The organism is Maribacter sp. IgM3_T14_3 (assembly GCF_049603095.1).
Taxonomy (GTDB): Bacteria; Bacteroidota; Bacteroidia; order Flavobacteriales; family Flavobacteriaceae; genus Maribacter.
On the sequence record NZ_CP187138.1, the window covers coordinates 1,180,001 to 1,295,343 of the forward strand.

General features: G+C 35.3%; 110 protein-coding genes, 3 tRNA genes and 2 rRNA genes (2 of these 115 running past the window's edge). 50 read left to right on the forward strand and 65 right to left on the reverse strand.

The features are described from left to right. The 7 genes from ACPF9A_RS05375 to ACPF9A_RS05405 form a co-directional block, all read right to left on the reverse strand. Nucleotides 1–1,257: ribosomal RNA gene (locus ACPF9A_RS05375) — 23S ribosomal RNA — on the reverse strand (it extends 1,575 nt beyond the left edge of the window). Nucleotides 1,258–1,470: 213 nt separating this feature from the next. Beyond that, nucleotides 1,471–1,544, reverse strand: a tRNA-Ala gene (locus tag ACPF9A_RS05380). Between the two features lie 145 nt (nt 1,545–1,689). Next, nucleotides 1,690–1,763: transfer RNA gene (locus tag ACPF9A_RS05385), tRNA-Ile, on the reverse strand. Nucleotides 1,764–1,943: 180 nt separating this feature from the next. Next, nucleotides 1,944–3,468: ribosomal RNA gene (locus ACPF9A_RS05390) — 16S ribosomal RNA — on the reverse strand. Together the 16S and 23S rRNA genes with 2 tRNA genes alongside form the textbook arrangement of a ribosomal RNA operon. A 589-nt stretch (nt 3,469–4,057) precedes the next feature. Beyond that, on the reverse strand, nt 4,058–6,049 hold the full coding sequence (locus ACPF9A_RS05395; RefSeq protein WP_424002351.1) for a putative porin: 1,992 nt from the start codon (nt 6,047–6,049) through the stop codon (nt 4,058–4,060). 114 nt (nt 6,050–6,163) lie between these two features. Beyond that, a complete protein-coding gene (locus tag ACPF9A_RS05400) occupies nt 6,164–7,582 on the reverse strand; it encodes a hypothetical protein (RefSeq protein WP_424002353.1) in 1,419 nt (472 codons plus the stop codon). Between the two features lie 15 nt (nt 7,583–7,597). Then, nucleotides 7,598–10,411 carry a TonB-dependent receptor domain-containing protein gene (locus ACPF9A_RS05405; protein WP_424002355.1) on the reverse strand — a complete coding sequence of 938 codons (2,814 nt, stop codon included), beginning with the start codon at nt 10,409–10,411 and terminating at the stop codon, nt 7,598–7,600. A gap of 208 nt (nt 10,412–10,619) precedes the next feature. On the opposite strand from ACPF9A_RS05405, the gene ACPF9A_RS05410 reads away from it, so the two are divergent. The 3 genes from ACPF9A_RS05410 (at nt 10,620) to ACPF9A_RS05420 (ending at nt 14,513) form a co-directional block, all read left to right on the forward strand. Next, nucleotides 10,620–11,201, forward strand: a complete 582-nt coding sequence (locus ACPF9A_RS05410; RefSeq protein WP_424002357.1) for a ribonuclease HII — start codon at nt 10,620–10,622, stop codon at nt 11,199–11,201. Nucleotides 11,202–11,243: 42 nt separating this feature from the next. Then, a complete protein-coding gene (locus ACPF9A_RS05415) occupies nt 11,244–13,703 on the forward strand; it encodes a ribonuclease HII (RefSeq protein WP_424002359.1) in 2,460 nt (819 codons plus the stop codon). A gap of 117 nt (nt 13,704–13,820) precedes the next feature. Further along, nucleotides 13,821–14,513, forward strand: coding sequence for a hypothetical protein (locus ACPF9A_RS05420; RefSeq protein WP_424002361.1), 693 nt, complete (start codon nt 13,821–13,823; stop codon nt 14,511–14,513). 33 nt (nt 14,514–14,546) lie between these two features. On the opposite strand, the gene lipB is transcribed toward ACPF9A_RS05420, so the two are convergent. Genes lipB through ACPF9A_RS05435 form a run of 3 tightly spaced genes read right to left on the reverse strand, consistent with a single transcriptional unit; the run spans nt 14,547 to nt 16,191 of the window. Continuing rightward, the gene (lipB, locus tag ACPF9A_RS05425; protein WP_424002363.1) at nt 14,547–15,260 is read right to left on the reverse strand and encodes a lipoyl(octanoyl) transferase LipB; all 714 of its coding nucleotides are present in this window, start codon (nt 15,258–15,260) and stop codon (nt 14,547–14,549) included. Nucleotides 15,261–15,286: 26 nt separating this feature from the next. Then, nucleotides 15,287–16,024: a hypothetical protein gene (locus ACPF9A_RS05430; protein WP_424002365.1), complete on the reverse strand. Its 738-nt coding sequence runs from the start codon at nt 16,022–16,024 to the stop codon at nt 15,287–15,289. A gap of 11 nt (nt 16,025–16,035) precedes the next feature. Then, a complete protein-coding gene (locus tag ACPF9A_RS05435) occupies nt 16,036–16,191 on the reverse strand; it encodes a YqaE/Pmp3 family membrane protein (protein WP_073240341.1) in 156 nt (51 codons plus the stop codon). Between the two features lie 96 nt (nt 16,192–16,287). Between ACPF9A_RS05435 and ACPF9A_RS05440 the strand changes: the two genes are divergently transcribed. The 10 genes from ACPF9A_RS05440 (at nt 16,288) to ACPF9A_RS05485 (ending at nt 30,477) form a co-directional block, all read left to right on the forward strand. Further along, nucleotides 16,288–17,340, forward strand: coding sequence for a helix-turn-helix domain-containing protein (locus tag ACPF9A_RS05440; protein WP_424002367.1), 1,053 nt, complete (start codon nt 16,288–16,290; stop codon nt 17,338–17,340). Between the two features lie 106 nt (nt 17,341–17,446). Next, nucleotides 17,447–18,010 carry a TlpA family protein disulfide reductase gene (locus tag ACPF9A_RS05445; protein WP_424002369.1) on the forward strand — a complete coding sequence of 188 codons (564 nt, stop codon included), beginning with the start codon at nt 17,447–17,449 and terminating at the stop codon, nt 18,008–18,010. A 103-nt stretch (nt 18,011–18,113) separates the two neighbouring features. Then, nucleotides 18,114–18,824, forward strand: a complete 711-nt coding sequence (locus ACPF9A_RS05450) for an SGNH/GDSL hydrolase family protein (protein WP_424002371.1) — start codon at nt 18,114–18,116, stop codon at nt 18,822–18,824. 39 nt (nt 18,825–18,863) lie between these two features. Beyond that, nucleotides 18,864–20,555, forward strand: coding sequence for a lysine--tRNA ligase (gene lysS / locus ACPF9A_RS05455; protein ID WP_424002373.1), 1,692 nt, complete (start codon nt 18,864–18,866; stop codon nt 20,553–20,555). Between the two features lie 55 nt (nt 20,556–20,610). After that, complete coding sequence (locus ACPF9A_RS05460; RefSeq protein ID WP_424002375.1) at nt 20,611–22,041, forward strand: SLC13 family permease; 1,431 nt, start codon at nt 20,611–20,613, stop codon at nt 22,039–22,041. Nucleotides 22,042–22,233: 192 nt separating this feature from the next. Further along, nucleotides 22,234–24,723 carry a zinc-dependent metalloprotease gene (locus tag ACPF9A_RS05465; RefSeq protein WP_424002377.1) on the forward strand — a complete coding sequence of 830 codons (2,490 nt, stop codon included), beginning with the start codon at nt 22,234–22,236 and terminating at the stop codon, nt 24,721–24,723. 180 nt (nt 24,724–24,903) lie between these two features. Then, nucleotides 24,904–25,083 carry a hypothetical protein gene (locus ACPF9A_RS05470; protein WP_133688013.1) on the forward strand — a complete coding sequence of 60 codons (180 nt, stop codon included), beginning with the start codon at nt 24,904–24,906 and terminating at the stop codon, nt 25,081–25,083. Nucleotides 25,084–25,245: 162 nt separating this feature from the next. Continuing rightward, entirely contained in the window at nt 25,246–25,698 is a 453-nt protein-coding gene (locus ACPF9A_RS05475; protein WP_424002379.1) for a hypothetical protein, read from the forward strand. A gap of 255 nt (nt 25,699–25,953) precedes the next feature. After that, on the forward strand, nt 25,954–29,883 hold the full coding sequence (locus ACPF9A_RS05480; RefSeq protein WP_424002381.1) for a DUF2194 domain-containing protein: 3,930 nt from the start codon (nt 25,954–25,956) through the stop codon (nt 29,881–29,883). Nucleotides 29,884–30,102: 219 nt separating this feature from the next. Then, nucleotides 30,103–30,477, forward strand: a complete 375-nt coding sequence (locus ACPF9A_RS05485; protein ID WP_424002383.1) for a hypothetical protein — start codon at nt 30,103–30,105, stop codon at nt 30,475–30,477. Here ACPF9A_RS05485 and hemL read toward each other — a convergent pair. The 4 genes from hemL to ACPF9A_RS05505 are packed head-to-tail and all read right to left on the reverse strand — an operon-like array spanning nt 30,474 to nt 33,843. Then, on the reverse strand, nt 30,474–31,754 hold the full coding sequence (gene hemL, locus ACPF9A_RS05490) for a glutamate-1-semialdehyde 2,1-aminomutase (protein ID WP_424002385.1): 1,281 nt from the start codon (nt 31,752–31,754) through the stop codon (nt 30,474–30,476). The two genes, ACPF9A_RS05485 and hemL, sit on opposite strands and share 4 nt — an antisense overlap. An 18-nt stretch (nt 31,755–31,772) precedes the next feature. Continuing rightward, nucleotides 31,773–32,600, reverse strand: a complete 828-nt coding sequence (locus tag ACPF9A_RS05495) for a glucosaminidase domain-containing protein (protein WP_424002387.1) — start codon at nt 32,598–32,600, stop codon at nt 31,773–31,775. Continuing rightward, entirely contained in the window at nt 32,597–33,502 is a 906-nt protein-coding gene (locus ACPF9A_RS05500; RefSeq protein WP_424002389.1) for a 1-aminocyclopropane-1-carboxylate deaminase/D-cysteine desulfhydrase, read from the reverse strand. The genes ACPF9A_RS05495 and ACPF9A_RS05500 overlap by 4 nt, the downstream gene beginning before the upstream one ends. A gap of 11 nt (nt 33,503–33,513) precedes the next feature. Then, the gene (locus ACPF9A_RS05505; RefSeq protein ID WP_424002391.1) at nt 33,514–33,843 is read right to left on the reverse strand and encodes a hypothetical protein; all 330 of its coding nucleotides are present in this window, start codon (nt 33,841–33,843) and stop codon (nt 33,514–33,516) included. A gap of 196 nt (nt 33,844–34,039) precedes the next feature. Here ACPF9A_RS05505 and ACPF9A_RS05510 point away from each other — a divergent pair, with 196 nt between their 5' ends. Together ACPF9A_RS05510 and ACPF9A_RS05515 are read left to right on the forward strand one after the other, a co-directional pair. Further along, a complete protein-coding gene (locus ACPF9A_RS05510) occupies nt 34,040–34,195 on the forward strand; it encodes a DUF5522 domain-containing protein (RefSeq protein ID WP_424002393.1) in 156 nt (51 codons plus the stop codon). A gap of 76 nt (nt 34,196–34,271) precedes the next feature. Next, nucleotides 34,272–34,859, forward strand: a complete 588-nt coding sequence (locus ACPF9A_RS05515) for a DUF4136 domain-containing protein (protein WP_424002395.1) — start codon at nt 34,272–34,274, stop codon at nt 34,857–34,859. A 59-nt stretch (nt 34,860–34,918) separates the two neighbouring features. Here ACPF9A_RS05515 and ACPF9A_RS05520 read toward each other — a convergent pair whose 3' ends face one another. After that, on the reverse strand, nt 34,919–35,386 hold the full coding sequence (locus ACPF9A_RS05520; RefSeq protein WP_424002397.1) for an Lrp/AsnC family transcriptional regulator: 468 nt from the start codon (nt 35,384–35,386) through the stop codon (nt 34,919–34,921). Between the two features lie 169 nt (nt 35,387–35,555). On the opposite strand from ACPF9A_RS05520, the gene ACPF9A_RS05525 reads away from it, so the two are divergent. Next, nucleotides 35,556–37,313: an aromatic amino acid hydroxylase gene (locus ACPF9A_RS05525; protein WP_424002399.1), complete on the forward strand. Its 1,758-nt coding sequence runs from the start codon at nt 35,556–35,558 to the stop codon at nt 37,311–37,313. Here the strand turns inward: ACPF9A_RS05525 and ACPF9A_RS05530 are convergent. From ACPF9A_RS05530 to alaS, 4 genes are all read right to left on the reverse strand, one after another. Beyond that, complete coding sequence (locus ACPF9A_RS05530; protein WP_424002401.1) at nt 37,303–37,917, reverse strand: DUF4230 domain-containing protein; 615 nt, start codon at nt 37,915–37,917, stop codon at nt 37,303–37,305. The genes ACPF9A_RS05525 and ACPF9A_RS05530 overlap by 11 nt on opposite strands. Then, entirely contained in the window at nt 37,914–38,882 is a 969-nt protein-coding gene (locus tag ACPF9A_RS05535) for a GSCFA domain-containing protein (protein WP_424002403.1), read from the reverse strand. Before ACPF9A_RS05535 ends, ACPF9A_RS05530 begins: the two co-directional genes overlap by 4 nt. Next, the gene (locus tag ACPF9A_RS05540; protein ID WP_424002404.1) at nt 38,879–39,730 is read right to left on the reverse strand and encodes a tetratricopeptide repeat protein; all 852 of its coding nucleotides are present in this window, start codon (nt 39,728–39,730) and stop codon (nt 38,879–38,881) included. Before ACPF9A_RS05540 ends, ACPF9A_RS05535 begins: the two co-directional genes overlap by 4 nt. A 76-nt stretch (nt 39,731–39,806) precedes the next feature. Continuing rightward, nucleotides 39,807–42,422: an alanine--tRNA ligase gene (gene alaS, locus ACPF9A_RS05545; protein ID WP_424002406.1), complete on the reverse strand. Its 2,616-nt coding sequence runs from the start codon at nt 42,420–42,422 to the stop codon at nt 39,807–39,809. Between the two features lie 104 nt (nt 42,423–42,526). Here alaS and ACPF9A_RS05550 point away from each other — a divergent pair, with 104 nt between their 5' ends. The 5 genes from ACPF9A_RS05550 to ACPF9A_RS05570 are packed head-to-tail and all read left to right on the forward strand — an operon-like array spanning nt 42,527 to nt 45,662. After that, nucleotides 42,527–43,504 (forward strand): M23 family metallopeptidase, encoded by a 978-nt coding sequence (locus tag ACPF9A_RS05550; protein WP_133688026.1) that lies wholly within the window; start codon nt 42,527–42,529, stop codon nt 43,502–43,504. Continuing rightward, complete coding sequence (locus tag ACPF9A_RS05555) at nt 43,504–43,833, forward strand: MerR family transcriptional regulator (protein WP_424002408.1); 330 nt, start codon at nt 43,504–43,506, stop codon at nt 43,831–43,833. The genes ACPF9A_RS05550 and ACPF9A_RS05555 overlap by 1 nt, the downstream gene beginning before the upstream one ends. Before the next feature lie 10 nt (nt 43,834–43,843). Further along, nucleotides 43,844–44,443: a LemA family protein gene (locus tag ACPF9A_RS05560; protein WP_424002410.1), complete on the forward strand. Its 600-nt coding sequence runs from the start codon at nt 43,844–43,846 to the stop codon at nt 44,441–44,443. 6 nt (nt 44,444–44,449) lie between these two features. Then, entirely contained in the window at nt 44,450–44,887 is a 438-nt protein-coding gene (locus ACPF9A_RS05565) for a TPM domain-containing protein (protein ID WP_424002412.1), read from the forward strand. Next, nucleotides 44,868–45,662: a TPM domain-containing protein gene (locus tag ACPF9A_RS05570; RefSeq protein ID WP_424002414.1), complete on the forward strand. Its 795-nt coding sequence runs from the start codon at nt 44,868–44,870 to the stop codon at nt 45,660–45,662. The genes ACPF9A_RS05565 and ACPF9A_RS05570 overlap by 20 nt, the downstream gene beginning before the upstream one ends. Nucleotides 45,663–45,701: 39 nt before the next feature. On the opposite strand, the gene ACPF9A_RS05575 is transcribed toward ACPF9A_RS05570, so the two are convergent. The 4 genes from ACPF9A_RS05575 to ACPF9A_RS05590 all read right to left on the reverse strand — a co-directional run bounded on the left by ACPF9A_RS05575 (nt 45,702) and on the right by ACPF9A_RS05590 (nt 51,710). Beyond that, nucleotides 45,702–48,047 carry a hypothetical protein gene (locus tag ACPF9A_RS05575; RefSeq protein ID WP_424002416.1) on the reverse strand — a complete coding sequence of 782 codons (2,346 nt, stop codon included), beginning with the start codon at nt 48,045–48,047 and terminating at the stop codon, nt 45,702–45,704. Nucleotides 48,048–48,086: 39 nt separating this feature from the next. Continuing rightward, nucleotides 48,087–49,391, reverse strand: coding sequence for a ribosome biogenesis GTPase Der (gene der / locus ACPF9A_RS05580; protein WP_424002418.1), 1,305 nt, complete (start codon nt 49,389–49,391; stop codon nt 48,087–48,089). Between the two features lie 83 nt (nt 49,392–49,474). Further along, nucleotides 49,475–50,359: a GTPase Era gene (gene era / locus ACPF9A_RS05585; protein ID WP_424002420.1), complete on the reverse strand. Its 885-nt coding sequence runs from the start codon at nt 50,357–50,359 to the stop codon at nt 49,475–49,477. Next, nucleotides 50,346–51,710 carry an alanine/glycine:cation symporter family protein gene (locus ACPF9A_RS05590; protein ID WP_424002422.1) on the reverse strand — a complete coding sequence of 455 codons (1,365 nt, stop codon included), beginning with the start codon at nt 51,708–51,710 and terminating at the stop codon, nt 50,346–50,348. Before ACPF9A_RS05590 ends, era begins: the two co-directional genes overlap by 14 nt. Nucleotides 51,711–51,904: 194 nt before the next feature. Here ACPF9A_RS05590 and ACPF9A_RS05595 point away from each other — a divergent pair. From ACPF9A_RS05595 to ACPF9A_RS05630, 8 genes are all read left to right on the forward strand, one after another. Continuing rightward, nucleotides 51,905–51,977: transfer RNA gene (locus ACPF9A_RS05595), tRNA-Met, on the forward strand. Between the two features lie 370 nt (nt 51,978–52,347). Continuing rightward, the gene (locus tag ACPF9A_RS05600; protein WP_424002424.1) at nt 52,348–53,184 is read left to right on the forward strand and encodes a DUF932 domain-containing protein; all 837 of its coding nucleotides are present in this window, start codon (nt 52,348–52,350) and stop codon (nt 53,182–53,184) included. A 754-nt stretch (nt 53,185–53,938) separates the two neighbouring features. Continuing rightward, entirely contained in the window at nt 53,939–54,283 is a 345-nt protein-coding gene (locus ACPF9A_RS05605; RefSeq protein WP_424002426.1) for a single-stranded DNA-binding protein, read from the forward strand. Nucleotides 54,284–54,360: 77 nt separating this feature from the next. After that, the gene (locus ACPF9A_RS05610) at nt 54,361–54,741 is read left to right on the forward strand and encodes a DUF6876 family protein (protein ID WP_424002428.1); all 381 of its coding nucleotides are present in this window, start codon (nt 54,361–54,363) and stop codon (nt 54,739–54,741) included. A 12-nt stretch (nt 54,742–54,753) separates the two neighbouring features. Continuing rightward, nucleotides 54,754–54,951 (forward strand): hypothetical protein, encoded by a 198-nt coding sequence (locus ACPF9A_RS05615; RefSeq protein ID WP_424002430.1) that lies wholly within the window; start codon nt 54,754–54,756, stop codon nt 54,949–54,951. A 432-nt stretch (nt 54,952–55,383) separates the two neighbouring features. Then, a complete protein-coding gene (locus ACPF9A_RS05620) occupies nt 55,384–55,764 on the forward strand; it encodes a BfmA/BtgA family mobilization protein (RefSeq protein WP_424002432.1) in 381 nt (126 codons plus the stop codon). An 11-nt stretch (nt 55,765–55,775) separates the two neighbouring features. Then, complete coding sequence (mobB, locus tag ACPF9A_RS05625; protein WP_424002434.1) at nt 55,776–56,807, forward strand: MobB family relaxase; 1,032 nt, start codon at nt 55,776–55,778, stop codon at nt 56,805–56,807. Between the two features lie 5 nt (nt 56,808–56,812). Further along, on the forward strand, nt 56,813–58,396 hold the full coding sequence (locus tag ACPF9A_RS05630; protein ID WP_424002436.1) for a type IV secretory system conjugative DNA transfer family protein: 1,584 nt from the start codon (nt 56,813–56,815) through the stop codon (nt 58,394–58,396). Nucleotides 58,397–59,190: 794 nt separating this feature from the next. Here the strand turns inward: ACPF9A_RS05630 and ACPF9A_RS05635 are convergent. The 26 genes from ACPF9A_RS05635 to ACPF9A_RS05760 all read right to left on the reverse strand — a co-directional run bounded on the left by ACPF9A_RS05635 (nt 59,191) and on the right by ACPF9A_RS05760 (nt 76,103). Beyond that, nucleotides 59,191–60,318 carry a Gfo/Idh/MocA family protein gene (locus ACPF9A_RS05635; protein WP_424002438.1) on the reverse strand — a complete coding sequence of 376 codons (1,128 nt, stop codon included), beginning with the start codon at nt 60,316–60,318 and terminating at the stop codon, nt 59,191–59,193. 291 nt (nt 60,319–60,609) lie between these two features. Further along, a complete protein-coding gene (locus tag ACPF9A_RS05640) occupies nt 60,610–60,861 on the reverse strand; it encodes a hypothetical protein (protein WP_424002440.1) in 252 nt (83 codons plus the stop codon). A 276-nt stretch (nt 60,862–61,137) separates the two neighbouring features. Further along, nucleotides 61,138–61,614, reverse strand: a complete 477-nt coding sequence (locus ACPF9A_RS05645; RefSeq protein WP_424002442.1) for a hypothetical protein — start codon at nt 61,612–61,614, stop codon at nt 61,138–61,140. Nucleotides 61,615–61,733: 119 nt separating this feature from the next. Beyond that, nucleotides 61,734–62,153, reverse strand: a complete 420-nt coding sequence (locus tag ACPF9A_RS05650) for a hypothetical protein (protein WP_424002444.1) — start codon at nt 62,151–62,153, stop codon at nt 61,734–61,736. A gap of 89 nt (nt 62,154–62,242) precedes the next feature. Then, nucleotides 62,243–62,776: a hypothetical protein gene (locus tag ACPF9A_RS05655; protein WP_424002446.1), complete on the reverse strand. Its 534-nt coding sequence runs from the start codon at nt 62,774–62,776 to the stop codon at nt 62,243–62,245. A 158-nt stretch (nt 62,777–62,934) separates the two neighbouring features. Next, complete coding sequence (locus ACPF9A_RS05660) at nt 62,935–63,129, reverse strand: hypothetical protein (RefSeq protein ID WP_424002448.1); 195 nt, start codon at nt 63,127–63,129, stop codon at nt 62,935–62,937. Beyond that, nucleotides 63,096–63,290 (reverse strand): NUDIX domain-containing protein, encoded by a 195-nt coding sequence (locus ACPF9A_RS05665; protein ID WP_424004431.1) that lies wholly within the window; start codon nt 63,288–63,290, stop codon nt 63,096–63,098. The genes ACPF9A_RS05660 and ACPF9A_RS05665 overlap by 34 nt, the downstream gene beginning before the upstream one ends. Before the next feature lie 96 nt (nt 63,291–63,386). Continuing rightward, the gene (locus tag ACPF9A_RS05670; RefSeq protein ID WP_424002450.1) at nt 63,387–63,611 is read right to left on the reverse strand and encodes a hypothetical protein; all 225 of its coding nucleotides are present in this window, start codon (nt 63,609–63,611) and stop codon (nt 63,387–63,389) included. A gap of 163 nt (nt 63,612–63,774) precedes the next feature. After that, the gene (locus ACPF9A_RS05675) at nt 63,775–64,005 is read right to left on the reverse strand and encodes a hypothetical protein (protein WP_291788622.1); all 231 of its coding nucleotides are present in this window, start codon (nt 64,003–64,005) and stop codon (nt 63,775–63,777) included. Nucleotides 64,006–64,019: 14 nt separating this feature from the next. Beyond that, nucleotides 64,020–64,259, reverse strand: a complete 240-nt coding sequence (locus ACPF9A_RS05680) for a hypothetical protein (protein ID WP_291788620.1) — start codon at nt 64,257–64,259, stop codon at nt 64,020–64,022. 196 nt (nt 64,260–64,455) lie between these two features. Further along, the gene (locus tag ACPF9A_RS05685) at nt 64,456–64,695 is read right to left on the reverse strand and encodes a hypothetical protein (protein ID WP_424002453.1); all 240 of its coding nucleotides are present in this window, start codon (nt 64,693–64,695) and stop codon (nt 64,456–64,458) included. A 21-nt stretch (nt 64,696–64,716) separates the two neighbouring features. Then, nucleotides 64,717–65,331 (reverse strand): plasmid pRiA4b ORF-3 family protein, encoded by a 615-nt coding sequence (locus tag ACPF9A_RS05690; RefSeq protein ID WP_424002455.1) that lies wholly within the window; start codon nt 65,329–65,331, stop codon nt 64,717–64,719. A gap of 315 nt (nt 65,332–65,646) precedes the next feature. Then, nucleotides 65,647–66,048, reverse strand: a complete 402-nt coding sequence (locus ACPF9A_RS05695; protein WP_424002457.1) for a nuclear transport factor 2 family protein — start codon at nt 66,046–66,048, stop codon at nt 65,647–65,649. Between the two features lie 405 nt (nt 66,049–66,453). Further along, nucleotides 66,454–66,846, reverse strand: a complete 393-nt coding sequence (locus ACPF9A_RS05700; RefSeq protein WP_424002459.1) for a VOC family protein — start codon at nt 66,844–66,846, stop codon at nt 66,454–66,456. A gap of 42 nt (nt 66,847–66,888) precedes the next feature. Further along, on the reverse strand, nt 66,889–67,641 hold the full coding sequence (locus tag ACPF9A_RS05705) for a class I SAM-dependent methyltransferase (protein WP_424002461.1): 753 nt from the start codon (nt 67,639–67,641) through the stop codon (nt 66,889–66,891). Between the two features lie 24 nt (nt 67,642–67,665). Then, nucleotides 67,666–68,511, reverse strand: coding sequence for a GNAT family N-acetyltransferase (locus ACPF9A_RS05710; RefSeq protein ID WP_424002463.1), 846 nt, complete (start codon nt 68,509–68,511; stop codon nt 67,666–67,668). A 193-nt stretch (nt 68,512–68,704) separates the two neighbouring features. Next, nucleotides 68,705–69,565 (reverse strand): polysaccharide deacetylase family protein, encoded by an 861-nt coding sequence (locus tag ACPF9A_RS05715; protein WP_424002465.1) that lies wholly within the window; start codon nt 69,563–69,565, stop codon nt 68,705–68,707. Between the two features lie 112 nt (nt 69,566–69,677). Next, a complete protein-coding gene (locus ACPF9A_RS05720; protein WP_424002467.1) occupies nt 69,678–70,166 on the reverse strand; it encodes a hypothetical protein in 489 nt (162 codons plus the stop codon). Nucleotides 70,167–70,230: 64 nt separating this feature from the next. Continuing rightward, entirely contained in the window at nt 70,231–71,904 is a 1,674-nt protein-coding gene (locus tag ACPF9A_RS05725; protein ID WP_424002469.1) for a serine hydrolase domain-containing protein, read from the reverse strand. A gap of 167 nt (nt 71,905–72,071) precedes the next feature. Then, nucleotides 72,072–72,545: a helix-hairpin-helix domain-containing protein gene (locus tag ACPF9A_RS05730; protein ID WP_424002471.1), complete on the reverse strand. Its 474-nt coding sequence runs from the start codon at nt 72,543–72,545 to the stop codon at nt 72,072–72,074. A gap of 3 nt (nt 72,546–72,548) precedes the next feature. Continuing rightward, a complete protein-coding gene (locus tag ACPF9A_RS05735) occupies nt 72,549–73,025 on the reverse strand; it encodes an RES family NAD+ phosphorylase (protein ID WP_424002473.1) in 477 nt (158 codons plus the stop codon). Then, nucleotides 73,026–73,565, reverse strand: coding sequence for a type II RES/Xre toxin-antitoxin system antitoxin (parS, locus tag ACPF9A_RS05740; protein ID WP_424002475.1), 540 nt, complete (start codon nt 73,563–73,565; stop codon nt 73,026–73,028). Between the two features lie 383 nt (nt 73,566–73,948). After that, on the reverse strand, nt 73,949–74,764 hold the full coding sequence (locus ACPF9A_RS05745; protein ID WP_424002477.1) for a tetratricopeptide repeat protein: 816 nt from the start codon (nt 74,762–74,764) through the stop codon (nt 73,949–73,951). Then, nucleotides 74,761–75,273 (reverse strand): hypothetical protein, encoded by a 513-nt coding sequence (locus ACPF9A_RS05750; protein WP_424002479.1) that lies wholly within the window; start codon nt 75,271–75,273, stop codon nt 74,761–74,763. Before ACPF9A_RS05750 ends, ACPF9A_RS05745 begins: the two co-directional genes overlap by 4 nt. A gap of 90 nt (nt 75,274–75,363) precedes the next feature. Further along, nucleotides 75,364–75,537, reverse strand: coding sequence for a hypothetical protein (locus tag ACPF9A_RS05755; protein WP_424002481.1), 174 nt, complete (start codon nt 75,535–75,537; stop codon nt 75,364–75,366). 167 nt (nt 75,538–75,704) lie between these two features. Continuing rightward, a complete protein-coding gene (locus ACPF9A_RS05760) occupies nt 75,705–76,103 on the reverse strand; it encodes an NUDIX hydrolase (protein WP_424002483.1) in 399 nt (132 codons plus the stop codon). Between the two features lie 143 nt (nt 76,104–76,246). On the opposite strand from ACPF9A_RS05760, the gene ACPF9A_RS05765 reads away from it, so the two are divergent. After that, nucleotides 76,247–77,815 (forward strand): IS1182 family transposase, encoded by a 1,569-nt coding sequence (locus ACPF9A_RS05765; RefSeq protein WP_423999369.1) that lies wholly within the window; start codon nt 76,247–76,249, stop codon nt 77,813–77,815. Nucleotides 77,816–77,898: 83 nt separating this feature from the next. Here ACPF9A_RS05765 and ACPF9A_RS05770 read toward each other — a convergent pair whose 3' ends face one another. The 3 genes from ACPF9A_RS05770 to ACPF9A_RS05780 form a co-directional block, all read right to left on the reverse strand. Further along, a complete protein-coding gene (locus tag ACPF9A_RS05770) occupies nt 77,899–78,327 on the reverse strand; it encodes a DUF1330 domain-containing protein (protein ID WP_424002485.1) in 429 nt (142 codons plus the stop codon). A gap of 200 nt (nt 78,328–78,527) precedes the next feature. Then, a complete protein-coding gene (locus tag ACPF9A_RS05775; RefSeq protein ID WP_424002487.1) occupies nt 78,528–79,640 on the reverse strand; it encodes a serine hydrolase domain-containing protein in 1,113 nt (370 codons plus the stop codon). A 29-nt stretch (nt 79,641–79,669) separates the two neighbouring features. After that, nucleotides 79,670–80,560 (reverse strand): SEFIR domain-containing protein, encoded by an 891-nt coding sequence (locus tag ACPF9A_RS05780; RefSeq protein WP_424002489.1) that lies wholly within the window; start codon nt 80,558–80,560, stop codon nt 79,670–79,672. Nucleotides 80,561–80,726: 166 nt separating this feature from the next. Between ACPF9A_RS05780 and ACPF9A_RS05785 the strand changes: the two genes are divergently transcribed. From ACPF9A_RS05785 to ACPF9A_RS05800, 4 genes are all read left to right on the forward strand, one after another. Then, a complete protein-coding gene (locus ACPF9A_RS05785; protein ID WP_424002491.1) occupies nt 80,727–81,956 on the forward strand; it encodes a transglutaminase domain-containing protein in 1,230 nt (409 codons plus the stop codon). Nucleotides 81,957–82,262: 306 nt separating this feature from the next. Next, on the forward strand, nt 82,263–83,444 hold the full coding sequence (locus ACPF9A_RS05790) for an integrase core domain-containing protein (RefSeq protein WP_423999521.1): 1,182 nt from the start codon (nt 82,263–82,265) through the stop codon (nt 83,442–83,444). Between the two features lie 130 nt (nt 83,445–83,574). Beyond that, entirely contained in the window at nt 83,575–85,092 is a 1,518-nt protein-coding gene (locus tag ACPF9A_RS05795) for an IS1182 family transposase (protein ID WP_423997090.1), read from the forward strand. Between the two features lie 163 nt (nt 85,093–85,255). Then, nucleotides 85,256–85,525 (forward strand): hypothetical protein, encoded by a 270-nt coding sequence (locus ACPF9A_RS05800; protein WP_424002493.1) that lies wholly within the window; start codon nt 85,256–85,258, stop codon nt 85,523–85,525. Nucleotides 85,526–85,977: 452 nt separating this feature from the next. Here ACPF9A_RS05800 and ACPF9A_RS05805 read toward each other — a convergent pair whose 3' ends face one another. Next, on the reverse strand, nt 85,978–87,033 hold the full coding sequence (locus tag ACPF9A_RS05805; RefSeq protein WP_423998486.1) for an IS110 family transposase: 1,056 nt from the start codon (nt 87,031–87,033) through the stop codon (nt 85,978–85,980). A 222-nt stretch (nt 87,034–87,255) separates the two neighbouring features. Then, nucleotides 87,256–87,789: a hypothetical protein gene (locus tag ACPF9A_RS05810; RefSeq protein ID WP_424002495.1), complete on the reverse strand. Its 534-nt coding sequence runs from the start codon at nt 87,787–87,789 to the stop codon at nt 87,256–87,258. A 65-nt stretch (nt 87,790–87,854) separates the two neighbouring features. Here ACPF9A_RS05810 and ACPF9A_RS05815 point away from each other — a divergent pair, with 65 nt between their 5' ends. The 3 genes from ACPF9A_RS05815 (at nt 87,855) to ACPF9A_RS05825 (ending at nt 90,127) form a co-directional block, all read left to right on the forward strand. Then, entirely contained in the window at nt 87,855–88,181 is a 327-nt protein-coding gene (locus ACPF9A_RS05815) for a hypothetical protein (RefSeq protein ID WP_424002497.1), read from the forward strand. Nucleotides 88,182–88,282: 101 nt separating this feature from the next. Beyond that, nucleotides 88,283–88,696, forward strand: a complete 414-nt coding sequence (locus tag ACPF9A_RS05820; RefSeq protein ID WP_424002499.1) for a hypothetical protein — start codon at nt 88,283–88,285, stop codon at nt 88,694–88,696. Nucleotides 88,697–89,023: 327 nt separating this feature from the next. Next, complete coding sequence (locus ACPF9A_RS05825) at nt 89,024–90,127, forward strand: hypothetical protein (RefSeq protein WP_424002501.1); 1,104 nt, start codon at nt 89,024–89,026, stop codon at nt 90,125–90,127. Nucleotides 90,128–90,363: 236 nt separating this feature from the next. Here ACPF9A_RS05825 and ACPF9A_RS05830 read toward each other — a convergent pair whose 3' ends face one another. The 7 genes from ACPF9A_RS05830 to ACPF9A_RS05860 form a co-directional block, all read right to left on the reverse strand. Next, nucleotides 90,364–90,825: a thermonuclease family protein gene (locus ACPF9A_RS05830; protein WP_424002503.1), complete on the reverse strand. Its 462-nt coding sequence runs from the start codon at nt 90,823–90,825 to the stop codon at nt 90,364–90,366. Further along, entirely contained in the window at nt 90,822–91,028 is a 207-nt protein-coding gene (locus ACPF9A_RS05835; RefSeq protein ID WP_424002505.1) for a helix-turn-helix domain-containing protein, read from the reverse strand. Before ACPF9A_RS05835 ends, ACPF9A_RS05830 begins: the two co-directional genes overlap by 4 nt. 594 nt (nt 91,029–91,622) lie before the next feature. Further along, nucleotides 91,623–91,883 (reverse strand): hypothetical protein, encoded by a 261-nt coding sequence (locus ACPF9A_RS05840; protein WP_424002507.1) that lies wholly within the window; start codon nt 91,881–91,883, stop codon nt 91,623–91,625. A gap of 269 nt (nt 91,884–92,152) precedes the next feature. Next, nucleotides 92,153–92,812, reverse strand: a complete 660-nt coding sequence (locus ACPF9A_RS05845; protein ID WP_424002509.1) for a hypothetical protein — start codon at nt 92,810–92,812, stop codon at nt 92,153–92,155. After that, nucleotides 92,809–93,522 (reverse strand): hypothetical protein, encoded by a 714-nt coding sequence (locus ACPF9A_RS05850; protein ID WP_424002511.1) that lies wholly within the window; start codon nt 93,520–93,522, stop codon nt 92,809–92,811. Before ACPF9A_RS05850 ends, ACPF9A_RS05845 begins: the two co-directional genes overlap by 4 nt. Nucleotides 93,523–93,531: 9 nt before the next feature. After that, nucleotides 93,532–94,767: a hypothetical protein gene (locus ACPF9A_RS05855; RefSeq protein WP_424002513.1), complete on the reverse strand. Its 1,236-nt coding sequence runs from the start codon at nt 94,765–94,767 to the stop codon at nt 93,532–93,534. Between the two features lie 258 nt (nt 94,768–95,025). Then, nucleotides 95,026–95,964 (reverse strand): toll/interleukin-1 receptor domain-containing protein, encoded by a 939-nt coding sequence (locus ACPF9A_RS05860; protein ID WP_424002515.1) that lies wholly within the window; start codon nt 95,962–95,964, stop codon nt 95,026–95,028. Nucleotides 95,965–96,034: 70 nt separating this feature from the next. Here ACPF9A_RS05860 and ACPF9A_RS05865 point away from each other — a divergent pair, with 70 nt between their 5' ends. The 3 genes from ACPF9A_RS05865 (at nt 96,035) to ACPF9A_RS05875 (ending at nt 98,632) form a co-directional block, all read left to right on the forward strand. Then, the gene (locus ACPF9A_RS05865) at nt 96,035–96,424 is read left to right on the forward strand and encodes a hypothetical protein (RefSeq protein ID WP_424002517.1); all 390 of its coding nucleotides are present in this window, start codon (nt 96,035–96,037) and stop codon (nt 96,422–96,424) included. A gap of 161 nt (nt 96,425–96,585) precedes the next feature. Next, entirely contained in the window at nt 96,586–97,656 is a 1,071-nt protein-coding gene (locus ACPF9A_RS05870) for a tyrosine-type recombinase/integrase (protein WP_424002519.1), read from the forward strand. A 685-nt stretch (nt 97,657–98,341) separates the two neighbouring features. Further along, on the forward strand, nt 98,342–98,632 hold the full coding sequence (locus ACPF9A_RS05875; protein ID WP_424002520.1) for a phage integrase SAM-like domain-containing protein: 291 nt from the start codon (nt 98,342–98,344) through the stop codon (nt 98,630–98,632). Between the two features lie 606 nt (nt 98,633–99,238). Here ACPF9A_RS05875 and ACPF9A_RS05880 read toward each other — a convergent pair. From ACPF9A_RS05880 to ACPF9A_RS05890, 3 genes are all read right to left on the reverse strand, one after another. Then, the gene (locus ACPF9A_RS05880) at nt 99,239–99,898 is read right to left on the reverse strand and encodes an SDR family NAD(P)-dependent oxidoreductase (RefSeq protein WP_424002522.1); all 660 of its coding nucleotides are present in this window, start codon (nt 99,896–99,898) and stop codon (nt 99,239–99,241) included. Nucleotides 99,899–99,987: 89 nt separating this feature from the next. Further along, nucleotides 99,988–100,521: a redoxin domain-containing protein gene (locus ACPF9A_RS05885; protein WP_424002524.1), complete on the reverse strand. Its 534-nt coding sequence runs from the start codon at nt 100,519–100,521 to the stop codon at nt 99,988–99,990. 50 nt (nt 100,522–100,571) lie between these two features. Continuing rightward, nucleotides 100,572–101,141 carry a Crp/Fnr family transcriptional regulator gene (locus ACPF9A_RS05890; RefSeq protein WP_424002526.1) on the reverse strand — a complete coding sequence of 190 codons (570 nt, stop codon included), beginning with the start codon at nt 101,139–101,141 and terminating at the stop codon, nt 100,572–100,574. Between the two features lie 361 nt (nt 101,142–101,502). Between ACPF9A_RS05890 and ACPF9A_RS05895 the strand changes: the two genes are divergently transcribed. The 10 genes from ACPF9A_RS05895 (at nt 101,503) to ACPF9A_RS05940 (ending at nt 115,059) form a co-directional block, all read left to right on the forward strand. Continuing rightward, entirely contained in the window at nt 101,503–102,219 is a 717-nt protein-coding gene (locus tag ACPF9A_RS05895; protein ID WP_424002528.1) for an MIP/aquaporin family protein, read from the forward strand. Nucleotides 102,220–102,281: 62 nt separating this feature from the next. Continuing rightward, nucleotides 102,282–103,130, forward strand: coding sequence for a hypothetical protein (locus ACPF9A_RS05900; protein WP_424002530.1), 849 nt, complete (start codon nt 102,282–102,284; stop codon nt 103,128–103,130). Between the two features lie 103 nt (nt 103,131–103,233). Next, on the forward strand, nt 103,234–104,304 hold the full coding sequence (gene dhaK, locus ACPF9A_RS05905) for a dihydroxyacetone kinase subunit DhaK (protein WP_424002532.1): 1,071 nt from the start codon (nt 103,234–103,236) through the stop codon (nt 104,302–104,304). A 32-nt stretch (nt 104,305–104,336) separates the two neighbouring features. Continuing rightward, nucleotides 104,337–104,981: a dihydroxyacetone kinase subunit DhaL gene (gene dhaL, locus ACPF9A_RS05910; RefSeq protein WP_424002534.1), complete on the forward strand. Its 645-nt coding sequence runs from the start codon at nt 104,337–104,339 to the stop codon at nt 104,979–104,981. A 4-nt stretch (nt 104,982–104,985) separates the two neighbouring features. After that, the gene (gene ptsP, locus ACPF9A_RS05915; protein WP_424002536.1) at nt 104,986–107,478 is read left to right on the forward strand and encodes a phosphoenolpyruvate--protein phosphotransferase; all 2,493 of its coding nucleotides are present in this window, start codon (nt 104,986–104,988) and stop codon (nt 107,476–107,478) included. Nucleotides 107,479–107,822: 344 nt separating this feature from the next. After that, complete coding sequence (locus ACPF9A_RS05920) at nt 107,823–108,704, forward strand: helix-turn-helix domain-containing protein (RefSeq protein WP_424002538.1); 882 nt, start codon at nt 107,823–107,825, stop codon at nt 108,702–108,704. Nucleotides 108,705–108,878: 174 nt separating this feature from the next. Further along, nucleotides 108,879–110,528: a dihydroxyacetone kinase subunit DhaK gene (locus ACPF9A_RS05925; protein WP_424002540.1), complete on the forward strand. Its 1,650-nt coding sequence runs from the start codon at nt 108,879–108,881 to the stop codon at nt 110,526–110,528. A 138-nt stretch (nt 110,529–110,666) separates the two neighbouring features. Then, the gene (fbp, locus tag ACPF9A_RS05930) at nt 110,667–111,680 is read left to right on the forward strand and encodes a class 1 fructose-bisphosphatase (protein ID WP_424002542.1); all 1,014 of its coding nucleotides are present in this window, start codon (nt 110,667–110,669) and stop codon (nt 111,678–111,680) included. Nucleotides 111,681–111,885: 205 nt separating this feature from the next. Continuing rightward, the gene (locus ACPF9A_RS05935; RefSeq protein WP_424004433.1) at nt 111,886–113,646 is read left to right on the forward strand and encodes an ATP-dependent helicase; all 1,761 of its coding nucleotides are present in this window, start codon (nt 111,886–111,888) and stop codon (nt 113,644–113,646) included. Between the two features lie 9 nt (nt 113,647–113,655). Further along, nucleotides 113,656–115,059 (forward strand): exonuclease domain-containing protein, encoded by a 1,404-nt coding sequence (locus tag ACPF9A_RS05940; RefSeq protein WP_424002544.1) that lies wholly within the window; start codon nt 113,656–113,658, stop codon nt 115,057–115,059. Nucleotides 115,060–115,062: 3 nt separating this feature from the next. Here the strand turns inward: ACPF9A_RS05940 and ACPF9A_RS05945 are convergent, their stop codons facing one another. After that, nucleotides 115,063–115,343: the 3' end of a sensor histidine kinase gene (locus ACPF9A_RS05945; RefSeq protein WP_424002546.1), read on the reverse strand. Its footprint extends 901 nt past the window's final position; only the last 281 of its 1,182 coding nucleotides appear in the window; the start codon falls outside the window, past its right edge; its stop codon occupies nt 115,063–115,065.

Genomic DNA, 115,343 nt, shown 5'->3' on the forward strand with positions numbered 1-115,343 from the left:
CAGCATCCCTCGCAGGTACACCTTCGACGCAGTTACAATGCTCCCCTACCCCTCATATTAATATGAAGTCACAGCTTCGGTGATATACTTATGCCCGATTATTATCCATGCGGAACCGCTCGACCAGTGAGCTGTTACGCACTCTTTAAATGAATGGCTGCTTCCAAGCCAACATCCTGGCTGTCAATGCAGTTCCACCGCGTTATATCAACTTAGTATATACTTTGGGACCTTAGCCGGTGATCTGGGTTCTTTCCCTCTCGGACATGGACCTTAGCACCCATGCCCTCACTGCGCAGAAACATTTTATAGCATTCGGAGTTTGTCAGGAATTGGTAGGCGGTGAAGCCCCCGCATCCAATCAGTAGCTCTACCTCTATAAAACTATCTACACGCTGCACCTAAATGCATTTCGGGGAGTACGAGCTATTTCCGAGCTTGATTGGCCTTTCACCCCTACCCACAGGTCATCCCAAGACTTTTCAACGTCAACGGGTTCGGTCCTCCACTATGTGTTACCACAGCTTCAACCTGCCCATGGGTAGATCGCACGGTTTCGCGTCTACTACTACTAACTATGGCGCCCTATTCAGACTCGCTTTCGCTACGGCTCCGGACCTGAAGTCCTTAACCTTGCTAGTAAAAGTAACTCGTAGGCTCATTATGCAAAAGGCACGCCGTCACCCATATGGGCTCCGACCGCTTGTAAGCGTATGGTTTCAGGATCTATTTCACTCCGTTATTCACGGTTCTTTTCACCTTTCCCTCACGGTACTGGTTCACTATCGGTCTCTCAGGAGTATTTAGTCTTGGCGGATGGTCCCGCCGGATTCATACAGGGTTTCACGTGCCCCGCACTACTCAGGATACCACTATCTAAATGCTCTTTGCCTATACGGGACTATCACCCTCTATGGTCGCTATTTCCAAAGCGTTCTAGTTCATTACATGTCGAATATCGTGGTCCTACAACCCCGCACATGCCGGAACATGTACGGTTTGGACTAATCCGATTTCGCTCGCCGCTACTATCGGAATCACTTTTGTTTTCTCCTCCTCCGGGTACTTAGATGTTTCAGTTCCCCGGGTTTGCTTGGCTTTCGCCATGACATATCTTCAATATGCCGGGTTGCCCCATTCGGATATCTACGGATCATATCGTGTGTGCCGATCCCCGTAGCTTTTCGCAGCTTATCACGTCCTTCTTCGCCTCTGAGAGCCTAGGCATTCCCCATACGCCCTTTTCCAGCTTGTCGCCAGATCTTTAATCTATTCTATCTTATTCGTACTCTTTACTTAATAAAGATTCGTGTTTCTTTCTTTTTTAGTCGGTAAAACATTAAAATGTCTTACCTCCTGTTCCAATATGTCAATGAACTTTGTCGTGAGCCACGACAGGCAATTAAATACCTATCTATCTCATCTACGATACTTCGAGAATAAATTTAATTATCCCTGGGCATCGCCTAGTGGAGAATATCGGAGTCGAACCGATGACCTCCTGCGTGCAAGGCAGGCGCTCTAGCCAGCTGAGCTAATCCCCCATTTATTTTAGTTATGAGTTATTAGTTAAGAGTTATGAGTAACAACCCCTTTAACTCCTCAACTTCTAAAATTTCCTTCAATATTTCAATCTTTATGAACGTTCGTACTACGTACCTCTTTTACCTTGTACCTCGTACTTTTCAGTAGTCCCAGGCAGACTCGAACTGCCGACCTCTACATTATCAGTGTAGCGCTCTAACCAGCTGAGCTATGGGACTGTCCCTACTCCTTCCTCTCGGCAATAAATACCTCGCGAAAAAAGCAATTACTTATATATCATAATTATGGAGATCATTATATTGGAACATTGTTAAAGAAACTATTATTAAATCAAAAGACCGGGACCGTAGTTCCATTCTTTACTTCGTCAGGGACTGTCCTTAAAGGACAATCTCTAGAAAGGAGGTGTTCCAGCCGCACCTTCCGGTACGGCTACCTTGTTACGACTTAGCCCTAGTTACCGATCTTGCCCTAGGCCGCTCCTTACGGTGACGGACTTCAGGCACTCCCGGCTTCCATGGCTTGACGGGCGGTGTGTACAAGGCCCGGGAACGTATTCACCGGATCATGGCTGATATCCGATTACTAGCGATTCCAGCTTCACGGGGTCGAGTTGCAGACCCCGATCCGAACTGTGACAGGTTTTATAGATTCGCTCTGCCTTGCGACATGGCTGCTCTCTGTACCTGCCATTGTAGCACGTGTGTGGCCCAGGACGTAAGGGCCGTGATGATTTGACGTCATCCCCACCTTCCTCACGGTTTGCACCGGCAGTCCCGTTAGAGTCCCCATCATGACATGCTGGCAACTAACGGTAGGGGTTGCGCTCGTTATAGGACTTAACCTGACACCTCACGGCACGAGCTGACGACAACCATGCAGCACCTTGCAAATTGCCCGAAGGAAAATCTATCTCTAGACCTGTCAATATGCATTTAAGCCCTGGTAAGGTTCCTCGCGTATCATCGAATTAAACCACATGCTCCACCGCTTGTGCGGGCCCCCGTCAATTCCTTTGAGTTTCATTCTTGCGAACGTACTCCCCAGGTGGGATACTTATCACTTTCGCTTGGCCGCCCAGAACTCAAGGTCCCGGACAGCTAGTATCCATCGTTTACGGCGTGGACTACCAGGGTATCTAATCCTGTTCGCTCCCCACGCTTTCGTCCATCAGCGTCAGTATATAGTTAGTCACCTGCCTTCGCAATCGGTGTTCTATGTAATATCTATGCATTTCACCGCTACACTACATATTCCGGCAACTTCACTATAACTCAAGACCAACAGTATCAAAGGCAATTTTACAGTTGAGCTGCAAACTTTCACCCCTGACTTATCGGCCCGCCTACGGACCCTTTAAACCCAATAATTCCGGATAACGCTCGGACCCTCCGTATTACCGCGGCTGCTGGCACGGAGTTAGCCGGTCCTTATTCTTACAGTACCGTCAGTAAGCTACACGTAGCTCTTTTTCTTCCTGTATAAAAGCAGTTTACTACCCATAGGGCATTCTTCCTGCACGCGGCATGGCTGGATCAGAGTCTCCTCCATTGTCCAATATTCCTCACTGCTGCCTCCCGTAGGAGTCTGGTCCGTGTCTCAGTACCAGTGTGGGGGATCCCCCTCTCAGGGCCCCTACCCATCGTAGCCTTGGTAAGCCGTTACCTTACCAACAAGCTAATGGGACGCATGGCCATCTTGTACCGCCCGAAGGCTTTAACCACATCCCGATGCCGGGGCGTGGTGCCACGGGGCATTAATCTTCGTTTCCAAAGGCTATTCCCCTGTACAAGGTAGGTTCCATACGCGGTGCGCACCCGTGCGCCGGTCGTCGGCGGAGCAAGCTCCCCGTTACCCCTCGACTTGCATGTGTTAGGCCTGCCGCTAGCGTTCATCCTGAGCCAGGATCAAACTCTTCATCGTTGTTTTGTAAATATTCGTCCCAACGAAGTCCAAATCTCTCCCGGCCCCGACTCTCGATTCAATTCCTTATATATACCTTGCGATATACTAAATTGTATGTTTCCTTAATTCTTGTTCCTCTCATCCAGGTCCTCACCTGAACTCGATTCTTATCTCCACAATATTTCAATGAACTTCTATCCACTCAGCTCCAAATCTCTCGATTTCCTCGCCTCGTTTCCCTTAGGTGTTTCCCTAAGCGGCTGCAAATATACAACTGTTTTTTAACCTGGCAACTTTTATCGAAAAAAAATTATTTTCTTTTTTTCCCAGACATAATCAACATTTATATGAACCTTTTTCCAACGCCCGGTTCAGATATTATCTTCACCGTTTGCGGGGTGCAAATGTACACACTATTCTTAATATCACAATGCTTTTTTAAAATAAAAAAACAAAGTTTTTTAAACATCCACTAACTGCATGATTTACCGTAAGTTAGAAATAACGACAATACGAATAAAATTAACTCGCTGTTTTACAGTTACTTAAACAATACGCTATCCGTAGATTATTAACTATCAACATATTAAACGAATCATTCTTTACATCAAGAAAAGAAATTCCACACTAAACCAAATCGTATTACAAAATCACGATACGGATAATTAGGTGCGGCATAATAATCATACCCAGAAAAAGAGGCATTAAAGTGCTCTGCTTTCAGGTAAATTCTTGTTTGTTTAATTCTGGCATTAATAAAGAAATCTAGTAAAGGATACCCGCCCAACTCTTCTTTATTCTGCAGGTAGAACTCACCAAGGACAGGATTATAACCATTCATATTATAACTGGAGAAATATTTAAACGTAATACCTGTTTGCAAGTACATCGCTTTCTTAAATACATCTGATGAAAAATACAATGTATTACGGGTTACCAATTGAGGCACATTCAATACTTGAGTGTCTTGTGTAACATTTTGATACATTACCGTATTGTTCAAAGCAAACATGCCTACCTTAAACTCTTTTTCGTATTTAACCTTTAAATGAGAAACAGTATTACCTTCTTGTAAGGGTTTGATAAAGGCATTATCTAGTCCATCAGTAATTTGTTCATCTGATACAGGAGAAAAGTACGTATAGTTGTCAAGATTACTATACTTCACCATTACATTACCCCAGGTCTTAGATAATAGCTCCCCTTTTAGACTGCTTGTTCGTTCTTTCTCGAACACATTACTATTATTCCAATTATAATTAAGGTATTCACTTTGGTATAATAGGTAGTTGAAATTGGGCATCCTTGCAGATGTATGTAAGGAGAGTTTCAATTTATTATTCTCATTAATACTATATGAAGCCGATGCATTAAAAAGATTACCTGCTAGTTCACCCGAAAGGTTATATTTCAAATCAGCGCTGAAATCAAATTCTCCTATCCGCTTTTCATACTTACCCCCGATTCCGATTTCAGTTCCATTTAACCTGTTAGGTATTGCGGTACCATCTGCCTCTATAAATTGACTATTGAAATAGTAATCATAATTATAGATATTTATACCTCCTGTTAATCTACCCAGGGTTCTATTATAAAATTCAGCATTAACTTCATTATAGAACGTTTTCAAAACTGCCTTATCATTTATAGTACTCAAAATAGCATCACCAAATAAGGTATCGCTGGCTGTCTGTAAAAATTGAAAATATTTTGTCTCATAATCAAAACTATGACCAATTGATAATGAAGTTTTTTCAAATCGGGTAGAATCTAATTGTTTTCTAACCAATTTGTAGGTATGATCTAAATAATACCTTTTACCTAAAATTTTATTGTCTGCATCATCCAAATACACATCTACTCTTGGCCTATTAATAAAATCTTCATCACCTGATTCAAATTGCGCCTCTTTATCTACTAAACCTCCATTTTCTTCAGACGAAATATTTTGGGCTGCTATATGGGCCCTTAGGGCGTATCTTCCATTCTTTGATAAGTAATTAGTCGTAGTTACAAAATTACCAGACTCTATTTGGCTATCATTATATTTACCAAATGAGCGAAAACCAATATAACCAATAGAAAAATTTAATCTTCTAGATGTATTAAATGCCAGGTTAGCATCTAGTAACTGCCCTTCTTCTAAAGTTGTTTTAAAGAACAGCTCGGTCATTGGTGTAGCAACATTATAGTAGTTGATCTGCTCTTTTTCTAAATACTTACGGTCTTTAGCAATAGCACCTAAATTTGGATAACTAGTTACCCTTTCAAAATTTACACCCAATTCATTATATGCCTGACCGATATTGGAAAATGACATTAATTCAAAATCATCTTCTCGTAGATAATTGTACCTATACTCTTTTTGAATAGTCAGTGTAGTATCTAAATAGGTGGTGTCTCTTGCAAAAGAAATAATCTTATAATCCTCTATTGTCAAAGTAATAGAATCATTTTGCAGTTTGCTTTTCGGGTTTATTGGCTTGGTCTTTTTATCCAGAGGAATTGAATCTCTCTTTTTTTCAGACTTTTCAATTACATCTTGACCTAAAACTATCGAAGATGTTAAACACAATAAAACTAGAATTATATATTTCATGAAGCATCGTTACCCTTGCAAAGTTAATTTTTTTGTTGCTAAGTAAATGTGAAAGTTTAGCACAAAAAAAAGCTCCTATAATTAAATAGGAGCTTTTAATAAAATTAAAACATATTATTCAAAAGGAATAACTTGATCAGAACTTTTGTTTGCAACTAAAACGTCATTTAAATTTATAGCAGTAGTCACTACACCGCCAGCAGCATCGTAAGTAATTGCATCTAAATCAGCAACAACTGCTGAGATGAAAGAAGGTATTACCGGTGTAGTACCAAAATCACCTTCATTAATATTACTGTTAAGTAATATTTCATTTTCATCAATAACCAACTTTACACCCATATCAACCATACGCAGACCTTCAGCAATAAAAACTTCTTGTCTTGTTTTGTATAGTAAAGATAAACCAGCATCATTATCCATCATTGCATCGATTGCTTCTGAAGTTAATGAAGTACCTGAAACAGAAGGAATACTAACATTACCAGATTGGCGGTCTAATACTAAACCTGCCACCCCATTAACTAAAATATCAGCCTTATCTGGTCTAGAACCCTCGTCAACTTGAGAACGTTGCTCAATTGAATCATCTATATCTCTCACTTCACGTGTAGCAATAACATCTAACAACGAATTTAAACTAGCCTTTGCAGTTGCAGCATCATTGTCAGCTAAAGCAGCTTCAGCTATAATTAAATGAGCCTCTTCAGCCTTTAAATAATGCACAGGTGCATCTTGATCAGGACTTAAAAACGAATACTTCGGATCTAAGAAATCTAAGCTAGGTAGCGGTTGTAAATCATCAAAAGTACCTCTTTCGTACAATGCATCTTCAAATGTACTTGATGGACCATTAGCCTCATCGAACAATGCGAAACGATCAAAATCAGAACTTAATCCTAAAGCGGAATTTGCTGCGCTAACAGCTTCCGTTTTATTACCCAAATAATAATTTGCTCTTGCTACAGCCAAGTAATACTCAGGCTTTGCATTGATATTAATTGCAGTACTAAAAGATGCAATCGCGTTTAAATAATGCTGCTCAGCTACTACAGGAACCCCAATAGGTTCTGCTGGTAATGCTGAAAAATACATAGCCGAATATAAATAGGCTAATCCTTCAAAGAAATTGAATTCAGCCTCAATTTCAGATGTGTAATTAGGATCACCAGGACCAACTTGATCAATACCAAATTTAGCAAGCTCACGTAATCGCTGAATAGCTCTTTGTGTATCTCTCATATCTGGGTCAGTAATTTGAATCTCTAATCCATCCATAAATTGGTTGAAAAATGTCTGAGTATTCACGTAATTATCTGAACCTAATTCAGAAAGAACCAATGTTTCATTAAAAACAAAAGCTAATTGTCTTTCCAATCCAGTAAGCCAGATTCCAGCGGAGTTCGGCTGACCTACAACCGATGCCTCAGATAAATTTGGATTTTCAACTGTTTTATAGTCAGTTACGTCTCCAAAATCTCCTGTACAACCAAAAGTAACTATGGCTAAAGAAAATATTATTAATTTTTTCATGTTTACAATTTTTTATTAAAATTCAAATCTTAAAGACGCAATGTAAGTTCTTGGTGCAGATTCAGTTCCGTATGCGAAACCACCACTTGCAAAACCATTTTGCACAGCAATACCAGAGCCAGTTGTTTCTGGATCAAAATTACCTGCTGTCCAGTTAAAAGGATTAGTCACCGTAACACCTAAACGAATATTGCTAAATAAAGGCTTTGCTATATCTCCAAAATTATATGATGCACCAATATTTCTAACCTTTAAGAAATCATTATCAAAAACGAAGAAGTTCACATAGTTAAAAGGAGAAGTAGTACCAATTAATTCCTCAGGAATTCCAGTATCATCAGTACCTCTTAAATGTCTTAATAAGAAACTTAAATCTGTAATTTTACCGCCAAATTGATAATCTGCCGTTGCAAAGAAGTTAAAATCTCTGTAAGTATAATTTAACCCCATTGAACCAAAGTTAGGAGCAAAAGTATCACCTAATGCCGTGTTAGCTTCAAACTCGTATGTACCATCATCCTGTAATACAGCAGCTGTACCTCTTAAGTAACCTAAACTCTGTCCTTCTTCCACAACTGAACCTAAAACATTAAACCCACCAACTACGAAAGCTGGAGCTCCACCAGAACTTGTTACAATGTTATTTACATTGTTATAGGAAAGATTTACACTTAAATTATGCTTTTCCGTTTGAAGAATAGTAGCATTTAAAGCAAATTCATATCCTTTATTCTCTACCTCACCAATATTTTGGATTTGGTTATTCTGACCAGTTGACGGTGCATCTTGTGGAGTAAACAAAGCATCTGTAGTAATACCTACATATCTTGTTCCACTTAGGTATAAACGATTAGTGAAGAATCCCAATTCTAAACCAAATTCCGTAGTAGCAACACGCTCAGATACTAAATCTTCGTTCCCTTGATTATCAAATGTAAAAGATGGGTTACCTAAAAATGGATTCTGATTAAATGTTCTATCTTGATCGAAAGGTTGTGCAAAATTCGTTGCCTCACCATAATTCGCTCTTAACTTAATCGTTGAAACCACATCACTAATACCTGAATTGATATAAAAATCATGATCACTTAAGTTATACGTAAGACCGATCTTAGGAAGTAATAAAGGAGATGTGTTAGCTCCAGATATCGTGTTTTTATCTAATCTTCCACCAAATTCTAAGAAGGCTACGTCATAAATACCAACATTCTCTAAGAAATAAAGACCGTAGTTAGCGTTTTCTAATACAAAATCTGAAAATGTTTGTTCAGAAAAGTTGTTCAACGATCTTGTACCGTCAACACCACCAGAACCATTTAATCTATTTTGTCTATCTGTAGACCTAAAGAACTGACCCCCTAAGATACTTACGAAAGAAAAATTATCAGTATATGCCTTATGAGTTAGGTTGACATCTGTAGTAACAGTAAACGCCGACCTTAAAACTCTAGTAAGACTACCTTGATCTGTAGTACCAGGAGCGACTGACCCTAATTCAACCAAAAGTGCATTACTTTGTAATTCTTCTTGTACAGTATTTCTATTATCAATACCTAATGTGGCATTAACTTGGAAATTTTCGTTAATGTCATAAATGAATTTATTAGATGCTGTAAAACGATTAGTTGTACTAGTTATATCAACTAACTTACCAATTCTCTGGTACCTTGCTGTTTCTTCAGCAAATTCCGCATCTGTAAATTCATCTGTTGCACCACGTGCCGATCCTTCTAAATTAGAGAATCTAGAAAAGCTAGTGTTCGCATTATAATCTAAATTAGATTCAAAATTCACAAAAGAAAGTGAACCTTGGTATCTTAGTTTATCTGTTACTTTAGCCGTGAGACCAAAAGTAAATGTTCTTCTTATTTGCTCATTGATATCATTATAACTGTCATCTTTATAAAGACTTCCTCCGAAATTATAAGTAAATTTCTCTGAACCGCCACTTAGACCAACTCTATATTGTTGCGACCAACCTGGTTGAAAAATAACATCACCAGTTCTATCATATCTTAAAAAATCTTTCGTAGCCTTAATAGCACCTACGTTACTTTCAAAAAAGGCTGAACTTTTACCATCTTTACCCTTTTTAGTAATAATCTGAATGATACCATTTGCAGCATCTGCACCATATAAGGTTGTTGCCGCACCACCTTTAATGTATTCTATTCTTTCAATAGATTCAACAGGTATATCTGCTAATGCAGAAACATTCGCACCACCCGTTGCAATACCTAATTGCGGATTACTGTTCAAGTTATCTACACGAACACCATCGATAATTACAACCGGAGTTGCTGAAGATGCCGCAGAGATAGGACCACGTGTTCTAATAATAGCTGCTGTACCTGGCTGACCAGAACTTAATCTAATCTGCGCACTTGGCGTAGTGGACTGTAATAATTGGTCAATTTGATTTGAAGGTAATTTTTCGATATCTTCTGCATCCAAAACATCAACAGTTGTTGATAGTTTTCTACGAGCAATACCTGAACCTTGTCCAGTTACAATAACCTCTTCCAACGCTTCAGCGTCTTCTTTTAATTGTACATCTAAGGTATTAGCCTCACCAACAGTCATATTAACTGTTTTTTGCCCAATGTAAGAAAATCTTAAATTTTTTCCTTGGGCTACATTAATGGAATAATTACCATCAAAATCTGTTTGAGTACCACTAGTTGTTCCAACAACTACAACGGACACTCCCGGTAACGGTAAACCGCTTTGATCGGTTACAACACCGGTCACTGTTTTTTCCTGTGCATAGGAAAATGTCATGAAGAGCACCAATAACGGTGTCAACATCCACGTCAACTTCTGTTTCATAAAATTTGTTTTTTGAATTAGCTTGCGCCAAAAGTCTAAAAATTTGCTTAGTATTCCAAAAGCTATCTTAACTCAAAAAGGATATATGTTAAAAAAACACTTATTATTATTTTTTTCTTTTCAAAAAGTCAAATTTGTTGAAAAAAAAACAATTATTTAACATTAAACCAATATTCAAAACTCAAAACTTTAAGTTAAAAAAATCATAATGCTTCTTAAATATTACCAAAATATTAATGAAACAGGCACCGATGAGGCTGGAAGAGGTTGCTTAGCAGGTCCTGTTACCGCTGCAGCGATTATTTTACCTGAATCTTTCGAAAACTCCATTTTAACAGATTCAAAGCTTTTATCTGAGCGTAAAAGAGAACTTCTAGAACCACTTTTAAAAGATGAGAGCGTATGCTTTGGCATTGCCCACATTCAACCTAATGTAATAGATGAAATCAACATTTTAAATGCTTCAATTCTGGCAATGCATAACGCCATAGATTCGCTATCTCAAATACCCGAATTTATAATTGTGGACGGTAACAGATTTAAACCGTTAAAAGACATACCTTATTCATGTATAGTTAAAGGTGACTCGAAATATCTAAGTATTGCCGCAGCTTCTGTATTAGCGAAAACAGCACGTGATGCTTATATGCTTCAACTACATGAAGAATACCCAATGTATAATTGGAAGAAAAACAAGGGTTACCCTACCAAAGAACATAGAGCTGCCATAAGAAAATATGGCCCCACCAAATATCATAGAATGAGTTTTAAGCTTTTACCAGACAACTGACTCTAATTATACAAATAGTATAACTTTGTACAAACTTTACGCATGAGGAACATTTTACTATTTGCAGCACTTTTACTTCTATGTTTCAGATGCTCAACTAAAACAAAATCTGAGAGTTCAATTTTAGAGCTAGTCCCTACCAATTCAAGTTTAGTTTTTAAAATCAATGATTTTGAAACTTTGATAGATGAATTGTCATCTAACGAAATTTTCGATGCTCTAGAAGGTCAAGAGCCATTCATACAAATTAAGAAAAGTATAACCTCATTAAAATATATTGCTGATAAAAAAAAAGGGCTACTTGCCTTTTCTTCAGATAGTACGTTAATTGAATATACCTACATTACAAGTGATAGCCTTAAAATACGAGACGGAGATAGCCTGCAAAACAAAAGTATTGAGACGCTTAATTATGATAACCTAAAAATTATAAAATACGAGATTGAGAATTCCATATTCTATAGTACAAATCTTGACAACTATTGGATAATAAGTTCGTCACAAACTTTACTGCAAAATATTATAACAGCTACTGAAACTTCAGTTATTGATGAATCGCTTCAACAATTCTACAACGTTGCCAATAAAGATAAGGTCATGAATATTTGGCTAAATATTCATGATGAAAATAATAAACCACTACTTGACCATCTTTTAGGAGCAGACCAAAATATTTCTAATTTCGCTAGTACGATATCTTTAGACCTAACTTTAAACAATACCGAAATTTCACTCAACGGAATTGCTGAAGCTAACAGCACTAAAAACCAATTTTTAAATCTTTTTAATAACACTAAACCTATACAGAACAAGACATCTCTTTTAGCCCCAAGTGATGCTGAATATTTGACCTCTTATGGCTTAGATGATTTTAAATTGTTTACCGCTAATAAAATTGCCATCAACCAACCGGCAACTACTTTAGATTCTTTGCTAAATACGGTTGAAGAGATTGGACTCGCACCGTATGATAACGAACATGTTTTATTTTTAAGAACATACGGTACCGAAACACTACTTGATTATATTAACGAAGAGAAAATATCTACTGAAGAATATAGCAGTAATGAAATTTGGGGATTAAAACCTAATCTCAAAATATTTGAACCCTTAACCCCATTAATTGGAGAGCATCCTTTTGAATATGCGAGCATCATTGAAAATACCTTTCTCTTTTCTACGTCTAAAAGCTCTTTAGAATCTGTTATTTCTAAAATAAAAACTGGAGATACTTTTGATAAAACGAACTTATTTAAAAATGCCGAAAGTAAGCTTACCTCATCATCAAATGTGCTTTCAATTTCCAATTCAAAAGGCTTCTCATCCTTATTAGCTAAATCAGTTTCTAAAACTTTAGCCGAGACATTTCGTAAAAGCAATTTGAACGACTATGTTTTCGGGACTCAAATAATCGCAGATGCAGGATTCTTTCACACGAATTTCATAATAAAGAAAATAACTGCCGAAGAAGATTCAAATTCTGTCTCCGCGGTTTTTGAAGTAAAGTTCGATACTGATCTGACTACCCTACCTCAGTTTGTTACTAACCACAGTAATGGAAGGAAGGAGATTATAGTTCAAGATCAAGAAAATATACTTTATTTGATTTCTAATAGTGGAAAAATTCTTTGGAAAAAACAACTTAATGGAACTATACAAGGTAAAGTTCAGCAGGTTGATTTGTTCAAAAACGGGAAATTACAGTTGGCATTTACTACGAACAACGAGTTCTTAATTTTAGACAGAACCGGGAAAGAGGTTGAACCGTTTACAAAGAAGTTTTCTGGCGGAAACTTAAATCCGTTAGCAGTATTTGATTATGAAGGACGTAAAAATTATCGCTTTATTGTCACTCAAGATAAGAACATACTAATGTATGATGGTAAAGGAGATATTGTTAAAGGTTTTACTTATGATACTTCCGAAGCACCTATAGTAGCAGCTCCTCAACATTTTAGAATCGGAAAAAAAGATTATATCGTTTTTAAATTAGAAAACGGTCAATTAAAAATTACCAACAGGGTAGGCAAAACCAGGGTAAACGTAAAAGATAAATTCTCTTTTTCTGATAATGACATTAAGCTATATCAAAACAAATTTACATTTACCTCCGTCGAAGGTATATTATATCAAATAGATACGCAGGGTAAAATTTCATCTAGCAATCTCAACCTTGCCAAAGACCACGGCCTAGATGCCACTTCTAAAACTTTGGCAATTATGAATGATAACGTACTTACTATACGAGATAAAAAAATTCAATTAGAATTAGGTGTTTACTCTAAACCAACGGTTTTTTACCTGAACGATAAAATTTATGTTTCGGTAACAGATATACAAAATCAGAAAATATACCTCTTTGATAGTCAAGCTGAATCAATTCCAAATTTTCCGATTTTTGGTAGCTCAATAATTGACATGGCTGATATAAACGCCAATAAACAACCAGAATTCGTATTTAAAGATCAAGAAAACAGTATTAGGGTTTTTAAAATACGATAATACAGTTGATAGTTGAATTCACAAGCATTTAATTACCGATTATACATATCGTTCAAAATACTGTAATGTTTTTCATACATTCAAATAGTTATTAATCAGAACCTTAACTATATAAAGATGAACTCTAATCTATTTTCAGTATTATTATTTTTAATCGGAACCATATCCATTACCGCTCAAGACAACTGTAGCAAGTTCTACCCTATGAACGAAGGTGTTTCAATGGAGTATACTAATTACAACAAAAAAGGTAAAGTCGAAGGCGTAAGTGCATTTAAGGTGGTTGAAGCAAATAATACAGGCGATGCCACACATGCCACCATGGCTATTAACATGAAAGATGCAAAAGGTAAAGATGCCTATAGCACCAGTTATAAATTAACCTGTAGCGGTAATATGGTTACTCTTGATTACGAATCGCTATTACCGACCGAAATGATGGAGCAATATGGCGATATGGATATTGAAATCTCTGGCAATGACATTGAAATACCCAATGAACTCACCGTAGGTCAAAATTTGAACGATGCTAATGTAGCTATGAAAATTAGCATGAGCGGCATTAATATGAATATGACCGTTGATATGACCAACAGAAAGGTAGAGAAAAAAGAAAGCGTTACTACTACCGCTGGCACATACGATTGCTTTGTTTTATATAGCGAAAATCGTTCTAAAATGATGATGGCTAACCAAGTGTACCCGTCTAGAGTATGGCTCGCAGAAGGGGTTGGCATGGTAAAGCAAGAAACTTATAAGAAAAACGGAGACGTAATGAGTAGCACACTGCTTACGGCACACAGCAAATAATAACTTAACCAAGCACCAACTTAAAACCGAGGCTTACACCTCGGTTTTTCCATTTATTTCAGCTTCAAACAGTATTAAAAAATGTTTTAGCAATTTCTGCTTCACTTCATCCATATCCACTTCCTTCTTGCCTAATTCCACATTCAAAGAAGTCACTGCTTTGCCTTTAATACCGCACGGAATCATCATATCAAAATATCCTAAATTGGCATTTACATTTAATGCAAATCCATGCATGGTTACCCATCTACTCGCTCTTACGCCCATTGCGCATATTTTACGTGCAAACGGGGTACCGACATCTAACCACACACCAGTTTCACCTGGTGATCGCTCAGATTTTATTCCGTATTCAGCTAAGGTCAAGATGACCATTTCCTCTAAAAAACGAAGGTATTTATGAATATCTGTAAAAAAATTATCTAAGTCTAATATAGGGTAACCCACTATTTGACCGGGACCATGATAGGTGATATCTCCTCCCCTATTTATTTTATAAAAAGTAGCTCCTTTAGCTGCCAAGACTTTTTCATCTACTAACAGATTAGAGATGTCTCCACTTTTACCAAGTGTATATACATGTGGGTGTTCAACAAACAGAAAATGATTGGGAGTCTCTAAATTCAACTCCTCTCTTCTATTTCGTATTTTAAGATCTAGGGTATCTTTAAATAACTGCTCTTGGTAGTCCCAAGTTTCTTTATAATCTTTTAGACCTAAATCTTGTACGTGCACCTTCTTATTCATCTTACAAAGATATGAAAAGGAATATCCTATTTTTCTAACTCTACTTCGATGACCATAGATTCTGGATCTTTCATCATCTCTAAGAAATTAACTTCATGTACCATGGTTTTTCCATCCATAGAAAAAGTTGCTTCTTCAATATTGGTAGACTTTACACGTCTTGGAAAATGATACTTAAAAGTGTAGGTAGAACTAGACAAAAACATTTCTGCACTAGCCAAACTATCTAAACTTTTTTCAAATAATTCTTGATCTAAAATTACCGTCTCTCGTTTAAATATGTTCTTTTCAAAACTGTAATTAACCGTAGTAGTCTCTTCTGTTGCACCACCTGGCATTGATTTACCGCCAGCAATAGGACCTACAGCACTAGCATTTTGAAAAGTATTAAATGCATCATTTACCTCAGATACTTTTTTAAAATCGGTATACATGTCAAAATTCATGACCCCACCTTCTGGATCTACCTTCATATGAAGACTGAAATTCTCTAATTTTTTCAATTTAGCTTGCTCCTCTGGTGACAATTGGGCTATACTATCCTTTTTTTCGCGCAATAAATCTTTAAAAACCAAAGTAGAATCTATCGCCTTGTCTAATTGGGTAGAGTCTGATTCTGGTATCATTTGCATCATCTCACTACCATCGAAGATTATACTCATTTTACCTGATCCGTCTTCATTGAAGTAAATTTCTTCGGTAAAATTACAGGCAGCGAAAAGTACTGTTACAAGAACAGTAGTAAGAATTTTGAAAAGTCTCATGTATTTTGGTTCTAGTTCGGATTATTCAATATAACTAAGGCAGCGATTACCCCTGGTACCCAGCCGCAAAAAGTCAAAAGTAGAACAATTACAAAAGAACCGCAACCTTTACCTAAAACTGCTAAAGGAGGAAAAAATATGGCTAGTAATACTCGAATTAAACTCATTTGATTATTATTTTGATTGATTGATGTACCTTATAAGTCGCAATTAAAAATACTTTGTTACAAAATCTACTAATTTTATTCCCTAGAACCCGACCAATGCTTAGAACAGTATTTTTTATTTTTATTATTTTGTCCTGTTTTAAAGGTTTATCTCAATATAGTTTTGAAGGTCAAATTGCAGATGAGCAAAGCGGAAAGACCATTTACCTATCTATCATCGAAGATTATAGGAAGTTTGGCAGAATTTCGATGGAACAGATTCTTAAAAAAACTACCACCGATTCAATAGGATATTTTAGTTTTAGAGGAAACAACCTTAACGATGACAATAGAATTTACAGAATTCATTTAGATGATTGTTCTGACGCTTCTTCAAACTCTGAACACTTTTTTGGTAGTTGCGAGTTCAGCAAAAGCATTTTATTTATAGCCAATAATAACGACACCATTACTTTCCCTACTTCTTTTGCAAACGAAGCACTCTGTGAAATTACCTCAACAAATAGTAAATCATCTACCTTTTTAGATATAGATGTTTTAAAAGAAGAAATGGCTTTCGATTTTAATGACTTTAGAAGTGATGCGAATAGAAAGCTGAATTCTAAAAAGTGGTTCTCGACCTTGCAAGATTTCGGAGAAGATTTAGATGAACCACTAGCCGAACTCTATATTTTTAACTTTTTGTCAGATAAAAGAAATGATACCTATAGCTATTACCTAAAAGATATTAGCAAGACAAACTATTATAATGAACTTGGCGAGCGATTAATAGCGAAATATCCAGACGCAGCATTTACCGACTTGTATTTAAATGAAATAGCCATAGACCAACATTTAACAAATGGCAATACAACCAACTCTAATTTCTGGAAATGGCTACTTCTAGCTCTACTTCTACTTTCTATATCGCTGAACGTATACTTTGTATTCAAACAAAGAAGCACTTCAAGAAACTTGCAAAACGATTCTCTTGCTAAGCTTACCGAGCAAGAACATAACATTGTTCAACAAATTCTTGAAAACAAAACCAATAAAGAAATTGCAGCTGCCATGTTTATTAGTGTAAGCACCGTAAAGACCCATATTAACAATGTTTACAAGAAATTAGCAGTATCAACAAGAGACGAAATAAAGCAGCGCTTTCTATAACCTTTTAAATTTCCACCTAGGGTCTAGTACTTATTTCCACCCCACGAAATCAATTTTCAACTAGTAATTTCTAGAATTTTCAGATCTAATATAAAAACTGAAAATCATGAAATTATCATTTGTATTGACCACACTTCTTTTAAGCTTCTCCTTCAATACATTCTCTCAGAACACCAACCAAGAGGTTATTATTGAAAATCAACAACCCTTTTTATTGGGACAAATAACTGTTGGCGGACTCTCAGCCAACTCCTACAAAACATGGTTCGAACCAAATTTTAAAAACTATGAGACTGACCAAAAACAAATTGATTTATTTAAAGACCAGCTAGCTTCTTATAAAATCTTAATTTTTATGGGTACTTGGTGTGGTGACAGCAAACGCGAAGTGCCTAGGTTCATCAAAATCCTAGAATCCGCAGATTTTCCTAGGGAAAACTTAAAAATAGTTGCTCTTGACTATCGAAAAGAATCGTACAAGAAAAGTCCGCAGGGTGAAGAATGGGGATTAAACATTCGCAGAGTTCCTACATTTATTTTTTACAAGAACGGACGAGAAGTGAATAGAATTATCGAAACGCCCATTACGTCTTTAGAAGACGATATTCTAAAAATTATTTCGCAACAAGAATATATACCCAATTACTCATCGTCATTTCATTTCGACTAAGAAAATTCATCAATCAAAAGTATGTGTTTGATGGCGTATTTTATAGTAACTTATAAAACCTTTCTAATCACAATTACGTTACATTCTTATGAAATACGCTCACATGCTATATAAAATTCCCTTCTTTATTTTTCTATTTGCCATATTACCTTCATGTAGCCAAACAGAAGACATACGATCTGAACAATTTGAAAATGACACGATAAACCAAGAAGTTATCACCTACATAGCTCTTGGCGATAGTTATACTGTAGGCGAAAGTGTTGACTTTGAAGATAGTTTCCCTGCCCAACTCAGTACCAAAATTGAAGAAAACAAAAATCTTCAAGTCAATACAACAGTAATTGCACAAACCGGATGGAGAACAGACCAGCTTATTTCAGCTGTTGGTAGTCGCGAATCTGCAGATTATAATTTAGTTACGCTATTAATTGGTGTAAACAACCAGTTTCAGTCTAGACCTTTTTCTCAATACGAAATTGAATTTGTCGAACTTTTAAACAAAGCTATTAGCCTAGCCGGCGATGATGCTAACAAAGTAATCGTGCTGTCAATACCAGATTACTATTACACACCATATGGTCAAAGTAATGGTGCTGAAATGATCTCTTTACAACTAGATGAGTATAATAATTTTGCCCAGTCTACAGCCAAAGAAAAGGGAGTTACTTTTCTCGATATTACCGATATTACTAGAAAGGGATTAGACGAAACGGATTTGGTGGCTACGGACGGATTGCATCCTTCTGGGCTCGCTTATGAAAAATTTGTCGAAAGACTCTATCCTTTAGTGTCTACAAGATTGAAAGATTAATACATATCGATTATATTTGCCAGCTAAATAAACGACGGCATGCAATTATCGGAGCAAGAGCTTATCAGAAGAGAAAAATTGGACAAATTAAGAGCACTAGGTATTAATCCTTATCCTGCTGCTTTATATCCTGTAGATGCTACATCTGCAAGTATCAAATCTGATTATGTAGAGGGTAAACAGGTTATTGTTGCCGGCAGATTGATGTCTCGTCGTATTCAAGGTAAAGCATCTTTTGCCGAACTTCAAGATAGTACCGGTCGTATTCAGGTATATTTCAACAGAGATGAAATATGTACTGGCGAAGACAAAATCCTGTACAACGATGTTTACAAGAAATTGCTTGACATTGGTGACATCATTGGTATTGAAGGCGACCTCTTTACTACTCAGGTAGGTGAAAAAACAATTATGGTAAAGAAATTTACCATGCTGAGTAAATCGCTTCGACCGTTACCATTACCAAAAAAGGATGCAGAAGGTAACATTTATGATGAATTCAATGATCCTGAGCTACGTTACCGTCAACGTTATGTTGATTTGGTAGTGAACCCAAAGGTGAAAGAAACCTTTATTAAAAGAACTAAAATAACAACTAGTATTCGTGAGTTTTATAATGCTGCCGGATATTTAGAGGTGGAGACTCCGATTTTACAACCTATACCTGGTGGTGCAACTGCGCGTCCGTTTTTAACCCATCACAATGCATTAAATATTCCTTTATACTTAAGAATCGCAAACGAACTTTACCTTAAGAGGTTAATTGTTGGTGGTTTTGATGGTGTCTATGAATTCTCTAAGGATTTTAGAAACGAAGGAATGGACCGTACCCATAACCCTGAATTTACTGTAATGGAATTGTATGTTGCATACAAAGATTACAACTGGATGATGGATACCACAGAGAAACTATTGGAGAAAATTGCGATGGATTCTAACGGAGCCACTAAAATAACCGTTGGTAAACATGAAATTGAATTTAAAGCTCCGTATGCACGTGTGCCAATTCTAGAAGCTATAAAAATACATACAGGTTACGATGTTGCCGGTATGCCTGAAGATGAACTTCGTGAAACTGCCAAGAAATTAGGTCTTGAAGTTGACGAAACCATGGGTATCGGTAAATTAATCGATGAGATATTCGGTGAAAAATGTGAGCATTTTTACGTGCAACCAACATTTATTACCGACTACCCAAAAGAAATGAGTCCGCTAACGAAAGAACATAGAGATAACCCTGCATTGACAGAGCGTTTTGAGCTTATGGTAAACGGTAAAGAGTTGGCTAACGCTTACTCTGAACTTAATGACCCTATTGATCAAAGAGATCGTTTTGAAGAGCAATTGAAGCTTTCTGAAAAAGGAGATGATGAGGCAATGTTCATTGACCAAGATTTTCTTAGAGCTCTTGAATACGGTATGCCCCCAACTTCTGGTATTGGTATTGGTATTGACCGTTTGGTGATGTTAATGACCAACAATGCTTCTATTCAAGAGGTATTGTTCTTCCCACAAATGAGACCAGAGAAAAAACCATTGCAACTGTCTGAAACTGAAAAAGTGATTTTCGATATTCTTAAGGCAGAGAAGAAAATGGAGCTTGACGCCCTTAAAACAAAATCTGACCTAAGCAACAAAGCTTGGGACAAAGGCATCAAAGGGATTACAAAGCAACAATTGGCTAAAATCTATAAAGAAGACGATGTTCTTTTAGTAGAAATTATAAAATAGTCATTTAAAGGGACGTTAAAAAACAGTAGCTTAGAAGCTGGCAAAACCAACCAGCATGAATTTAAGTAGCAAAATAGGCCTGTTCGCAGGTCCTATAATATTTTTCGTAATCCTTTTTTTACCCAATGTACTTATCTCTGAAAATGCAGATGCTGTAATTGCTGTTGCCCTGTGGATGGTTATTTGGTGGGTTACCGAAGCTGTTTCTATTTCAGTGACTGCACTACTACCCTTACTTCTATTTCCTATTTTAAAAGTGATGCCCATTGGTGATGTTGGCGCAAATTATGGAAGCCCGATAGTTTTTCTATTCTTTGGTGGTTTCGTAATGGCATTGGCGTTAGAAAAAGTTAATCTACATAAACGTATTGCCCTAAACATTATTAGACTTACGGGAACAACAGCTAATAAAGTGGTGCTGGGTTTTATGATTGCCACCGCCGTATTAAGCATGTGGATCAGTAACACCGCGAGTACCGTAGTAATGCTACCCATTGCCATGTCGGTAATTAATTTATTGATTGAAGATGAAGACGGCTTTACAAAGCGAGACCAAAACTTTGCTTTAAGTGTAATGCTAGGTATTGCCTTTGCCGCCAATGCCGGTGGTATTGCAACTGTTATCGGTACTCCGCCAAATTCGGTTCTAATTGGCTTATTAGAAAATGAATACAATATTGAAATATCATTTCTTAAATGGATGATCATAGGGCTTCCCTTTTCCTTGATCATGATTAGTATTTGCTACTTTGTATTGGTGAAGGTATTTTTCCCTACTCACGGCTTAAAATTTAAAGCTTCTAAAACAATCATTCACGAAGAGCTTGAAAAATTAGGACCTACCTCTGGAAAAGAAAAAATGGTGCTCGTCATATTCGGAGTTACTATTTTCTTGTGGGTATTTAGAACTCTGATCAATTCGATATTTCCAAGTCTAGGGTTATCAGATACACTAATCAGTATGTTTGCCGCCATTACACTATTCGCACTTCCATATAATCTCAAAAAAGGTGATTTTATTTTGCAATGGAAAGATACCCAAAAGCTCGCATGGGGAATTCTTATTCTATTCGGTGGCGGACTCTCATTAGCCAACGGTATGTCGGTTTCTGGTATTGTAGATTTGGTAGCTGAAGTTATCGGGCAAAGTGATTTGAGTATTTTACTCACCGCATCTTTATTGATTATACTAATGTTATTTATGACAGAGCTAATGAGTAATGTAGCGCTTGTTGCCGTACTTGCCCCAGTAGTTGCTGGTATTGCAATTGGTCTTGGTATACCTATCACCTATTTATTGATACCTATTACCATTGCCAGTAGCTGTGCTTTTATGTTACCCATGGCGACACCACCAAATGCCATCGTATTTGCCAGTGGCTATATTAAGGTTCATGAAATGGCACGCGCAGGTGTCATCTTAAACTTAATTGCAGTACTATTATTAATAGGTCTATTTCAATTTGTTCTTCCGCTCATATTTTAAAGTCCCCTAAAAAATAAAGCCCTTGCAGATGCAAAGGCTTTATAATCGACTAATTCAGAAATGAAAAAATGTTTATTCCTTACTTAATAGACGCCTTTCTGTGGTCATTGTTACAATTAGCCTTAAGAAATTATTAACTATTTGTTCCAGATATTATTTCAATCTTTGAAAGATTACCAAACTAACTCACAAATGAAAAGAAAATTACTCGTAAAATTATTGCTGTTTGTATGTGTTTTCGGCTATCAAAATGCCGAAGCTCAAATTTTCAAAAAGAAGAAAAAAGATACTGAACAAGAAGCCAACAAAACATCAAAAGACAAAATTCAACCTTACAACAAGGTTATTACAAAAGATGCTGTTAGCGATACGGGACTTTTTACAACCCACGTAGTTGACGAGAATCATTATTTTGAAATTCCCGATTCGTTATTCAACAAAGAAATGTTGATGGTAAGCCGTATTTCTAAAACTGCCTCAGGCATCGGTTTTGGTGGCGGAAAAATCAATACCCAAGTTCTACGATGGGAAAAGAAAGATAAAAAAGTACTACTTCGTGTAGTTTCTCATGATGTGGTTGCTGCAGATTCCCTTCCTGTTCATGAAGCTGTTGTAAACTCGAATTTTGAACCTGTACTATTTTCCTTTGATATTAAGGCGGTACAAAAAGATTCTTTAAACCCGACTACAGTTATTGAGGTCAATGATATTTTTATCAAAGACACAAAAGCTTTTGGCATGCCAGAGCAGTATCGCAAGCGCTATAAGGTGTCTCGTTTAGATGAAGGCAGAGGGTATATTGAATCAATCAAGAGTTACCCATTAAATGTGGAAGTACGTCACATTAAAACATATTTGGCAAGTGCTGCACCCAGTAACGAAAGTCTTGGTTCTATTTCTGTAGAAATCAATAACTCTATGGTATTGTTACCTGAAGAACAAATGAAACGCCGTTATTTTGACGAACGTGTCGGCTGGTTTGCTCGTGGTCAAGTAGATTATGGTTTAGAGGCGCAAGAAAGTAAGACTATTAAATTTCTAGATAGATGGCGTTTAGAAGTGAAAGATGAAGATGCCGAAAAATTCAAGAATGGCGAACTGGTAGAGCCTAAAAAACAGATTATCTATTATGTAGATAGGGCTACACCTAAAAAATGGGTTCCATTTATTAAACAAGGTATAGAAGATTGGCAAATTGCTTTTGAAGCTGCTGGTTTTAAAAATGCTATTATCGCCAAAGAAGCTCCGACCAAAGAAGAAGATCCAGAATGGTCTCCTGAAGATGTACGTTATTCTGTAGTGCGCTATTTAGCTTCACCAATACCAAATGCAAACGGACCACATGTTAGTGATCCTCGTAGTGGCGAAATTTTAGAGTCAGATATCAATTGGTATCATAATGTAATGACTCTTCTAAGAAATTGGTACTTCGTGCAAACAGCAGCTATTAATCCGGCTGCTAGGGGCGTTTCTTTTGATGATGATGTAATGGGTCGCTTAATCCGTTTTGTTTCGTCTCATGAAGTTGGGCACACTTTAGGTTTACCGCACAACATGGGCAGTAGTGTTGCATACCCTGTAGATTCGCTTCGTTCTAAATCATTTACAGAAAAATATGGCACCGCTCCATCGATTATGGATTATGCCCGTTTCAACTATATAGCACAACCTGGCGATGAAGGCGTGGCTTTAATGCCAGATATCGGTGTTTACGATAAATATGCTATTCAATGGGGATACAAGCCCATACCTAACACCACTGCAGAAGAAGAAAAATCCATTTTAGATAAATGGATTATGGCACATGCCGGTGACCCGCTATATCGCTTTGGACACCAACAGGTTGGTGACATTGTAGACCCAAGCTCACAAACTGAAGATTTAGGTGATGATGCGATGAAAGCTAGCGAGTACGGTATTGCAAACCTTAAAAGGATTGTACCGAAACTTATTGAATGGACAGCCGAAGACGGTAAAAACTATGAAGATCTAGATAAGTTATACGGACAAGTATTTTCTCAATTCAATAGATACATGGGTCATGTCTCTAATAATATTGGTGGTGTTTATGAAAACCATAAGACCTATGACCAAGAAGGTGCTGTTTATACTGCCGTACCTAAAGAGAAACAACAAAGAGCAATGGCCTTTCTACATGAACAACTTTTTGAAACGCCTATGTGGATGTTAGATCAAGATATTTTAAAGCGAACCGAGTACTCCGGATTTTTAGAGCAAATGCGCTCGATGCAAGTTCGTACCTTGAATAATGTATTGAGCTTAGGTAAAATGGCGCGATTAATAGAATATGAAACTATTGATTCGGCGGATGCATACTCGCTTACCTTAATGATGAATGAATTAAGAAAAGGTATTTGGTCTGAAACTAAAAACGGTAAAGCCGTTGATACTTACAGAAGAAACTTACAAAAAGCGCATATAGATCGTTTAGCATATCTATTATCCGCAGAAAATCAAGTGAAAGCTTCTGATTTCGGTGGCTACAGAAAATCAACAGTTGTCAACACCAGCCAATCTGATATTCGTACCATCGCAAGAGCTGAACTGAATATTTTAAAGCGAGATATTAGAAATGCAAGAAACAGAACCTCTGATATGATGACAAAATATCATTACGACGATGTTATTGAGCGTATTAACGTCATTCTTGACCCTAAATAAAAAGTCAAAAAAAGATCGATTAAACGCATCTATCGATGAACCACCGATAACATCGATGAATGAAATGTATTAACCACATTTTAAATATTCTAGACATCAAAAAAAGCCCATTACACAACAATGGGCTTTTTCGTGCGTTATTCTTTTTTAGATTAGCAATGAATTTAAAACCCCCAAATCATGACCAGTAAATTAAAAAGTCTTATTTATCTAGCTTGTTTCATTTTTGCTTCTGTTGTATATCATCAAAGCACAACTGAAACTAATCAGGAAGAAATTGTAACTAACACTTACGAACAAGAAGCTGATATCGTAATCAACCCTTACAAAACAATGGAGGGTAGAACACCAGCGAATTAATATATTAACAAAATTTACCTACTTAAAAGCGCGGCTACCTACAGCCGCGCTTTTTTATTTTAAGCACTTTACCTATCCGTTAATCTTTTACTAAAAAGTGGTTCGACCTTAAACCTTTTTCAAATATTCATGTCAAAGAACCGAATAATAAAAATAATACACATGAAAAAAATACTAATGGCCATTTTAGTAGTGGCGACAATTTCAGCAACTGCACAAGATCAAAACAAAGGTAAAAGAGGTGATATGAAAGATTTATCTCCTGATCAAGTGGCTTCTCTACAAACCAAAAAAATGACCTTGGCGCTAGATTTAAATGAATCTCAACAGGCTAAAGTAAAAACTATTCTTACCAAAGATGCTACAGCAAGAAAAGCAAAAATGGAAGAAAGAAAAGCCAGTAAAGACGAAGGCAAAAAAATAATGACTTCCGAAGAAAAATACACAAAGCAGAATGAAAGATTAGACTATCAAATCGCTCGTAAAGAAGAAATGAAATCGATACTTACCGCTGATCAATTTGAGAAATGGGAGAAAATGAACCATAGAAAAAAAATGCGTGGTCATGGTAAAGATAAAGGTGACAAAAAAAGCAAACGCGCGTCTAAACAGTAAAATCAAATCTAACATAAATAAAAAAGACCTGCTTTTAGCAGGTCTTTTTTTGCTTTTAATCGATTCGCTATTTCTTCTATAACCTACCTAAAATACAGTAATAAGCAGATAAATGATTCATTCATGGATGAATTTGAATACTTAACCAATAAATTTCATGATACTGCTATTATTGAAGTACTTAGTTAGTTCGAATTAAAGACCAAATTAATTTTTAACCTGTGGTCTGTAATTAGAATTTTAAGATACAAAGCCATGATATCAAAAAAATTAGGTTATTTATTACTTCTTATAGCCTTTAGTTTAGTGACCAGTTGTCAACAAGAACTATACAAGTCTAACAACAAATTTAATATTCCAGAAAAAAGTACCGAAGAACCTCTTGTTCAGTTTCTGATAGAGCCTACAAATTATAGTGCAATTCTTGAAACCGAGAATTTAGCAAAGGCTTTTGACTATTCTAAAATTGCCCACAAAACTTTATGGGTTAACCAATTTAACGAGAAACTGAATATTGCACCAACGACAAGAGTAGTAACAGTTCATGAAACTGCAGGGCTAAGTACTATTGCCATAGACAGTCTATTAAAATTTGTTTCTAAAGGTGGTACATTATTCGTTACCAAAGCTACTAAAGATGAGCGTCTATCTTACTTTTTTGGAATGACACCAGATGCCGATTGGAGCACGAACAGAGAAGCTTCGGGACTGTTCTTTAACAAAGCTCTTTTTCCTGGTATGCAAGGGCGTGGCTTTGATAACAAAACGGTTCATTTAGGTTTCGAAGGTTCAAACTTTTCTAGTAGTATAAACGTTCTAGTATCTGCACACAATAATAAAGATTATCCGGTTTTAATAGAGAATAGAATTGGTAACGGTAAAGTAGTGCTCTACAACTCATCGCAAATTCTTAAAAAAGAAATGAGGGGCCTCCTATTTTCAGCCAGTCTATTGGGGTTAGAAGGTATTCCATATCCTATAGCTAACATCGGCACATTATTTCTTGATGATTTTCCTTCTCCTGTATATGATGACCAAGGAAAAGCTATCAACGTACAAAACGGCATTAGTAAATCTGAAGTTTTAAAATCTGATTGGTGGCCCAAAATGAAAGAATTGGCAAAAGAAGAAGATCTTAAATTTACGGCCTATGTTACTTTTAATTCTAATAACAGTAATTCGAGCGATGCTAATTTTAAAAGTTGGGACCAAACTGGACTACTAGACGGTAAAAATGAAAATGGTACTAATAAATGGATTACCAATGAATTTACAAATGCCGGTCACGAGTTAGGTTTTCGTGGTTATAATGACCTTCCGCTTTCTAAAAAATTATGGAAAGACACTGATCTTATCTTAGACAATACCAAAGCTTCTGCATTAAAATGGGAAGATAGTGTCTCAAAAACATTACCTGTTTCTTATGTAGCACCAAACAATCAAATAGACAGCTTAGGTCTTATTACACTTAAGAAAGGGTTTCCTAGTTTAAATTTCGTGCATACTTCATTTTTAGGCGATAAATATGAAGGTGGTGATAGAGAGTTCGACCCAGACCCATTAAATAATAGATTTTTTGACTATCCGAGATTAAGTAGTGGTTATACCATTTCACAGAAAGAGCAATGGGCAATAGAGTCTACCTATCTATATACGGGTATATGGTCGCATGCATTAAACACAAAAGATGTATTAAAAATAGGAAGCACATCAAACGCTATCGGTGAATTAAAAAAGCATCTTGTAGATTATAAAAAAAGACACCCGTATATTCAATTTTTAACTGCTAAAAAATCAACTGAAGCTGCGATGGATTGGCGTTACCAAAGTATTCGTCATTTAAGTTACGAAGGGCAATATGAGGTTTCTAGTTCATTAAACTCTGATGAAAAAAAAGAATCGTATTGGTTGATGTATGTTGAAGAACACAATAATGTTAAAATTCACGAAAACTTAATTTTTAACGAAGTAGAATTTACTTCTGTACCGCTTTTGAATGGCTTTCTTTATAATATAAAAACGAAATCGCCGAATGTCAGTGTCCCAGATATTCGACCAGAAATAAGAACTTTAATCGGTACGACCTCAACCTTAATTACAAACACCAATAGTGATTATAAATCGTACAACAAGAGCAAACAAACCATGGTTTCTTTAAAGCAAAAAATCGACAGATTGGTTGTTGAGGAAAAAACGGAAGAGGCTACAAATTTGATGGAGAAATTATTTAAGGATAATAAATTCATTAATACCCAACAGATAGTGTCTTATGCCGAAGGCATGGAGAAACAAGGCAAGACAGCTGAACTTTGGTCGCAACTAAACGGTTTATACGTAAAAAATCCGTCTAGCTCTTATGCAGATTTTTCTCGAGATATTAGTATTGTAAGTAATTACCCTTCACCCGCAGTTAAAAAAATGTGGATGGAAAGACAAATGGAATGGGGTCAAAACGACGTTACCATATTAAAGGATTATTACCAGAACTTTAATACCGAAGACAATTCTAAAATTATAGAACAAGTTTTAGAAGTGATGTACACTTTAGAACCTACCGAGAATAACAAATTGACCTACTACGAATTTCTAGTAAAAGCAAATCACGAGGATCTTTTGAAGAAACTTGATACTATTGAACCTTGTAGTATTTCTAACAAAGATTTAGCTACATCAATTAGCCAAGTGTATGCCGAAAAATTGAATTTTGAAACGGCTGAACTTTGGCAAAAATGTGGGAATATTTCTGCTGAAGTAGTTAAAGAATGGAAAGAAAAAACGAAGACTATAGAAAGTAAGAAATTTACAGATTTCGAATATTACATAAGATACTTGTTGGTCAACAATCCAGACAAAGCAGTTGAAGAAATGCAAGATATTGAAACATGTAGACCTGATCTAATACGGTTATCTAAAAATATTGCCTTATTATTCGCCGAATATGCACAATACCAAAAGGCATTAGACTGGAGCACTTGTACCAACACTATACCTGTGGCAAAATTGCTAGACTGGAATTTAGAATTTGCTAATGGCAGGTATTTAAAACAAGTTTACAAAGACCATATAGAAAAAAATCCAAAAGACTATAATACCATGAACCATATGGTGAAGTTGTTATTGTTAAAAGGAGATGTAAATGCAGCTGGGGAAATTGCCGTAGATATACCACCATCGAAAATTGATCCAGATTTTAAAATTGCTTTCAATAATGAGGTAAAAGCAGAATCTGAAGATAGGCAAGCTCTTTACATTAGTAAGTTTAAGGTTTTAATGGATGATGCCATTGTTAAAAAAACAGAGGTTGAAGCAAGAAAAAAGAAAGGGCATTCGATCGGACTTACCTCTTCGGCAATTGCAGATGAATTCAACCCTACGCTATTCAACAACGAATTATACTTCGGTTTTTATAACAAAAAATTGAATTTTCATAAATTCTCAATTGTTCAAGGTACCGCTTATTCAGTTTTAAAAGACACCATAGTACCTAATGATATTGGCAGAGATTTATTAGGTGTTGAATATATGTACAAAACCGAATCTAATAAAGTAAGACCCTTTTATGTCGGTGCAAAAGTAGAGCTAGATAACTTTAATAAAGTATTCTTCCATTTTAAAACTGGTATTGATTTTATTGGTGACATAAGCAAATCTTCTTTAGCATTAAAAGCAAACCCTGTTACAACTGGGCCAGGTTATAATTTAAACATTTACGACATACAAGTAAAAGCTACACAAGAGTTTGAATACTCATCGAATTTAAACCATGAGTTTTATGTTAAAGCCGATTACTATACCGATAGCCAATATTATGCCATTGGCGGTACACGTGTCGAATACAACCTTTTAAACATAAACAACTTTAAACTTGGACCATTAGTGGAAGGTGCTTATGGTGTTGGTTCTGAAGATAGAAGAAACGGATTCCCTTATTGGTTGACCGAATATAGGCTTTTTGCCGGTGGCGGATTGCAATTTCAAATTGGTAATGATGATTCTGATTTTAACCTAAAGAGTGATTTCTCTCTTTTCGCAGAACAAGATGAAGACAACTTTCAACGGTATGAAGGCGAGTTATCTTATAGAATTAAAAATTTCACCACTATTAACTTAAACTACTCTTACTTTACTATTGACCAGTTTTTCTCGAATGCTGTTCAGCTAGGTATTCAGTACAACTTTAAATAGAATTATAACTAACTCATAAAAAAAGAGCCCTCATATGAGGGCTCTTTTGCTTCAGTCTAACTAGAAAATACTATGCTATTATTTAGAATTTCTACACTACTTTCATTGCGTTGTCTAGACAACTGAACTTTCAAACATAAGTAATAGTATATTTGAATAATTCTTATGCTTTAGCAATAAGCATTAGATTGATACTTACTTCTAATTTAAATACGCATCATGAAAATTATACAACTAGTTCTAATATATTTATTTGCCTTCTTAATGCTTGCAGGTGCATTCAACCATATCTACGCACCTGAAACTTATAAAGAATTCATACCAAATTTTATACCCGAAACATTAGCCAATATACTATCGACCATTGCTGAAGCAATAGTTGGTATTGCTCTTATTATTCCAAAATATAGAAAATGTGGCGGACTAGGTTTTGCCCTATTAATGATTATATTCTTACCTATTCATATTTGGGATTTCACTAAGGAAATACCCGCGATTGGGTCGAAAGTTGCTGCTACTGTCCGTATTGCTGTTCAACTATTGTTTATAGCTGCCGGTTGGTGGATTTACAAATCTTATCAGTCAAAAGGTTAAAATTCTATTTCTTTCAAGGCATTTATAGTTGCGTCTATATCTTCATAGCTTAAAGCATCATTAAGAAAATAACTTTCAAAAGCACTTGGTGGCAAGTAAATACCACGTTCTAACATGCCATGAAAATATTTCTTGAAAGTTTCATTGTCACCTTTCGCTGAAGAAGCAAAATCGATAACCGGCTCATCGGTAAAATGCACCGAAATCATACTCCCGTATCGATTAATTTGATGCGCTACCTTTTTCTCCGTTAATACTGCAGCAATACCTTTATGCAGGTATTCTGCCTTATCAGCCAGACTTTTAAATACTTCTGGGTTATCGTTCAATGCTGTCAACATTGCTAAACCTGCACTCATCGCTAACGGATTCCCACTTAACGTACCTGCTTGATAAACTGGACCATCCGGTGCCAGAAAATCCATTATTTCTGTTCTTGCCGCGAAAGCGCCTACTGGCAACCCACCACCGATTACTTTACCATAAGTAACGATATCAGCTTTTATATTTAGAACTTCTTGAGCTCCGCCTTTCGCTAAACGAAATCCGGTCATTACCTCATCGAAAATTAATAGAATTCCTTCTTGGGTACATAGCTCACGTAGACCCTTCATAAAATCATCCGTAGGTACAATACAACCCATATTTCCGGCAATTGGCTCAATGATAATAGCAGCCAATTCTCCTTTATTTGCCTCTACCAATTTTTTCACTCCCGCTAAATCATTATAATCTGCCAACAAAGTATCTTTTGCTGTACCTTGAGTAACACCGGGGCTATTAGGACTACCAAAAGTTACTGCACCACTACCCGCTTGAATCAAGAACGAATCGGAATGACCGTGGTAGCATCCGGCGAATTTTATAATCTTGTCTTTTCCTGTAAATCCTCTAGCCAAACGAACTGCACTCATACATGCTTCGGTACCGCTATTTACAAACCTAATTTTATCCATATTAGGCACCATAGCGATTGCCAGTTTCGCAAGCTCTGTCTCTATTTCAGTCGGCATACCAAATGAAGTACCGTTTTGTGCCTTTTCTACAACTGCATTAATTACGGGTTCGTAGGCATGACCTAAAATTAATGGACCCCAAGATGCTATGTAATCTATTAATTTATTACCATCTTCATCGTACAAATAAGCACCCTTAGCTTTCTTAACAAAAATTGGATCTCCGCCAACAGCTTTAAATGCACGTACTGGTGAGTTTACTCCGCCAGGTATATATTTTTTTGCCTCTGCAAACAGGGCACTACTTCTTTGATAAATCATTTTTCTAAATTGATTATACTATTTTTTCACTTTAATTGGCTGCCCAATAGACAAATCTGCACTGCGTAAATTATTCAACTGCATTAACTCATCTACACTCAAATAATATTTTCTTGATAAGGAATATAAGGTATCACCCTTTTGTACCGTATGTATATTATTTGAATCGTTCGATACTATAGCTGTAGTCGGTTGATAACTACCATTTCTACCCTGCTTATCGAACTTATGTAACTCATACTTTTCAATTAAATAGATCAGTTTTTGCGGGTATTTAGGATCTGTAGCATACCCTGCTTTTCTAAGACCTTTCGCCCACCCTTTATAATCGGTGTGTTTTAAATTAAATAGAAACGCATACCTAGACCTAGTTGTCAAGAATATACTATGGTCTCTAAATGAGTACATAGGGTGGTTATATTTTCTAAAGCACTCTCCCTTTTCATCATCGTCATGAAAGTCGTAGTCCCCTTCCCAACCTTTATGGCACTTTATACCAAAGTGATTATTGGTTTTCATTGCTAATTCACCTTTTCCGTTTCCACTTTCTAAAAGTCCTTGTGCTAGCGTAATACTTGCCGGTATACCATACCCCATCATCTCTAATTGAGCGGTCTCAGCAAATGTGTTAATGTATTCTGAAGGAGAATCTATACTGAACCGAATAAACTTTGAAGGCTCTGCAGGCAGATTCGCTTTTGTAACTTTTTTAGAACTCTCTGTACTGGTATTTCTACGTTCGTTTTGAACATTTTTGGTGCGTAACTGATCTGAGTACCTTTTTTTAGATTTACACGATGATAACCCGATACCCATCAACAACACCAATAAAATTATCTTTTTCATATATGTAACAAAGGTAAATTTTTCTTTTTCAGTACACTATTCATGCCAGCAATACCTTGCAAACCGCCTGTATGTATTGCCAATATTTTTGTTCTAGGTGCAAAAATATCGCGCTTTAGCATATCGAACAACCCAAAAATCATTTTTCCGGTATAAATTGGGTCTAAAGGAATACCCGTTTTTTCTTTAAATTCATTTATAAATAGAATAAGTTCTTCGGATGTTTTTGCATAACCCCCAAAATGATAATCGGTACGTAGTTGCCAACGTTTATTGTTGACCAATTTTTCAATTTCATCTTTTAAAAAATCACCTTTCAATGCCGAAAACCCCAATACCTTCTGATGCGGAAAAGATGCATTTATTAATCCGGATACCGTGCCACCAGTTCCTACACTGCTACATATCACATCAAACTCTTCATCAGTTTTAGTGATGATTTCTTCGCAACCTTTGATAGCTAAACTATTTGTGCCACCTTCTGGCACCAAATAGAATTCTCCAAACTCATTTCTTAAAGTCTCAATAAATTCTAAACTTTCTTTTTCTCTATAGTCACTTCTACTAATGAATTTAAAACGCATTCCATCATCAAAAGCTTTCTTTAATGTAGTGTTCGTTTGCCAAGAATTTTCAAGTTCCTCGCCTCGTATTAAACCAATGGCACGAAATCCTTTTTCTTTTGCCGCGTAAGCCGTCGCCGCTATATGATTTGAGTATGCGCCACCAAAAGTTAATATGGCATTCTTGTTTTCTGCTGTTGCAGCCAATAAATTGTACTTGAGTTTTCTGTATTTATTTCCAGAAATAAAAGGGTGTAGAAGGTCTTCGCGTTTAATAACAAGTGTTACTTGCTTTTCTGCTAATAAAGGATGTTCAACAAGTTGATTGATGCTTTGCAAGTAGGGCGAATTTAACGCCAAAGATATTTAATAAAGCTGAACGTTTTTCGATTCTCTAAATAATCCATATCATTTTCATGTATGTAAGCTTCACGTTCAAAACTTAAATTTTGGTAAGCCTTGTAGGTATCTACATAATAAATTGCACGAATTGCCCATTCAAATAAATACAGAATATAAAACGGAAGAATCAATAATTCTTGTTGCTGGCGCAAATGAATTTTCTCATGATTGATCAACACATCATCATTTTTTAAACTTCCATTTTTTAAAAATATAAACGGCCATAGTGAAAGCCCCACATAATTTTTATAGAAGAAATGTCTAAAAACCAATATCATAGATTTACTTTGGTGATACTATCACAAAGATAAAGCCAAAAATAGGTTGTCAGAAAATTACTAGTTTTTGTTGCCAACAAAACCGTTCAATGGTCATTTTATGGCTTAAGCGCTTTTATACTTATCTTCTAAACAACTTGCCTTTAGGTTATCAACAGAAAGAAGTAACTTTATACTATTAAAAGGCGTCGGTTACATGAAAGAGATAATACCCATAGAGGAAGGTGATTTTTATTGGTCTGAAAACGGATTTAGGGTCTTCACAAAACAATTTCACCTTAAACGAGGATATTGTTGTGAAAGCGGCTGTAGACATTGCCCTTATGGCTATGACCCAAAAACAAACATATAATAAGTTTTAACATACCTCGGCATGATATTTGTAATTGATTTTAATAGAAAATTGAGTACTTAAAAAATATAACGTTATGAAAAACATCAAATTACTTGGCTTACCGCTGCTACTTTTAGTTTTTATTACTTCTTGCTCATCAGTTAGAGTGCTTTCAGATTATGACCAAAAAGCGGATTTTAACGGTTACAAATCTTACGCCTTCTATAAAACAGGTATTGATAAAGCACAAATATCCGATTTAGATAAAAAACGAATTCTAATAGCCATTGAAGAAGAAATGAGTGCTAGAGGCTTTGTTAAGTCTGAAACTCCAGATATATTGGTTAGTATTTTTACCAAAGAGCAAGAAAGAGTTGATATTTTTAATAATAACTTTGGCTGGGGCGGCGGCTGGGGTTGGGGCGGCGGTTTTGGTCCTGGATGGGGCTGGGGTCCTGGCTTGGGTTGGGGCTGGGGCGGCGGCAACAATGTTAGCGTTAGTACACAAGGTTCTCTCTACATAGATTTTATAGATATGAAAAGAAAAGAGTTGGTTTGGCAAGGTAAAGGCGAAGGTACATTAGCAAATACAAAAAGTATAGCCAAAAAAGAAGCACGTATACGAGAATTCATTTCTCAAATTTTAGAGCAATATCCCCCAAATGTGGTTGCAATGAAATAACAATAGTATACACTTTTAAAAAAGGGTTGTAGATAAATTTATCTACAACCCTTTTTTATTCATAGTAACGGAAAGTGAGTATCGTTCTTTACTTCATTTAAAACGAATGCACTTTTAACTCCGCCAATACTTGGTAACGAAGCTATTTTAAACTTAGCAAAATTATAATAGGCATCAAGGTTTTTGACCACTACCTTTAATAGAAAATCAAATTCACCACCTACCACAAAACACTCTACCACTTCTGGGTATTTCATCACTTGTTCAAAGAAATCATCCATCATAGCTCCTTTTTGGGCTTCTAATGAAACAAAGCTAAAAACCGTAATACTTTCTTCAATTTTATCTTTATTTAAGATTGCTACATAGTTCTTGATAAACCCATCTTGCTCTAATCTTTTAATGCGCTCATAAACCGGAGTTTTAGTCAGTCCCAATTGTTCTGCAATAGACTTTGCCACCGTCTTAGCATCTTTTTGCAAAATTTTTAATATCTCTCGATCTATATCATCTAATTTCTCCACCATAACTTTTTCCTGTTTAAGGATTATAAGTCTATACAAAAAAGAACTTATTCCTTTAATAATATAATTAAAAAGTATTATTTCCTAATTTAAATAATATTAACAATTAATTGGTCTGTAAATGATATATTTAATAGAAATATTGTGACTTCACAGTGGAAAAGTTAAGCGTATGAATACTTCTGAATATGAAAGCAATCCTATTTTAGATAAGCTTCCTAAGCATTTAAGACAATACATAAAACCTCAGAACTATGAGGATTATACGCCTATAAATCAAGCTGTCTGGCGTTATGTAATGCGCAAGAACGTAGATTACCTAAGTAAGGTTGCTCACAAATCTTATTCCGAAGGATTACAAAAAACAGGTATTTCAATTGACAATATTCCCAATATGTACGGTATGAACCGTATTCTTAAGGATCTAGGCTGGGCTGCTGTTGCGGTGGACGGATTTATACCACCTGCTGCTTTTATGGAATTTCAGGCATATAATGTTTTGGTAATCGCGTCAGACATTCGCCAGTTAGAAAATATTGCTTACACACCCGCCCCAGATATTATTCACGAAGGTGCAGGGCACGCACCCATTATTGCTAACCCAGAATATGCTGCTTATTTAAGACGTTTTGGAGAAATAGGATGCAAGGCAATATCTAGCGCTAAAGATTTCGAACTTTATGAAGCTGTACGCCATCTATCTATTATTAAAGAAGCCAAAGGGACTGCTTTAGAAGAAATTGAAAAAGCTGAAAAACATATAGAATTTCTTCAAGATAATATGGGCGAACCTAGTGAAATGGCTTTTATTAGAAACCTGCATTGGTGGACGGTTGAATACGGACTTATAGGCACTCTAGAGAACCCTAAAATTTATGGCGCGGGACTTTTATCTTCCATTGGTGAAAGTCAGTGGTGTATGACCGATAACGTCAAAAAACTGCCGTATTCTATTGAAGCAGCAAAAACATCTTTTGATATTACCAAAAAACAACCGCAACTATTCGTAACTCCCGATTTTGCATTTTTAAGTCAGGTGTTAGAAGATTTTGCTAATACCATGGCATTACGAAGGGGCGGACTCTCAGGTTTACAGAAGCTTATCGACTCGAAAGAATTAGGCACTATTGAACTAAGTACTGGCTTACAGGTATCTGGTAATTTCGAAACATTGATTGCTCATGAAGGCAAACCTATTTACTTTCAAACAAAGGGGAAATCTGCGTTGGCTTACCGAGAAAAAGAACTTGTGGGGCAAGATGTCAATCAGCACGAAACAGGTTTTGGTTCTCCTATCGGCAGACTTAAAGGCATCAATATTCCTATAGAGGATATGAGCCCGAGAGATCTTAAAGCTTATAAAATTTATGAAGGAGAAATTGTTTCATTAGATTTTGTTGGCGGCATTAATGTTACGGGTAGAATTATAACCGGCACGCGTAATCTTCAGGGTCGCATTATTATTATCACTTTTGAGAATTGTAAGGTGACACATAATGGGATCACACTTTTTGAATCTAACGAAGAATTATACAACATGGCTATTGGCGAAGAAATTGTTTCTGCCTACCATGGTCCTGCAGATTTAAAGAGTTTTGACCTTTTAGACCATTCACTAAGTACCGGCACCCAAAATAATGGACAAGTAGGTTTAAGTGAACTGGAATCGTACTACAAACTTATTCGCGATTTTAGAGAAGGCAACAATACCATTATCTCTAGAAAAAAGGTTTTTGAAGTAATACAAGAAAAATACCCGAAAGACTGGTTACTACCTATCGAAATTTATGAGCTGGCAATTTTAAGTAACGAAAAGATACTAGCGGAGAGCATAAAAGCACATCTTGAAAACATTAAATTAGACCAACCTAACCTCGGACAATTAATTGATGACGGATTAGAATTGGCAACTATAACATCTAAGGTTTAATAACTTGTAAACCATCTAAAGATTCAATGGTCTGCTCTTGATACGTCAATCGCCACCCCATTGAGTTGGTAAGAATATAGAATTTCTGTAACTCGCTAATCAACCTGTTTTCGGCATTGGTACGTAATGCTGAAGCTTCTACCTTTTTCATTAAAGATGCCTTCACTGTTTTCTTTATTTTGTTATAATCTGCGGCATCAAACTGGTTTAGGTAATCTGCCGTTACGTCGTAATATTCAAAATCAGGATTCAGATTTATCTCTGCATCGGGTATACTTTTAATTTTTACCGTTTTGGTTGCCGCGTCAATTTCAAAGTCAATCTTACGTAAATCATAAGCGACGGTTACATCTGCATTTACTACTACTAACGCTTTTTTCTCTGCTCTCAACAACGGACCAAAAAGTTCTTTCGAGTCTTTATAATTATACACCTCAGCAAAATGCCCCTCTGTAACCACTAACTTAGAAACATTGGTTATTTCTTGCTGAATGAGCATAGAATTTTCCTCTAGAATAGATTTATCTTCTTTATTATCTTGGCAAGAACGAACAATGAAAACTAATGCTAAGGTGATTAAAACGCCTGCTACAAATTTTCTCATGCTTTTGATATATTAAAATCCATAAACGGATACTCTTTCTTTATATACGCAATTTTCTGCGCTAACGATTTTAAAAATTTTTGATGTAAATCTCCTTCGCGATTAAAAGGTCTATGTTGCAAACCTCGCTGAACCTCATCAACCTTTCTCATCATGGCAGTGGAATCATCGATCCACACCTCAACAAATCTTCCCCAAATATAATCTATCGCTACTTCGTTAGGATGAATCATATCTTTGGCATAAAAACGATAATCTCGAAGCTCATCCATCATTAGTTCATAACTTTCAAAGTATGATAATCGAGGTAAAAGGTTTTCAGTGGCTATAGTTTGATGAATTGCTGCTATGAGATGTGCTTTACTTCTTTGATTCTCAACAAACCCATCTTTTAAATGCCGAACAGGAGAAACCGTAAAAATAAATTGAGCAGAAGAATTTATAGACTCTACTAAAGTGGTAATTCGTTTTATACTTTCTGCCACTTCATCGACACTTAACAGTTCTTTCGTAAAATTGGATTGTGGCACTTTATGGCAATTTGCGACTACTTCATTACTTAACGTATTTCGATACACCCACGCTGTACCTAAAGTGATAATGATATGACTGGCTTTTTTTAATTGTGCAGCAGTAGAACTTAATGCCTCATTTAAATCTATAATTATTTTTTCTTTGGATGGGTTACTCATGCAAGAATGCGCATCAAAACTATGCCATTGCTCATTCTCATAGAACACATCTTCTTCAATAAATAACTCTTGATTGACGGACTTTTGAATCAATTTTTCAATTGCCAAGGGATGAAACAATATCCCAAACGGATTCTGTAATCCCTGAAATTTATAATGCTCTAATTTCGCCCCAATATTCTCTGAAAAACAAGAACCCAAAAGCAACAACTGACTAGAATAGTCAATCGGATTTTTAGGTTTCGATAATGGTATTTTGGTTAAGAGATTCATTTAGGTCGCACACTCTCATTTAATTTATGAAACAGTTGATATGGATAAATTTCATAAATAGCATTATCTTCATTAATAGTGTTATCGGCATATTCAAAAGCTTTTTTCTCCCACTCCGCTCCTTCTTCATTACCTAACTTCGTCATGCTTCTTCCCTTAAAATAAAGTGCATCGGCAAAATTATCGTAAACCATTAAAGACATATCAAAAGATGAAATAGCCTCCTTATAATTACCCAGCTCAAAATCTGCGATACCCAAATAATACCAATCTAAATAATGACAGGCTTCTTGAGGCGAATCGTCAGGAAAATCTTTAAACTGCTGCTCTTTACTTAATAACAAAAACTCTTTTGCTTTAGAAAACTGGTTTAATTGAAGGTAATCTAAACCAATATAAAAGTTATATGTATGATCCATTACATAACCATCGCCGTACTCTTTTTTGGCTCTCATAAATTCAGATATAGATTTCAGGTAGTCTTTTGAGAAAATACACCTCATAAAGCCGCTATAATCTAAATATTTTTTAGGGTCATGCTCAACTGCCTTTTCTAAAAAAGGTTTACCTAATTGGTATTTTCTAGCTTTATATAAAGGCATTGCCTTTTGTTGCCAAAGCCAAGCATTCGTAGGATCTATGGTAAGTGCAGAGTCTAAATATTGTTGATGTTCTAGAGAATGCATGGGAGTTTGAAAAGATTTTTCAACATACTCTCTAATATGCATAGAGTCAATACCTGACAAAACTTGTGTTTCAACTCCATCTGCACTTTCTAAACCATTTTGATTTTTATTAGAAAGATTACAAGAGGTAATTACTAGTATTAAGAGAATATACTTTTTCATAAAACTATCGTATTATATAGCATCTTCAATTAATTCAACTGAAGTTTCACTAGTTACAATTGGAAGATAGCCTTAATTATTTAAGATAATCTTCTGCCTTCGCCAATGCCTCTTCTATACCTGCCGGATTTTTACCACCTGCAGTTGCAAAGAAGGGTTGACCACCACCGCCACCTTGTATATATTTGCCAAGCTCACGAACAATGGTACCTGCATTCAAATTCTTAGAAGCCACCAGTTCTTTTGAAATATAACAAGACAATAAAGCTTTACCCTCATGCTCGGTACCGAACAATAAAAAGACGTTATCTTTTTGGTTGCCCATTTCAAAACTCAGGTCTTTAATACCTGCCGCATCTAAATCTATCTTTTTTGCAAGAAATTGAATTCCGTTAACTTCCTTCATCTCTGAAAGTAAATCTCCTTTTAAGTTCTTGGCTTTGTCTTTCAACAATTCGGCTACTTGCTTTTTAAGACTTGAATTTTCTTCTTGAAGACTTGAAACCGATTTTACAGGATCTTGGGTGTTACCTAAAACAACTTTTATCTTCGATAATAACTTATCATTATCTAAATGCAAATCTTTAACTGCGTCGCCCGTAATTGCTTCAATTCTTCTAATACCGGCAGCTACCGCACCTTCTGACTTAATTTTAAATTGCCAAATATCGCCTGTATTTTTTACATGCGTACCGCCACATAATTCTATCGACTGACCAAAACGTATCGTTCTAACCGCATCGCCATATTTTTCTCCGAACAATGCCATGGCACCATCTGCAATTGCAGACTTCATAGGAACATTTCTTTCTTCTTGTAGTTGTAATTGTCCGTCTATACGAGCATTCACAAACTTCTCTACTTCATGCAATTCTTCTTGAGTCATTTTAGAAAAATGAGAAAAATCGAATCGTAAATATTTAGAATGTACCGCTGAACCTTTTTGTTCTACATGCGTACCTAACACCTCTCTTAAGGCTTGATGCAATAAGTGTGTCGCTGTATGGTTCGCTTCGGTTCTGCCACGTTGTTTTTTATCTACAACCGCCTTAAAACTCTCCCCTATATGTTTTGGTAGGTTTTTGGCAAAATGTATGATTTCGTTATTTTCTTTTTTGGTATCGGTTATATACACGACATCGCCATGAGTGTCTTCTAAATACCCCTTATCTCCTACTTGCCCACCACCTTCTGCGTAAAATGGAGTAAGATTGAATACCAACTGAAACTGTGTTCCATCTTTCTTAGATACTATTTTTCGGTATTTGGTAATCTTTACTTCTACATCAAGCATATCATAACCAACAAATTCTTGCTCGTTGTCTTCTTGTAAAATCTCCCAATCTTGCTTTGAAACTATCGATGCCGATTTAGAACGATTTTTCTGCTGCTGCATAGCTACATCAAAACCGGCTTCATCTAATTGGTATCCTTTTTCACTTAAAATCAAAGCGGTTAAATCTATAGGGAATCCAAAAGTATCATACAGCTCAAAAGCTTTTCCGCCGTCGACCGTTTTTCCTTTTGTATTTTTTATAATCGTATCTAACAACAACAATCCTTGATCTAACGTTTTCAAGAAAGAGTTCTCTTCCTCTTTAATTACGTTTTCAATTAATTGCCTCTGATCTTTTAATTCTGGGTACGCATCACCTAAAGAATCTGTGAGCACATTTACCAAACGAAACATAAATGGCTCTTTGGTATCTAAAAATGTGAATCCGTAGCGTACGGCTCTTCTCAAAATTCTTCTGATCACATAACCTGCACCAGTATTGCTTGGCAACTGACCATCGGCAATAGAAAATGCAACTGCACGTATATGATCACTGATTACACGTATCGCTATGTCAATTTCCTCATTTTTACCGTAATCAGAATCTGTTATCGTTTCTATTTCTCGAATTAACGGCGTAAAAATATCGGTGTCATAGTTCGATTGCACCCCCTGCAAAACCATACATAAACGCTCAAAGCCCATACCGGTATCTACATGCTTCGCCGGCAAACTTTCTAACGACCCATCTGCTTTACGGTTGTATTGCATAAATACAAGATTCCAGATTTCAACCACCTGCGGGTGATCTTGGTTTACTAGACTAGCACCCGAAACTTTTGCTTTTTCTTCTTTAGAACGTATATCTACATGAATCTCTGAACATGGGCCACACGGACCTTGATCACCCATTTCCCAGAAGTTATCCTTCTTGTTACCCATGATAATTCTATCCTCGGGCACTATATTTTTCCAAAGCTCAAAAGCTTCTGTATCCAACGCTAATTTATCTGCATCATCGCTTCCTTCAAATACCGATACATACAAACTGTCTTTATCAATTTTGAGAACATCGGTCAATAATTCCCAAGCCCAAGTAATGGCTTCTTCCTTAAAATAATCACCAAAACTCCAGTTGCCCAACATCTCGAACATTGTATGGTGATAAGTGTCTTTACCAACTTCTTCTAAATCGTTGTGCTTACCACTAACACGTAAACATTTTTGAGTATCTACTATTCTAGAATTTTTAGACTGGCTTATACCTAAAAAATATTCTTTAAATTGGTTCATGCCCGCATTTGTAAAAAGCAGGGTTGGGTCATCTTTTATAACCATTGGTGCAGAAGGCACAATTTTGTGTTCTTTACCCTTGAAAAAATTCAGAAATTGAGTTCTTGTATCTTTTGAATTCATCTAAAATGCTAAGCTTTTACAAATTTTAACCGTTTATATAAAACTATCTTTATATTTGTTTGTTCCCTAATAATTAAAAAACAAAAATAGGATAAATAACATACATGTCTAAGGTAAAATACTATTACGACCCAGATACACTGTCGTACCGTAAAATAGAACCCGAAAAATCTAAGCGTTATAGAAATATAACATTCTTTATTTTGGGCGCATGCCTTTTTGGTTTTTTAGGTCTTATTCTTCTTTTAAACACCAATCTTGTTAATACCCCAAGGGAACTTTCTTTATCTCGTGAAGTAAAAAATTACGAGCTACAATACGAGTTATTGAATAAGAAGATGGAACAGATTGAAGAAGTTCTAGGCAATATCGAAGAACGAGACAATAATATTTACCGTTTATATTTTGAAGCTAACCCTATACCAGACGAACAGCGTAAAGCAGGTTTTGGTGGTATTAATCGCTATAAATCATTAGAGGGATTCAACAATTCTGAAATGATCGTCTCTACAACAAAGAGGTTAGATATTATAAAAAAGCAAATGGCCATTCAATCTAAATCGTTAGATGAGATAACGAAATTGGCAGAAGAGAAAGAAAAATTGTTAATGTCAATACCCGCCATTCAGCCAATAAATAACGAAGACCTTACTCGTATGGCTTCTGGTTACGGCTGGCGTTCAGATCCATTTACAAAGGCTAGAAAAATGCATTATGGTATGGATTTTACAGCGCCAAAAGGCACTCCGATTTATGCTGCAGGTGATGGTAAAATAACGCGTGCAGATAATAATTCTTCTGGTTATGGAAAGCATATTCGTATTGAACACGGATATGGCTACTTGAGTCTTTATGCTCACTTGAGTGAGTATAATGTTAAACCAGGACAAAAAGTTAAACGTGGCGATCTTATCGGGTTTGTAGGAAGCACAGGTCGTTCAGAAGCACCTCATCTACATTACGAGGTGTGGAAAGAAAATGACAGAATAAATCCGATCAATTTCTATTATGGAAGTTTATCTCCTGAAGAATTTGAAAACATGTTGAAATTCGCGAATCAAGAAAACCAATCATTGGATTAATGCAGATAGATCTCCCAGAAAAAAGATATTATGGTATTGGCGAAGTTGCCAATGCCTTTGGCGTAAACGCTTCACTAATTCGTTTTTGGGAGAAAGAATTCGATGTGCTGCAACCTAAGAAAAATGCAAAGGGAAATAGAAAATTTACCCCCCAAGACATTAAAAACCTTCAATTAATATATCATTTGGTAAAAGAAAGAGGTTTTACCCTCGACGGCGCCAAAACCCACTTAAAAGAAGAAAAGCAGAAAACATTGTCTAATTTTGACATCATTCAAAAATTAGAACGCGTTAAAGCAGAACTCAATAAAATTAAAGACCAATTATAACACAACCATTATGAAAAAAGGACTTATTGCATTAATCGTCATCGCTGTCATAGCATTCGGACTATACCAATGGGGCGTTGGCTTCAACAATACCGCTGTTGCTTTAAAAGAAACATCGACAAAAACTTGGGCAAACGTAGAAAGCGCATACCAACGTAGAAACGATTTAATAGGCAACCTTGTTAAAACAGTACAAGGTGCTGCAGATTTTGAAAGAGGAACGTTGACAGATGTTATCGAAGCTAGAGCGAAAGCAACTTCGGTTAGCATTGATCCATCTAACATTACACCTGAGCAATTAGCACAGTTCAATCAAGCACAAAGCGGACTTAGTAGTGCACTGAGTAGATTGCTAGTGACCGTTGAACGTTACCCTGACCTAAAAGCAAACCAAAACTTTCTAGAGCTACAGTCGCAATTAGAAGGTACAGAGAATAGAATAAATGTTGCAAGAGATAGATTTAACGCTACCGTTGAACCTTATAACCTTCACATTAAAAAATTCCCGAATTCTATTTTGGCAGGTATTTTCAACTTTAGCGAACTAGCTTATTATAAAGCAGATGCAGGTTCTGAAAATGCACCAGATGTTGATTTTGATTTTGATTAATAACCTATGTCAAGAGTAGAAGATTTTTTATCGGCAGCAGAAGAGCAAGAGGTAGTACATGCTATTCTTAAAGCAGAAAAGGATACCTCTGGCGAAATTAGGGTACATATTGAGGCACATACTCGTAAAGATCATTACGAGCGCGCTAAAGAGGTATTTCATTTATTAAAAATGGATAATACCAAACAAGAAAACGGAGTCTTGATTTATGTTGCCGTAAATGACAAGAAATTTGTTATCTGTGGAGACAAAGGTATTGACAATGTGGTACCTAAAGATTTTTGGCAGACTACTAGAAATAGCATTCAAACACATTTTGAAAAAGGAGCTTTTAAAGACGGTCTTGTTGCCGGTGTTTTAAAAGCTGGCGAAGAATTAAGAAGTCATTTCCCGTGGCAATCAGATGACACCAACGAATTAAGCAATGAAATATCTAAAGGCTAGCCTTTTACTACTTTTTCTTTGGTGCGCACCGTTATGGAGTCAGTTCGAAATACCTGAAAAACCTGCATTACAGACCAGTGTTTACGATTTCACCAATCTTCTAAGCGACCAACAAAAAGTGGCTTTAAGCCAAAAATTGGTTCGCTACTCTGATAGCACCTCAACACAAATTGTAGTTACGATAATCGCCAGTACCAATGGTGAAGACATTAATTACCTCGGGGCAAATTGGGGTCAAAAATGGGGAATTGGGCAAGATGGAAAAGACAATGGTATTCTACTGATTCTAGCAGAAAATGACCGAAAAGTTGCTATAAGTACCGGTTACGGTGTAGAAGGCTCACTTACTGATGCCCTTTCGAAAAGAATTATTGAAAATGTAATTCTCCCAGAATTTAGGGTCGGTAATTATTATGGTGGACTAGATAAAGGGTCTGATGTAATTTTTCAAGTCTTAAACGGTGAATTTCAAGAAGAAAGAACCTTTGGAGAAAACGAAGGTTTCCCACTATCATCGATACTGCCATTTATTATTTTTATCGTAATACTGTTTATTCTTTGGAGTCGTAAAAATGATAATAACGACGGCAACGGCGGCAGAAAGCGTGGCGGATTGAGTCCGTGGGACATGATTATTCTCAGCAATATGGGTCGTTCTAATGGCTCTGGCGGATTCGGAGGAAGCAGTGGAGGCGGAAGCTTTGGCGGTGGCGGATTCGGAGGTGGTTTCGGCGGCGGCGGCTTTGGCGGCGGTGGAGCTTCTGGGGGTTGGTAGATGTTGGCTGTTGGCTGTTGGCTAAAACTGAAAAAAATACTAGTTATCTACCTCTGATTTTAAATCGATTTTCTTTTCAATAGAAATAAGAGTACCATCTTCACTTATACCTTCTACAAAAACTTTTACACCCTCTTGATTTTTTAAAGGCACTTTAATAGTAAATGGCTCTTTTGAGTTGATTGGAATATTCGATTTCCAATATAAAGCTCCGTACTTTTTGAATACTATTGATTCATAATCCTCATAACCCGGATTGAAATACTCGTTTGGCTTTGCATATCCGTAACGAATGAATTGCCTTATGTACTGATTTCTATTCTCAGGTAAAACATACACATTATCTTTTAGCAGGATCGAAACAAAGGTATTTTTTCTCGCGTCATGTACAATAGTTTGAACTCTGCTTAGCGGCATATTTAATGCAATTTCTTCACCCCTACCAATACCAACAACATAAAGTGGAACAATAAGATTTAAGCCTGTACTTAAATCTATTGACTTAGACTTCACAACGGTTTTACCATTTACATCACCACCTATAAGAAATCCTAATTTTCGAAGGTAGCTAGAAATACTTAGATATCGTTTTATCTCATAATCTCCAATCTGCCTCCCCTCTATTTCTGCAGAATTTATTTTCAGGCTATTGTCTTTCCATTTATTAGCCTTAACAACTGCTTCATTTAAGACAATGACACTATCTTTTCGCTTAAAACTTAAAGTCTCATCTTCACTATATGGATTTAAAGAATTGATAGTTCGTTTTGATTTATCTAGATATTTTCCAACGTCAATTTTATTTTCGACCCAAGTAGTATCTACCTGTATTTCTAATTTAGGTTTACGCAAAACCCCTTTCTTTCCTATTAAAGTTACTGCTAACGAATCATTCTCATATAAAGCCATATGCGTTTCAAATGTCTTATCACTTCGCAATTGCTCGTAATTAATAGTTTTCGATACATCGGTTATTAACAGCACTTGATTTTCTTCAGTTAAATCGGCATTAGGCACTCTACCTTTCACTGATATTCCTTTCTCCGATTCAAATCGAATATTATCATTGATCATCAAACTATCTTCCCAATCATACTTACCCCAACCTTCAATCATTAATTTAATGTCGAGGTCATAATTCTGAAATCCATTAAAATCGGAAAACTGATATTTGTAATTTGACCAACCATTTACATAAGGTGTAATCAAAAAAGAACTCGTTAAAGAGTATTGAGGATTATATGCTTTGGTATCTAAAGGTAAAACAGAAACACTCAAATTATATTCTAAAGACTGAGCCAATAGCTTCGAAAAAGACAATTCTAGTGAATCTCTAGAAGTATTTAATTGATGTCTAACGTTGATTTCTGTAACCCTACTGCTCTTATCTGAATGATTGTAAAACAGTCTATATGCTATTGGTCTTTGTCGTTCATCAAATAAAATAGCTTTATTAACACCATACGGAATTGATTCTCTATCTATGGACACTGCAAGTTGATTCTTATTTACAACCCAATCTTGTATAAAAACAGAATCTTCTTGAACAATTGCTAAAGAATAGGCTTTATTATTATTCTTAGAGAGCGATTCTTCTGACAATACAAGTTTTGCTAAAAACTGATTACTACCTGTATTATCGATACTTAACCCAATTCTGCCAAAAGACTTTTTAAGAGGAACGTTAGATATCTCTCCGTATGAATTCTGAATTTCGAAAAAGTAATTTAGATTTTCTTTTATAAAGAATCCAATTTTACCAAAACCTTCATCACCAATACTTATGCTAGAAACCAAAACCTCGCCATTATCATCCAATAATTTAATAATTGGTTTATGATCACCAAAATTATTCTTTAAGTAAATTCCTATATAATTAAATGCTCCGCTTATTAAAGATCCGCCTTCTGGGTAAAAGTTCAATTCAATTTTGGGCGTAACTTTAATTTCATTATCAGTAGCATTGCCAAGAATTTCGATTTGCTGTTGAAAAGGCTCTAATTTTTCAAAATTTCTTAAATAATTGGTCCAAGCAATTATATGATATGACCCTTTTTCAAAGGCACTGTCAATTTCAAAATCACCATATGCGAGTCCTTTATCGACCTTTAATAATTTTCGATACATTTCCTTTCCAAAATCATCATAAATACCCACATGAAGATTTTCGGTAATAGCGGAAGGTAGTAGTGTTTTTTGATTTTGAATATAGGCAGTAAACCACACATGTTCACCAGAAGAAAATGAAGTCTTATTTAAATGGAGGTGTATATTTTCGAGGAGCTGATTAGAATCATTAACCGTTGTTAGAAGCTCTTTTTCTTCTTGAGAGAAGCCCCAAAATGTAAAAGCAAATAATAAATAAATAACTGTATTTTTCTGCATCAAATTTTGAATTCAACTACAGAAAAATACAAAAAATATTTACTTCTTCCTCATAAACACAGTGATAGGCACCCCAGTGAAGTCGTATTCTTCACGTATCTTATTTTCAAGATAACGCTTGTAAGGCTCGCGTACATATTGCGGCAGGTTACAGAAGAATGCAAACTGCGGATACGGAGTCGGTAATTGTGTACAGAATTTAATTTTAACGAATTTACCTTTATATGCCGGTGGCGGATAATTTTCTATTATCGGCAACATCGTCTCATTAAATTTTCTGGTAATTATTTTCTTATTTCTATTATTATAAACTTCAACAGCAGTTTCTATCGCTTTGAAAATACGTTGTTTTGTTAATACAGATATAAAAAGAATTGGCACATCTACAAATGGCTCAATAGCTTTTTTAATTTTTTCAGTGTAATGCTTAATGGTATTGGTTTCTTTATCCTCGACCAAATCCCATTTATTCACAAGAATAACAATACCCTTATGATTACGTTGCGCTAACCAAAATATATTCTCTACCTGCCCATCAAAACCTCTTGTTGCATCTAAAAGTAAAATACAAACATCGCAATGTTCGATCGCTCTTACTGAACGCATTACTGAATAAAACTCCAGATCTTCCTTCACCTTAGCTTTACGACGAATACCGGCAGTATCTACCAGGTTGAATTCAAAGCCGAATCTATTGTACTTCGTATCAATACTATCTCTCGTCGTGCCTGCGATATCGGTAACGATATATCGATCTTCACCAATTAACGCATTTATAAAAGAAGATTTACCTGCATTTGGTCTACCTACAACAGCAAATCTTGGTAATTCACTTTTTTCTTCAACTATATCTGGTAATTCTTGTACTAGAGCATCTAATAATTCTCCGGTTCCACCACCATTCATACTTGAAAGCGTATAATATTCTCCTAATCCTAAAGAATAAAATTCAACGGCATCTTCTGCACGTTTCGCATTATCAACTTTGTTAATCGCTAAAAAAACAGGCTTTTTAACTCTTCGAAGTAACTTAGCAACATCTTCATCCATACCGGTAACACCGGTCTCTACATCTACCATAAAAATTATGGCATCGGCCTCTTCAATTGCCAGCTCTACTTGCTTATCGATCTCTTTTTCGAAAACATCATCACTACCAAGAACATACCCACCTGTATCAATAACCGAAAATTCTTTGCCGTTCCAATCACTTTTTCCATAATGACGATCACGCGTAACACCACTTACTGCGTCAACAATAGCTTCACGTCTCTGTATCAAACGATTAAAAAAAGTAGACTTACCTACATTAGGTCTTCCTACAATGGCAACAATAGCACTCATAGCTTAAATTTGGCGCAAAGGTAGTACAATCCAAACAATAGTTGCCTGATTACCTTAGGTATATAAACGAAAGAATAATTTGTTTATTTATTATACCCGAATCTTCTTAACTGCTTGGCATCACTTCGCCAATTTTTATTCACTTTTACATACAATTCTATATGCACCTGTTTACCAAAGAATTTTTCTAGGTCTTTTCTCGATTCTACACCTACTTTTTTCAATGCTGCACCTTTATGACCTATGATAATCCCCTTTTGAGAATCTCTTTCAACCATAATTACCGAACGCATGCGAATAATGTCTTCATCTTCAAAAAACTCTTCTGTTTCAATTTCTACTGAATACGGAATTTCTTTTTTGTAGTTCAATAAGATTTTCTCGCGGATAGTTTCATTTACAAAGAAACGCTCTGGTTTATCGGTTAATTGATCCTTAGGATAATAAGCAGGTGACATCGGCAATAATTCGATAATACGTTCGAATACGCCTTTTATATTAAAATTGGATAATGCAGAAATAGGATGCAACTCAACACTAGGCAACATTTCTTGCCAATACTGCACTTGCTCTTCTAACAACTCTTGCGTAGCTGTATCTACCTTGTTTAATAGCAATAAAACAGGAATTTTACTATTCTTTATTTTCTCAAAGAATGCTTCATCTTTCAATGCCTTCTCGCCTATCTCAACCATATAAAGAAGTACATCGGCATCTTCGAACGCAGATTTTACGAAATCCATCATACTGCTTTGAAGCTGATATGCTGGTTTAATAATACCAGGAGTATCAGAAAGAATCATTTGAAAATCATCCCCATTTACAATTCCTAAAATACGATGTCTGGTCGTTTGTGCCTTTGATGTAATTATGGATAATTTTTCACCCACAAAAGCATTCATCAACGTTGATTTACCAACATTAGGATTACCAATAATATTTACGAAGCCTGCCTTATGATCTGCCATCCTTATACTTAATTATATATTTCTTCAATTCTACGTTTACCTTTGGAGCCAACAAAAGTACGGCAATCATATTGGGTATTACCATTAGTGCATAAGACAAATCAATTAAATTCTTTACCAACTCTAATGATGCCACTGCAGCAAAGACAATCATAATTACAAAATACCAGTTGTAAAACTTACCGATTTTGGCATTTGTCAAGAATGACAATGATTTTACTCCATAATAAGAATATGTAAATAAGGTAGATAATGCAAAGGCCGTTACGATAACCATTAGCAGCACATCGCCCCAACCAAACAAGGTTCTTTCAAAAGCGGATAACGTCATGACTATACCACTAGAATCTTCTAAATAAGCCCCACTTAATATGATAACGATTGCCGTAAACGTACATACCAATATGGTATCGATAAACGGACCTAGCATAGCCACAAGACCCTCGCGAATAGGTTCATCATTTTTAGATTGCCCATGATACATTGGCGCACTACCTAAACCTGCCTCATTAGAAAACATCGCCCTACGAACCCCAATAATAACAAGACCCCAAAAGCCGCCGGTTGCCAGCGATTTAAAATTCCAAGCTTCTGTAATTATCATTTTCAAGGCTGGTAGTATTTGCTCTGAATTCAGCGCCATTACCACTATTACCGCTATTAAATATACCGCTACCATAAAAGGCACGATAGCAGATGCTACTTTAGCTATATTTTTTAAACCTCCAAAAATTACCAAAGAAGTTATGACAGCTAAAAAAATACCTACTGTCCATTTCCAATTTACCTCACTCATTTCAAATAATGTAGATGATGGTTTAACTACACTCATGAATGTCTCTGTAAATTGATTTGCCGTAAAAACACCTAAAAATCCGAATAGACCACAAACAGCAAAAAATATAGCTAACGGTCGAGCTTTTTCACCTAGTCCTTTGGTGATGTAGAACATTGGCCCGCCTTGTAAATTACCCTCAGAATCTGTTCCTCGATACATAATTGCCAAACTACAAGAGTAAAATTTTATACACATACCAATTAAAGCGGTCATCCAGATCCAGAAAACCACACCCGGACCACCATCATGTATTGCGATGGCAACTCCTGAGATATTCCCTAACCCGACCGTAGCAGCAACGGCTGCCGATAAAGCCTGAAAAGAACTTACATCTCCTTTTGAGTCTTTATTATCATATTTACCCGCTGTAATTGCAATCGCATGACCGAAAAAACGATACGGCATTAGTTTTGAATAGAAGACAAGAAAGAGTCCGCCCCCTATTAATAGAAGGAACATTGGCCACTCTGTATACGGTAGTGCGCTGGCTATAAAGTCGTTAATTGTATCCATAGAATTGTAAAAAACCGAAGTTATGGATTTAATGTTTTTTAAAAGATAATGCCCTTAAAAAATATTATTTAAATAAGTTTTGAATATAGAGAAAATGTATTGTATATTTGCAGCCCGTTACAAATAGTAGCGCACCTTTATCTCGTCAGCTTAATGACCTGAAGTCGCAAGACAAGTGAGATAAAAACCCATATCGCGGGGTAGAGCAGTAGGTAGCTCGTCGGGCTCATAACCCGAAGGTCGCTGGTTCGAGTCCAGTCCCCGCTACTAATAAAATCAAGCCTTTCAAGAAATTGAGAGGCTTTTTTTATGCTCTGGGTACAACATAGGTACAACATTAAGGTATTTTAATTGCAACATTTGTATTAATGACTATTACCACTCTTTGCGCTTAAACTCTATGAATTCTCTGATAAAATAATTAATTTAAAGAAGTTGCAACCTCAATTCTTCGTTAGAGAGGTTTATTATCATACAGTATACACGCAAGGTAAACTCGTAAAATACACCCATCGAAAGACTACGGCATAAAGCCACCGCTTCTTCCCTTACTTATTTATTCCGTTTCCTTTTGAACTGAGATTTTATCTTCCGTTTGGGTTAAGCTCAAATATTGTTTAATCTAAATTCAAAAGTTATGTATTTACAAAATTTACAGCAGGATGAAATCTTTGTTCCATCAGAAATGAAATCCTTAAAAACCTTGACACAGATGGAATCACGACGTGGACTTGAAAACGTTATAATTTTTAATGGGAAGATTGTTAATGTAGTATCGAACAGTTACGGACACATTCCAAACCAATTGTTCTTCAAGAAAGCTGAAGAAATGTTGATGGATGCACAACTGAACTTTCACAAACGTACTATCAATAAAAATGATAGGTCTTTCATTACAGACTTTATCATCGACGACAAAAGTCAGTTTACCGTAAAGAACGATAAGGACTTGATACTGCCGATGCTTCGGTTCAAAAACTCTTATGACGGAAGTGAAAAGACTTCTGGACACTTCGGATTTTATAGAGAAGTATGTTCTAATGGTTTGCACGTTTCTCAAGCCGAAATAGATTTTTCCATCAAGCATAGTAAGAATAATACACATCTTATAATGCCGAGACTGAACAACCTATTCGACAAGTTTCTGAACAATGAGTTCTACACCATTACCAAGAAATTTGATAAGATGAAAGAGTTTCAAATTATCGATACACAGGAATTTGTAAAAGCAATTCTTGATAAAACGAAACTCTTTAGATATGAATGTAGCGACAAGAACAGCGACCCTTCGAAAAAATCTCGTGAAGTCCTGGAAATTCTGAATTATGAAGCATTGTTACTAAACGAGGAACCTAATTTGTGGTTAGGTTACAATGCTTTTAATGCAGTTTTGCACAACACGCTGAAGAAAAGCTTTGGCCAACAAGAACGATTGAACAAGAAATTGTTTAATGAAATTTATGAAATGTCCTAAAGCCAATAGGTTCATCCAGTACCTTAAATTGGATTTTTTTGTGCTTGCTACTTATAGGTTTAAAAGCAATACCGTTCAGCACATTCCCCTACATTCCACGAAAAGCTACATACCGAGAAAAGAGCTTCACTACAAATATCTTGGACACAATCCCCAATTTCAGCTTTCCATTCCGTTAACCCTTCCCGATGCTCTGGGAAGGAACACTGCATTCCCGAGCCAAAATCGTGAATCAAGTCCGCTTTTTCAACGGAAAGTCATCACCTCGATTTTCTTAACAGGATTATCGGTGAAGTCTTCTTGAGCCTTCACTCGAAAATCCTTAAAAACCGAACCGCTGACTTGCAGATTTTAAGGGGTTTATAATGGATAAAGTCTTTGTTGTTTTTCGGTACAACGAAAAACAGGCACGGCATAACTAATTCTAATTTAACCACAGCTACTTATTTCGCTTAACTGCCGGTACGCTCAAACGCAACTGCGTTTAAAAGAATTGCTAATGCCCTTATGGAACTTGTCAAGACTATACAAGTTTTAGTGAAAAATAAGGTTTCTACTTCCTTGAAAACCCTAGGGTTTTACTACGTCGCAAACACACCTGATTTATTCCCTAAAAGTCTTGACAAAACCCACTCTATCCATTGTGCGGTGCACAGAAGAAAAGAACAAACACCCCTTAAAATTTAATTCAGTTTAAAACAAATAGGGGAAATATAAACCAGTCTGTAAGAAAGCAGACACAAATCTTTTTATTATGAGTACTATTAGAAATCACGTACAGTTAATTGGAAACGTTGGACAAGAACCAACCATTACGAACCTTGAAAGCGGAAAGAAAGTAGCACGCTTTTCACTCGCCACAAACGAGTATTACAAAGACAGCAGAGGCGAAAAGCAAACGGACACCAACTGGCATACCGTAGTAGCTTGGGGCAAGACTGCTGAAATCGTTGAGAAATTTGTCGAAAAAGGCAAAGAAGTTGGAATATCGGGAAAACTTAAAACCCGAAGCTATACAACTGATGATAACGAACAACGCTTTGTTACCGAAGTTATAGCCGATGAAATCCTATTACTTGGAAGCAAAAGCGATAAGTAATCTTATAAAAGAAAAAGGGCGCACCTGTCGAAAGTTTCGCCCTCTTTTTCATTATTCACACATTAAATATATGTACAATGAAAGCACAAGTTAACGAAATAAAAGAGCGATTGCAATATTTTAGTGGAACAGAAATGTTTTATCAAATCCCATTATTGCGAACCCGTTTTACGGACGGATTGAAATACTTATCCGAAGTAGCAGAATGTTTTTGGCTCATTACAGACACATCCGTAATTGCAAAAAGTCTGATAAACCGAAGCGAATTTATCACAATCGACTTTAAAAGATTGTCCGAAGAAAAACAGGATTATTCGGGATATGAAGCCGAGATAATTTACAGCGATGGCAATGATAATATTTTGGAAAAGCAAGGATATAGAGCAACCGATTTTCCACTCGATGAACTGCGGTTATTTTTTGTAAATGATACGCTGATGTTACCAAGCGAATATTAAAATTTTGAAGCTATGATGTATATTAAATTTCAAGATTTAAGCGAGGAAAAACAAGAGGAACTTTTACAGGTTTCGAGAGAACACGTAACACATCTTTATGGGGAATCCATAAAAAAATATGTGGAAGAAACTGGTGCAAATTATGAAAACTTGATTGACGAGGAAATGATTAAAAACTTATACACTTATAATTTCGTTTTCAACATTTAGCACTATTATATAGAGCAACGAACACCTCTAAAATTTTAGAGGTGTTTTTCTATGTAATTAACATATAGTCAAGAAAAAAACGTATCTTTATTTCGCTGAAATTCAGCGTTCAAATTTAAGTACGGTTATCCACTTTTCGACTTTCGCCGATAACCGTACACATCGAAAAATAACATATCGGAAAATCATTTTCCCTGAAAATGGCAATCGGCTTTTTAGCCGGATTGTATGGATTTTTGTCACGCTTGCGCGTGACGAAAAGGAATAGCAAGAGGGTAACACGCTGCGCGATGTTTCGGATTCCTTTTCGTTTTCAAATAGCTGATTACCAGCGATTTGAATCTATTTTAATTTCCTGACAATCAGAGATTTGGGACAAACAGGCTGTAAATGCCCATTTTTAGGTAAGAATTTGCGACAAATTGGCGAAATATGGACTCATTTATTGGAATTAGATTTAAAAAGGAAACTGCAAAACGTTTCCAAACTTTCTCACGCACTTACTTCAAATCGCACACCGAGGCAATGTCCACGATGCTTGATTTTTTCTTCTACAACGAGATATCGCCAAAGGAAAAATTGGGACCAACTGGACGTACCATTGAAGCTAAATTACTCAAAAGAATCAATGCAGTTATTGCCATAATGCGAGATGTTGAAAAGACACAGACCAAACCTACGGTGGCTATGATTCAATCTCTTTTTGAAACAGAAGAACCAGCAAAAAAACCGCTGATAGTTGAAAAGAAATATGCCGAAGGAAAGAAGGAAGTACGCTTTCGCGAGAAGCAAAATCCAAGTAATCAACTATAAATATTTGAACTATGTATATCACAATCACAGCTCAAAAACTAGGCGGTAATTATAGCCAAAGTTCAGCAGATTTTGTAGGCTATTTAGAGAAAGAAAATGAAGGTTTAGAACAACGAGATATGGAACATTTTTTCAATCAATATGGCGATGAAATTTCCGCTGAAGAAGTGGTCAAAGAAATTGATGGAAATACCGCAAAATTAAAAAAGAAAGAACCCAAGTTTTATTCGATTACAGTCAGTCCTTCAAAGTATGAATTGCAAAAACTTCAGAACAATAGCCAAGATTTAAAAACGTATACGCGTGAGTTGATGAAGGATTATGTGTCGAGTTTCAACCGTGAAATAAATCGGCGACCTATAACTATTGATGACATAAAATACTATGCGAAAATTGAACATCAACGAACCTTCAAGGGTACGGACTTTCAGATAAAAGAAAACCAACCTTATGCTACAAAAATACTTCAACTCAAAACTGAAATACGAAATGTTCAAGATGGACGAACTGAAGGGAATATTAAAAGGATGAAAAAGGAAATCGCCAAATTGGAACGGCAAGCCCCACATCAACAAAATGGCAAACGGATTGTCCAAGGAATGGCAAAAGACGGAAACCAAAGTCATATTCATATCATCGTGAGCAGAAAAGATGCTTCCAATTCGGTTAGTCTTTCCCCAGGAAGTAAGCACAAAGCTTCAGAAGTTGAAATGCACGGAAAAAAAGTAAAACGTGGTTTTGATAGAGATGCATTTTTCGCGAAAGCTGAAAAAACCTTCGATACAAAATTTGGCTACAAACGCAATTTTGCAGAGACCTACAAAGCAAGAAAAGATTTTGTAAAAAATCCCAACCTCTATTTTGCTGCCTTGATGAAACTACCAGCTAACGAAAAGGCATTAGCCTTCAAAATGATGACGAAAACGGGATTGCCAATCGTTCCCAGCATTCCAGTTAGTCAAGCACAAATTGCGCTTCGGGTTTTCAAACGGTTAAGACGTGGTGCAGAAATAGCAATTAAATCAAGTTCCATCGGAATCTAATACCTATGCAAATAGATAATCTTATAATAGTACTTTCAATTGTTGGTTTAGCCAGTACTGTTTTCTATGGGACATTTCGGATATCAAAATATGCGTTTCTTTTGAATATCATTATACTTTCATTTTTGGTGTTCTACGTTGCTCAAGGAAATAAATTGGTATCTATATTGTTGTATTTGGTTTGTCCGCTACTATTAATTAATACCGGGTTATATGTTTTTCTTCATAAAACCGAAAGTTCAAAAAATGGCGATAGCCAGTACCAAGTAAACTTTGCCACTACCAAGGGAAACTTCAAATTGGATAACATCAAACGTGGTGCATCAGTCATTGGTTCTGCAGGAAGTGGCAAGACCGAAAGTGTAGTTTATGGGTTTCTAAAACACTTCCGGAAAGAAGGTTTTTGTGGAATCATCCACGACTATAAAGATTTTGAATTGACAGAAATGGCATATCCACTTTTTAAGGATAGTGATATCCCATTTAAGGTCATTTCCTTTGATAAAATCATCCATAGGGTAAATCCTATTGCGCCACAATATTTAGAGAACGAGGAAAGCGTTAATGAGGTTTCAAGGGTATTAATTGAAAATCTTTTGGAGCAACGCGAATCTGGTTCAACTGGAACTACCAAATTTTTCAACGACGCAGCTGAAGGTTTGATTGGTGGATTGATTTGGAAATTAAAAACCACCTATCCACAATTCTGTACGCTACCACATTTAATTGCTATTTATCAATTTTTGGATACCGATAGCCTTATCCAATTTCTGGAAACCAACACCACATCGAGAGCAATGGCAGATGCATTTATTAGTGGTAAAGATTCAGATAGACAGACCGCTGGTGTGAAAAGTACGCTAGCCAATGCGCTCAAACGAATTAGTACACAACGGATTTTTATGACATTATCCGCAGACGAAGTGCCATTAAATATTAATAATCTTGAAAATCCCTGCGTGATTTCGATAGTGAACAATCCAAAATTTGAAACTTCGTATTCGCCTGTGATTGCCACTATTATTCACACAATCACCAAGCAAATGAGTGTACGAAATTCAGAACCATCCTTTCTTTTAATGGAAGAAGCGCCTACAATACGACTTTTGAATATGCATCGTATTCCGGCAACATTACGTAGTTATAATATCTCAACTATTTATGTGATGCAGGATAAGATACAGAACGATATGATGTACGGAGATAAGGCGAGTAAAGCCATTTTAAGTAACCTATCCTACCAGTTTTTTGGTAAAGTTAATGACCCAGACACCGCCAAATATTATGAACGCTTTTTTGAAATCATTAAAGACCCAACGAAAAGCATAAGTCGTGGACACAATCTCGATTTTGATACGCGTATCACAACCGGAGAAAAGGAAATTCCAAAGATTAGAGCTGATGTTTTCTTTAGGTTGAAACAAGGCGAGTTTATTACGTATGCTGATGGGAAGGATAAGAAGGTTCAGTTTAAATTAGCTAATATTCAAAAGGAACTTCCGCAAGCGTCAAATCAATTTTCTCAGGCAGATTTAGCGGATAATTTTGAGCGAGTTTATGATGAGGCGCGTTCGATATTTGAAAAGTGACTGTATGTGAGTTAAAGCACCGACGTTCTTTGTACTCTTAGCAAAAAGCGGATTTTGTAAAGAGTGTGGCATTTTTGAAGCATACTTTAATGAGTTTGACTGCAATAACGAAACGAAGCACAACAAGTATAATGTTAAGAGTACATTTAAACAATCCTTTAATTAAACTTTAAAAATTACGACAAGGCGTCCTTACTCGTCTGTTAAATGTACTATTTTCAAATCTGATATTTCTTATTTATAATATGAATTAACAACCCTTTAAAACTAGCACAAAAACAGCACTATCGATAAAAAGTATATAACTCCGATGAACAAAAACGCTATTCAACACTTTTCATCATTTTGACATCATAAAAGCCTCACTTGACAACAAGTGGGTTTTTCTCGTGCCTTTCACTTGTACATTTGTTAGAGAATAAAAACACAAATTGTTATGAACCCTAAGACTAAGAGTTTACTATATTTTACAAGTTTCGTTATAGCTGTATTAAGTTACTATAATATAGAAAATAGCAACATACAAAATACTGAAATAGCAATACATTCACAAGCTCAAGTTTCTACCCAAGAAGCTTTGAACTAAAACATATAACACGAACATACCTACTTGAGTAAGGGCTTGGAAAGATCCAAGCCCTTTTTTGTTTTTATAACCTGGTTCCTGCTTAAATACAACACGTTTTAAGAATCCTTTATTTAAACTTTAAGCAAGTGGACGAACGCTTTTAAAAGGGGATTTACTGTATTGCGTTCGTTTTTATTCTGATTGAGTATAAAGGCCATTTGGAACTTTAGTAAAGTTTAATTTTCTTTCCAGTTTTCGCGGCTTTATATATTCCTTCAATTACTCGCATATCTTTAAGTCCTTCTTCTCCTGAAATATGACTTGGAAGTTGTTGTCTTTCAATAATGTGTTTGCCAATTCCGTCCAATTGTGCTGCTTGTTGATTAATAACAGGAAAATTAAATTCTTCTACACTCGTTCTTCCTTTAAACGGACCATAACTGATTGCTGGACTTAACTCGAATGAACCATTCTCGGCAGATGCATAAAAGCGGTCAATATTACAATTTGAAGAAACAGTTGAAGTGCAAACAGCACCACTTGGAAAATTTAGTTGCCAAGTTATATTTTCTTCAACTTCTTTAAATAATTCGGGCATTGTTTTTGGCGCAAATTGTGCTGTTACAGATACAGGTTCTTCTCCCAAAACATAACGGTTACTTTGAATACAATAAACTCCAAGATTCATTAGGGCACCACCCCCAGCAAGTGATTTATTTAAATGCCAATCGTCAAGCGGAGTCCCTGTTAGATTATAACCAAGCGATGCGTGGATTAAACGCACTTCTCCAAAAACTTTTTCCTGTCCAAGTCTTTTTATTTCAATATGGTGAGGTTCATAATGTAAACGATACCCTACGGCTAGTTGAACCTTTGCACTTTTACAGGCATCAATCATTTCTTGGCAATCCTTTTCTGTAAATGCCATAGGTTTTTCTACAATTACGTGTTTTCCTGCATTTGCAGCTCTAATTGTATATTCCTTGTGCATACCGTTAGGTAAAACAATATAAATCAAATCTATATCATTGTTTCTAGCAATTTTGTCGAAACTCTCGTAATTATAGATATTCTTTTGCGGAATGTTATACTTTGCTTTCCAATTTTTAGCTTTTTCGGGTGTTCCAGTAATTATGCCTGAAAGTTGGCAATATTCAGATTCAGCTAAACCATTAGCTAAAATATTTGCGTAACGGCCTAGGCCACATAATGCAACATTCAATTTTTTTCCAGAATAGGGTTGTATATGTTTTAGGTAATGGCTGTCAAAGGAAGCTAGAGTTGGTAAAATAGTTGTAGAACCAACTCCTATTCCTATGCTTTTTACGAAAGAACGCCTTGATACTTTTTTCATTTACAAATAGGTTTACATTATTTAGTAAGTAGTCAAAAAGTTCAATTTGTTACAAAGAATATTTTTTTGAGCGATTGGATATAAAGACAAGCCTGAAATTAGTACTCTTTTTACTGATGCTCTATTGGTCTAAAGGTTATTTATCGGTATGCAGTACGTTTATAAGGATATAATATTTAGCTAATAAATAGCTTGTCAAACACTAATTTTTTTATTTGACATTTAGTAAATTTTTAAATTAGGGCTTTCGAATTACAACATGGTATCCGAACTCATCGTTTTATTGAACTTTTACTTGGAACGATTCGTAATTTCATCCTTTATTTTCTTTAATTCTGGGTAAAGAGTCACAGGACCTCCTAAGGTACATATCACAATTGTTAGCATTGCCCAGTCAATCTCATTATCATTTAAATAATTTCGTATTTGGAAATATAAAAGCCCGATGATTATGGGGATAAAAACAAAGATAGCCCCTTGTAAGTTCTTTCTTTTCTTATGCAATTCCTCTATACTTAAGTCCGTTAGTTTATTTTCCTCCATTGGTAAATTAGTTTCGTTTCTCTATCCTTTATTTGAACTTTCACAATACAATTTAGTAACAATTTCGATAACTAAATTTCTATACCATCCGATTTGAACTAAATAACTTAGCAGTGCCATTCGTGGATACGTTCTTAAGTTTGAATTAGCTAGTTTGAGCCGGTAAAAGTTATCGGCTTTTTTATTTTATCGATTCGCGAAGGAATTAATCCTTTAATTAGCTTTTCGAATTACGACATGGTGTCCTAACTTATCATTTATTTGAACTTATAGGTTTCAATCTTCTAATTTTTGGAAAGCGTTTTTAATAAAGGATATATCTTCATCTTCAGCATATTCTTTCCAAACTACTGTTCTTCCATCAGCATTTGGTTTGGCTGAGAAAAGTCCTTTCTCAATTGGCTCTTGAAATTTGCTTTCTAATTCAGGTATTAGTTCTTCTAATGAATTTCCCAAATTGTCAAATGATACAGCCACAGATAGATTCTTTTGGGCTACATTCTTGTGTTTAGGAAAAAATACCGCATTTTTTGCTTTCCTTATTTCAAGTATCAAGGTTTGAACATCCGTACAATATCTCAAATTTGTCTCAAATGAGCCGTTCTTAGATATCTCAACGATAAGGTCAAATATAGTCTGTTCTTTCAACCTTTCGGCCGGAAGATAACGTTGACTTCCGATATTGAAAGGAATCGTTAGTCCTGATTTTCCTCTTTCTCTTTGTTCTCTCAATAAAATTTCCCAGTACTTCATTCAGTTACACATTGCAAATATCGTTTATCGTTTTTTGAAGTTTGCTAAATATAAGGATTTGAATTATGAACAGACCGGTTTCATGGGAAGCTTACATTGCTACATACTTTCTAGTTTTTCTAATACCAAGCATAAATCATAATCAAAACAACGGAGACTAGAAATGATGCCAAACAAGTTACAAAAGTCCATAGAATCAATTTATAATAGATTTTTCCGGTATGAAATTCAATCTGTTCCTTATCTAAAGAATTTTCTTCGTTTGCCCTATTTTGAATCTTCTTGCCGAGATTGTAATAGTCTATTGTCAGCGTGGAGATACAGATTACACCGCATAAAATGGACAATAGTAGAACGCAAAGTAGTGACCTATAAAGGTGAATTTCCTTTGGTTGTGGACCTGATAAAGTCGTAAGAACTACAATAAAAGAAGAGCCTAGAAGAATTATCTGGTTTACGGTTTGAGGAAGAATCTTATTGGTTACTTCGTTTTGGATTGAAATTCCCTTTTCAATAAGTTTTTGTCGCCTTTTTTTCATTTTTTTCACGATACAAGATTGGTTAGCCAAATATGTCGTAACAGTAGTATGTTAGACTGTTATTTTTTACAAATCCTTTATTTGAACTATTAAAAATTATCAAGCCATGATTCAATCTCATACTCAAGAGAATCTATTGAGTTTAGATTGTTTAAGTTAATCTTTTGATCGTACAATATACCGGGACTTGGAACATAACAGGTTGCATTGGTGCAATAATTCTTAAATGAATCCTGAGACATAGATGTGGTTAAAAAAACAAATTTTTCATTCTCTAATTTATACAAACCCTCTTTATCTATTTTTTTTGTCAACGAATACAACTCCTTTTCTTCTGGATATTCATAGTGTGTTTCACTTCCTTTTTTCTTTGTTGAAACAATTATCCCCCGCTCCAAAGGGGATATGAAAAATTGTGTATTCACAAACAATAAAGTATCGCCTATATAATCAGATTCAAATGGAACCAGTAAAACAGTTGAATCTCTTAAGTTTCCCAATACTTTCATATCTCGAGTACGATCCTCAGAACAATTAAACACCACTCTATTTAGATATATATCATTATTTAGGTATAGCGTATCGTTGGCGATAATTTTATTTATAGATGCACTATCTAACAATAATAATTTTTCTGTAGAATACAATCCACGATAACACTTATGCGTAATACAAGATGTAAAAGCTAATAATATTAGTAATATTCTAAATCTAACGCTCATCCTTTATTTGAACTTTACGACTTACGACATGGTGTCCTAATCCATCCTTTATTTAAACTTCAATTTAACTCCCCAATACTTACTAGATGTCGAAATATAAGTTTATCCACCTCTGATATTCTATCTGTATCATTTGAATCCAACCATCTGATTTCCTCAATTTCCATATTAGGATGAAACGTTCCATTATACTTTGCTTTATAACAAGTCATTTTAACCATTACACCTTCTTTGGCACCATCAGACTGCGCCATAAATGTTCCAACATATTCAATAGTACCAGGATAATATTAACTGTAAGCTCTTCAGATACTTCGCGAACCAAAGTTTGTTCATCTGACTCGCCCTTTTCTCTTTTTCCTCCCTCTCTCTCTCTCTCTCTCTCTCTCTCTCTTTTCCTCCTGGTATGTAATATTTGAACTTGCCTTTAGATTTCGTGCTCAATATTTTTCCGCCCTTGGATTTCAATAAATGCAATTTTGTCTATTTCGGTCATTTCATTTATCATCAATTATCTATTCTGAGATTCTATCAGTTGGTATTTTAAAATCAATTCTTTTAATTTTACTTTAACCAAACTATAATCCCTTGTTATATATATCGGTGTATTGTTAAATCGAATTTTAAAAGCTTTAAATCCTTCCAATGTTTTGGAGTAACGGATATCTACTTCTACAATCTCGTATTGATCCTTGTATTTGAAAACTTGTCCTTTTTGTAACTCTGGTTCAGACATAATGGTAGTTTGAATTGGAATGGCTTTCCGACGGTCTAATCTTTCACAATCCCGTTTTGCGTTAAAAAAAGGAAATATATGTAAATCTAACCGTTTTAATAATTGAACAAAAGACTACTTTTATATTGATATTTAATCCAAAAAACAATTATTTTAATTTACTTTAAAGGTGATTTTTTAAAGAAATAATTTCTTCAACGATATTAAATCGGGAAGTATAATTGATGGCCCTAGCCAAAATTTGACTGCTCGGAACAGGAAGTCCGTCCTTTCTTCGGTATAGACCACTGGCATTGATTTCATCTGCGATTTCAGTTGTGCTGAGCGATACGTCAGATTTTATCAATATTTTCTCCATAGCTTCATGAAGTTTTGCTCCTCTTGATTCTTCCATACGGTAATAGAAATTTATTCAGTCGGATTGTGTTTTAAAATAATAGCCAATACCTTGCCCTTAATATTTTTAGGACATTTATCTGATGGATGGACTAAATATTCACCAATCCGGTTCCTTTGCCACATTACTATGTCTTCAACAATAATGTCATTCTCCAATTCCATTTCATTCTCTTCTAAATATGTCTCTAAATCAAGTAAAATATTTTGAAAATATTTATCAAACTCTTCATTTTTTAATATGTAACTCATATTTATCGTTTAATTAAATTTAATTAAATACCTCATAGTTTCCTAATTTATGAGCGTACCCATAACATGGGATATTTCCAAAAGCATTCTATCCGTCAATTATGATTTTCGAATTACAATATAGTGACCTAACTATTTCTTTAATTAAACTTTACGAATTACGACATGGCGTTCTAACCTATCCTTTATTTGAACTTTAAATGTTTGGATTGTGTTTTAAAATAATAGCCAATACTTTAGGCTCAATATTTTTAGGGCACTTATCGGATGGATGGACTAAATATTCACCAATCCGGTTCCTCTGCCACATTACTATATCTTCAACAGTAATATCATCCTCCAATTTTATTTCATACTCCTCTAAATATGTTTCTAAATCGAGTAATATTTTTTGAAAAAGTTTATCAAACTCCTCATTTTTGAATATAAAACTCATAATTATCCTTTACTTGAACTTCTACTGTTCGTTATACTCATTCTCCCATTCTTTAATATAAACATCTAGTTGTAACAATACCCAATTTACTTTTTCCATATGGAATTTTTCAGGATCATATTTGCCATTGATAGCGACAAGCTTACTTTTCACCCATTTTTTAAACTCTTTATATTCAGGGTGCTTGGGCTTGCCCATAATCTTCAAAAAGTCATAAAAACCTGGTAGGCCGCCAACATCCTCTGGGGGGCAACCTAGCTCGCCGGCGCAGCAGACCGGAAATGGAATTATCAAATCATCTATGTTCATTTCCAGAGTCAAGGAATGTTCCCAGTAATCCCCAAAATCATATAGATAGTGCAATTTCTGGCCTTTGGATTTTAGAACGTCACAGATTTTTATCCGGTGAGAATCTATTACCTCATGGGGACCATTAAATCCATCGTCCTCAAATTGTTGGCCTATACGATAACTATCAATGGTGAATTCGTATAGGTGGTAGTTCTCCCACCCCATAACAATTTGAACAATATGGTGAAGCTTATAAAAAGTGATATCGGATGGCGCCAAAAATTCCCGCCATATTTTGGGATTACTACCTTCCAACTCGATTCGAAATTTAAAAACGCTACTCAATTTTTAATTCTTTATTTAAACTTTGAAACCTAGTCTATGTTTCGCATTACAGATAATACATTTGACTATGTAGGAACCTTTTCTGATTTGTTTTAAATTATTAGATCCACAGTTACAACTTTTTGTAACCAAAGATAATTTTACAATAGCATCAATTTTTCTATTATGCTTAACTCTTCTTTTGGTTTCAGCTTCTCTATTGTATACTTCAACGCTTGAAGATTGACTCATAATTAATCCTTTATTTGAACTTTACAAATTGCAACATAGTGTTTTAACTTAATTATTTCAAATGGTTTATAGTTAGCTGATATCTTAACCATATAATTTTTTGAAAAATAGATCAACTATTTTCTGGTTTTCCGGAAAATTATGTACTTCCTTTATTTTGTTATTTTCAATACGCCATAATAGACAGGACATGTTATCTAGGTTCTCCTCATTTTCTAGATTACTCCAATTTCTATGGCAATCTATTACATGGGTATCATTAACGCCCATAACAATAGGTTCTGCTTTGAATGAGCCTTTTCCTAATTTTTTGAAATACCCTAGTACTTCTTCTATACCATTTTTAGTCCCGCTAAGAGGATGCTCTCCTGGTATATGCCATTTAATATTTTCATCGAGCACTTTCTTGATACCATTAGAATCATTGTTGCCATAGGCAGTAAAAAAATCATGAATTAAATTTAAATTGGGATGTTCTTGTTGCATAAATTCGAATTTTTTATTGTTATTTAGTCTGTGTAAGGCGCTAAGTAATGATATACATACAATATTAAAGTACCAGTTGGAAATGTTGTTTTCTGAATAATATCAAGTCTTTCTATATTAAATTTCCTCTCTTGACTTAAGCACGAGTTTTCCACCAATAAAATAAGATGATTTTTACTAAAACTTAACTGACATAAGTTTAGTTTGTACGATGTTCAACAGAAAAATTTTATAGCACCATTCGAAATAAGTGCATAGGCAGGTAATCAATTCCTTGAAATAATAATTGGTTTTGAGTGAATCCTATCAATGAGATTTAGGGCTTGAAAATGAGAAATAAAAACTAATTCCAAATAATCCTTTATTTGAACTTTCGAGAATGGAGCTTGGGATTTTTCAAACCAATTAGTCCATTTCCTTATATTCTAAAATTTGTTTTTCGAATTTAAAACTGTCCTTAAACGCACACAGATTACCGTCAGGGTCTGTAAATTTTGCTATTGTACCCCAAGAGTGCTCCTGATAATCTACTTCTATGTTTTTCGAAATCAATTTGTTCGCAAGTATCTTCACGTTTGAAACATTCATTCTCAAACAGGTTTTTGTTCGTTCCATTCCTATTTTTCGTCCCTTAAACTGATCATCTATTTCGACCATCAGATATGCTTGCCCAAATTCAAAACAAGTAAGATTTTCATTTTCGAACATTTTTTTAAGATCTAGAATATTTCCATAAAACTCTAAGCATTTTTTATATTCAAGAGTATATAATATTATTCCAGTTCGGTCGAATTCCATAGGGTTTTATTATTTTTTTTACAACTCTGCAATATGTATATATTATTGACAAACAAATATCTGTTTTTCCGAATTATCGTTAAATACTTCTTCTTCAAAATCACCAAACTTGTGAAGAATATTAAAACCGCTCCATTCCAGATATGAGTTTAATTCTTGAGGGAAAAATAGTCTCATATCCAAATTTTGGGTTGAATCAAACTCTCCGTTTATATGAAAATGCCATTCTATACGATTAATTTGTGTTGTGTTTTCAAATCGCATTGTCTGCTTTATTGATATTTCTCTTCCATCATCGGTAGTATATTCAGCAATTTTTTTTTGCTCTTTTTGACCTTCAACAATAAATTGAAAATTGGGATTAAAACAATCGAACAGAAATAACCCTCCTTCTTTGAGATGCTTTTTAACAACAGTTAACGACTTAAATAAATCTTCATTTTTGTATAAATGATGGATTGAGTTAAATGGAATAAAAATAAGGTCGTACTTTTTTCCTAAATCTAAAGTTCTAATATCTGATTGAATAAATTCAACTTCTAACCCTCCTTTGGACGCTTTTACTTTTGCTTGTTCCAGCATTGAAGTAGTATTATCCACCCCGCTAATATTATACCCATCCTTTGCAATTGGAAGAGTAAGTCTACCAGTGCCACAGCAAAGTTCTAGGATACTGGAATCCTTGTTTTTTGGAAGCCACCGCTTATAAAATTGTAAATCAGCTAGGTTGGTATTCATCCCATCATAGATATTTGCATCATATATTAAATCCCCAACTTTATAATTGCTATCCATTCGTTCTTAAAATATACTAATTATTTATTCAAGATGTAATTTCATTTCTAACTGTTCAAGATGGTTTTTAAGTCCTATTTTTTTAAAAAACGTATTTATACAATTTGAACTTTTATCAACATTGATAACAGAAAGTGTGTTTCCATATGTCTCAGTTAATTGTTTTACTAAAGTAGAAGCTACTACCTTTTTTTGTCTAAATTTAGGACTTACAGCAATTTGTAGTATTCGATTATTTTTTGGATTGAAAACGATATAACCAATCAAAAGATTATCAATATATGCACCTAATGAAATGTTATTAGGTCTTAATTCATCAATGACGTTTTTTGAGTTTTGCCAAGTAGGATAAACGTCCCAAAATGATTCCATTAAGTCCCAATAATAATTGTGCAGTTTTCTAATTTGTAAGCCGTTATTTGTATTTGATATACTTACTTCTCCTTTATAGCAAACTAATTCTCTTGCGATTTTATACCCAGATTTTTCATAAGAAATAATGGCTTGGCTATTTACGTTTATGACTTCAAGTTGAAGCTTATCTATTCCCTTTTCTTTTAAAAGTGGTAAAATGAATTGATGCATTTGTTTTGTCAAACCCGAGCCCCTTTTTTCCGGAATAACTCCTGTTCCGCCGTTATAAATTGTCTTTTCGTTATTTACTTTGTCAAACCCATGCATTATAAACGCTATTAGATTTGAGTTTTCAAAAACCCCAACAGATAAACTGAGGTTGATTTTATCAGCTGTCATTTTAAAGGATAATTGTTCTTCAGTTAAATGAAAAGGAATAAAGTAATCTGAAAAAGATTCATTGAATACATTTAAAATCTCTTTTCTATTAATTCCATCTAAAGTTTTAAATTCCATTTTGAGTGTTCCTGGTTTACCGCTAACGATTTCATTTGTAAAAGGTCTATTTTCGATATACTATTCAAAAATATATCCTTTATTTGAACTTTTAAACTTTCTTTAATTGCTGTACATAAATGTCTTTTATAAACGTTTACATATCCATCTTGAGTTAATGTATTTAATAATATTTAGGTTTTGTAAAATCCACTTATTGTATATCCTTTAAATCATTCCAAGTAATCAACTCAATATTGTTTTTTTTGAGTTTCGAAATATTTTCTTGATCTGTAAAACTATCAAAGTCGATTTGTCTCCATTCAGAACCAAAATTAGGGTGATCGACCGTTATTCCTTTCATCTCGTTATCATTGAATGCGGGATGTATCAAAATGATATTTAATCCACTCACCAAATTGTCAAAAACACTGGCATAATAATCGCCCAACTTTCCAAACTCGAAATAATCAAATATTCCAAAATGTGCTTTTTCAATCAACAAATCTCCATCCTTTATATTTTCCTCAGGATTTAACCCTACCATTTCCATCAACTGTCTACTGATCATGATGGGTAGTTTATATTTTTTGCCTAAAGCCCTATATATTTCGAAGAACTCCGGTCTTGTTCCTACGCTGTACATATGTGAATCTATGTGAGTGGGTTTTAATCCGAATTTGAGGGCTTTCTTTATTTGTGCATCAAGTTCCTTTTCTACATCTTCTGTGGATGCACTTTCTTTAAGATTTTCCCTTTTTTTATAAAAATGTCCATTCTCGTCAACCAAACTGCGAACTTCTGAAATTGGCAATACGGGACCAAACTTATAATATTCCCATTCACAGGTAAGTGTCAAATGTATACCATAATCGAACTCTGGATTGCTCTTGGCAAAGCAAGCCATTTCATAATACCATGGGCATGGAACCATAATACTATATGAATTGACCATACCCATTTTAAGGGATTTAATTGTGGCCATATTTTCTGAATGGGATAATCCTGCATCATCCGCATGGATTATTAATAACTTGCTGTTTTTGGAAAAGCCCAGTTTGGTTGATAAATTCATTAATACTGATTGTTAGACCTCGAAAAAATAAAGATAATTCTTTTAATATGTTAGTTTTTCAAACATTTGTAAGTATCCTTTATTTATACTTTAATTTCTTATTACCTATAATTTATTCTATTGTCTTTATGATAAAAACTGAACCTATAGAAAGGGCTAAAAACTCCATGATTCCAACCATATAGTAACCTAGCCAACCAGTTTGAAATGCAACACCTTGCATTATTCCAACAACAATCAATGGAACTAACCATTTTTTTTTCTTACGTGTTATAATATCTATAATTACTCCAATATATATCGCTATTGATGCAAAATAATTATGGATAGAAATGTATTCAGTGAAATATGTGCTAAATGTTGCTAAACTAATAAAACCTATACCTACAAACCATTTATTATAAAGAAGCCAACAACCTATAACCAGTAAAAAGAATGTATAGAAATAAACTCTACTCGTATTCATTCCCATTATTGAAGAGTAAGAAGATTGTCTATTCACGAATAAATCTAAAAATCCTGTAACTACAAATCCAAACAATAATAAACCTGTTACCAGTTTATTTATTGAATATTTTTTAAAAATTACATTGCTTTTCATCCTTTATTTGAACTTTATAGAATCTAACTGAGGCTTTTAATCGGAGCCAGTTTAAGCACCAGTTTTATAGTTTTTCAAAAATCAAATTTTTCACTCTTCCCGCAGCCAACCTAAAGCCTGAGACTTTGCCCTCACCATCCGTATTAAATTGAAAGATTCCATATTCATCATTTAAGAACCTATTCACCATAATTGACTTGAGTGGTGAAGTTTTCGTTTCATTTATATAAAGCATTAAAAAATCATCTTCTAATTTCAATGTATAATTGACCCCTAATTCCTTACTGTGATATACTCCTGCAAAATCAACTAGTTCCTCATCCGTGTAAACATTTGGTTTATATTCTGTTGAAATTTCTGGGTTTCCACCGTTTGCAATAAAAGACATAGTCCGATTTCCTTGACCATTTTCATCAAATTTTACCAAAACATCTCCTCCAACATTAATCATTTTAAACTCATTCTTACTGATAGGAATTAAGTCACTTTCATTCATCTCAGATCGGGAATACCTTAACGTGTCATTTTTTATGTAAATATTTCTAGAATATGAACCTGAATCATTCCAATAATGTCCCGTGAAATTTTCTAGTTCATCACTTTTCAAATGGACAAAATCGCGCTTTTTGTTCCTTTTTTTATCTTGGCCTTCAACTTCATCGTTTATTAAATTTTCTTTAATAAATATATCTGCAACTTGATAAGCCATTCTTGTTGGATTCGCATCACCCCGATTTGAGAAAATTGCAACCGATAATCGTTGCTCGGGGAAACGGATCAATTCAGCCCGAAAGCCTACAAAAGCTCCTCCATGACTTATTGTTTTCAACCCTTTATAATTACTGATGAATAAACCTGAAGCATAATCGATTTTATCTCCATTATTTAAAGCCCCTTGTGCGGTCATCATATTCCAAAACTCTTTGCTCAAAACATTAGAGTTGTAATAAGCATCGTCCCATTTTTTAATATCAGCAATATTTGTGAAAATTCCGCCATCCCCGATCATGTCTAATGTTGTCATGCTAATCCGATATGATTCATCGTCGATAGGAATATACCCCGAGGCCCTATTTTTCACAATACGTGTATGATCATTGTGGAAATGGGTGTTGGTCATTCCCAAAGGTTCGAATATTTCTTTTTGGGCAAAATCAGCCATGCTCACACCAGCAACTTTGTTAACGATCTGACCAAGTAACCAATACCCTGAATTACTATATAAAAACTCTTCACCAGGTTTAAAGTTCAGGTCATTTTGATTGACAAGCCATTTCATTACATCACTATCTTCATAATAATCGTTATCACCAAAACCTTTTAGATAAGCGACTGTAAGATAATCTCTTATACCACTTGTATGGTTCAATAAATGACGTACAGTGATACTCTCCGCATATTCTGGAAAATCAGGAAAATATCGATCCAATGTATTTTCTAAATTCAATTTTTCCTGTTCTGCAAGAAGAACGATGCATGCTGCTGTAAACTGCTTGGAAGTTGAGCCAATTCTAAAAACCGAAGAAGCCGAGTTTGGAAGATCATATTCCATATTGGCCAATCCATATCCTTTCGCATAAAGTAATTCGCCATCTTTAATTATTCCCAGAGCACACCCAGGAGTGTTCGGTTTATTCCATTCTGAAAAAATACTATCTATTGCCTGGCTTTCTTTGATTTGTGCAAAGGAAAATAAGGAGCAAACACAAAATGTAATAAGTAATATAATGTTCTTCATATTTTGTTTGATTGGTGCTATTTTGATATAACTTGAAACCGAACTGGTAATAAATATAGCTGAAAGTTCATTTAATCGAGATTTTAGCTTCCTTTTTTCATCCTTTATTTAAACTTTTAAAACTAGACTAGGGCTTTTCACAGGATACATTGTTAGTAATTGCCTTTTCATGCGTTTAATGCTTCAATCCAATTTATTTTTGGTCTGTCTTTTGGATAGCCAACTGTTGTTCTGTATTCCTTTCTGTCATTCGTGAAATCCCACCATTTTTTCGAGTAATCTTTGTTTTTGGCAAAATCAACCGCCAATCTAAATTGGTCTTCCACACAAGGGTCGGTTTTGTAACCTTTCTTTTTTTCATAATGGTCAGTCAATTCCGCACCACTTTTTCCATTTAATTCTTCAACTTTATAATAACCTAAAAAAATCAAATCTTTCGCAAACTCAATTCCGATTGACGGAATTTGTTGAAAACCGGCTAAAGCATATATTTCCTTTGCTCTTACTTCTGAAACGTTTAATAAAACTGCTAATTCGTCACAAGCATATTCCAAAATTTCAGATTTTTTGACCTTATTCTTTCGCAAGTTTTTTCTCTCGCTATCAGATAAATCTAATTGAATATTGGCTTTATTTTTCATCCTTTATTTAAACTTTTGTGTTGTTCTTTTGTCAAATTCCATTATCTCCATTTGAATCACTTTAATTTTTGATGCATCTCTATGTTTTGGATTTATCAAGTAATTATATTCAGGAGGAACAATACTACTAGGCACTTTCAATACTGCGAATTCATTAGTATTTACGAAGCCATCGCCTATAAATTGAGTTTGTGGAATTGGGGGTTTGCTATTCCAATTATTGGGTAAATCAGATTCATTTAATTCTAAAATTTGAATTTCATCTGGAATATCAATTTCAACGTAATACCTATCATTTGGTAAATCTTCACTTAAATCTAAATGAACTGAAACTTCCAATGTGGCTAAAGCTCTTGATGATGCAGTATAAACTAGGTATGTATTTAGGCTATTCCATCTATAACCCTCCGTTCTTGAGGCGCCAATACCTTCTAATGTAGTCTCTAAATATTTTTCACGTTCAATTCTAAAAACCCTCATTTAAGCTAAATTTCCATATTCGATTCTGTTTAATGCCTTTTTCACTTCATTAATACCTGTAAGGCTATCAAACATACTATCGGGTGTTGCGTTTCCTAATGATATATTAGGTTTCCTTAACCACCGTTGAAATTTTTTAACTTCATTATTAAATACTGATAAACCAAAATCATAGAGTTCTATTAATTCAATAATTACCTCGCTATCCTGTTTACTTAAAATGGAATTACTCTTTTTCTTTTTATTATAAGTAGTTTGAACAATCTCTAAAGAGGTTAGATAATGGTTAACAGGGATTTTTGTTTGCTTACTAATTGTTTCAATCGCCGCATAGGGAAGACCTTTTCTAATAACAGCAATTTTTTCACCGCTTGTGGACCATGCGTAATTTTTATTGTTTACTCTAAATTTATATTCATTTCTATTCAAAGAAATGAGAGAAACCCTAGCATTAGCATAGTCTAATAAATTCTTTTTACTGTCGGAAACAGCTTTACTGTTCTTAAACGAGCGTTTTGTAGGTTTTTTTTGAGTCTCCATAATGCAGTAATTTTACTATATTAATACAACTAATATACTACCTATTTAGCAAATTAACTAATATATTTATTAGAAAATAATGCTTTATTTAGACTTTAATTTTCATCCAATTCAAATTCATTTATTAAATTCCTACACTTTCTTGAAAAAGGTTGAAATTCAGAATAGCTATGTATTAGTTCCCCATTGAGCCTAATTTTAAAACCATTTTCAACCTCCATATTTCTGTCCATGACACGGAAGACTTCCATAAAATGATTATGCTCATTATTTACAAATTGAATTCTTTTACCCTTCTTTACTTCAGTTAGATTCATCCTTTATTTGAACTTCGGTTTACTTATTTTTTGTTGGCAGATTTATTTCCTCGCTACTTTTGTCCATTACATTAATTTTTGCAAATCGATAATGTCTTGCTCGTAGATTTGGTCCGTGAATTGATAGTAACGACTGAACATTTTACGATTACTTCTATATAGTTTCAATGCTTTGTTCGTATTTAATGCAGCCTCTGATTTATTTTTTAAAGCTAAATAAGTTTTCCCCAAATAATAGTAAGCTTCAGCTAATTCATTTTGCTTAATTTGATTTTGAAAAGATTCAACTGCCTTTTCCAGTTTACTATCTTCAAGATAAAGAATGCCTAAATGCAGATTGTCATAAAGACCAACATAGAAATCTTTATCTGCCATAGCAGTTTCAATTATTTCGATAGCTTTTTTCTGTTGGCCGGTATGTTTATAGCTAAGTGCTAAAACCATTCGCAAATCGTAATCGCCATTTTGCCCAACACCAATAAACGGTGTTCCCTTTATTTCCGTAAGTCTGATTAAATCTTTGATCGCTTCTTCATAGTTATGTAAAAATGCGAACTGAGCCCAAGCTCGGTCAGAAAGGTGTTGTTCCGGATTTAATTCCACAGCCTTGTCCATCAGTTCTTTCCATTGTATGAACTTCCCTCTTTTTAGAAATGCAACTGATTTTTCGAAATAAGCATTTGATAAAGTCGGACACAATCCTATTGCATCGCTCAGATGTTTTTGAGATGCATAAGACCCTTGTTCATGCATACTCTCTTGGTTATAGAATTGGCATGCCTTGTAACATTCTGAATCATCTTTAAAAAGTTCACAGTTCAGTTGACCCCTTACTTTTGTTTGAGCTAAAATGACAACTAAGAGGATAATATATCTTTTCATGGTAAAACATCTATTAAAATACCGTCCTCAAATTTAAAAGTCAAATACTGTTGAACATCCCACATCTTATCCCAGCGTTCAAGTATTTTCCACCCATCTAGCCCTTTGGTAATGTTTAAAATTTGAGTAGAAACGTTTTTATCAAACTTTTTCGCTTTAAGATTCAGATCCGTTTCGATGACTCGAAATCTGCCAGTTTGACCTTCGCAGTTGATAATAAAGCGTATTGTTATGAAACCAGTCTGCCCTTTAGTTCGAGGATAGTTGAATTTCTCTTTAATTGTCTCAACCAAGCGCCTCTTTTCCCCTTCGTAAATCAAACCAAAACCCCCATAATTGAATGGAAGTGTTAGGTCTTCGTGACATACCGTAAAATTTTTATCGTCAAGTTGTTCATCAAACGGTATTTCGCCTAAATCGTTAAAATATTGTTCTTGCTTTTTATTTTCAGAACAAGATGACATTATGAAATAGAAAGTGATGAAAGTAATTATTTTATGGGCAAACATCTTTGTCATAAATTTAGTGGTACTTCTAATTATGTTGATAAACAATCCTTTATTTGAACTTTAGAGAATTTGTTATCGTTCGATTACCTTTTATTTACAAATCGTAATATACGCAGTTGGCATCCACCACATGTTAACACCAAAAGCAACGGTAACTATTTCATACCCGTCTTTGGCTTTGTCATTAATTAACTCCTCCACATCATTTTTAAGGGTATCACTTGACCACATCGTACTCAATTTTACAACACTGTAATATTTCATATATATTAATTTTTCATCCTTTATTTGAACTTTAGCTATTTAATCAAATATGGCCATAGAACTTCAAAAATCACTTTGTACAAAATCACTCCAACAGCAATTCCAATAGCAAAATTTAGCCAGTTTTTTTCTTTTTCTTGTCTTCCATATTATCCTTTATTTGAACTTCAATTTAACTCCCCAATACTTACTAGATGGCGAAATATAAGTTTATCCACCTCTGATATTCTATCTGTATCGTTTGAATCCAACCACCTGATTTCCTCAATTTCCATATTAGGATGAAACGTTCCATTATACTGTGCTTTATAACAAGTCATTTTAACCATTACACCTTCTTTGGCACCATCAGACTGCGCCATAAATGTTCCAACATATTCAATAGTACCAGGGATAATATTAACTGTAAGCTCTTCAGATACTTCGCGAACCAAAGTTTGTTCATCTGACTCGCCCTTTTCTCTTTTTCCTCCTGGTATGTAATATTTGAACTTGCCTTTAGATTTCGTGCTCAATATTTTGCGCCCTTGGATTTCAATAAATGCAATTTTGTCTATTTCGGTCATTTCATTTATCCTTTATTTGAACTTTGATAACGTTCAGTGTATGTGCCGTTTTAATGGCATATACATACTGTGCCTGTTGCACAAGTTATAAAAAAACTGGGTTATGATCATTGCAGATTGAGAGATGGATCGTAACTTTAGGTATGCAGGGAAAAAAGGAATATCAGGAGAAGCTTTTCAATAATTTTCAATTAAGTAATCGGGTACCGGAGACGAATTTCTATCGTCGTTTAAAAGGCATTTTGGATTTGCGTTTCCTTTACATGCTTACCCGTCCGTATTATGGGGAAAGCGGGCAGAAGAGCATCGACCCTTTGGTATTCTTTAAGTTGTGTTTGGTAGGCTACTTGGAGAATATCATCAGTGACCGTAAGCTTATCGAGCACTGTTCGATGCGCTTGGATATACTATATTTCATTGGCTATGATATCGACGAGGAGCTACCGTGGCATTCCACGATAAGCCGTACGCGGCAATTGTACCCGGAGTCCGTTTTTGAGGAAGTCTTTACGAAGGTCCTTGCCATGTGCGTTGACAAGGGGATGGTCAGCGGCCATTCCCAGGCCATAGATTCTGCCCCTGTAAAGGCAAACGCGAGTATGGACACTTTGGAACTCAAGGTGCCTGAAGATGAACTTGACGAACACCTAAGAAAGGTACGTGCCCTTAGTTCCATGGACAGGGAAGAACCACACAGAAAGTCCAAGAACGACAAATCAGACAAGGAAGGTCGTAGCATCACGGCAAGCAACAAGGAGCTCTCCTCGATAAAGGAACGTAACAAGAAGTGGGCGAAGGACCAGGACCAACGGCCCGGTGCGGGGAACAAGGGGGCCAAGTATACCAGTAACAAGACCCATTACAGCCCAACCGACCCCGATGCCAGAATTAGCGTAAAGCCCGGCAAGGCACGCAAGCTGAACTACCTTAGCCAATTGAGCGTGGATACCGCGCACCATGTGATAACGGACATCAGGGCCTACCATGCGGACGGTAAAGACAACCAGCAATTACGGGATATTGTACAACGTTTACAAAGAAGATTATGGCAACAGGGCCTGGTATTCGAAAACTGCGTTGCGGACACCGGCTACAGTTCGGGCGAGAACTATGCCTTTTTGGAGCAAAGGGGACTTAAAAGTTTCATACCGCCCCATGGCACCTACAAGGGCGGACCCGATGGGTTCACTTATATAGAACAGGCCGACCATTACCTATGCCCACAGGACAAGGTAATACCGTTCAAAAAAGTGTTCCTAGATCATCGTACCAAGACGAAAAAGAAGGCCTACCGCGCATCGAGTAAAATCTGCAAAGGCTGCCCGCTACGCGATACATGCTTGGGCAAAGTAAATGAGAAACAGTTCTCGGTGACCTACTATCGGGAGGAATATCAACGTAATATTACCAGGGTGGAAAGCCCACAGGGAAGGTACATGAAGGGCAAACGGCAGAGTACCGTAGAACCGGTTTTCGGGACCCTCACCCAGTTCATGGGCATGCGCAAGATAAATACCATCGGGATAAAGCAGGCGAACAAGGTAATGCACCTATCGGCCATCGCCTACAACCTTAAGAAGTACCTGAAATTCGAACAAAAACTGGTGCAAAGTGGGATGGGAACACTTGCTTTTGCAACATGGGTCAAAAGTATCCTTGATTTATCGTTAGGTGCTTCTCCAAGGTATCAAAAATTAGCTTTCCATTTCTAACGCGACAAGAAAAAAGCCCCGTAGAGCGCCTTATATGAATCTGTTTTTCTCAGGATTAATGACTTGTGCAACGGTTACCATTGTTAGGTGTAGTTTTTTATTTCAGTAGAAGGCAACAATCGAGAATCTTCTAATCCAGCTGTTCTATGTCCAGCATTTTTTAAATAATCTTTGTTTTGAGCAAACTCCATAAACTTCAATACAGACTCGTGCTCAACTATCAAAACGGCATTCCATTTTTCAGATTCAGGTCCAATTAGAAAATCATTACTTTTTCCGTAATAGATTATTCGACTTCCTGCTTTTTTTAATTCAGGTAAAGTATTTTTCATATACAATTCATACGCTTCTTCACCGCTAACTTCTTTATCAGGTTTTATTTCTTCCAAATTTGTATAGTCAGCTTTTTGTCGGAACTGTAGTAAGTTCAGCATTACAATTTTCCCTTTATTATGAAAGTCCTGATAGAATTTCTTTCCAGATTCAGGATTTGCATCTATATGTTTTTTCATATTATTTTTGTTTCGCTCAAATTACACCTAACGGTCTCGGCTATGGCAAGTAGGGCGGCGGACACGCACAGAACATTCCTCAAAGCCCATAGCCAAAGCTTTTGTATTTTGTTTTTATCTTTATTTTTCTAAAAGCTAAATCAAAAGATTTGGCGGACTTAGTAAACACGCCCAAGCCTTTAAATATAGCACTTTCTGCCCTATTTGCTATAGCCATTGTTGGGCGTTCGTTTTTTTACCGCTCCCATTATTTCCGTCTGAATTTTAAATGTACTTTTGAAATCATCTAAATCTCTAGCGGTGTTTTCCAAAACGACAACATTGATTTTAGTTTGGGGATAAAAATAGCAAGCCGAAACAAAACCTGGCGAATAGCCCAAAGCTCCAATCTGAATTTTCTCCTCTCCATCTTTGAAAAGTAGCCCATACCCATATTCAACTGTATCAAAAATCGGATGAATTCTCGTAGCGTATTTTGTTGACATAAGTTCCAAGGTCTCTTTCGAAACTAGTTTTCCAGCGTACAATTTTTGATTCCACTTTTTCAAGTCCATTGCATTTGATATAAATCCACCTGCTGGAACATAATTGTCCAAACTATTAGTTGCAAACACTAAAGTCCCGTTTTCATTTTCTTCGTAACCTTTTACGAGATGTTTGTACTCTTTATTTTCTGGATGGAATGTGTTTTTGAGTCCATATTTTTCAAAAAGTTCAGTCGATAATATTTCAAATGTTTTTCCTGTGACTTTATGAAGAATTTGAGCAAGTAATTCGTATCCTAACTGAGAATATTTGAATTGTGAACCTTCTTCAAATTCTAACGGTTTTTCTAAATCCGAAATCCCATGCGTATGAGTTAATAAATGGTGAATTGTTACTTTTTCAGCCCAAGGTTGACTAATTCCCTCGATGTATTTATTGATTTTGTCATCTAGTCCAAGGTTACCTTTTTCAAGTTCTTGTAAGATTAAAACAGCGGTTATTTGTTTACTTATTGAACCAATTATGAATTGGTCGTTAAGTCCTATTTGAGTTTTACTTTCTAAGTCCGAATATCCTATTGCTTTAGAATAAATGTCTATTGAATCGATAGAAACCAATATCACTCCATTAAATTCACTATCATTAACTATTGAGTCGATTTTTGAGGTCAAATCAGCATAGTTTTCCTTTTTGGACTGTCCATTTGTTTGGCAATAAGTTAAAAGGATAAAGGTTAAAATTAGTAGACTGATTTTCATTAATTGTACTTTTTTCAAAATGACGCCCAACGTTTCTTGTATGGTGCGTTTGCATCCCGCAGGGTGCATATGCATTATACAAATTGTTAGTGATATTTTTACTTATTCAAGAGCTCTTTACTTAAATGATTATATAAAGTCTCTTTTATTTTTTGCTCGAGATTATCATTGTCAATTTCTTCCAAAACAGATATTCTATAGTATTCTTCTCCATCCAATTTAAACACATATTGATATTCATCTACAATAATTTCATTTAATGGAAGGCATTTTACATCACTATAATACTTGTTACTTAAGCCATATTTATGGCCTTTTCTTAAAGGATTTTCTTTAAGCCCATATCCTGTATTTGTTGGTGAAAAGTCCTCAAATTCAGGAGTCCCAGATAATAGTGATACGTAACTACTAATTATTTGAAATGCTCTTTCGAATAAGGTAATAGCTTTTTTCCTTAGTTCATAATCATTCCGTTCTATTGGAGCAAGTTTTTTTCTTTCCTCAAACGACTTAATTACTTTTTTTACAACAATAGGCTTTTTTATTGCTACAGGAGAAAATTCAATTTCTTCTTCGTCTTTTAGTTTAGCAAAAAGAGTATTTTCTTTAGCAGGGTTACTTAAATCAAGGATCTCCCTACCCTTAAAATTTAATGGCTTAATTTCAGGTTTAACACCATTAAGACTAACCAAAATATATTTATTCGGATAATCAACAATGTCGTTAATTATTAGGGAATATTCTGTGCCAACTCCGCCTGTAAAAGAATCTGCTTTTGTTTTGTATCCAGGGGATAAGACAATTATGACTTTTTCATAGTCCGTCATTGCTTGGTGCATCATTTTTGTAAAGTCAGGTGCAGTCTCCTCTTGTGATATTTTTCTATCAATAGTGGCATTAAATCCTTTTTGTCGGAGATGATCACAAAGACTCAAAACATTGTCTTTATGCTCTTCGGAATCCCAACTATATGTTACAAATACTTTCATCTCGATTGGTAATTATCACTAACGTGTTTGTATATGGTTTGTTGCGTGTTTTAAGCACCTAATTTAGCAAATACAAACCGAATAGAAAATCCGCGAGGATTTTCGTAAGTAGGCTAGAACTAGTAATAAATTATATACGTGTTAGGCATAAGCTGAAAAAACATACATGACGAAATACTTTTACATCATAATTCTTCTTTTTTCACTTACCAATCTTTGGAGCAATCCTAAATATGAAAAAATTGACAAGGAATCAAAAAGCGTTCCTGATTCACTAAAAACTACTGAGGAAATTGCGAAATACCTGACTTCTGAACTAAAAAATGATGATGAAAAAATAAGAGCTCTCTACATTTGGATTACTCATAATATTAAATATGATTTAGACCAAATCAATAGTGAATTTCAATATGGCTCTTATAACGAAATGGTAGATGAAACCTTAAAAACTCGAAAAGGCGTTTGTGGACATTATGCCCAACTTTTTCACTACATGTGTAAATCCATTGGAATTGAGTCCTTTGTAATTTCAGGTTATACTCGACAATTGGACAGTAATAAAATTTCAGAATTAGACCACGCTTGGAATGGTGTCAAAATCAATGATAGCTACTTTTTTGTGGACAATACTTGGGCAGCTGGACATCTTAGTTACAAAGGCAATTATGTTCATGAATTTACAGATAATTACTTCCTAGTCAATGCAAAAAAATTCATAAAAACCCATGTCCCTTTTGACCCTGTTTGGCAATTTCTAAACAACCCAATAAGTAACGTAGATTATGAAAAAAAAGACTTTTCAAAACTTAGTAAACGCGGGAATTTTATCTTTAAAGATTCCATTTCTAAAATGGTTCAGTTGGACACTATAACCCAAATCAGGAAGAAAATTGACCGCATCATAAAATCAGGGATTACCAATGTATTAATTGAAAAAGAAATCTACGAAGATGAAGAACTAATTGAAAGTCTTACATACGCCAAATGGATTTCAAACTATAATAGCATAAACGATAAGATTAATAGCGCGAACGATGAAATAAATATGGGAATAAGTTTTGAAAATATTTTCATTGGTTATATGAACAAGAATTTCAGAAACCCAAAGATTGAAGATAGCGAGATTGAAAGTACGATTGATAAGGCGAATCAACACTTTTATCAAGGTAAAAATCAATTGAAAAAGTATAAACCATCAGTCTATGATTTAGAATATTCTGGAAAAAACAAAAAGTTCATAAGGCTAACCAAAAACTATAAAGAAACTCTAGTAGACTTTGTAATTCAATTAGAACGTACAATATTAAAAGTTGAACCATCAATAATTAAGGACACAGATTACTCAAAAAGGTATCTGAAAAAGTGGAAACCTTTAAGGGACCTAGTAGCATATTAAAAAAAAAGCCTATGCCTAACAATGCCTATAATTAATGTGGGGTTAGGGTTTTTAAGCCAAGGTCTGTGTATATTTATGAGGTCGCTAAATCTTTGGGATTTTGCTTTAGACAAGAAAAATTAAAACAAAACAAAAAGATTTGGCTACGAGCTGTGGCGCAATGGTAATTATAAATCACCGCCCCACACTAATCATAGCCTAGCCGTCAGACTGCGCAAAGGTACGTTAAAGGGACATCCTTTACAAAGTTAAAGTCACATAGTTTACACTTTTAAGGTTATAATTTGAGATTAAAATCAAATTATTATGCCTTGGAAAGAAACAACGACTATGGAACAAAAGATTGAATTTATCTGTGAATGGCGTACAGGAAAATACACCATAACCGAATTATGCAAAAGCTTTAAAATCTCCAGGCCAACGGCTTATAAGTTGATAAGCAGGTTCGAGGAAAAAGGTTTTGAGGCATTAAAAGAGCAGTCCAGAGCTCCTGGGAAACACCCTAATGCAACGGGTCAGAATATCATTGAGGGTATTCTAAAACTTAAGAAAAGACACAATCATTGGGGCGCTAAAAAATTAAGGGAACTGTTGTTTAAAGATTTTACGGCCCAACAAGTCCCCTCTGTGGTCACGGTTCATAAAATCTTAAAGAACCATGGTTTGGTGTGTCCACAAAAGCGGATGCGAAGAGTAAAACCGGTATACCCGATTTTCGACCCTGAACACTGTAATGAAGTGTGGAGCGCAGATTATAAGGGAAAGTTTTTAATGGGCAATAAAATATACTGTCATCCACTCACCATTGCAGACTCTAAAAGCCGGTTCCTGTTCACTGCCAAAGGTCATTACCATGAAAACCTAAAGTCTGCAAAGGCCGAGTTCACAAGGGTATTCAGAACATTCGGGATACCTAAGCAAATACATACGGACAATGGCAGTCCCTTTGGTTCCGTGCGTACCATCCAACGTTTTACCCAGCTCTCCTATTGGTTTATCGAACTGGGTATATCACCTGTCTTTTCCGATCCTGCACATCCAGAACAAAACGGTAGACATGAACGCATGCACCGAGATCTAAAAGCCGCTTGTGCCAAACCTTCCGCGTATGACCTAAAAGCACAACAAAGACGTTTAAACCACTTTGTAAAGGAATATAACAACATAAGACCTCATGAAGCCTTGAACATGAAGACACCTGCCGATATGCACGACTTTTCTACAAGACCGTTCCTTGAAAGAATACCTGACTTTCACTATGATGCCAAATACAAAGTGCTTAAAGTAACACAGAATGGATCTATTAGATGGAAATCATATTACTGGGTATATGTGACAGCTTCGTTAATGGGCAAATATGTAGGTATTCAAGAAATGGGAAACGGTATTTGGAGGGTATTTTATAGAAACGTATTTTTAGGTTTCTTTGATGAAAACAATTTAAGAAATAAAGAACAAGCAACAAGATTAGAAATTAATTTAGTGTAAACCCTAATCTTTAACTTGTGTAAACTATGTGCCTTAACGAACACAAAAACCTACCCTTTCTTAATAACTTTGTTGATTTCCTTTAGCACGGCCAATACCATAACGTATTGATATTGATTATCTTAATGGTATGGATTTTATAACAGGTTTTGACAGGGACCAACTCGTAATGATGGATTTCGAATCCTGCCTGGGTCCCGATTCGTGGGCAAGGATCGTCGATATGTTCGTGGATATCCTCCCAATGGGCGACCTGGGGTTCAGGGACGTGCTGAACAACGAGGGCAGGCCACCATATCGTTCCTCGGACATGCTCAAACTCTATCTCTACGGCTACAAGAACAAACTGCGCTCCTCCCGCCAATTGGAACATGCCTGCAAGGTAAACCTCGAGGTCATATGGCTCCTGAAGGGACTAAGGCCGTCCGCAAGGAAAATAGCCTATTTCAGAAAGCGTAACCCAAAAGCCTTCAAAGGGGCATTCAGGTATTTTGTGGTGCTGCTCAAGGATTGGGAACTAATCGAAGGCGAGACCATTGCCATCGACTCCTTCAAGATAAGGGCCCAGAACGCCCTGAAGAACAACTTCAACCAGAACAAGATCGACCGCCATATCGAGTACATAGACAACAAGATACTGGAATACCAACAACAACTTGATGCCGAGGACGGAGATTCGGATACCGAAAAAATACAGGACAAAATTGCCTACCAGGAATCGAAGAAGGAAAGATACCGCAACATCGGGGAAGAGCTGCGCACCAGTGGGGAACGACAGATCAGCCTTACCGATCCCGATGCCAGATCGGTAGTACTGCACCGCAACATAATCAATGTGGGCTATAACGTGCAGGCAGGGTGTGATGCAAAATACAAACTCTTCGTCAACAACGACACGGGCACCGTAAACGATACACACGCACTTTCGCCCATGGCACTCGATGCAAAGCAACTTTTGGGCGTGGAAAAAATGAGGACACTTACCGATAAAGGGTACACCACGGGCAAACACCTGGACATCTGCACCAAGAACGGGATAACAACTTACTCATCCCCAAAGGAGCATTCTTCCCAACACAACGGCCTTTATCCCATGGTCGATTTTAAATACGACAGGGAAATGGATACCTATACCTGTCCCGACGGACAGATATTGGTGACCAATGGAACCGTTTACAATAAGGCGGGCCACAAGGTCAAGCATTACAAGAACCGACAGGCCTGCAAGGTCTGCCCCGTAAGGCACCTTTGTACCACGAACAAGAACGGACGCTTCATAGAGCGCTCCATTTATCAGGAGGCCTTGGAGGAAAACCAGAAAAGAGTGGAGGAAAATCCGGAATATTATAGGCTCAGGCAACAGATCACCGAGCACCAGTTCGGGACCATCAAAAGACAATGGGGCTTCACCCATACATTGATGAAAGGAAAACAGAACGTGCTCTCCGAGGTAAACCTGATCATGATATGCTACAACCTTAGCAGACTTGTGTCCATTCTTGACCCAAAAGTGTTGAAGGACAGGCTCAAAAGGCTTGTCGACATATTTTTTGCCCTATTCGGAGCCATTTCAGCCATTTTGGGCGACTTTCCTTTTCTTGGAAATTTAGTTTACCACAAAAGAACCGGCTATAAAACCTTCGCTTAGGGTCCTATAAATCAAAACAAATCATTTATTTTTATTCGAAATGGAGTTGCTGCGCAAACTCACGTTGGGCACAATTTTAAAACATAGAATAAAATTGAGAAATTTAATTGTCTTTCTTCTTTTAATTTTTTCTTCTTGCTATGAATACAAGTCAAAGGAGAAAGTGGAGAAAATTGTCAATCTTCCAGAATCTGTATTTTGGATTGGGACTAAAGGAAAAGGAAATTGGTATAATATAGAATTTGTAAATTCTCATCGCAACCATGCTTTAATTTCTGTTTACGACGGAGAAAACAAAGAGTTAATTATTAAAAAAAGGTTTATGAAAATCTGTCCTAGTGATAATCTTAAATTTATTGAGGACTTGAAAAGTGAGATAGACTTCTACGATGGAAAACGAATTCAATTAAAAGATAGTTGCTATCTGCAATGACATGGAATAAAGCAAATGGATTTGAGCAAGTGCGAGTAGATGGACTTGAAAATCAAAACCCAAACAGAACGCAAACGGACTTTACTCAAACGGACTAAAAAAATAAGTCAGAACGCAAGCGGAAACGGCTCACTCGAACGGAGAAAAACTCTGCCCAACAAAACCTCCTATGAAAAGCCTTTGTCCAGTTTCTTAAAGTTAATTAATATTTTCTTTTTTGCCTTAAACCACCTTTTTTTCTTTTAATATAACTTGCTCGCACTCCTATGTGTGATCGGTTCGAAACTTGAAACGTCACCGGCATCTGTATGATTATAAATTATAATAAAACCGGTCACTTGCTAAAAATGTGATCCTAAATAGTACAGGTCACGGGTTTTGTTTTGTGATACGGTTCTCACTACTATATTAGAGCTTTGTTATGATTTTTATTTTGTTAGTTTTTCTACTTATTATTCAATGACCCCAATGGTATATGGAACTTCTGTTTTAATTACCGCCAAGGTTCTACTTAGTAGCTTTCTAGCTACTTTGACAATGATACTTTTTACGTTCTTGCCTTGATGTTTACGATAGTAGGCCTGCATTACGGGGTCTGCACGTATCGCTTGCCAAGATGCCTCTACAAAATAACTTCTCAATAAGCGGTTTGCACGTGGGGTCATTCCCATTGTCCTTTGACTGTTTCCGCTTTGATACATACTTGGTGCCAGACCTACGTAACCTGCCAAATGTTTAATGTTGTTGAAACGTCTTAAATCCCCCAGTTCACATAATATGCCACAGGCCACGATACCTCCGATACCAGGTATACTTCTCAGTAATAGATAATCCTTCTTATAATTCACTTTACAGTACCTTCTTAGCTGTGTGGACACATCGCGAAGCTCTTGGTCCACAAAACGGAAGAAACGCATTCTACTCTCTAATGTGGCCTTCGCCGTTGGGTACTCGAAAATGATATCATCCAACCAATTTCTGTACTTATGGCTCCAATGGTCATTGTCGAACTCTTCAGGTTCCCTGATTCCGAAATACAACAATTGCATCTTTATATAGCTCTTGACCCTTCTGAAATCCTTTACAAGGTCATTTCTGCGTCTGAAAAGACTACGAAGTTCTTCACGTTTCCTGTCCGGCACTATGATACTCTGCAATCGGTTATCCTTCAACTCTCTCGCTATCAACTGCGCATCTATCTTATCGGTCTTGGTATGTTTCTCTTTGCCCTTTCTATGAATGTCTGCTGGATTGACTACCAGACTTCGCCAACCGTAACCCTCAAAACAACGATGAGCGTGGTAACCGCAACAACCAGCTTCATAAGCTACGGTAACTTCATACTCCTTGAAATGTTTTGAAACATAACTATGTAATTGCTTTGGGTCGGGCGACATACTGAAAGACTTACCAGCGAACAGATCTGTTGCACAATGTACTTTCCAACTTCGTTTGTGAATATCGATACCAATGTATAACTTCGGGCAAGCAGTTTGTTGAGTGTTCATATCTTATTGTTTTAGAGAACTTTAAAGATACTCGACTTGCTGCTTTTTCATCGATGCTAAACGTAATGCGGAGTTTAGGGCTAAACCGAAAGGTCTGTGTATATTTATAATGTCGCTAAATCTTTGGGATTTAGCTTTGGACAAGAAAAGAAAAAGCGAAACCAAAAGCTTTAGCTTCGTGCGCAGACGGAAACGAAAAGTTTCCTTGCCTCCGCACTACGCTTAGCTCAACCGTTGTGTTTGGATTATTTCTTTAAGATATTGTATGTCCTTTTCCACGCTTTCCATTTTTTGATCATTGGAATTAAAGGATTTATAAAGTGAGAATGCTGTACTTAAAATAGCTATCACAAATAATGGCCAGAAAGTATAATACTGCCATGGAGCCATTTTTGCTTTCCACTTATTGATTGTATATTGATTATGTGAATCATCCTCCAGCCTTAATCTTTTGGCATCATTAATTTTTAACAACTCCGCTCCCTTTTCATATGCAGGGATAAAACCGCCATCATTCAAAAAGTCTTGAGTTAATTCATTTTTGCCGAATGAAGAAAAAGGATCATTTTTAATGTATAAAAAATATCTACTCCCGGTATCTAACATTTCATCCGTAATAGCTTTAAAATTCAATAAATTCTTAGCTGGTTTATCTAGCTGTTTCCATAAATTGTCTACAGTAAATGAATGGTGGGGGTCAGCCAATAAAAACTCCAAAATCCTATTCTTCAATTCCGCTCTTTCTCTACCCTCCATAATATTGTTTTTAAAATCTAAAAGTAGGAAATAGTATATATTTATAGGGGTAAAAAGTTTTAGGTATGGATAATTTAGGTATCAATACAAAAATTACAAAGGAAGATATCAAGCTGATAATGATTTTTGACGGATCTGTATCGAATGCCAAAAAGATAGTAACATTGGTCGAGGGCAGGTTAAAGGAAATACTGAAGGCCAAACTCAAAATGGAATCAGTAGTATTAAAATGTAGTATAAACCCTATACCTGACCATGAAGGAAATTACTTTATAATTACGAAAATCAAGAAACCTATAAAGTGCAAAGTCATAAACTGGGTAGAACCTTTGATGATCAGTTCAATTCTTAAGGATTTAAATTATTGGTTTCCGTTGAATGATATTGAATAAAGCCATTTGAAGGCCCTGAACGGACTTTCTCTATACCTTTATAAGAGTGCCTAAAACAATATAACATCATTTAATTAAAAAGATATGGATATATTTGATTTATGAATCCAAGTATTGCAGTACCTATTTTAATAGCTATTTTATCAGGTATTGCATGGGTTGCAATCAAATTTCCTATTTTTTATAAGAAAATAGCTTTCCAATTACTATTTTATGGCTCAAGTATTATGGTAGGAATCATAGTTTCAACACTTTTTATATTGGATTCGGATATAAATAATCTGCTTTATTCCGCTGAAAACACTGGTAATCTAGAAATTTTAACAGAACGTTTAGTTAACTTCAAAGAAGAATGGGATGGCTTTTTGAGTAAATTGAGTTGGTCAATAGGTATTTTAGCCTATACACAAATACTTAGATTGATACCTTTAATACAAGATTATGAAAGTATTGTTAAAGAAAAGGAAAAATCAAAAGAACTAAACAAAGTTGAAAGACAAAATGACTCCAACTAACCTGTAAAACGACATTTATAGGTTTAAATAGATATCCTTTATCTCATCCGCCCTAATCCCCAAATATTTTCTAGTCTCACTTTGATGTGCATGGTTGAAAATTTCACATAGATAGGTTAATGCCCCATCCGATCTATTATTGTTTTCCCACTGCCCTTCAAACAAAACTTTCCATTTTTTAAATAAAATTTACTGTATTCGACTTTTAATAATATCACCTCCGATTTTATAAGGATATTCTATATTGATTATTCTTTGAAATATTTTAAATTGTTTGCACTTCCCCCATAGTAAATTAGAACCAAAACCAAACTAAAATAAAATAAAATGAAAAATTATCTCCTAATCCCTTTTGGGGTATGTTTAATGTGCTTTCATTCCTCCAATTCACAAGAAAGCTTCAAAAAGAAATATCGTATTAAAAAGCAACTCAATTTTTCATCTTGGAAATATAAGATAACGGATGATTCTGTGATCGTTAATACATGGGAAAGGAAAACTACTCCAAATTTTCTTGAAAAAGACAATTGGATTAATTACAAAAAAGCAATTGATTTAGATTATCTAAAAACTAGATATAGTGATGAAATTAAGAAGGACCCCAAGTATTTTTCAGGTGAAGAATTTGAAGAGGAATTTAAAAAACGAACAAAAGCAGTTAACAAAATTGATTCTCTTGTTAAGTTAGTTGCAAATAATTTGAAATACTCAATAGAACTTGATGATATTGGTGGAAATAAATTTACAATCACTGAAAAAGAAGCAAAAAATAAAGAGGAGTTATCGAAGATAATTGGGTATAATGATAAGATAAAACCTGACTTCTATTCAGGTCAAAAAGACTTTGTTTACAAGGGGAATATATTATTTGAAAAAGATAAAATCTATGTGAATCTTTGGAATTTTGAGAAAAGTAAATATAGTGATGATAAAAAAGTATTGTATTATACCTTGACTGATGGTCAAACAGCCAAACTTAAATTTTGGGAATGGACCGCATCAGCATTGACAATCCCATTAAAATATAGACTTAAGGATGAAAAAGATAAAGTAAATGAAGTATTTACAACTGCCTTTAATGCTGGTTTATTTTATGGTCATACTTATGGTAAAACAAAATTTAATTATCGGGAAAAAATTGGCAATAGAACTATTACAAAAAAATACTCAGCAGGTTTATTTTTAGGAACTGCTGCGGAAACATTGAATAAATCAAATACTGATACTTTGGTAAGCAAGATATCAGGTTCGGAAACTAGAACAATCGGATTATTATCTACAGGTTTAGGATTTATCCATAGTAGGAATAACTTGGCATTAGGTGTTTTTATAGGATGGGATATTGGTGCTGGAGAAATCTCTAATTCTTGGTATTACGATGAAAGAATGTGGATTGGAATAGGTATAGGTTATGATATATTCAAGTTATAAAGTCCTTCCTACATTAATTACCATTTGAAGAAAATAATTCGTGCTTTTTTAATTTTAAGGTTTGCATTATTCTCAACAAAATCCATTTTTTAACAGTTTTAATCTAATTTCAATCAATTCCTACAAACAGAAATCCCTCCTACCCCTATAAACATTGGGTTTTTAGTTTATATTTTACATAATAATAGTTATAGAACATTTTGTGCCTGTTAAAAAATCATCATTTAAAAACGTAATTAATATCGTGTTCCTTTGCGCCATTCATATGGATTGATTGGATTTTTATCAACCCATAATCCAACTTGTTTTTCTCTTGCTTTAAGCTCCAGTTCGGAAAGAACTTGATCGTCCGAAAAATATTTATAGTGCCATGCAAGACCATTTCTAAGCAGTTCTTCTGATAAATTTTTATTATCATAAAAAACGTTCCCTACGGTTCTTCCGTAACGGTCTATTTTTGTTTTTTCAACAAAAACGGTCCTGCCAAAGATTTCGGCAGAGACGAAATCTTTGGCAACTTTTGAAAAGGGTTGTCCTTTTTCTGGAGAATCAATATCGGCAACCCGGATTGTATGTTGTGTGTTAAAAGAATCTAGTATCACAATGGTATCACCATCCTTTACTTTTATTACTCTTCCTGTCTGCGCAAAGAAGGAAAGTGATGTAAATACTATTAATAATTGAATAAATATTCTCATTCGTTAATGTCTCTTAATATGTATGATATGTTTTTGATGTGGAGAGCTTTGAGTATAACCAGGAAAACGGAAAGTTTTATTTGGTGTTTATTCCGCTCCCATTCACAGATACGCTCAGCTCTAATACCGGTAATGTTGGAAAGGTCTATTTGCGTCATTCTTCTCTCCTGTCGTAATCTTGATAAGTATTTACCCGTATACATATTCGGCAAATTAATTGTTTTTGAAATAGGCTTTTACTACAATGCTTAATATAATAAGAATAATGGAGGAAAACGAGAGCGCTATTATTACCGGATAATATTGAAAATAACCATCAGAAGGAATAAGCAAAAAGTCAATGGTTATAGTTTTGAGTTGAAAGTATGAAACTAGGGAATAGATCAAGATAATCAGAAGACCTATGGATGTTCCAACTGATAACTTTGTAATGAATATTCCATTGATTTTCATCGTATTTTTATGTATTAGATAGGTTGGATAGTATTATGAAAAAATTACTGATAAAGGAAGTATAATGCTTCCGCAAACGACAAATATTGCCAATAGCGCCATAATAGATTCTACAAGGCTATATGTGTTTTGGTCTGGATAGAATATTTGGTTGATTGTTTTCATTAAAGTGGTGGGTTAGGTGATTGCTGCAGCTCTTTTAATTTATATAGATGGGCTAATACGTTAGCGTGAATTTCGGTCCATTTGTCTTTTTTATTATTGGAGCTTAAAATTTCACTTTCCTTTATAGCCAAATAGAAATTTTTTCCTTTGTTATCGGATCTATTATGTACAGAGGGAATTTAACGCACATCGAAAAAGTCAATAATTTGATTGAATTTTTTTTCTTCAAAAGAAATGTCCTCTTCAAACCTGGTTGCTCTAAGCAACCAATTATTATAATCGGTTTCACAATAGGCATAATCAAGAACCCCTATATAATAACCGGTTTCCATAGGTTTATTGCATCCATCACATATGGACATTCCTCCGAGCTCCTTAAATTCGGAACGGGAGAGTTTTACTATTTTAAAACCTTTGCTATTTTGAATTATACTTGCCATTGATTACGATTTGTCTATGATAAATAACCTAATGTATCTATAAGTCAGATATAACACGCATAAACTTAGTATAAAAACGAATTCTTTCAGGTGTATGTAGTTTTGGACCAAACAAGAATAAACAATTGCTAGAAAAAATAGGAATCCTTTATTTGAACTTTGATAACGGTCTCGGCTATGAGTAGTTGCGTGGGTTAGCACTTTACTTTGCAAGTACACACCAAGTTGGAAATTCCTGCGGAATTTCCAAAATAGGCGATAACAAGCAATTACTTATAGCCATTGTTGTGGTTTGTATTTTTCAACGGCACATTCAATTCCTTAAAACCATTTGCAATTACGGTTAAACTCTTTTTATTTATATTTTTTATAGGAAAAACAAATTCTCTTTTATTTTCACAAAAAACAGAGATGAACATCATTAAATCTAATTTTTCAAGTCTTACGTCCTTACATATTTTAAACATGGATATTTGAAAGTCGTTAGTACTCTGAAAATTGTTAAATGCTATTATATTATTGACACCATTCCAGAAAAGCGAAAAGGATTCCTTTTGTATGCCCAATTCTGGCAGTTCTGACTTAGTTGCAGTAATTTTTAAAAACCTTTCGCTCATAATAGTATCCCTTCCGTTATATGTAGCCTTACCTGTAAGTTCTAAAATATCTTCATTTATAAATTTATATGTCTTTATCACTTTGCCCATATCGACGCTGTCACCTACAACTTTATATGCTGTTGAATCAATTTTTTCATTGAAGTCATATTGAATTAGTTTTGATTCATTGAATTCCAAAACATTGATTGACGGACGCACATATGCTTCTGGATTTTTTAATTTAATCCATTTTCCATTAATTTCTTGACCAAAAGTTGAAGCGTATCCTATAAAGAACAGGAAAATTATTGCTGATTTAACTAAATTCATAAGAGTAAATTCAACTTGTAGTTTTCATCTCCCAGAATAGTCGGAATACTTCCATAGAAATAATTAATTGGCATTACTTTATGAAAAAATGCATCTCCAATCAAACAATTTTCATCATCCTTATATGTTACTGTGAGATTTTGCAATTTTAATTTTTCAATGGAATAAGGCAGAAAAATAGGATTTTCAAAATTCTCTATAATGATTGATTCAATAGCCTGATATTCATCTAGATACATGTTTTTTATTGGTGAAACAACTAGTTTTTGTATTCCTGTTGTTACGAAATTCTTTAAATATGACTGAGGTCTTTTAATATTCATATTATCTTTTAGGAATACTATTTGAATGGAGTATACATTCATCAGAAAACTTATATAAAAATGTATCTCAATGGTCTCACCTAAATTAGCATTCCTTTCCAATTCAATTATACCACCATAGTTCGGAACCATTCCTAGTGTTGCGCCTTTCACTTTTAGATTTAACCTACTTTCGATTTGATGACAGATTTTATATTTCCAATTTTTATTTAGGTTAGTCTCGTTGACAATATTAGTATCAACGAGACTTAAAATTTCTAAAATACCTGATTGAGTCCAATAGTTTTCATCCGTTTTTTCAAGTTTTAAGGGATAGAATGAATTTATAATTCTTTTGATTTGAGGAGCTTTTTTTCCTAGTTCCTCAATGTTTATTTTTTTTTGCAAGTTCATTATCTAAAGACAATATGATGCTCTGGTTGAAGGTACACTTGAAATTGGTCTAGTTGATATAGAAGACCCCGCCTGTTCGGCTTTCAGATTATCAATTAAGAAATCTCTAAATGCAATAGTAGCGGAGGCATCATTTAAAAGTTTTGGATTTACACTCATCGCCTCATACAAGTCGTACTTTGACTGTTCCCATGCGGAATTGAATGCATTAGAAGCAGCTCGAGTTGACAAATAAGGAATTCCAACAGCTATTTCTTTTAAATCTACCTCAATAATATCGTTAGAAAAAATACCTTGAGAAACAATTAATAAGTTAAGGTTTGAAATGTTAGCGTAATTGGCATTGCCAATTTTTTTGAAATTATAGTCACCACATATTTTTGTGATTTTTTGTGCGGTAATATTTATTCCAATTAACATTTCCCCCTTGGGACAATCATCACCTTTAGAAGTTGTTGATTTTTGGTCTTTGGTATCGGGTGCCATTGTTGCGCAGAAACAACCTTTGCCTACTTCTACTGTACCCCTGCTACCTCCACTAGCTTGTGCACCAGTATAGCCCATGGATCCGGCAGAAGCCCAAGACGTGGAACCAGCGGTGGTGGTGGCACCTGCATTATACCCTGAACCACTATTACTACCACTACCGCCACTTGTGCTACCGCCAGTATTGCCGGTAGTATTGTTAGTGCTCGGGTCAGGTCCAATGTCGTCATAGCAGGGTTCGGTGCTACCGCCTTTTGAGCTATTGCCCAAAGAGGAAAGAAATGAATCGAATGAATAAGCGTCGATTTTTCCGTTGAAAGACTTGTCCTGCGATTGTGAGTATTCTAGAATGTCCTGATCGATGAATTCGTACTTCATTACAAAATCAGGTGAATGATTGCCGTCTGTACGCCTATTGACCACCAAGTTATAAACGGAATTTTCTTGCCCGTTTTCCACATACATTCTAAAAGTATATGTCATATTACCTATTGAATCACGAACCCCAATTGCACTTTCCTCATCTACCCAAAAGGTTTGTTGCTCTTCTTTGGAATTAATTGAGTTCCTTCTGTTATCAACCCTTTTTTTGAAAGATGATACTATGTCGGGAATTTCCGATGATGAAAATGCAGATGCGCTAAAATTTAGGACTTGGGTTTCTTCATTTATTTGGGCGCTATCGCCCTTTTCGCAATTCATTGCAAATAGAGCCAAGACCGCTAAAACAAAAATTTTCTTTAAACTTCTCATAATTCTTTGGTTTTAAAGTTATTAAAAATGTTTCAAATGTGGTCAATATAAACCACAACGTTTGGGCTATGAAACGTAGCGTGCAAAAAGACACGGAACTTTCGGTTTATACCCAAGCCGAATTTTTAAATTTTCTTTTTATCCTATTCTCTCAAAAAGCCAAATTTAAAAATTTGGCGACTTTGAAAATACACACAAATCTCTCGGAAAGCCCATATTAACTATGTTTTATAGCCGTTGTTGTATGCCGTTTTTTATTTAATCAAAATTTATTCGATTACTTATGTCATCTATGTTTTTTCGATGATTTTCTCTATCAATTCTTTCCCTTTCAGCTTGTTGTTGTTTCCGAATGTTAATTTGCTCTAATTGTTTATTCGCAACATCCACAGCTAATTTAAGTGTGTCTTTATGATACTTTTCAACTTCTTCAATTGTTGTTCCATTTAAAATCACTTGATTCCCGTAAGCTGTTGCAATTCCCGGTCTATGCATTGAACTCCAACTTGGTGGTCGATTCCAAGCATTTATAAATAATTCTCTCCATTCATAACTTGGTGTTTTATTTAATTCAAAGGGTATTTTGTATAATCCACTTCCAGCAGTTCCATCATTCGTTGGTTGAGTAATTTCGTCTATTACTATTCCCTTAATTTTAATTGGTTCATCTTTTGGGACAGGTTCAGACTTTGATTCCTGATTTCTTAAGTTTGATGTTTTTCTTGTAGTTGAGATTCCAAGTTCAGGTGCTTTTTCTCTATCGTTTAGCAAAGTAGTTGTTAAGTCGGAATAATTATTGTCGTAATGATTTTCATTCGATAAATCCACATAATATTTTCCTTGAAGCCAAGAAGGTATTGAAGTTTCTTTAGTCCCAGATTTTAAAATTGGTATAAATTTTCTGTGGTTTGAGTTTTGTAAAACTTCTGCTGTCATTATATCTCCTTCATAACCAACTCCACCAATTCTATTTTCTGATTTGGACTTATATTTTGGTGTACAAATAATAAGAACATAGTCATTTTCCCTAACTGATTTTTCCATAAAATGTGGCATTTGGTCGCCAGGTACGACTTCCCATTGGTCAAGTTTTGCGTCAATTCCATCATTTCGCAATTCAGTTGCAAGTTCTTTTACCCATTTCTTAACTTCTTCACTCTCCCAAGCGTAAGAAATAAATGTTCTCGGATTATTCATTCAGTTAGGTGTTTTTCTTAAATGGCATACAATAACGTCTAGGGTATGGTGCGTTTATTAATAAAAAAGAATGAAGAAAATAGCAATTATAGGACATAATAATACAGGACTGACCACAACTGCAAAGGCACTTGCTAATAAATGCAATATACCCATTGTTATAGGTAGTACGGATAAACAAGCACAGACTATGGAATTAGAAATAAACGGTATTAGGTATGCCGAAATTGAAAAACAACCTAAAAAGCAAATGAGTAGGTCAATGACTAGAGTTATGATGATGGCTGCAATGTTTGATGGAATGGCAGGGAATGGAAGTGGTGGCGGAACACGTAAAAGACCAAATGTAGACTTAATTAAGGAATTTGAACTTATACAACAAAAGAAAAGCAAACTACCACGTAATGACCGAGATTGGGTTGTTTTTCAATTTAACAAACGGTTTAAGCAAATAACTTAGTATTACCTACAACACGTATATATGTGTAATTGGTTAGTAAGATACAAAAACGGAGTTATTTTCTACAACCATAGCGCAGAAAGGAGATATAAAAGATTATTATAGTAGGTATTTAGTATATCATTTTTTACCTTACTGTAATTTGATATACAAAATGCAGTATGAATATTTCTAATTATAGTTTTAAATTTGACGTTCACAGGAACAAAAAAGTGATATTGGTGTTGTTTAAAAACGATGCAAAATTAAAAAGTCAATTTAGAGAGCGTTTTACTTCTGCTAAATGGAGCAGCACAAAAAAGGCTTGGTATTTACTGGATCTGCCTTCCGTTAGAAAATTATTACAATTAAAACAAAGCTCATATAATGACAAATATGAGTCTCAAATTTACGCTAAAAACAAATCCTCTTTAGTGCAATTTCACGAGCAGCTCATCCTAAAGTCTTATAGCGACAATACGGTGAGAATCTATATTGCAGAATTTGTTCATTTATTGCAATTGATCAAGAACTATCCTGTTGAAGAACTATCGCCAGAAAGACTTAAAGATTACTTTCTTTATTGTATCACCAATGAGAAAATGGGAGAGCGCAAAATGAATGGAAAGATCAATGCCATAAAATTTTATTTTGAGAAAGTTCTGCATAGACCACAAATGTTCTTTAATATTCCCAGGCCTAAAAAACCTTCAACACTTCCTAAAATGTTGAGCAAAAGAGAAGTTGGTAAATTATTAGACCAAGTAACGAACTTTAAGCATCTAATTGCACTACAATTGTGTTATGGCATGGGGTTAAGAGTGTCTGAAGTAGTCGGGATTAAATTAAAGGATATAGATGGAGACAGAATGGTAGTCCACATCCATGGTGCTAAAGGAAAAAAGGACCGCATTGTTCCATTACCGGTAATCTTATTACCCAAGTTGAGAACCTATTACAAATTATATAAACCCAAGGAGTATTTGTTAGAGGGAAGATATGGTGGGCAGTACTCAAAAGGTAGCGTTCAGAGCGTTTTTAAGAAGGCTATGAAAAAAGCTGGAATCAAAAAGAACATAGGTATACACGGTCTGCGACATAGTTATGCCACCCATTTATTGGAGTCGGGAACGGATATGCGTTTTATACAAGAATTACTTGGTCATAGCTCTATAAAAACTACACAGGTCTATACCAAAGTTACCCCTAGAAGTTTAGCTAATATTGAGAGCCCTTTAGACACATTGCAATAGCAAAGAACCTTTAGCACCTTACTTTTAAATAGCGCTAAGAGGTTTTTCGCTTAGGGGCAGGGTATATTTAAACGACCGTTTTATTGAACTTTTAAAATTACTTTTAAAGTCTATAAAAAGGTGTTAATAATTATACCTTAGCTGAAGTCTTTTAAAGAGTTTAATTGTCCATTCCTATCGATAAACTATTGGAAAGTTTAGCGAAACGCTAAATTTAAAAGGGGTGAGACGGTGGTTTAATTGAACTACCTTGAAGTAAAAGAAAGAGAAAAAATGGCACGTACAAGACTTATTTTAGACAAGAGAAAGGGTTCAAAAAGTTCAACTACTGGTTTATTTTCGGTTGCAGTAAGAGTATTTAATAAATAACCAAGAATTGTTCGATTATCTTATAGTACTTCTCCAAAGGGTTTGGATGAAACCAACCTACTGCTTAGAAAATCTATCAAGGATAACTTAACACTAGACTGCGATAAAATAAACATTGAAATTTGCGAAAAATTGGATACCGCCAAAAAGGTTATAAATGAGATAGGGGAAAGTATCGACAATATAAATGTGGATACCTCAGTAGATGAAATTAAGAATAGATGGGAAGGTAGAAACAAATCGAAGCTTAAGAAGAAATTTGAAAAATGTATGACGTTATCCAAATTTTGTCAAGTCTTAATTAAAAGAAAAAGCAATGCTAACAAGCCAGCAACTTCCAAATGGTATAAAAGATGCGATTATAGCTTTTAAAGATGTAAATGGAGGATTAGATTTGAAATTGAATGAAATTACAGTAAAATTGTTAAAAGAATTTGAAGCAGAACATAGGTCTAGAAATAAGTCAACAAACACAAATAGTGCATACATGCGAGCAGTTAGTACAATATACAACGCCTCAATAGCAGAAGATGAATTTAAGACTGAGAAAAATCCATTTAAACATTATAAAATTCCTAGAACAAAAAGGACTAAGAAGAAGGCTTAGCCAAAAGAAAATTAGCTATGAGTTTGAAAGCCTAATCTGACATACTAAAAATTACATGATGGTCATGTTTCCAGTCAGAGGCATGAACCTTATCGATTTGGCCAAACTCCAGGTCAAAGATATTTATTCAGGCTATTTGTATTATGGAAGAAGTAAAACGGATGACCCTTTGTCCGTGAAGGTAACAAATGAACTTTAGGTAATTTTAGATTATTATTTAATCAATAAAGAACCGCACGACTTTGTGTTTCCCATAGGTAATGATGGTTCTGTTCAAATGTTCAAGAAGTATCGTTCCGATAGAAGGCTGTTTAACAAGCACTTATAATTTTAGCTCAAGATGCCGGGCTTGATTGTAAACTAACTACTACTTTAGACATTCATGGGCTACTAAAGCTAAATTTCTAGACCTTCCTGTTTCTTTGATTAGTGATGCTTTATAACATCAAAGCGTTGCAACTACTGAGGGGTATTCAAAGAGCTTTGTTGATAATAAAATTGATGAGGCAAATGAATTGGTCATTACATAAATTTTTACTTTCATCTTTTTTAACTTTTAAAAGACGACGTAATGTTTACCTAAAGAATTTCATTAAACATCTGATTTTACCAGCCTCGTACTTTTCCAAAATGCCAGAACTTGCCCGTTTCAATATTAGATTGAATCAACTCTAAAATATCATTTGCGGCTTCTTCCGGTTCTCTATCGGCATTGCTACCGCCCATATCTGTTTTAGTCCATCCAGGATCTATAGAAGAAACAGTAATATTTTTTGAAACCAACCTTTTAGACATGGTTTTAGTATACATATTTAAGGCTGCTTTTGACATTTTATAGTGCGGTTGACACTCATTTAAATTCGGTTCACTAAAAGCACCCCAACCTGAAGAAACATTAACTATATGGCCTTTTGAAACCATCCTAGGAATTATAGCTTCAGCCAATTCAACAGTACCAAAAAGGTTCACGTTAAAAGTCTCCTTTAATTGAATGATATTTATTGCTGAATTATCCCATTTTTCTATAAGAATGCCTGCATTATTAATAAGATAATTAATTTTTTTATTCTCAATTTTTTCAATGAAACTTGCTATTGATGAGCTTTTCGAAATATCTAATTGGTAACAAGTGAAATTCTTATCAGAAATGGGACAGGACCCTGATCTGGACGTGCCAAGAACATTGAATTCTTGACTCTTAACCAAGAGGTGAACTATGGCTAAGCCAATTCCTCTACTACATCCTGTTACAATTATTGTTTTCATTTTGTTTAGGCTTGTTTTCTATTTAATACACTTTGGCTTACCAAAAAAAAATCGAATTCCTCCCATTTAGTGTTAGGAATAAAACACTCTTAGTTTAAAATTTCTTCTAAAGGCATATGGTCAATAAGACTACTGCCGTAATGTGCTATTTTGATTCTTTTATTTCTATCCAACAAAAAATCGGCGGGTATTTGGTTAAACTTACCTTCTACCCTTCCTCCTAATTTGAATCCTTGTGAAGATGCGGCAAGTGTACTTTTAATACCTTTTAGGCTTGCGGTTCGTAATAATTTGCCCCAAGAAGTTGTTACTCCGTACATATCATATAATTTAAAATTTGAATCAGAAATTACAGTAAAATCTAATTCGTGCCTTTTATGGATAGATTCTTTTAGGCTTTCTTCATGACTTTGAAAAATAGTGACTACTTCAATGTCCTCTTTCTGAAAGACTTCGGATGCTCTTTTAAGTTCCGCAATTCTTAGGTTACATAGCGCACATTCCGCATATCTAAAAAATGAGATTAAAATTTTATGACTATCCATTTTTGATAAATCTATTTCAGTTCCAAAAATATCCTTTACTCTAAAGTTAGGTGCCTGGTTTTCTTTATTGAGTTTCATTCTTTTTTTACAAAGAAGAAAATATAAAGGACACGTTTCCTTGATTTAAATCAAGAAATCGTTTTCCTTACCCTGCTAAGAGTTTCGGGAGTCATATTGAGATATGAGGAAATGTATTTTAACGGAATTGAATTTACTAAATGCCCACTTCGATTTAGGAAAGCTACATAACGCTCTTTAGAACTCAAGGTCAACATTTCTATTTCCCTATTTAAATGACCTATCAAGGTTTTTTTAATCAGTTTATTGTACCAATTGGCAATGGTAGAATTATTATTTACCAAATGCATTAAACCTTTCTTAGGTATTTTAATTAGTTCAACGTCCGAAATTGCCAGTAGGCTCAAATCAGAAGGAAGACCAGAGGCAAAGGATAAAAAAGATGTTATAATCGAATTTTGATAGCCAAAGCCTAGCACGTTATCTTTTTTCTCGGTTTGCACCATTAAGGCTATACAGCCTGAACTTATAAAATATAGGCAGTTTTCCTTTTGATACTTTTTAAGTACATACTGGTTTTTTGAAACCTTATAACTGGGACTTGATAAAGAGCAAAGTTCCAAAACCGCATCTGAATCCTTAATGCTTCTTAAAAGAAAATCTTTTAATATGTTTTTCATATATCTGAAAATTCCAGTATAAATTTCTCTTTACCAAAAAAGTTCCTACCCTATAAAACATCAACAATAATATCTCAGTACACATTAATCAGAGTTATCTATCAGATACTTTTTTGGTCACTTTTTTTACAAATTATCCATTTTAATCACTGAAAATTGATGTTTTTGTTCAAAAAGGCCAAATCAAATATAATTTGGACCAAATAGAAAATCCTGCTCTTTCTTGAATCAATAAGTTTGAAAAATATAAATAACGCAATCTTAATGTTTAATTTTTATCATATTAAAATATATTACTATTATTTAATGATAAATTCTAAATGTTGAATTGTAAATAACTAACATTTAAAAACAAACTATTATGGACATCAACATTTTATTAGGGGAATTTTTTGGAACAATGATTTTAGTGCTATTGGGTAACGGTGTAGTAGCAAATGTGCTTTTGACAGATTCAAAAGCAAACGGTAGTGGGTGGATGGTCATCACATCTGGGTGGGCTTTCGCGGTTTTAGTAGGCGTATTTGTCGCACTAGCTTTCGGTGCACCTGCCCATATTAATCCTGCGGTAACAATAGGTTTTGCAATTTCAAGTGGGGATTTTTCTAATGTATTTCCATTTATAAGTGTGCAATTACTTGGAGCAATGGTAGGAGCAGTCTTAGTGTACTTGCACTTTGGTCCACATTGGAAGGTTACTGAAGATGCTGGTCTTAAATTGGCTTCTTTCTCTACAGGTCCAGCGATAAGAAACACCGGATGGAATATTGTAAGTGAAGCAATAGGCACTTTTGTTTTGGTTTTGGGCGTTGCAGCAATCTTTGCAGGAGATATGTCAGCGGGTTTAGGCCCCTTTATGGTCGCAGGTCTTGTGTGGGGTATTGGTTTGTCATTAGGAGGAACCACGGGATATGCAATTAACCCAGCGAGGGATTTTGGACCACGTCTTGTTCATATGTTACTTCCTATTCCAGGAAAAGGCGATTCAGATTTTGCTTATGGATGGATTCCCGTAGTAGGTCCAATTATTGGAGGTGCAGCAGCAGGCGCATTTATGATTTTCTTCCCTGTATTTTAAAATTTCATTCTGGCAACTATTCTAATTTAAACAACTCATCTTAACAGTATAAAAATACAATCATGCAAAAAACAAAGTACATAGCATTACTAATAATAGCACTTTTTACAAAGTCAATTATAGCGCAATCAGATATTTCGGAAGCGTCAATAAATTCAACGGATTCTACAATTGTTTCCTTAAACGATAAAGAGATGACTTCCAAGACTTCTAAAGAAGCGACAGAAAACTTCACAGAACAAGATGAAGAAATGGAGAAAAAAAGCAAATGGAACGTCGCTTTTGACCTTACATTGAATAGTCGATTTATTTGGCGGGGACTTGTTTTGGGGGATCATCCAAATGCACAGACAAGCGTGACCTTCTCTAAAGGCGGATTCTTTATTGGAGTATGGTCGTCATATCCCTTTTCAATAGCATCCGACGCACCCAACTATAAAGAGATTATCCCCTATATAGGCTACGGTGGCAAGATTGGTAAAAAATCTAATTTAGCTGTAATGGTACTGCCTCATTATGACCCAAATGTGGGTGGTTTTCTTAATTTTGATAATGATGGTGCCACCAACAGGCTAGAACTTAGAGCGGTTTATAATATCGGTAAATTAGATTTCTTTGTTGGATGGGATTTTTACAATTCCTTCCCTGGTAGTGATGCTCCACTATATTTAGAAGTTGGCTATTCCATTGACATGCCAAATAGTATTACAGTACGCCCTTTTGTTTCGGCTTCGCCTAACGATAACTATTATACTACAGATGGAGAAGCCAATGTTACTCAAATCGGGTGGTATACTTCAAAATCTTACTCCATAGGCAAAGAAGTAGGACTCGCACTAAAAGCAGATATGGTCTACAACCCGGACAGAGAAGAATTTAATGCAGCTTTTGGAGCTACAGTAAAATTTTAGTTGGTTGATTATTCCCTTTGATGGTGTAATAAATGCTGTCAAAGGGATTTTCTTGAATTATATGAAACTTAAAGAGTAAATTAAAGAATGTAATACACGAGACATGAAAAAATTAATAAATAAAATACCTGACGTTATTACCGAGCAAATGCAAGGCATGTTGGCCGCTCATCCTGAAATTGAAATAAGCTTAGAACCAAAATACATAAAACGAGCAAGCGCGACTCGAAAAGGCAAGGTTGCTATAATATCGGGAGGTGGTAGCGGTCATGAACCAATGCATGGTGGCTTTGTAGGAACTGGTATGTTAGATGCAGCATGCCCGGGAGAAGTTTTCACATCCCCTACTCCCGACCAAATGTATACCTGTGCAAAAGCAACTCAAAATGGTGGTGGTGTATTATTTTTGGTAAAAAACTATACTGGTGATGTCATGAATTTTGAAATGGCTGCCGAAATGCTAAATGCAGAAGGCATAGAAACACAAAACATCATTATTGACGATGACGTAGCCGTAAAAGATAGTTTATACACTGCTGGAAGACGCGGTGTGGGTACAACCGTTATTTTAGAGAAAATTGTTGGAGCAGCAGCTGAAGCTGGTTATGACTTAAACAAATGTGCCGATTTAGCAAGAAAAGTTAATTCTAGAGGAAGGTCAATGGGTATGGCTTTAACATCATGTATCGTACCCGCAGCCGGAAAACCAAATTTTGATATCGATGAAGATGAAATTGAAATCGGTGTTGGTATACATGGAGAACCGGGTAGAAAGCGAATTTCGCATACTACTGCTGATGAAATCACACAGATTCTAACTTCAGCAATATTAGAAGACAAGGACTATTCCAGAATTTTAAGGGAATGGAATTTTTCAAATGGAGGATGGGAAGAAAAGGAACTTATAAGTGACGCTTTCAAATCTGGTGATCAAATGATAGCATTGGTCAATGGTATGGGTAGTACTCCTATTTCAGAATTATATACTGTTTATCGTAAATTGCATGAGCTATGTAGTGCGAAGAAAATTACGTTAGCCAGAAATCTAGTTGGATCGTATATCACGGCCTTAGATATGCAAGGATGTTCTATAACATTGGTAAGAGCTGATGAGGAGATTCTGAAGTTTTGGGATGCCCCGGTACTAACCCCTGGACTTCGTTGGGGAGTGTAAGTGAAGATTTAACAATTCAAACCAACTAAAAAATGGAAACAATAAAGCAGGCTCAGGTTATTAATTGGCTCGAGAAAACAGCCCATGTCATAGGAGAGAATAAAGACTATTTGACAAAATTGGATTCAGATATTGGCGATGCTGACCATGGTTTTAACATGGAACGGGGCTTTAATAAGGTCTTGGAAAAAATCAACGAACTTTCCGCAAGCGAAGATATTTGCGCTGTTCTTAAAAATACCGGGATGACTTTACTTTCAAGTATAGGAGGGGCTTCAGGACCACTTTACGGTAGTTTCTTTTTACAAGCTGCTCTTCCACTTGAAAGTAAAACCGAGTTGACCGTTGAAGAATTGGCTAACAGTTTTGGAAAAGGAGTTGACGGTATCAAAGCACGAGGCAGAGCATCCAAAGGAGAAAAAACAATGATAGACACATTGGAGCCAGCAATTGATGCTTTACTGCTTTCGGTTAAGAATAAAGATTCTATTGAAACAGCTTTGAACAATATGCTGGCTGCTGCTGAAGAGGGCATGAAGTCTACTATAGATATGATTGCAACAAAAGGTAGGGCAAGTTATCTTGGTGACCGTAGTATTGGGCACCAAGATGCTGGCGCAACTTCTAGCTTTTTAATTTTAAAAATGTTAAAAGAATCAGTTATTCAACCCAATTAATAAAATGGTAGGAATTGTAATTGTATCCCATAGTAAAAAACTCGCCGAAGGAGTTAAGGAACTTGCAGAGCAAATGTCGCAGGGTAAAGTAAAAATTTTTGCTGCTGGAGGGTTAAATGATGAGACTAATTCAATAGGTACGGATCCCTTTTTAATTAAAGAAGCTATTGAATTGGCCGATTCAGACGGCGGAGTACTTGTATTGATGGATATTGGTAGCGCTGTAATGAATGCAGAAATGGCCACCGAGTTGCTGTCAGAAAATCTAAAAGAAAAAGTACTTCTATGTGAAGCCCCATTGGTAGAGGGAGCAATTGCTGCCGCTGCACAAGCGATGTCTGGTTTTAAGCTGGAAAAAGTTGCAATGGAAGCCAGAAATGGTCTTTTAGGAAAAGCCACCTTACTGGGTGCCGCCCCTCCGACTGGTTTAGATGGTCATAGCGAGGTTGAAACTACTGGAAGAGAAATAAAAATAGAAGTCCCCAATAAGTTGGGCTTGCATGCGCGACCATCTGTTCGATTAGTTGAATTGGTTAATCGTTTTGACAATGAGGTAAGTGTAGCAGTCAACAACGGAAGCTTTGTATCTGCAACAAGCATTAGTCAAGTTGGAACGCTTGGTGCCATGCAAGGTGATACCCTAGTTTTCAAAGTACGAGGGAATGAGTTTTCGGAACTGGAAAGAACATTGAAAGAGTTCTCCTCAAACAACTTTGGAGATTCCAAAGAACTCAAAACACCCAAGGCCACGACTGAAAAAGTTGAAATTTCAACAATATCAAATTTGGTTAAAGGCGGTGCTATTCTTGGAATTGGAGTTTCTAAGGGAATAGCTATTGCTCCTGCTAAGGTTCTTAGAAATGATAACATAACCGTAGAAAAGACAGAAATAGTAAATACGATAGAAGAAATAGGCAAACTCAAAGGTGCAATCAGTAAAGTCTTAAATGAAGTGGAGGTCATTCAACATAAGACAATGGTCCTTTTTGGGCAAGAGGATGCAGAGATTTTCAACTTTCATTTACTATTACTAAATGATAAGGACCAAATATCTGAAGTCGAGAATTTAATTGAGAAAGATCATTATTCAGCAGCATATTCATGGTATAAGGTATTTACTGGTTTGGAACAAAAATATCTAAAAATAGATGACATCTATTTACGCGAAAGAGCAGCAGACGTTGTAGAGATTCGTAACAAAGTGGTTGACGAACTCTTGGATTCTAAACAAATGGTATTGATTCTAGATGAACCAAGTATTTTGGTTGTAGATGAGATTGGTCCTGCACAAACCTTGAGTTTAGATACCAGTAAAGTGCTTGGAATTGTATCACAAATCGGAGGAGAAACTTCACATGCTACTATATTGGCTAGGTCGTTAGGAATTCCAGCTATTACAGGTTTGAATGGTAAAATTGATGCCATAAAAGACAATTTTATAATTGCGATAGATGGTAGTACAGGAGAAATATGGTCTGAAAAAGACCATCCCGAAATGATCGTAAAATTAAAGGCTAAAAAAGAAGTTGAGGAAGAAATTAAAAAAGAACGTTTTTCAAAAGCTAAATTAGCTGCTAATAGTTTAGATGGTGAAACTTTCAAAGTACTTGCCAATATAAGTAGCCCCAAAGAAGCTAAAATTGCCTATGACAATGGTGCTGATGGTATAGGATTGTATAGAACAGAGTTTTTATATATGAATCAAGAAACACCTCCAACCGAAGAAGTGCAATATGCAGTTTATAAAGAGGTTTGTGAAAATATGAATGGCTTGCCAATAACCATTAGAACTTTGGATGTTGGTGGTGACAAACCCATACCCTACTTGGGAATCCCACATGAAGACAATCCATTTTTAGGGCTTCGCGGTATAAGATATTGTTTACAAAATCAAGAAATATTCAAAACTCAACTTAGGGCTTTATGTAGAATTTCCGCCGACTATGATATTGGTATTATGTATCCAATGGTAGGAATGGTTGAGGAAGTTTTAGAAGCTAATGCACTACTTGAAGAGGTAAGGGAAGATTTAAAAAAAGACGGCATCCCATTTTCAGATGATATGAAGGTTGGTATCATGGTTGAAGTTCCATCAGTTGCCTTTATTTTGCCATTGTTAGCCGAAGAACTAGATTTCATAAGCATTGGAACGAATGACCTTACACAATATCTTCTTGCAATGGATAGAGAAAACTCAAGCATTTCAAAACATTATAGTGCTTTACATCCAGCTGTATTATCAGCTTTGAAGGTTATACTAGACGAAGCTAATAGGTTAGAATTGGAAGTAAGTTTATGTGGCGAATTAGCAATGAATACGCAAGCAGCGAATTTATTAAGTGCTTTAGGTCTAAGGAGGTTTAGTATGTCTGGGCCGGCAATTCCCAGAATGAAGGATACCATTAGAAATATGAATGTTGGCCAAATCATGCATCTCTACAAGAAATTAGATACTTGGAGAACTCTTGATTCAGTCAAAAGCGCCCTAAATATTTGACTAAAGAATTAGAAATTCTTCGTGCAGCAGAAGCATTGAGCCATTTTGAATAAAAATGTTGAAAGACAAAAACAAACAGTACCTTTTCAACATTATCTTCTATATAAATCTCTAACTAGTAGATATTTAAAATTGATTCTGAGATTTATGTAATTTATACTAGGTAGTCTACAGTCTTATTTTATCAGTTAGTTAATATTAATTCAGCAAATAAATCCTTAAAAAAATAACGTACTCTCATTTTACAGCCTTAAAAACTCAATATCGATACTATTTGAGCCAAATAGAACATTTTTTAAAGGGATTTATCGATATATTTATCTAGTTAAATTATTGAAAAAATAATGATTGACGAGGAATTACAAAGCTATTTTGAAAAGGCCGATGAGTATCAGGTTTTAGAGACCGACCAACAGTTATTAGTGCAATATTCGGTTACTGATTCCAAAGAGCGGGATAGATTCTTCATCAGAGAACATATGTTAATGTTTGTTCTGGAAGGAAACCAAGGAGTGGTAACTCCAAATTACTTTTACAAATTAGAAGCAGGAGAAGCGATTTTCGTTAAAAAAGGTTCCATTATTATTTGCGAAAAGCTATTGCACGGGAACAAATTGGAATGTCTTCTGGTTTTTTTGAATGATGATTTTTTAAAAAAATTCATAAATAAATACAAACAAATGATTGCACCTTCTGAATTATTAGATGTGAAATCGCTAGGGGCATATCAGTTTTTTATGGATAAGTGGATGAGCATTTACATTGATTCCGTAATGTCTTATTTTGAGCCTTCCACTTCCCCTCCTGTAAAAGAATTAATATGCCATAAGTTTGAAGAGCTTTTACTAATGCTTATCTCTGGACAAGAACGAAGTTATTTTATGAGTTTTCTTCGTGAATGTCTCGTAGAAGAGCAATCTTCTTTAGATAATGTAGTAAAGACAAATATGTATACCAGCCTTAATGTAGACCACTTGGCTTATTTGTCGAATTTGAGTCTTTCTCAATTTAAGCGAGAGTTCAGAAAAAAGTATAAAGATTCTCCAGCCCATTGGTTGAGAGAGAAAAGACTTGAATACGCTGCCCATTTACTGATGGCAACCAACAAAAACATTAATGAAATCTGTTACGAATCCGGATTTAACAATACTTCTCACTTTTGCCGTGTCTTTCATGAGAACTATTCTTTATCTCCTTTGAAATTCAGGCAAAAAATACCTGTTTAATTTTTCAAAAAACCACTATGAGAAGATAACAAACAGGATATATAATAGTACGCAGGTTCAGTCTTTGTTCTTATTCGGAACCTGTGAAATCAAGAACATTTTACATTTTTTTTAAAGCTGATATTCATCGGCCAGGCATTTTATTTTCTATAATTAACTTAAAAATTTCAACTTATGAAACGATTTTTTAATGATTCAACAACAGTAGTCACCCAAGCCATTGATGGTCTTTTAAGGCTAGATGGTAACAGTAAACTAACACGAGCAGATGGGTTTCCCTCACGGAAATTTGTCGTTCGAAGTGATTGGGACAAATCAAAGGTAGCCATAGTCTCAGGTGGAGGAGCGGGACATGAACCTGCCCATATTGGCTTTATTGGTAAAGGAATGCTAACAGCGGCCATCTCTGGAGAAGTCTTTGCTTCACCAAGCGTGGAAGCTGTTTTGGCCTGTATTTTACAGGTAACAGGCGACGCAGGTTGCCTACTAATTGTTAAGAACTATACCGGTGATCGATTAAACTTTGGTCTTGCCGCCGAACGTGCCAAAAAAATGGGTAAAAAAGTAGAAATGGTAGTCGTATCAGATGATATCGCCCTATCGGATGCAGCACAACCAAGAGGTATTGCTGGTACTCTTTTTGTGCATAAAATTGCTGGGTATTTGTCTGAAAAGGGAGAAAACCTTGAAACTATTAAGCAGAAAGCCGAAGAAACTGCCAAAAAAAGTATCTCATTGGGACTAGCAATTTCAACTTGTGCCCTTCCAGGAACAGAAATCGACACAATAACGCTTTCACCTGAACTGGGACTAGGAATACATGGAGAACCAGGTTTGGAAAAAGTAGAATTTAAAAATGGTAAAGAAGCAGTTCTTTTGGTTCTTTCTAGATTGTTTGCCAACACAGATCCAAACAGTAACTATGCCATAATCATCAACAATTTAGGATCGGTTACTCCTCTTGAAATGTCAATTATTGCCAATGAAGTATTACTTTCAAGCTATGCTGATCAAATAAAATTAGTAATAGGACCAGGAGGTTTAATGACTTCTTTGAACATGTATGGATTTAGTTTTTCATTATTGCCATTAACAACAGAGGTAGAAGTAATGTTAAAAGAACCAGTTGAGCCTAGAGAATGGCCAGCTGCAGTAGCTCCTAAAAAGCCAAGCATATTTAAAATTGACCACTTGAATTTAAGAAAAGAATTCCAACCGAGTAAAAACCCAAAAACCCAAGATTTCCTTCAAACTATTTGTTCCGCACTACTGCATGCAGAAAGCTATTTAAACGAGCTTGACAAAAAAGTCGGCGATGGTGATACTGGAACTACGTTTGCAGCTGGGGCAACCGCTATTATGGAATTACTTGAGTCTAACAGCCTGCCATTAAACGAACCTGGTGACCTTTTTGTAGCCATTGGTGAACTTTTAGCAAGTCATATGGGCGGATCAAGTGGTGTATTAGCTTCAATTATGTTTACCAATGCTGGAGCGTGTTTATCAAAAGGAGACGACTTACAATCATCACTTCAATCAGGAGTAAAAATGATGATGAAATATGGTGGAGCAAGTTTAGGATCTCGTACTATGCTTGACGCTTTAATCCCTGCGCTTGAAGAATTAAAATCGAATGATTTAAAAGCAGTGGCTATGGCAGCTCGTGAAGGTGCAGATTCAACTGCCAAAATGAACAAAGCAGATTCAGGTAGATCATCCTACTTAAGAGCAGAAAGCCTTAAAGATGTTGTTGATCCAGGAGCTGAAGCAATTGCTATTATTTTTGAATCAATTGCATCAAAAGCAAATTACATAAGTCTATAGCTTGCCATTAGCAGAAACGGTTGTCTGCATCGAATAATCAATTTGGTGCAGCAACCCTTTTTTGAATGTTCAAAGTAGTAAGTCAACATTTTATTTTGAATGTAGTTATTAAAATTAATAATCAATAATTCTAAAAAAATGATTAAAAATACTAGGACACTTGGTGAATTTATAATAAAACATCAATTGGCTTTCCCATATTCTACAGGGGAACTCTCGAATCTGATAAACGGTATAAGGCTTGCGGCCAAAGTTGTAGGTCATGAGGTTAACAAGGCAGGACTCGTAGACATTTTAGGCTCTTATGGTGAAACCAATATTCAAGGTGAAAATCAACAGAAGCTGGATGTTTTTGCAAATGAAAAGTTTATTCAAGCTTTAGATAACCGAGAGATTGTATGTGGAATAGCCTCTGAGGAGGAGGAGCATTTTATTGCACTAAATAGTAGCGATGAGAAGAATAACAATAAATATGTTGTATTAATAGACCCTTTGGATGGATCTTCAAATATTGATGTTAATGTTTCGGTAGGTACTATTTTTTCAATTTATAGAAGAATAAGTCCAATAGGCAGCCCTGTTGTGTTAGAAGATTTTTTACAGCCAGGGAATAATCAAGTAGCGGCGGGCTATGTAGTATACGGAACTTCTACAATGATAGTATACACAACAGGAGATGGAGTAAATGGATTTACTTTGAATCCAGCTATTGGATCTTTCTATTTATCTCATCCAAATATCCAGTTTCCTAAGAAAGGAAATATATATTCGGTAAACGAAGGTAATTACGTGCACTTCCCTGAGGGGGTGAAAAAATATATTAAATATTGTCAAAAGGAAGAAGATGACCGCCCTTATACAGCGAGATATATAGGATCTATGGTATCGGATTTTCATAGAAACATGCTAAAGGGAGGCATTTATTTATACCCTAATAGCAGTACCAGTAGAGATGGGAAATTACGTTTACTCTATGAATGCAATCCTATGGCTTTTCTAGCAGAGCAAGCGGGAGGTAAAGCAACTGATGGTAAAATAAGAATTCTGGATATAGAACCGAAAGAACTACATCAACGAGTACCATTTTACTGTGGAAGTATAGATATGGTTGACAAGTTAGAAAAGTTTATTTCTGTAGAAAATGATAGTTAAAAGTATGATTTGATGAACATTTTAAGTTTTGTTTGTTTGGTTTGAGCATTTGAGGGTAGTCTATATGGCTATCCTCTCTTGCTTTCTAGCTAAATCTTAAATAAAAAAGGGAGCTGCAGATACAAAACACCTATTCAACATAATCCTAGAATACGAACCTTAAATTAAGGGATATGTAATAATTTAAAATAATTGATGACCTAATCTGTTCGGTGCAGCCAATTTTACGGTAATCGACCCAGATGATCAATTAGGTTTAATGAAAATGGTTTCTGGTAGCCATAGCGATGTTTATGGTAAGCTTCGTATAAAACCTCAACAGATATTAGATGTCTATTCTTATGCGAGAAACACTAAAAAGAATCTGACCGAATCTATACGTACCTTGATTTATAAGGGAAAAGAGGATAAAGATACCGAGTATGAGATAACCGCTATGAAACCTAATGTTGAAATTTTACTTAGGGCATATCAAAAGAAAAAGATGGAGCAACATTATCTAGATTATGATGATCTGTTGCTAGTGGTATCGACTCAATTAAAATCTAACCCCGAAGCTAGAAAGTTATTATCTCAGAATCTTGATTATCTTCTTGTTGATGAAATGCAAGATACCAACCCTTTGCAATGGGAGCTACTTTCACCATTTATTGATATCTGTAGTTTGTTCTGTGTTGGTGATGATGCGCAATCGATCTATTCTTTTAGAGGGGCAGATTTTAGAAATGTGCATCAATTTAAAGAACGTGTACCCAATTCTGAGGTATATAAACTTGAAAAAAATTACCGCTCTACGCAAGAGATATTAGATATTTCGAATTGGTTGCTAGACAAATCGCCCATAGATTATAAAAAACAATTACAGTCGGTACGAGGAAGCGGAGAAACACCAATATTGCTGAACGTAAGTGATGATTGGCAAGAAGCAAATTGGGTAGCCGATGAAATCTTAAAAAATTATACGGATGAAGACCGTAAGTTTGCAGATCATTTAATACTATCGCGTTCTCAGTTTTATACGAAAACATTACAAGCTGTTTTCATAAGAAGAAAAATACCCTATGTAACCTATGGCGGGCGTAAATTTTTACAAGCTGCACATATAAAAGATTTGGTTTCTTTATTGCGAATAGTCAACAACCCATACGATGAAATTGCTTGGGTTAGATTCCTGACTTTTTGGGAAGGAATCGGTGAGGTAAGAGCTTCTAGGATTATGGCCGTTATTATTGCCGATGAGGGTAAAACCGATATTCCTACGCTATTACAAGGCGCTATACCCGGAACAGACGGAATCAAAATTTCAGAGCTATATAATGCCGTTCAAAAAGAAAAAGGCAAAGTCGGTAAAATGGTAGACATCGCCTATGAAGCCATGTCATTAGGCTTGGCTTTTAGATACCGAAAAGATTGGATAGAAAAGCGTAAGGGTGATTTTCCTGTATTAAAACTTTTGGCAAATAGCTACTCAAGCTTAGGGGAATTTATTGGTGAAGGATTGTTAGATAATGCCGAAAAAATGAATGGTGCACCAGTGCTAAGCGAATCGCAATTAGAAACCGACGAAGAAAAAGATCACGTTATTATATCGACCATTCGCTCCGCAAAAGGATTGGAAGCCGATGTTTGTATTGTTCTTAATGTATCGCCAAAGGCATTTCCCTCCGCTTGGTCATTAGATGATGTAGATGCCATTGAAGAAGACCGTAGGGTGCTGTATGTCGCATTAACTCGTGCTAAGAATAGATTGATAATTACCAGAAATACCGCTTCTATATCGGCAATTCATGGAAAATCTATTCCCACAAATTCGGGGCAGAAAGCAGATGACGCAGAAACCTATTTTTTAACGGCTATACCTGACGGATTGGTAAAACAAGAAACCATTGGTTACGATTTTAAGCCAGTGAAGGATGCTGCAGAACCGAACAATATGGACTTATCTTCAGGGATGGATTTTAGCTAAACATCAAAAATGCCAGAAAGAAAATTTGCTATTATTTCGATGACCACTTTTGGTTACAAACCAAATCCTTTGAGAATAGTTCAGCTGACTATAAGTAAACTTAAAGGTGAATACTACGAACCTATATTACAAACAGACATCAATCCCGAAGAACGTATACCGAATTATATTCAACAAAAAACAGGCTTGACCGATAGTATATTACTCCAAGCACCTACGTTCTCAGAAGTTGCCAATACCGTTTTAAGAGAACTTGACGACCACATATTGGTGGGTCATAATGCGTCATTTCTACATTATGCCTTACAATCTGAATTTAAATATTTGGGGTATTCTTTTAAAACTCCCCAGCTATGTACCGTGCGATTGGCAAAGAAGCTTATACCGAATATGACCAGTTATGAATTACCCTATTTGAGCAGTGTTCTGAATATTCCGTACACAGAATCGAACGATTTAGATGATGACAATGCTGCGGTTGCCATACTATTTCAAAGATTGATTTTGCTTGATGATGACGAAATGGTCATCTCTAAATTCTTAGAACCTAAAGTTGAGAAAGAAAATATAGCACCCAAAAATATAGCTTATCAAAAACTAAACTCTTTACCTAATTCCCCTGGTATTTATAAATTTCAAGATGATAGAGGTGAAGTGGTTTACGTGGGTAAGGCCAAGGATATTAAAAAAAGGGTATTGAGCCATTTCTATAATTCGAGCGAGAAAGAAATAACACTTTGTGATGCCACTTATCATATAGATTTTGAAACTACCGGTAGCGAACTGATTGCCCTATTACGAGAGGCGGATCTTATCGATAAATTAGACCCACCGTTTAATTATATTCAAAAGAAAAATTATATCACCTACCATATCGTACCACAAAAAAACAAAAAGGGCATTCTGGAATTAAAAATTGAAAGAAGACCTTTTCAACACTCTCCCACCGAAATATTCTTAAAGCGAGGTGATGCTATTAAACGCTTATTAGAACTAACGACGAAGTTTAGATTATGTCCGTTACAAACAGGATTAAAGAGTAAGTTAGGTAGATGTACTCATGGGGAATATAACGAATGTGATGGCATCTGTACCGGAGATGAAGAATTAGGCCTATATAATGAAAAAGTTGAAAATGCTTTAGATTACCTCAACAACGAAAATGACAATTATGTACTTTTTGAAAAAGGACGTACCAAAGAAGAACGAGGTTTTGTTTTAATTCTTCATGGTGTTTATCAAGGCTTTGGTTTCCTAGATAATTCTCAAACAGTATCTAGTTTAGAAGATTTAAAAACTATGCTTGACCCTAAAAAGTCTTCGTACCATACCGCAAAAATAATTTCAGCTTACACGCAGCGAAATCCTTGGAAAATTAAGCCTTTGGAAACTACCGGTATAAAGCTATTTTGAAATTTAAAAATTAGGTAATAACAGCGTAATTTCTGTACCAATATTTCTTTTTGATTCTATTGATATGCTTCCCTTATGTAACGTCATTATTCTTTTGGCATACGTAAGACCAATACCCAAACCTTCGTTCAAATGAAGTTTTTCAAATAAATTAAAAACCTTATCGGCATATTTTTTATCAAAACCAATACCGTTATCGGCATAGACTATACGAACAAATTTTCCGTATTCAAATTTATCTTCTGTTTCGCTAAAAATGTTTTGCATAAAGTAATCTGTGGTCA

Excerpts from the sequence above, each read along its gene's own strand:
- ACPF9A_RS05495 (WP_424002387.1), bottom strand. The coding sequence starts at position 32,600 with ATGAAAAAGATAATTTTATTGGTGTTGTTGATGGGTATCGGGTTATCA.
- ACPF9A_RS05730 (WP_424002471.1), bottom strand. The coding sequence starts at position 72,545 with ATGAAAAATAAAGCCAATATTCAATTAGATTTATCTGATAGCGAGAGA.
- ACPF9A_RS05470 (WP_133688013.1), top strand. The coding sequence starts at position 24,904 with ATGACCAGTAAATTAAAAAGTCTTATTTATCTAGCTTGTTTCATTTTT.
- ACPF9A_RS05650 (WP_424002444.1), bottom strand. The coding sequence starts at position 62,153 with ATGAAAAAAAGGCGACAAAAACTTATTGAAAAGGGAATTTCAATCCAA.
- ACPF9A_RS05460 (WP_424002375.1), top strand. The coding sequence starts at position 20,611 with ATGAATTTAAGTAGCAAAATAGGCCTGTTCGCAGGTCCTATAATATTT.
- ACPF9A_RS05410 (WP_424002357.1), top strand. The coding sequence starts at position 10,620 with ATGCTTCTTAAATATTACCAAAATATTAATGAAACAGGCACCGATGAG.
- ACPF9A_RS05705 (WP_424002461.1), bottom strand. The coding sequence starts at position 67,641 with ATGGATAGCAATTATAAAGTTGGGGATTTAATATATGATGCAAATATC.
- ACPF9A_RS05670 (WP_424002450.1), bottom strand. The coding sequence starts at position 63,611 with ATGTCTGAACCAGAGTTACAAAAAGGACAAGTTTTCAAATACAAGGAT.
- ACPF9A_RS05420 (WP_424002361.1), top strand. The coding sequence starts at position 13,821 with ATGAACTCTAATCTATTTTCAGTATTATTATTTTTAATCGGAACCATA.
- ACPF9A_RS05610 (WP_424002428.1), top strand. The coding sequence starts at position 54,361 with ATGAAAGCACAAGTTAACGAAATAAAAGAGCGATTGCAATATTTTAGT.
- ACPF9A_RS05660 (WP_424002448.1), bottom strand. The coding sequence starts at position 63,129 with ATGGCGCAGTCTGATGGTGCCAAAGAAGGTGTAATGGTTAAAATGACT.
- ACPF9A_RS05695 (WP_424002457.1), bottom strand. The coding sequence starts at position 66,048 with ATGCAACAAGAACATCCCAATTTAAATTTAATTCATGATTTTTTTACT.
- ACPF9A_RS05465 (WP_424002377.1), top strand. The coding sequence starts at position 22,234 with ATGAAAAGAAAATTACTCGTAAAATTATTGCTGTTTGTATGTGTTTTC.
- ACPF9A_RS05680 (WP_291788620.1), bottom strand. The coding sequence starts at position 64,259 with ATGAGTTACATATTAAAAAATGAAGAGTTTGATAAATATTTTCAAAAT.
- ptsP (WP_424002536.1), top strand. The coding sequence starts at position 104,986 with ATGGTAGGAATTGTAATTGTATCCCATAGTAAAAAACTCGCCGAAGGA.
- ACPF9A_RS05630 (WP_424002436.1), top strand. The coding sequence starts at position 56,813 with ATGCAAATAGATAATCTTATAATAGTACTTTCAATTGTTGGTTTAGCC.
- ACPF9A_RS05405 (WP_424002355.1), bottom strand. The coding sequence starts at position 10,411 with ATGAAACAGAAGTTGACGTGGATGTTGACACCGTTATTGGTGCTCTTC.
- ACPF9A_RS05450 (WP_424002371.1), top strand. The coding sequence starts at position 18,114 with ATGCTATATAAAATTCCCTTCTTTATTTTTCTATTTGCCATATTACCT.
- ACPF9A_RS05940 (WP_424002544.1), top strand. The coding sequence starts at position 113,656 with ATGCCAGAAAGAAAATTTGCTATTATTTCGATGACCACTTTTGGTTAC.
- ACPF9A_RS05615 (WP_424002430.1), top strand. The coding sequence starts at position 54,754 with ATGATGTATATTAAATTTCAAGATTTAAGCGAGGAAAAACAAGAGGAA.
- ACPF9A_RS05920 (WP_424002538.1), top strand. The coding sequence starts at position 107,823 with ATGATTGACGAGGAATTACAAAGCTATTTTGAAAAGGCCGATGAGTAT.
- ACPF9A_RS05900 (WP_424002530.1), top strand. The coding sequence starts at position 102,282 with ATGCAAAAAACAAAGTACATAGCATTACTAATAATAGCACTTTTTACA.
- ACPF9A_RS05445 (WP_424002369.1), top strand. The coding sequence starts at position 17,447 with ATGAAATTATCATTTGTATTGACCACACTTCTTTTAAGCTTCTCCTTC.
- ACPF9A_RS05485 (WP_424002383.1), top strand. The coding sequence starts at position 30,103 with ATGAAAATTATACAACTAGTTCTAATATATTTATTTGCCTTCTTAATG.
- ACPF9A_RS05830 (WP_424002503.1), bottom strand. The coding sequence starts at position 90,825 with ATGAGAATATTTATTCAATTATTAATAGTATTTACATCACTTTCCTTC.
- ACPF9A_RS05755 (WP_424002481.1), bottom strand. The coding sequence starts at position 75,537 with ATGAAATATTACAGTGTTGTAAAATTGAGTACGATGTGGTCAAGTGAT.
- ACPF9A_RS05720 (WP_424002467.1), bottom strand. The coding sequence starts at position 70,166 with ATGAAAAGCAATGTAATTTTTAAAAAATATTCAATAAATAAACTGGTA.
- ACPF9A_RS05515 (WP_424002395.1), top strand. The coding sequence starts at position 34,272 with ATGAAAAACATCAAATTACTTGGCTTACCGCTGCTACTTTTAGTTTTT.
- ACPF9A_RS05575 (WP_424002416.1), bottom strand. The coding sequence starts at position 48,047 with ATGCAGAAAAATACAGTTATTTATTTATTATTTGCTTTTACATTTTGG.
- ACPF9A_RS05645 (WP_424002442.1), bottom strand. The coding sequence starts at position 61,614 with ATGAAGTACTGGGAAATTTTATTGAGAGAACAAAGAGAAAGAGGAAAA.
- ACPF9A_RS05880 (WP_424002522.1), bottom strand. The coding sequence starts at position 99,898 with ATGAAAACAATAATTGTAACAGGATGTAGTAGAGGAATTGGCTTAGCC.
- lipB (WP_424002363.1), bottom strand. The coding sequence starts at position 15,260 with ATGAATAAGAAGGTGCACGTACAAGATTTAGGTCTAAAAGATTATAAA.
- ACPF9A_RS05430 (WP_424002365.1), bottom strand. The coding sequence starts at position 16,024 with ATGAGACTTTTCAAAATTCTTACTACTGTTCTTGTAACAGTACTTTTC.
- ACPF9A_RS05855 (WP_424002513.1), bottom strand. The coding sequence starts at position 94,767 with ATGAGAAGTTTAAAGAAAATTTTTGTTTTAGCGGTCTTGGCTCTATTT.
- ACPF9A_RS05860 (WP_424002515.1), bottom strand. The coding sequence starts at position 95,964 with ATGAATAATCCGAGAACATTTATTTCTTACGCTTGGGAGAGTGAAGAA.
- ACPF9A_RS05885 (WP_424002524.1), bottom strand. The coding sequence starts at position 100,521 with ATGAAACTCAATAAAGAAAACCAGGCACCTAACTTTAGAGTAAAGGAT.
- ACPF9A_RS05875 (WP_424002520.1), top strand. The coding sequence starts at position 98,342 with ATGCTAACAAGCCAGCAACTTCCAAATGGTATAAAAGATGCGATTATA.
- ACPF9A_RS05835 (WP_424002505.1), bottom strand. The coding sequence starts at position 91,028 with ATGTATACGGGTAAATACTTATCAAGATTACGACAGGAGAGAAGAATG.
- ACPF9A_RS05815 (WP_424002497.1), top strand. The coding sequence starts at position 87,855 with ATGGATAATTTAGGTATCAATACAAAAATTACAAAGGAAGATATCAAG.
- ACPF9A_RS05510 (WP_424002393.1), top strand. The coding sequence starts at position 34,040 with ATGAAAGAGATAATACCCATAGAGGAAGGTGATTTTTATTGGTCTGAA.
- ACPF9A_RS05555 (WP_424002408.1), top strand. The coding sequence starts at position 43,504 with ATGCAGATAGATCTCCCAGAAAAAAGATATTATGGTATTGGCGAAGTT.
- ACPF9A_RS05640 (WP_424002440.1), bottom strand. The coding sequence starts at position 60,861 with ATGGAGGAAAATAAACTAACGGACTTAAGTATAGAGGAATTGCATAAG.
- ACPF9A_RS05790 (WP_423999521.1), top strand. The coding sequence starts at position 82,263 with ATGCCTTGGAAAGAAACAACGACTATGGAACAAAAGATTGAATTTATC.
- ACPF9A_RS05635 (WP_424002438.1), bottom strand. The coding sequence starts at position 60,318 with ATGAAAAAAGTATCAAGGCGTTCTTTCGTAAAAAGCATAGGAATAGGA.
- hemL (WP_424002385.1), bottom strand. The coding sequence starts at position 31,754 with ATGATTTATCAAAGAAGTAGTGCCCTGTTTGCAGAGGCAAAAAAATAT.
- ACPF9A_RS05540 (WP_424002404.1), bottom strand. The coding sequence starts at position 39,730 with ATGAAAAAGTATATTCTCTTAATACTAGTAATTACCTCTTGTAATCTT.
- ACPF9A_RS05820 (WP_424002499.1), top strand. The coding sequence starts at position 88,283 with ATGAATCCAAGTATTGCAGTACCTATTTTAATAGCTATTTTATCAGGT.
- lysS (WP_424002373.1), top strand. The coding sequence starts at position 18,864 with ATGCAATTATCGGAGCAAGAGCTTATCAGAAGAGAAAAATTGGACAAA.
- ACPF9A_RS05710 (WP_424002463.1), bottom strand. The coding sequence starts at position 68,511 with ATGGAATTTAAAACTTTAGATGGAATTAATAGAAAAGAGATTTTAAAT.
- ACPF9A_RS05590 (WP_424002422.1), bottom strand. The coding sequence starts at position 51,710 with ATGGATACAATTAACGACTTTATAGCCAGCGCACTACCGTATACAGAG.
- ACPF9A_RS05825 (WP_424002501.1), top strand. The coding sequence starts at position 89,024 with ATGAAAAATTATCTCCTAATCCCTTTTGGGGTATGTTTAATGTGCTTT.
- ACPF9A_RS05605 (WP_424002426.1), top strand. The coding sequence starts at position 53,939 with ATGAGTACTATTAGAAATCACGTACAGTTAATTGGAAACGTTGGACAA.
- ACPF9A_RS05750 (WP_424002479.1), bottom strand. The coding sequence starts at position 75,273 with ATGTTTGCCCATAAAATAATTACTTTCATCACTTTCTATTTCATAATG.
- dhaK (WP_424002532.1), top strand. The coding sequence starts at position 103,234 with ATGAAAAAATTAATAAATAAAATACCTGACGTTATTACCGAGCAAATG.
- ACPF9A_RS05770 (WP_424002485.1), bottom strand. The coding sequence starts at position 78,327 with ATGAAAAAACATATAGATGCAAATCCTGAATCTGGAAAGAAATTCTAT.
- ACPF9A_RS05760 (WP_424002483.1), bottom strand. The coding sequence starts at position 76,103 with ATGACCGAAATAGACAAAATTGCATTTATTGAAATCCAAGGGCGCAAA.
- ACPF9A_RS05890 (WP_424002526.1), bottom strand. The coding sequence starts at position 101,141 with ATGAAAAACATATTAAAAGATTTTCTTTTAAGAAGCATTAAGGATTCA.
- ACPF9A_RS05845 (WP_424002509.1), bottom strand. The coding sequence starts at position 92,812 with ATGAATTTAGTTAAATCAGCAATAATTTTCCTGTTCTTTATAGGATAC.
- ACPF9A_RS05400 (WP_424002353.1), bottom strand. The coding sequence starts at position 7,582 with ATGAAAAAATTAATAATATTTTCTTTAGCCATAGTTACTTTTGGTTGT.
- ACPF9A_RS05395 (WP_424002351.1), bottom strand. The coding sequence starts at position 6,049 with ATGAAATATATAATTCTAGTTTTATTGTGTTTAACATCTTCGATAGTT.
- ACPF9A_RS05870 (WP_424002519.1), top strand. The coding sequence starts at position 96,586 with ATGAATATTTCTAATTATAGTTTTAAATTTGACGTTCACAGGAACAAA.
- ACPF9A_RS05530 (WP_424002401.1), bottom strand. The coding sequence starts at position 37,917 with ATGAGAAAATTTGTAGCAGGCGTTTTAATCACCTTAGCATTAGTTTTC.
- ACPF9A_RS05435 (WP_073240341.1), bottom strand. The coding sequence starts at position 16,191 with ATGAGTTTAATTCGAGTATTACTAGCCATATTTTTTCCTCCTTTAGCA.
- ACPF9A_RS05700 (WP_424002459.1), bottom strand. The coding sequence starts at position 66,846 with ATGGAATTCGACCGAACTGGAATAATATTATATACTCTTGAATATAAA.
- ACPF9A_RS05685 (WP_424002453.1), bottom strand. The coding sequence starts at position 64,695 with ATGAGTTTTATATTCAAAAATGAGGAGTTTGATAAACTTTTTCAAAAA.
- ACPF9A_RS05550 (WP_133688026.1), top strand. The coding sequence starts at position 42,527 with ATGTCTAAGGTAAAATACTATTACGACCCAGATACACTGTCGTACCGT.
- ACPF9A_RS05415 (WP_424002359.1), top strand. The coding sequence starts at position 11,244 with ATGAGGAACATTTTACTATTTGCAGCACTTTTACTTCTATGTTTCAGA.
- ACPF9A_RS05620 (WP_424002432.1), top strand. The coding sequence starts at position 55,384 with ATGGACTCATTTATTGGAATTAGATTTAAAAAGGAAACTGCAAAACGT.
- ACPF9A_RS05810 (WP_424002495.1), bottom strand. The coding sequence starts at position 87,789 with ATGGAGGGTAGAGAAAGAGCGGAATTGAAGAATAGGATTTTGGAGTTT.
- ACPF9A_RS05780 (WP_424002489.1), bottom strand. The coding sequence starts at position 80,560 with ATGAAAGTATTTGTAACATATAGTTGGGATTCCGAAGAGCATAAAGAC.
- ACPF9A_RS05725 (WP_424002469.1), bottom strand. The coding sequence starts at position 71,904 with ATGAAGAACATTATATTACTTATTACATTTTGTGTTTGCTCCTTATTT.
- ACPF9A_RS05745 (WP_424002477.1), bottom strand. The coding sequence starts at position 74,764 with ATGAAAAGATATATTATCCTCTTAGTTGTCATTTTAGCTCAAACAAAA.
- ACPF9A_RS05805 (WP_423998486.1), bottom strand. The coding sequence starts at position 87,033 with ATGAACACTCAACAAACTGCTTGCCCGAAGTTATACATTGGTATCGAT.
- ACPF9A_RS05715 (WP_424002465.1), bottom strand. The coding sequence starts at position 69,565 with ATGAATTTATCAACCAAACTGGGCTTTTCCAAAAACAGCAAGTTATTA.
- ACPF9A_RS05600 (WP_424002424.1), top strand. The coding sequence starts at position 52,348 with ATGTATTTACAAAATTTACAGCAGGATGAAATCTTTGTTCCATCAGAA.
- ACPF9A_RS05865 (WP_424002517.1), top strand. The coding sequence starts at position 96,035 with ATGAAGAAAATAGCAATTATAGGACATAATAATACAGGACTGACCACA.
- der (WP_424002418.1), bottom strand. The coding sequence starts at position 49,391 with ATGAGTGCTATTGTTGCCATTGTAGGAAGACCTAATGTAGGTAAGTCT.
- ACPF9A_RS05795 (WP_423997090.1), top strand. The coding sequence starts at position 83,575 with ATGGATTTTATAACAGGTTTTGACAGGGACCAACTCGTAATGATGGAT.
- ACPF9A_RS05440 (WP_424002367.1), top strand. The coding sequence starts at position 16,288 with ATGCTTAGAACAGTATTTTTTATTTTTATTATTTTGTCCTGTTTTAAA.
- ACPF9A_RS05675 (WP_291788622.1), bottom strand. The coding sequence starts at position 64,005 with ATGGAAGAATCAAGAGGAGCAAAACTTCATGAAGCTATGGAGAAAATA.
- ACPF9A_RS05560 (WP_424002410.1), top strand. The coding sequence starts at position 43,844 with ATGAAAAAAGGACTTATTGCATTAATCGTCATCGCTGTCATAGCATTC.
- ACPF9A_RS05785 (WP_424002491.1), top strand. The coding sequence starts at position 80,727 with ATGACGAAATACTTTTACATCATAATTCTTCTTTTTTCACTTACCAAT.
- ACPF9A_RS05570 (WP_424002414.1), top strand. The coding sequence starts at position 44,868 with ATGAAATATCTAAAGGCTAGCCTTTTACTACTTTTTCTTTGGTGCGCA.
- ACPF9A_RS05520 (WP_424002397.1), bottom strand. The coding sequence starts at position 35,386 with ATGGTGGAGAAATTAGATGATATAGATCGAGAGATATTAAAAATTTTG.
- ACPF9A_RS05895 (WP_424002528.1), top strand. The coding sequence starts at position 101,503 with ATGGACATCAACATTTTATTAGGGGAATTTTTTGGAACAATGATTTTA.
- parS (WP_424002475.1), bottom strand. The coding sequence starts at position 73,565 with ATGGAGACTCAAAAAAAACCTACAAAACGCTCGTTTAAGAACAGTAAA.
- ACPF9A_RS05535 (WP_424002403.1), bottom strand. The coding sequence starts at position 38,882 with ATGAATCTCTTAACCAAAATACCATTATCGAAACCTAAAAATCCGATT.
- era (WP_424002420.1), bottom strand. The coding sequence starts at position 50,359 with ATGGCAGATCATAAGGCAGGCTTCGTAAATATTATTGGTAATCCTAAT.
- fbp (WP_424002542.1), top strand. The coding sequence starts at position 110,667 with ATGATTAAAAATACTAGGACACTTGGTGAATTTATAATAAAACATCAA.
- mobB (WP_424002434.1), top strand. The coding sequence starts at position 55,776 with ATGTATATCACAATCACAGCTCAAAAACTAGGCGGTAATTATAGCCAA.
- alaS (WP_424002406.1), bottom strand. The coding sequence starts at position 42,422 with ATGAATTCAAAAGATACAAGAACTCAATTTCTGAATTTTTTCAAGGGT.
- ACPF9A_RS05475 (WP_424002379.1), top strand. The coding sequence starts at position 25,246 with ATGAAAAAAATACTAATGGCCATTTTAGTAGTGGCGACAATTTCAGCA.
- ACPF9A_RS05480 (WP_424002381.1), top strand. The coding sequence starts at position 25,954 with ATGATATCAAAAAAATTAGGTTATTTATTACTTCTTATAGCCTTTAGT.
- ACPF9A_RS05775 (WP_424002487.1), bottom strand. The coding sequence starts at position 79,640 with ATGCACCCTGCGGGATGCAAACGCACCATACAAGAAACGTTGGGCGTC.
- ACPF9A_RS05505 (WP_424002391.1), bottom strand. The coding sequence starts at position 33,843 with ATGATATTGGTTTTTAGACATTTCTTCTATAAAAATTATGTGGGGCTT.
- dhaL (WP_424002534.1), top strand. The coding sequence starts at position 104,337 with ATGGAAACAATAAAGCAGGCTCAGGTTATTAATTGGCTCGAGAAAACA.
- ACPF9A_RS05840 (WP_424002507.1), bottom strand. The coding sequence starts at position 91,883 with ATGGCAAGTATAATTCAAAATAGCAAAGGTTTTAAAATAGTAAAACTC.
- ACPF9A_RS05925 (WP_424002540.1), top strand. The coding sequence starts at position 108,879 with ATGAAACGATTTTTTAATGATTCAACAACAGTAGTCACCCAAGCCATT.
- ACPF9A_RS05565 (WP_424002412.1), top strand. The coding sequence starts at position 44,450 with ATGTCAAGAGTAGAAGATTTTTTATCGGCAGCAGAAGAGCAAGAGGTA.
- ACPF9A_RS05735 (WP_424002473.1), bottom strand. The coding sequence starts at position 73,025 with ATGAGGGTTTTTAGAATTGAACGTGAAAAATATTTAGAGACTACATTA.
- ACPF9A_RS05765 (WP_423999369.1), top strand. The coding sequence starts at position 76,247 with ATGCAGGGAAAAAAGGAATATCAGGAGAAGCTTTTCAATAATTTTCAA.
- ACPF9A_RS05525 (WP_424002399.1), top strand. The coding sequence starts at position 35,556 with ATGAATACTTCTGAATATGAAAGCAATCCTATTTTAGATAAGCTTCCT.